106 protein-coding genes (1 of these 106 running past the window's edge) are annotated in these 112,148 nt (G+C 70.5%); 31 read left to right on the top strand and 75 right to left on the bottom strand.

Features of this window, described 5'->3' with window-relative positions; genetic code table 11:
- On the top strand, window positions 1-722 hold the 3' portion of the coding sequence (locus JJ685_RS17160; RefSeq protein WP_201675541.1) for an ATP-grasp domain-containing protein. 139 nt of this gene lie to the left of the window's left edge; 722 of the gene's 861 nt are visible here — the last part of the coding sequence; the start codon falls outside the window, past its left edge; the stop codon is at window positions 720-722.
- Window positions 723-891: 169 nt separating this feature from the next.
- Here JJ685_RS17160 and JJ685_RS17155 read toward each other — a convergent pair whose 3' ends face one another.
- The gene (locus JJ685_RS17155) at window positions 892-1,296 is read right to left on the bottom strand and encodes a hypothetical protein (protein ID WP_330901793.1); all 405 of its coding nucleotides are present in this window, start codon (window positions 1,294-1,296) and stop codon (window positions 892-894) included.
- A gap of 181 nt (window positions 1,297-1,477) precedes the next feature.
- Here JJ685_RS17155 and JJ685_RS17150 point away from each other — a divergent pair, with 181 nt between their 5' ends.
- Window positions 1,478-2,263, top strand: a complete 786-nt coding sequence (locus JJ685_RS17150) for a hypothetical protein (RefSeq protein WP_201675540.1) — start codon at window positions 1,478-1,480, stop codon at window positions 2,261-2,263.
- Between the two features lie 57 nt (window positions 2,264-2,320).
- Here JJ685_RS17150 and JJ685_RS17145 read toward each other — a convergent pair whose 3' ends face one another.
- The 3 genes from JJ685_RS17145 to JJ685_RS17135 form a co-directional block, all read right to left on the bottom strand.
- Entirely contained in the window at window positions 2,321-2,749 is a 429-nt protein-coding gene (locus JJ685_RS17145; RefSeq protein WP_201675539.1) for an Hsp20/alpha crystallin family protein, read from the bottom strand.
- 90 nt (window positions 2,750-2,839) lie between these two features.
- Window positions 2,840-4,495: a response regulator gene (locus JJ685_RS17140; protein ID WP_201675538.1), complete on the bottom strand. Its 1,656-nt coding sequence runs from the start codon at window positions 4,493-4,495 to the stop codon at window positions 2,840-2,842.
- A gap of 34 nt (window positions 4,496-4,529) precedes the next feature.
- Complete coding sequence (locus JJ685_RS17135; protein WP_201675537.1) at window positions 4,530-11,717, bottom strand: HAMP domain-containing protein; 7,188 nt, start codon at window positions 11,715-11,717, stop codon at window positions 4,530-4,532.
- Window positions 11,718-12,092: 375 nt separating this feature from the next.
- On the opposite strand from JJ685_RS17135, the gene JJ685_RS30435 reads away from it, so the two are divergent.
- Window positions 12,093-12,887: a hypothetical protein gene (locus tag JJ685_RS30435; RefSeq protein ID WP_201675536.1), complete on the top strand. Its 795-nt coding sequence runs from the start codon at window positions 12,093-12,095 to the stop codon at window positions 12,885-12,887.
- Between the two features lie 428 nt (window positions 12,888-13,315).
- Entirely contained in the window at window positions 13,316-13,636 is a 321-nt protein-coding gene (locus JJ685_RS17125) for an EthD family reductase (RefSeq protein ID WP_201675535.1), read from the top strand.
- Window positions 13,637-13,640: 4 nt separating this feature from the next.
- On the opposite strand, the gene JJ685_RS17120 is transcribed toward JJ685_RS17125, so the two are convergent.
- The 11 genes from JJ685_RS17120 to JJ685_RS17070 all read right to left on the bottom strand — a co-directional run bounded on the left by JJ685_RS17120 (window position 13,641) and on the right by JJ685_RS17070 (window position 25,768).
- Window positions 13,641-15,098: an RNB domain-containing ribonuclease gene (locus JJ685_RS17120; RefSeq protein ID WP_236599088.1), complete on the bottom strand. Its 1,458-nt coding sequence runs from the start codon at window positions 15,096-15,098 to the stop codon at window positions 13,641-13,643.
- A gap of 675 nt (window positions 15,099-15,773) precedes the next feature.
- Window positions 15,774-17,654 (bottom strand): PAS domain-containing hybrid sensor histidine kinase/response regulator, encoded by a 1,881-nt coding sequence (locus JJ685_RS17115; RefSeq protein ID WP_201675534.1) that lies wholly within the window; start codon window positions 17,652-17,654, stop codon window positions 15,774-15,776.
- Window positions 17,655-17,841: 187 nt separating this feature from the next.
- Window positions 17,842-18,162, bottom strand: a complete 321-nt coding sequence (locus JJ685_RS17110) for a hypothetical protein (protein ID WP_201675533.1) — start codon at window positions 18,160-18,162, stop codon at window positions 17,842-17,844.
- A 526-nt stretch (window positions 18,163-18,688) separates the two neighbouring features.
- Window positions 18,689-19,204, bottom strand: a complete 516-nt coding sequence (locus JJ685_RS17105; RefSeq protein ID WP_201675822.1) for a nucleoside 2-deoxyribosyltransferase — start codon at window positions 19,202-19,204, stop codon at window positions 18,689-18,691.
- A 36-nt stretch (window positions 19,205-19,240) separates the two neighbouring features.
- Window positions 19,241-19,729, bottom strand: a complete 489-nt coding sequence (locus JJ685_RS17100) for a tetratricopeptide repeat protein (protein WP_201675532.1) — start codon at window positions 19,727-19,729, stop codon at window positions 19,241-19,243.
- An 89-nt stretch (window positions 19,730-19,818) separates the two neighbouring features.
- Window positions 19,819-20,826, bottom strand: a complete 1,008-nt coding sequence (locus tag JJ685_RS17095) for an MBL fold metallo-hydrolase (RefSeq protein ID WP_201675531.1) — start codon at window positions 20,824-20,826, stop codon at window positions 19,819-19,821.
- A 76-nt stretch (window positions 20,827-20,902) separates the two neighbouring features.
- On the bottom strand, window positions 20,903-21,487 hold the full coding sequence (locus JJ685_RS17090) for an SCO family protein (RefSeq protein ID WP_201675530.1): 585 nt from the start codon (window positions 21,485-21,487) through the stop codon (window positions 20,903-20,905).
- Window positions 21,484-22,266 (bottom strand): formylglycine-generating enzyme family protein, encoded by a 783-nt coding sequence (locus JJ685_RS17085; RefSeq protein ID WP_330901801.1) that lies wholly within the window; start codon window positions 22,264-22,266, stop codon window positions 21,484-21,486. Before JJ685_RS17085 ends, JJ685_RS17090 begins: the two co-directional genes overlap by 4 nt.
- A 20-nt stretch (window positions 22,267-22,286) precedes the next feature.
- Entirely contained in the window at window positions 22,287-23,792 is a 1,506-nt protein-coding gene (nirK, locus tag JJ685_RS17080) for a copper-containing nitrite reductase (RefSeq protein WP_201675529.1), read from the bottom strand.
- A 163-nt stretch (window positions 23,793-23,955) separates the two neighbouring features.
- Window positions 23,956-24,495, bottom strand: a complete 540-nt coding sequence (locus tag JJ685_RS17075; protein WP_201675528.1) for a c-type cytochrome — start codon at window positions 24,493-24,495, stop codon at window positions 23,956-23,958.
- 31 nt (window positions 24,496-24,526) lie between these two features.
- Window positions 24,527-25,768 carry a PQQ-dependent sugar dehydrogenase gene (locus tag JJ685_RS17070; RefSeq protein WP_201675527.1) on the bottom strand — a complete coding sequence of 414 codons (1,242 nt, stop codon included), beginning with the start codon at window positions 25,766-25,768 and terminating at the stop codon, window positions 24,527-24,529.
- A gap of 128 nt (window positions 25,769-25,896) precedes the next feature.
- Here JJ685_RS17070 and JJ685_RS17065 point away from each other — a divergent pair, with 128 nt between their 5' ends.
- Together JJ685_RS17065 and JJ685_RS17060 are read left to right on the top strand one after the other, a co-directional pair.
- Entirely contained in the window at window positions 25,897-26,637 is a 741-nt protein-coding gene (locus tag JJ685_RS17065) for a glutathione S-transferase (protein ID WP_201675526.1), read from the top strand.
- Window positions 26,634-27,467: an aldo/keto reductase gene (locus JJ685_RS17060; RefSeq protein ID WP_201675525.1), complete on the top strand. Its 834-nt coding sequence runs from the start codon at window positions 26,634-26,636 to the stop codon at window positions 27,465-27,467. Before JJ685_RS17065 ends, JJ685_RS17060 begins: the two co-directional genes overlap by 4 nt.
- Here JJ685_RS17060 and JJ685_RS17055 read toward each other — a convergent pair whose 3' ends face one another.
- A complete protein-coding gene (locus JJ685_RS17055) occupies window positions 27,468-27,929 on the bottom strand; it encodes a DUF2721 domain-containing protein (RefSeq protein WP_201675524.1) in 462 nt (153 codons plus the stop codon).
- Between the two features lie 168 nt (window positions 27,930-28,097).
- Between JJ685_RS17055 and JJ685_RS17050 the strand changes: the two genes are divergently transcribed.
- The gene (locus JJ685_RS17050; RefSeq protein ID WP_201675523.1) at window positions 28,098-29,021 is read left to right on the top strand and encodes an MBL fold metallo-hydrolase; all 924 of its coding nucleotides are present in this window, start codon (window positions 28,098-28,100) and stop codon (window positions 29,019-29,021) included.
- Window positions 29,022-29,047: 26 nt separating this feature from the next.
- Here the strand turns inward: JJ685_RS17050 and JJ685_RS17045 are convergent, their stop codons facing one another.
- From JJ685_RS17045 to JJ685_RS17035, 3 genes are all read right to left on the bottom strand, one after another.
- A complete protein-coding gene (locus tag JJ685_RS17045) occupies window positions 29,048-29,272 on the bottom strand; it encodes a hypothetical protein (RefSeq protein ID WP_201675522.1) in 225 nt (74 codons plus the stop codon).
- A gap of 2 nt (window positions 29,273-29,274) precedes the next feature.
- The gene (locus tag JJ685_RS17040; protein WP_201675521.1) at window positions 29,275-29,619 is read right to left on the bottom strand and encodes a hypothetical protein; all 345 of its coding nucleotides are present in this window, start codon (window positions 29,617-29,619) and stop codon (window positions 29,275-29,277) included.
- Window positions 29,620-29,724: 105 nt separating this feature from the next.
- Window positions 29,725-31,005, bottom strand: a complete 1,281-nt coding sequence (locus JJ685_RS17035; protein WP_201675520.1) for a lytic murein transglycosylase — start codon at window positions 31,003-31,005, stop codon at window positions 29,725-29,727.
- Between the two features lie 173 nt (window positions 31,006-31,178).
- Here JJ685_RS17035 and tssJ point away from each other — a divergent pair, with 173 nt between their 5' ends.
- The 5 genes from tssJ (at window position 31,179) to tagF (ending at window position 38,680) form a co-directional block, all read left to right on the top strand.
- Entirely contained in the window at window positions 31,179-31,652 is a 474-nt protein-coding gene (tssJ, locus tag JJ685_RS17030; RefSeq protein ID WP_330901791.1) for a type VI secretion system lipoprotein TssJ, read from the top strand.
- Window positions 31,653-31,734: 82 nt separating this feature from the next.
- On the top strand, window positions 31,735-33,069 hold the full coding sequence (tssK, locus tag JJ685_RS17025) for a type VI secretion system baseplate subunit TssK (protein WP_201675519.1): 1,335 nt from the start codon (window positions 31,735-31,737) through the stop codon (window positions 33,067-33,069).
- Between the two features lie 13 nt (window positions 33,070-33,082).
- Entirely contained in the window at window positions 33,083-34,408 is a 1,326-nt protein-coding gene (locus tag JJ685_RS17020) for a DotU family type VI secretion system protein (RefSeq protein WP_201675518.1), read from the top strand.
- The gene (gene tssM, locus JJ685_RS17015; protein ID WP_201675517.1) at window positions 34,405-37,971 is read left to right on the top strand and encodes a type VI secretion system membrane subunit TssM; all 3,567 of its coding nucleotides are present in this window, start codon (window positions 34,405-34,407) and stop codon (window positions 37,969-37,971) included. The genes JJ685_RS17020 and tssM overlap by 4 nt, the downstream gene beginning before the upstream one ends.
- 7 nt (window positions 37,972-37,978) lie before the next feature.
- Entirely contained in the window at window positions 37,979-38,680 is a 702-nt protein-coding gene (tagF, locus tag JJ685_RS17010; protein WP_201675516.1) for a type VI secretion system-associated protein TagF, read from the top strand.
- Window positions 38,681-38,695: 15 nt separating this feature from the next.
- Here tagF and JJ685_RS17005 read toward each other — a convergent pair whose 3' ends face one another.
- From JJ685_RS17005 to JJ685_RS16985, 5 genes are all read right to left on the bottom strand, one after another.
- Window positions 38,696-39,370, bottom strand: coding sequence for a c-type cytochrome (locus JJ685_RS17005; protein ID WP_201675515.1), 675 nt, complete (start codon window positions 39,368-39,370; stop codon window positions 38,696-38,698).
- Between the two features lie 26 nt (window positions 39,371-39,396).
- Window positions 39,397-40,581 carry a PQQ-dependent sugar dehydrogenase gene (locus JJ685_RS17000; RefSeq protein WP_201675514.1) on the bottom strand — a complete coding sequence of 395 codons (1,185 nt, stop codon included), beginning with the start codon at window positions 40,579-40,581 and terminating at the stop codon, window positions 39,397-39,399.
- A 109-nt stretch (window positions 40,582-40,690) separates the two neighbouring features.
- On the bottom strand, window positions 40,691-41,440 hold the full coding sequence (locus tag JJ685_RS16995) for a PP2C family protein-serine/threonine phosphatase (RefSeq protein ID WP_201675513.1): 750 nt from the start codon (window positions 41,438-41,440) through the stop codon (window positions 40,691-40,693).
- A gap of 8 nt (window positions 41,441-41,448) precedes the next feature.
- Window positions 41,449-42,993 carry a type VI secretion system-associated FHA domain protein TagH gene (gene tagH, locus JJ685_RS16990; RefSeq protein WP_201675512.1) on the bottom strand — a complete coding sequence of 515 codons (1,545 nt, stop codon included), beginning with the start codon at window positions 42,991-42,993 and terminating at the stop codon, window positions 41,449-41,451.
- Between the two features lie 64 nt (window positions 42,994-43,057).
- Window positions 43,058-44,332 carry a TIGR02270 family protein gene (locus JJ685_RS16985; protein WP_201675511.1) on the bottom strand — a complete coding sequence of 425 codons (1,275 nt, stop codon included), beginning with the start codon at window positions 44,330-44,332 and terminating at the stop codon, window positions 43,058-43,060.
- A 152-nt stretch (window positions 44,333-44,484) separates the two neighbouring features.
- Between JJ685_RS16985 and JJ685_RS16980 the strand changes: the two genes are divergently transcribed.
- Window positions 44,485-45,429, top strand: a complete 945-nt coding sequence (locus JJ685_RS16980) for a LysM peptidoglycan-binding domain-containing protein (protein ID WP_201675510.1) — start codon at window positions 44,485-44,487, stop codon at window positions 45,427-45,429.
- Here the strand turns inward: JJ685_RS16980 and JJ685_RS16975 are convergent.
- The 22 genes from JJ685_RS16975 to JJ685_RS16870 all read right to left on the bottom strand — a co-directional run bounded on the left by JJ685_RS16975 (window position 45,395) and on the right by JJ685_RS16870 (window position 70,762).
- A complete protein-coding gene (locus tag JJ685_RS16975) occupies window positions 45,395-46,951 on the bottom strand; it encodes a polysaccharide deacetylase family protein (protein WP_201675509.1) in 1,557 nt (518 codons plus the stop codon). The genes JJ685_RS16980 and JJ685_RS16975 overlap by 35 nt on opposite strands.
- A complete protein-coding gene (locus tag JJ685_RS16970) occupies window positions 46,948-48,852 on the bottom strand; it encodes a protein kinase domain-containing protein (protein ID WP_201675508.1) in 1,905 nt (634 codons plus the stop codon). Before JJ685_RS16970 ends, JJ685_RS16975 begins: the two co-directional genes overlap by 4 nt.
- Window positions 48,853-48,934: 82 nt before the next feature.
- Window positions 48,935-49,390: a GNAT family N-acetyltransferase gene (locus tag JJ685_RS16965; protein ID WP_201675507.1), complete on the bottom strand. Its 456-nt coding sequence runs from the start codon at window positions 49,388-49,390 to the stop codon at window positions 48,935-48,937.
- A 13-nt stretch (window positions 49,391-49,403) separates the two neighbouring features.
- Window positions 49,404-50,042 carry a hypothetical protein gene (locus JJ685_RS16960; RefSeq protein WP_201675506.1) on the bottom strand — a complete coding sequence of 213 codons (639 nt, stop codon included), beginning with the start codon at window positions 50,040-50,042 and terminating at the stop codon, window positions 49,404-49,406.
- Window positions 50,043-50,052: 10 nt separating this feature from the next.
- Window positions 50,053-50,955 (bottom strand): DUF4150 domain-containing protein, encoded by a 903-nt coding sequence (locus JJ685_RS30295; protein ID WP_201675505.1) that lies wholly within the window; start codon window positions 50,953-50,955, stop codon window positions 50,053-50,055.
- Entirely contained in the window at window positions 50,952-51,980 is a 1,029-nt protein-coding gene (locus JJ685_RS16950; RefSeq protein WP_201675504.1) for a hypothetical protein, read from the bottom strand. The genes JJ685_RS30295 and JJ685_RS16950 overlap by 4 nt, the downstream gene beginning before the upstream one ends.
- Window positions 51,977-53,080, bottom strand: a complete 1,104-nt coding sequence (locus JJ685_RS16945; RefSeq protein ID WP_201675503.1) for a DUF2169 family type VI secretion system accessory protein — start codon at window positions 53,078-53,080, stop codon at window positions 51,977-51,979. The genes JJ685_RS16950 and JJ685_RS16945 overlap by 4 nt, the downstream gene beginning before the upstream one ends.
- Window positions 53,081-53,085: 5 nt before the next feature.
- Complete coding sequence (locus JJ685_RS16940; protein ID WP_201675502.1) at window positions 53,086-53,529, bottom strand: DUF6484 domain-containing protein; 444 nt, start codon at window positions 53,527-53,529, stop codon at window positions 53,086-53,088.
- A gap of 10 nt (window positions 53,530-53,539) precedes the next feature.
- A complete protein-coding gene (locus JJ685_RS16935; RefSeq protein WP_201675501.1) occupies window positions 53,540-55,843 on the bottom strand; it encodes a type VI secretion system Vgr family protein in 2,304 nt (767 codons plus the stop codon).
- Between the two features lie 90 nt (window positions 55,844-55,933).
- Window positions 55,934-58,579 carry a type VI secretion system ATPase TssH gene (gene tssH, locus JJ685_RS16930; RefSeq protein WP_201675500.1) on the bottom strand — a complete coding sequence of 882 codons (2,646 nt, stop codon included), beginning with the start codon at window positions 58,577-58,579 and terminating at the stop codon, window positions 55,934-55,936.
- Complete coding sequence (tssG, locus tag JJ685_RS16925; RefSeq protein ID WP_201675499.1) at window positions 58,572-59,615, bottom strand: type VI secretion system baseplate subunit TssG; 1,044 nt, start codon at window positions 59,613-59,615, stop codon at window positions 58,572-58,574. The genes tssH and tssG overlap by 8 nt, the downstream gene beginning before the upstream one ends.
- Window positions 59,612-61,513, bottom strand: coding sequence for a type VI secretion system baseplate subunit TssF (gene tssF, locus JJ685_RS16920; protein WP_201675498.1), 1,902 nt, complete (start codon window positions 61,511-61,513; stop codon window positions 59,612-59,614). The genes tssG and tssF overlap by 4 nt, the downstream gene beginning before the upstream one ends.
- A 9-nt stretch (window positions 61,514-61,522) precedes the next feature.
- Entirely contained in the window at window positions 61,523-62,047 is a 525-nt protein-coding gene (gene tssE / locus JJ685_RS16915; RefSeq protein ID WP_201675497.1) for a type VI secretion system baseplate subunit TssE, read from the bottom strand.
- A 7-nt stretch (window positions 62,048-62,054) separates the two neighbouring features.
- Window positions 62,055-62,570: an Hcp family type VI secretion system effector gene (locus JJ685_RS16910; protein ID WP_201675496.1), complete on the bottom strand. Its 516-nt coding sequence runs from the start codon at window positions 62,568-62,570 to the stop codon at window positions 62,055-62,057.
- 20 nt (window positions 62,571-62,590) lie between these two features.
- Window positions 62,591-63,064 carry an Hcp family type VI secretion system effector gene (locus JJ685_RS16905; RefSeq protein WP_201675495.1) on the bottom strand — a complete coding sequence of 158 codons (474 nt, stop codon included), beginning with the start codon at window positions 63,062-63,064 and terminating at the stop codon, window positions 62,591-62,593.
- 31 nt (window positions 63,065-63,095) lie between these two features.
- Window positions 63,096-64,598 carry a type VI secretion system contractile sheath large subunit gene (gene tssC, locus JJ685_RS16900; protein ID WP_201675494.1) on the bottom strand — a complete coding sequence of 501 codons (1,503 nt, stop codon included), beginning with the start codon at window positions 64,596-64,598 and terminating at the stop codon, window positions 63,096-63,098.
- A gap of 15 nt (window positions 64,599-64,613) precedes the next feature.
- A complete protein-coding gene (gene tssB / locus JJ685_RS16895; protein ID WP_201675493.1) occupies window positions 64,614-65,135 on the bottom strand; it encodes a type VI secretion system contractile sheath small subunit in 522 nt (173 codons plus the stop codon).
- A gap of 24 nt (window positions 65,136-65,159) precedes the next feature.
- Window positions 65,160-66,167, bottom strand: a complete 1,008-nt coding sequence (tssA, locus tag JJ685_RS16890; protein ID WP_201675492.1) for a type VI secretion system protein TssA — start codon at window positions 66,165-66,167, stop codon at window positions 65,160-65,162.
- 46 nt (window positions 66,168-66,213) lie between these two features.
- Entirely contained in the window at window positions 66,214-68,070 is a 1,857-nt protein-coding gene (locus JJ685_RS29865) for an ATP-binding protein (RefSeq protein WP_201675491.1), read from the bottom strand.
- A gap of 24 nt (window positions 68,071-68,094) precedes the next feature.
- Window positions 68,095-68,796, bottom strand: coding sequence for a response regulator transcription factor (locus JJ685_RS16880; RefSeq protein ID WP_201675490.1), 702 nt, complete (start codon window positions 68,794-68,796; stop codon window positions 68,095-68,097).
- A 282-nt stretch (window positions 68,797-69,078) separates the two neighbouring features.
- Window positions 69,079-69,297 carry a hypothetical protein gene (locus tag JJ685_RS16875; RefSeq protein WP_201675489.1) on the bottom strand — a complete coding sequence of 73 codons (219 nt, stop codon included), beginning with the start codon at window positions 69,295-69,297 and terminating at the stop codon, window positions 69,079-69,081.
- 64 nt (window positions 69,298-69,361) lie between these two features.
- Window positions 69,362-70,762, bottom strand: coding sequence for a sensor histidine kinase (locus JJ685_RS16870; protein ID WP_201675488.1), 1,401 nt, complete (start codon window positions 70,760-70,762; stop codon window positions 69,362-69,364).
- A gap of 51 nt (window positions 70,763-70,813) precedes the next feature.
- Between JJ685_RS16870 and JJ685_RS16865 the strand changes: the two genes are divergently transcribed.
- Complete coding sequence (locus JJ685_RS16865) at window positions 70,814-71,767, top strand: alpha/beta fold hydrolase (RefSeq protein ID WP_330901790.1); 954 nt, start codon at window positions 70,814-70,816, stop codon at window positions 71,765-71,767.
- Here JJ685_RS16865 and JJ685_RS16860 read toward each other — a convergent pair.
- Entirely contained in the window at window positions 71,724-73,415 is a 1,692-nt protein-coding gene (locus tag JJ685_RS16860; protein ID WP_201675487.1) for a mechanosensitive ion channel family protein, read from the bottom strand. The two genes, JJ685_RS16865 and JJ685_RS16860, sit on opposite strands and share 44 nt — an antisense overlap.
- A 151-nt stretch (window positions 73,416-73,566) precedes the next feature.
- Here JJ685_RS16860 and JJ685_RS30535 point away from each other — a divergent pair, with 151 nt between their 5' ends.
- Window positions 73,567-76,944: a DUF748 domain-containing protein gene (locus JJ685_RS30535; RefSeq protein WP_201675486.1), complete on the top strand. Its 3,378-nt coding sequence runs from the start codon at window positions 73,567-73,569 to the stop codon at window positions 76,942-76,944.
- Window positions 76,945-76,979: 35 nt separating this feature from the next.
- A complete protein-coding gene (locus tag JJ685_RS16850) occupies window positions 76,980-78,989 on the top strand; it encodes a M1 family metallopeptidase (protein ID WP_201675485.1) in 2,010 nt (669 codons plus the stop codon).
- Window positions 78,990-78,996: 7 nt separating this feature from the next.
- On the opposite strand, the gene JJ685_RS16845 is transcribed toward JJ685_RS16850, so the two are convergent.
- Window positions 78,997-79,203, bottom strand: coding sequence for a hypothetical protein (locus JJ685_RS16845; protein WP_201675484.1), 207 nt, complete (start codon window positions 79,201-79,203; stop codon window positions 78,997-78,999).
- Window positions 79,204-79,363: 160 nt separating this feature from the next.
- Between JJ685_RS16845 and JJ685_RS16840 the strand changes: the two genes are divergently transcribed.
- Together JJ685_RS16840 and JJ685_RS16835 are read left to right on the top strand one after the other, a co-directional pair.
- Window positions 79,364-79,963, top strand: a complete 600-nt coding sequence (locus tag JJ685_RS16840; RefSeq protein ID WP_201675483.1) for a M15 family metallopeptidase — start codon at window positions 79,364-79,366, stop codon at window positions 79,961-79,963.
- A gap of 130 nt (window positions 79,964-80,093) precedes the next feature.
- The gene (locus tag JJ685_RS16835; protein ID WP_201675482.1) at window positions 80,094-81,173 is read left to right on the top strand and encodes an SMP-30/gluconolactonase/LRE family protein; all 1,080 of its coding nucleotides are present in this window, start codon (window positions 80,094-80,096) and stop codon (window positions 81,171-81,173) included.
- 115 nt (window positions 81,174-81,288) lie between these two features.
- Here JJ685_RS16835 and JJ685_RS16830 read toward each other — a convergent pair whose 3' ends face one another.
- From JJ685_RS16830 to JJ685_RS16820, 3 genes are all read right to left on the bottom strand, one after another.
- Window positions 81,289-81,681, bottom strand: a complete 393-nt coding sequence (locus JJ685_RS16830; RefSeq protein WP_201675481.1) for an HU family DNA-binding protein — start codon at window positions 81,679-81,681, stop codon at window positions 81,289-81,291.
- Between the two features lie 161 nt (window positions 81,682-81,842).
- Window positions 81,843-82,106: a GIY-YIG nuclease family protein gene (locus JJ685_RS16825; RefSeq protein ID WP_201675480.1), complete on the bottom strand. Its 264-nt coding sequence runs from the start codon at window positions 82,104-82,106 to the stop codon at window positions 81,843-81,845.
- Complete coding sequence (locus JJ685_RS16820) at window positions 82,103-83,389, bottom strand: BaiN/RdsA family NAD(P)/FAD-dependent oxidoreductase (protein WP_330901789.1); 1,287 nt, start codon at window positions 83,387-83,389, stop codon at window positions 82,103-82,105. The genes JJ685_RS16825 and JJ685_RS16820 overlap by 4 nt, the downstream gene beginning before the upstream one ends.
- A gap of 32 nt (window positions 83,390-83,421) precedes the next feature.
- On the opposite strand from JJ685_RS16820, the gene JJ685_RS16815 reads away from it, so the two are divergent.
- On the top strand, window positions 83,422-83,973 hold the full coding sequence (locus JJ685_RS16815; RefSeq protein WP_201675479.1) for a hypothetical protein: 552 nt from the start codon (window positions 83,422-83,424) through the stop codon (window positions 83,971-83,973).
- Window positions 83,974-84,010: 37 nt separating this feature from the next.
- Here JJ685_RS16815 and JJ685_RS16810 read toward each other — a convergent pair whose 3' ends face one another.
- Together JJ685_RS16810 and JJ685_RS16805 are read right to left on the bottom strand one after the other, a co-directional pair.
- Window positions 84,011-84,307, bottom strand: coding sequence for a hypothetical protein (locus tag JJ685_RS16810; RefSeq protein WP_201675478.1), 297 nt, complete (start codon window positions 84,305-84,307; stop codon window positions 84,011-84,013).
- 260 nt (window positions 84,308-84,567) lie between these two features.
- Window positions 84,568-84,957, bottom strand: coding sequence for a hypothetical protein (locus JJ685_RS16805; RefSeq protein ID WP_201675477.1), 390 nt, complete (start codon window positions 84,955-84,957; stop codon window positions 84,568-84,570).
- A 213-nt stretch (window positions 84,958-85,170) separates the two neighbouring features.
- Here JJ685_RS16805 and JJ685_RS16800 point away from each other — a divergent pair, with 213 nt between their 5' ends.
- A complete protein-coding gene (locus JJ685_RS16800) occupies window positions 85,171-85,803 on the top strand; it encodes a hypothetical protein (protein ID WP_201675476.1) in 633 nt (210 codons plus the stop codon).
- Window positions 85,804-85,829: 26 nt separating this feature from the next.
- Here JJ685_RS16800 and JJ685_RS16795 read toward each other — a convergent pair whose 3' ends face one another.
- From JJ685_RS16795 to JJ685_RS16785, 3 genes are all read right to left on the bottom strand, one after another.
- Window positions 85,830-86,645, bottom strand: a complete 816-nt coding sequence (locus JJ685_RS16795) for a YhjD/YihY/BrkB family envelope integrity protein (protein WP_201675475.1) — start codon at window positions 86,643-86,645, stop codon at window positions 85,830-85,832.
- A 44-nt stretch (window positions 86,646-86,689) separates the two neighbouring features.
- Entirely contained in the window at window positions 86,690-86,974 is a 285-nt protein-coding gene (locus JJ685_RS16790) for an HU family DNA-binding protein (protein ID WP_201675474.1), read from the bottom strand.
- An 86-nt stretch (window positions 86,975-87,060) separates the two neighbouring features.
- The gene (locus JJ685_RS16785; RefSeq protein WP_201675472.1) at window positions 87,061-87,486 is read right to left on the bottom strand and encodes a response regulator; all 426 of its coding nucleotides are present in this window, start codon (window positions 87,484-87,486) and stop codon (window positions 87,061-87,063) included.
- A gap of 207 nt (window positions 87,487-87,693) precedes the next feature.
- Between JJ685_RS16785 and JJ685_RS16780 the strand changes: the two genes are divergently transcribed.
- Complete coding sequence (locus JJ685_RS16780; RefSeq protein ID WP_201675471.1) at window positions 87,694-88,860, top strand: radical SAM/SPASM domain-containing protein; 1,167 nt, start codon at window positions 87,694-87,696, stop codon at window positions 88,858-88,860.
- 63 nt (window positions 88,861-88,923) lie between these two features.
- On the top strand, window positions 88,924-89,370 hold the full coding sequence (locus tag JJ685_RS16775) for a hypothetical protein (protein ID WP_201675467.1): 447 nt from the start codon (window positions 88,924-88,926) through the stop codon (window positions 89,368-89,370).
- On the opposite strand, the gene JJ685_RS16770 is transcribed toward JJ685_RS16775, so the two are convergent.
- Entirely contained in the window at window positions 89,371-90,678 is a 1,308-nt protein-coding gene (locus tag JJ685_RS16770) for a M16 family metallopeptidase (RefSeq protein ID WP_201675466.1), read from the bottom strand.
- Window positions 90,665-91,354: a hypothetical protein gene (locus tag JJ685_RS16765; RefSeq protein ID WP_201675464.1), complete on the bottom strand. Its 690-nt coding sequence runs from the start codon at window positions 91,352-91,354 to the stop codon at window positions 90,665-90,667. The genes JJ685_RS16770 and JJ685_RS16765 overlap by 14 nt, the downstream gene beginning before the upstream one ends.
- 91 nt (window positions 91,355-91,445) lie before the next feature.
- Between JJ685_RS16765 and JJ685_RS16760 the strand changes: the two genes are divergently transcribed.
- Entirely contained in the window at window positions 91,446-92,147 is a 702-nt protein-coding gene (locus JJ685_RS16760; protein ID WP_201675462.1) for an SDR family oxidoreductase, read from the top strand.
- A 7-nt stretch (window positions 92,148-92,154) separates the two neighbouring features.
- On the opposite strand, the gene JJ685_RS16755 is transcribed toward JJ685_RS16760, so the two are convergent.
- From JJ685_RS16755 to JJ685_RS16745, 3 genes are all read right to left on the bottom strand, one after another.
- Entirely contained in the window at window positions 92,155-92,361 is a 207-nt protein-coding gene (locus JJ685_RS16755) for a hypothetical protein (RefSeq protein WP_201675460.1), read from the bottom strand.
- Between the two features lie 45 nt (window positions 92,362-92,406).
- Window positions 92,407-93,237 (bottom strand): hypothetical protein, encoded by an 831-nt coding sequence (locus tag JJ685_RS16750; RefSeq protein ID WP_236599086.1) that lies wholly within the window; start codon window positions 93,235-93,237, stop codon window positions 92,407-92,409.
- A gap of 117 nt (window positions 93,238-93,354) precedes the next feature.
- On the bottom strand, window positions 93,355-94,497 hold the full coding sequence (locus JJ685_RS16745; RefSeq protein ID WP_201675459.1) for a patatin-like phospholipase family protein: 1,143 nt from the start codon (window positions 94,495-94,497) through the stop codon (window positions 93,355-93,357).
- Between the two features lie 54 nt (window positions 94,498-94,551).
- On the opposite strand from JJ685_RS16745, the gene JJ685_RS16740 reads away from it, so the two are divergent.
- Window positions 94,552-95,013, top strand: a complete 462-nt coding sequence (locus JJ685_RS16740; protein WP_201675457.1) for a hypothetical protein — start codon at window positions 94,552-94,554, stop codon at window positions 95,011-95,013.
- Here JJ685_RS16740 and JJ685_RS16735 read toward each other — a convergent pair.
- Together JJ685_RS16735 and JJ685_RS16730 are read right to left on the bottom strand one after the other, a co-directional pair.
- Window positions 94,970-98,263 (bottom strand): ATP-binding protein, encoded by a 3,294-nt coding sequence (locus JJ685_RS16735; protein ID WP_201675456.1) that lies wholly within the window; start codon window positions 98,261-98,263, stop codon window positions 94,970-94,972. The genes JJ685_RS16740 and JJ685_RS16735 overlap by 44 nt on opposite strands.
- Before the next feature lie 165 nt (window positions 98,264-98,428).
- Window positions 98,429-98,605: a hypothetical protein gene (locus JJ685_RS16730; RefSeq protein WP_201675454.1), complete on the bottom strand. Its 177-nt coding sequence runs from the start codon at window positions 98,603-98,605 to the stop codon at window positions 98,429-98,431.
- A gap of 210 nt (window positions 98,606-98,815) precedes the next feature.
- Here JJ685_RS16730 and JJ685_RS16725 point away from each other — a divergent pair, with 210 nt between their 5' ends.
- From JJ685_RS16725 to JJ685_RS16715, 3 genes are read left to right on the top strand one after another with little or no spacing between them, the layout of a single operon-like run.
- Entirely contained in the window at window positions 98,816-99,397 is a 582-nt protein-coding gene (locus tag JJ685_RS16725; protein ID WP_201675453.1) for a hypothetical protein, read from the top strand.
- 52 nt (window positions 99,398-99,449) lie between these two features.
- Window positions 99,450-99,623 (top strand): hypothetical protein, encoded by a 174-nt coding sequence (locus tag JJ685_RS16720; RefSeq protein ID WP_201675451.1) that lies wholly within the window; start codon window positions 99,450-99,452, stop codon window positions 99,621-99,623.
- Window positions 99,599-99,817 (top strand): hypothetical protein, encoded by a 219-nt coding sequence (locus JJ685_RS16715; protein WP_201675449.1) that lies wholly within the window; start codon window positions 99,599-99,601, stop codon window positions 99,815-99,817. The genes JJ685_RS16720 and JJ685_RS16715 overlap by 25 nt, the downstream gene beginning before the upstream one ends.
- Here the strand turns inward: JJ685_RS16715 and JJ685_RS16710 are convergent.
- From JJ685_RS16710 to JJ685_RS16700, 3 genes are all read right to left on the bottom strand, one after another.
- On the bottom strand, window positions 99,810-100,505 hold the full coding sequence (locus tag JJ685_RS16710) for a glutathione S-transferase family protein (protein ID WP_201675447.1): 696 nt from the start codon (window positions 100,503-100,505) through the stop codon (window positions 99,810-99,812). The two genes, JJ685_RS16715 and JJ685_RS16710, sit on opposite strands and share 8 nt — an antisense overlap.
- A gap of 37 nt (window positions 100,506-100,542) precedes the next feature.
- Entirely contained in the window at window positions 100,543-101,667 is a 1,125-nt protein-coding gene (locus JJ685_RS16705) for an alkene reductase (RefSeq protein ID WP_201675445.1), read from the bottom strand.
- Window positions 101,668-101,787: 120 nt separating this feature from the next.
- Complete coding sequence (locus JJ685_RS16700) at window positions 101,788-104,022, bottom strand: NADP-dependent isocitrate dehydrogenase (RefSeq protein ID WP_201675443.1); 2,235 nt, start codon at window positions 104,020-104,022, stop codon at window positions 101,788-101,790.
- A gap of 146 nt (window positions 104,023-104,168) precedes the next feature.
- Here JJ685_RS16700 and JJ685_RS16695 point away from each other — a divergent pair, with 146 nt between their 5' ends.
- Window positions 104,169-104,732: a hypothetical protein gene (locus JJ685_RS16695; protein ID WP_201675441.1), complete on the top strand. Its 564-nt coding sequence runs from the start codon at window positions 104,169-104,171 to the stop codon at window positions 104,730-104,732.
- A gap of 87 nt (window positions 104,733-104,819) precedes the next feature.
- Here the strand turns inward: JJ685_RS16695 and JJ685_RS16690 are convergent, their stop codons facing one another.
- The 4 genes from JJ685_RS16690 to JJ685_RS16675 form a co-directional block, all read right to left on the bottom strand.
- Window positions 104,820-105,281, bottom strand: a complete 462-nt coding sequence (locus tag JJ685_RS16690; RefSeq protein WP_201675439.1) for a DUF3617 domain-containing protein — start codon at window positions 105,279-105,281, stop codon at window positions 104,820-104,822.
- A 7-nt stretch (window positions 105,282-105,288) separates the two neighbouring features.
- Window positions 105,289-105,732 (bottom strand): DMP19 family protein, encoded by a 444-nt coding sequence (locus JJ685_RS16685; protein ID WP_201675437.1) that lies wholly within the window; start codon window positions 105,730-105,732, stop codon window positions 105,289-105,291.
- Between the two features lie 8 nt (window positions 105,733-105,740).
- Window positions 105,741-106,169 (bottom strand): hypothetical protein, encoded by a 429-nt coding sequence (locus tag JJ685_RS16680; RefSeq protein ID WP_201675436.1) that lies wholly within the window; start codon window positions 106,167-106,169, stop codon window positions 105,741-105,743.
- Between the two features lie 86 nt (window positions 106,170-106,255).
- Window positions 106,256-106,567: a potassium channel family protein gene (locus tag JJ685_RS16675; RefSeq protein WP_201675434.1), complete on the bottom strand. Its 312-nt coding sequence runs from the start codon at window positions 106,565-106,567 to the stop codon at window positions 106,256-106,258.
- Window positions 106,568-106,811: 244 nt separating this feature from the next.
- Between JJ685_RS16675 and JJ685_RS16670 the strand changes: the two genes are divergently transcribed.
- On the top strand, window positions 106,812-108,467 hold the full coding sequence (locus JJ685_RS16670) for an alpha-amylase family protein (protein ID WP_201675432.1): 1,656 nt from the start codon (window positions 106,812-106,814) through the stop codon (window positions 108,465-108,467).
- Window positions 108,468-108,714: 247 nt separating this feature from the next.
- Here JJ685_RS16670 and JJ685_RS16665 read toward each other — a convergent pair whose 3' ends face one another.
- Complete coding sequence (locus JJ685_RS16665; RefSeq protein WP_201675430.1) at window positions 108,715-109,056, bottom strand: YciI family protein; 342 nt, start codon at window positions 109,054-109,056, stop codon at window positions 108,715-108,717.
- 214 nt (window positions 109,057-109,270) lie between these two features.
- Between JJ685_RS16665 and JJ685_RS30420 the strand changes: the two genes are divergently transcribed.
- The gene (locus JJ685_RS30420) at window positions 109,271-109,495 is read left to right on the top strand and encodes an addiction module protein (RefSeq protein ID WP_201675429.1); all 225 of its coding nucleotides are present in this window, start codon (window positions 109,271-109,273) and stop codon (window positions 109,493-109,495) included.
- The gene (locus tag JJ685_RS16655; protein WP_201675428.1) at window positions 109,495-109,788 is read left to right on the top strand and encodes a type II toxin-antitoxin system RelE/ParE family toxin; all 294 of its coding nucleotides are present in this window, start codon (window positions 109,495-109,497) and stop codon (window positions 109,786-109,788) included. The genes JJ685_RS30420 and JJ685_RS16655 overlap by 1 nt, the downstream gene beginning before the upstream one ends.
- Window positions 109,789-109,952: 164 nt before the next feature.
- On the opposite strand, the gene JJ685_RS16650 is transcribed toward JJ685_RS16655, so the two are convergent.
- The 4 genes from JJ685_RS16650 to JJ685_RS16635 form a co-directional block, all read right to left on the bottom strand.
- Complete coding sequence (locus JJ685_RS16650; protein WP_201675427.1) at window positions 109,953-110,468, bottom strand: hypothetical protein; 516 nt, start codon at window positions 110,466-110,468, stop codon at window positions 109,953-109,955.
- Window positions 110,469-110,589: 121 nt separating this feature from the next.
- The gene (locus JJ685_RS16645; protein ID WP_201675426.1) at window positions 110,590-110,892 is read right to left on the bottom strand and encodes a type II toxin-antitoxin system RelE/ParE family toxin; all 303 of its coding nucleotides are present in this window, start codon (window positions 110,890-110,892) and stop codon (window positions 110,590-110,592) included.
- Window positions 110,889-111,122 carry an addiction module protein gene (locus tag JJ685_RS16640; RefSeq protein WP_201675425.1) on the bottom strand — a complete coding sequence of 78 codons (234 nt, stop codon included), beginning with the start codon at window positions 111,120-111,122 and terminating at the stop codon, window positions 110,889-110,891. The genes JJ685_RS16645 and JJ685_RS16640 overlap by 4 nt, the downstream gene beginning before the upstream one ends.
- A gap of 169 nt (window positions 111,123-111,291) precedes the next feature.
- On the bottom strand, window positions 111,292-111,876 hold the full coding sequence (locus JJ685_RS16635) for a hypothetical protein (protein WP_201675424.1): 585 nt from the start codon (window positions 111,874-111,876) through the stop codon (window positions 111,292-111,294).
- Window positions 111,877-112,148 lie beyond the last annotated feature (272 nt).

Here is a 112,148-nt window from a genome sequence, read left to right as displayed (position 1 = left end):
GCCTCTGCGCGCGGCACGACATGTACGTGCTGAAGTCCTGCAGCGAGCTGGCCCTCAGCGTGGCCGCCGTGCTGCACGACCGGGGCGGGCAGTTCCTCAATCCCTACCCGGCCTGCGCACTGGCGCAGAACCGGATCACCGCGGTCAGCCGGCTGGCGGCCGCGGGCGTGCCCGTTCCGCGCTCGTGGGTGAGCGCGGATTTCGCGATGCTGTGCGAGCTGGCGCTGGAGCAGCCGGTGGTCGTCAAGCCCTACCGGGGCGCCTGCGGCGCCGTGCAGATCGTGGCGCACAGCCCCGACGACCTCGCGGCCATCCCCTTGCGCGACCAGCCGGTGCTGGTGCAGGAATACATCGACTCGCGCGGGCCGGACCTGCGCATCCAGGTGATCGGCGAGGAAGTGTTCGCGGTGCCCGTGCCGGTGGCCGGCGCGGCGCCGCTGCCGCTGCTCTCGGTGGACGACCCGCTGCGCGAGATCGCCTTGCGTTGCGGGCGCGTGTTCGGCCTGAGCGTGTACGGCCTCGACGTGATCGAAGGCCCGGGCGGCCCCGTGATCGTGGACGTGGACCACGCGCCGGGCTTCGCGGGGATTGCCGCCGCGCCGGCAGCGCTGGCGCGCCACATCGCCGACGTGCTGGAAGGCCGCAAGCCGGTGGTGCGGCATCCGCCGACCCTGCACATGGCGCCGGGCCGCACCAGCTTCCTGCAGGCGGCCGCCGCCTGATGGGCCGCGCTCCATCGTGTTCATCGCGCCCACTTCCCGACGCATCCCGGTCTGCTGGCGCAGGCTGGCGGCAGGCGTGACTTCGACGCGGCGCCGGTGACCGCTTCGTCGAGCCGCCTGCCGCCACCTGCAGCAGCGGACGGACCCGATCGCCCCAGCCCGAAAACCATCACTCCAGGGCGAAGGTTTCCCGCAAGGCATCGCAGAACGCGGGCGTCCCCGTGAGCGTCAGGCTGAGCGTCACGCGCGGTTCGCCGGTGGGCCCGGGCCGCAGGTCCAGGCCCGCGCCCGGACGGAAGCGCACCTGCAGCGTCGTCGCGAGTTCGCGCACGCCCTGCAGTTCGTAGTCCCATTCCGCGCCGTCGTCCAGTGCGCCGGGCGCGCCGAACTGCGCCTGCGACCATTCGAGCAGGCGCGCCACTTCGGCCTGCAGGGCCTCCAGCTGCGCCGGGGCCGCGGCGGCCATCGCGTCAAAGCTGCCGCGGCCCTGGTCGTCCTCGCTGAAGTCGAACTCGAGATAGTGGAGCGTGCCTGCCATGTCGGCGCGATCATAGGCCGCGGCGCAGAGCTTCACGGCACCGGCTTCTTCCAGGCGCCCGGGGACGCGCACCTGCTGAGGCGCACGCCCATGTAGGCGAGCATCCCTGCGGATGACTTCCTTCCGACTACGCGCAAACCGCGTCCGGTTCAGCGTACGTTCATCCGGGCCGCCTTAATCTCGTTCCCATGGAATCCAAATACTGAAAGGAGCTTCCATGAACCCGAACTTTCGCAAACATGTTGCCACCGCCGCGATGCTGCTGGCGCCCCTGGGCGCGGCGCTCGTCGCCCTTCCCGCGGCTGCGCAGTACCAGCCGCAATACCGCGTCGCTCAGGACCAGCCACAATACCGCGTGGCCCAGGACCAGCCGCAATACCGCGCTGCGCAGGCACCCTATGGCGCACCGGCGATCGACTCCTTCGTCGCGGAACTGGGTGGCCGGCTGGAGCCGGGGCGCGTGCTGCAATTCCGCCTGATCGGCACGCCGCGCTCGGACGTGACCGTGAACATCGTCAATACGGTGCGTGACCTGCCGCTGCACGAGACCCAGCCCGGGGTGTACGTGGGCAGCTACACGATCCGGCGTTCGGACGACGTTTCGCTGCTCAATCGCGCGGTGGCCAATCTGCGCACCGGCGGCCAGCACACGGCCGCCCGCGTGAACATGGCGGACCGCGAGCAACGCTTCGCAGGACGTTCCGGGCGTGACGACATGCCGCCGCGGATCATGGACATCACGCCCGCCAACGGCGAACGCCTGGTCGAGAACGGCCACAGCACCCGCCTGTCCGCCCGCCTGAGCGACAACCGCAGCGGCGTGGATCCGGCCTCCGTGCGCCTGCGCATCGACGGCCGTGACGTGACCGCCGCCGCGCGCATCAGCACCGAAGAGATCCGCTTCCGCGAAGACCTGCCGCGCGGCCGCCACGTGGCCGAACTCTCGGTCCGTGACCGCGCCGGCAACGAATCGCGCGCGGTGTGGAGCTTCGACGTGGTCTGAGTCCGCTCCTGAAGCGAAGAAAGGGCCTTCCCTCCGGAAGGCCCTTTTCTTCACCCGTCATTCGATCGCCACGCGGCGCTGCGCCTTTGTCTGCACCTTCTTCGGCAGCGTCAGCCGCAGCACGCCGTTCTCGTAATGCGCCTTGCACTGGCTCTCGTCGACTTCCGCCGGCAGCTGCAGGGTGCGCGCCACCGAGCCGTAGTAGCGCTCGCGGCGCAGGGGCCGGCCCTCGCCGCCTTCGGTGGCGTCCTCCTGCCGTACTTCGGCCCGCAGGCTCAGCACGTTGCCGTCCACCTCGACCTGGATGTCTTCCTTCTTCACGCCGGGGACCTCGGCCTGCACCTCGAAGGCGCCTTCGCTCTCCCGCACGTCGAGCTTCACCTGCCCAGGCAAGGGATCGCCGTGCAGGGGCTGGACGAAGTAGCCGGGGGAGAAGTCGCGGAAGAACTCGTCGAACAGTCCGCCGCGTCGGGTCAATGCGTTCATGGGACCTCCTTCGCTGCGTCGGCGGCGCCGTCGCCGCCTTCACGTTCACTATGGAGGCTGCCCCGCGCCCGAACTTGTCGGGCGTCAAGTTCAGGCGCGACCGGAGGCCGCCACGCAGGCCTCGACGACGTGCATCAGCGCGTCCATGTCCACCGGCTTGACCAGGTGGTGGTCGAAGCCGGCGTCGCGCGCGCTCTGCACGTCGTGCGGCTGGCCCCAGCCGGTCACGGCGACCAGCTTCGGCGCGGCGGCGCCGGCCTGGGCGCGGATGCGCCGGCAGGCCTCGTAGCCGTTCACCCCGGGCATGCCTATGTCCAGCAGCACCAGCTCCGGCCGGAAGCTGCCCGCGGCCTGCACCGCCGCCTCGCCGTCGTGCACGCGCTGCACCTGGTGGCCCATCATCTCCAGCAGGATGCCCATGGTCTCGGCGGCGTCGCGGTTGTCGTCCGCCACCAGGATGCGCAGCGCGCCCTCGGCGCAGGCCGGAGCCGGCGCCTCGGCGGTCGGCGCATCGGCCGCGCGGGTCGCCGCCACCGGCAGCCAGACGCGGAACACGCTGCCCTTGCCGCCGCCTTCGCTGCTGGCGCCGATGCTGCCGCCATGCAGGTGCACCAGCCGGCGCGTGAGGGCCAGCCCGATGCCCAGGCCGCCGCGCGCCCGGGCCAGCGCCGGCACGTCCTGCGAGAACATCTCGAACACGCTCTCCAGCCGCTCGGGCGCGATGCCGATGCCGCTGTCGCGGACCGCCACGACGGCCATGCCGCCGTCGGCCACCACGCCCAGCTCGATCTGCCCGCCGGGATCCGTGTACTTGGCCGCGTTGCTCAGGAGATTGGCGAACGCCTGCGCCAGCCGCGCGCGGTCGGCGTCGACCAGCAGCTTCATGGGCGGCTGCAGCACGGTGAGCTTGTGGCCGGCGCCGTCGATCTGCGGCTGGACCGTCTCCACCGCGTCGGCCAGCACCGCGTCGAGCGCGACCTGCTCGCGCCGCAGTTCGATCCGGCCCTGGTTGATGCGGCTGATGTCCATCAGGTCCTCGATGAGGCGCCCCATGGCGCCGACCTGCCGGTCGATCACGTCGCTGGCCCAGTGCACGTCGGGCGTGTCCGGTCCGCGCAGCTTCAAGTAGTGGATGGCGTTGCGGACCGGCGCCAGCGGGTTGCGCAGTTCGTGCGCCAGCGTGGCCAGGAATTCGTCCTTGCGCCGGTGGGCCTCCAGCAGGCGCGCCTCGCTTTCCTGCAGTTCCAGCGTGCGCTCGGTGACGCGCTGGTCCAGCGAGGCGTTGAGCTCGCTCAGGCGCGCGTTCGCCTGCTCCAGCTCGCGCCCCTTGCGGTGCAGCTCGGCGAACACGGCCACCTTGGACCGCAGCACCGCCGGATTCACCGGCTTGTGCAGGTAGTCCACCGCGCCGGTGCCGTAGCCCTCCAGGACGTGCTGGTCCTCGTTGTAGTAGGCGGTGAGGAAGATGATCGGGATCCGCGCGGTCTTCTTGCGCTCCTTGATCATCTGCGCCAGCTCGAAGCCGGTCATGCCCGGCATGCGCACGTCCAGCACCAGCAGCGCGAACTCGTCGGCCATCAGCGCGAGCAGCGCCTCCTCCCCCGTGCCCGCGCGCACCAGCCGGTAGCTGGGGTCGTCCAGGATCGACTCCAGCACCGCCAGGTTGCGCGGCTCGTCGTCGACGATCAGGATGTTGACCGTCCCAGCGGCGGCCGCGGCAGGCTCGGTGATCGCGGTCGTAGTCATTTCACTTCTCCGTCACGTTCCGCACGTCATTTCCTCAACGGAACAGCCACACCCGCATCAGCGACAGCAGCTGGTCGGTGTTGACGGGCTTGGCGATGTAGTCGCTGGCGCCGGCCTCCAGGCATTTTTCGCGGTCGCCCTTCATGGCCTTGGCCGTGAGGGCCACGATGGGCAGCATGCGGAAGGCGGGGTCCTTGCGGATCTCGCGCATGGTCTCGTAGCCGTCCATCTCCGGCATCATGATGTCCATCAGCACCATCTCCAGTTCCGGCGTGTCCTGGATGATGTCGATGGCCTGGCGGCCGTTGGTGGCGCTGATCACGTCCACGTCGTGGTTCTCGAGCACCGAGGTCAGCGCGAAGATGTTGCGCGCGTCGTCGTCCACGATCAGCACCTTGCGCCCGCGCAGCACCTCCGCGGAATTGTGCAGGCGATCCAGCATGGCCTGCTTGTCCGGCGGCAGTTCCGCGATCACGCGGTGCAGGAACAGCGCCGTCTCGTCCAGCAGGCGTTCGGGCGACTGCACGTCCTTCAGCACGATGCTCTTGGCCAGGGAGTGGAGGCGCAGGTGCTCCTCCTCGCTGAGCTCCTTGCCGGTGAAGACCACCACCGGCACCGCCGACAGCGCCTGGTCGCCCTTCATCTGCTCCAGCAGGTCGAAGCCGCTCATGTCCGGCAGGCGCAGGTCCAGCACCACGCAGTCGAAGGGCTGGCGCTTCATCGCCGTGAGCGCCGCTTCGCCGCTGCCGGCCGTGGCGATGTCGATGTCGTCGTAGCCGAGCAGTTCGACCACGGCCTCGCGCTCCACCTCGTTGTCCTCCACCACCAGCAGGCGCTTGGTGCGCGGCTGCACGAATTCCTTCAGCCGCTCGAAGGCCGCCTCCAGGCCGTCGGTCGTGGGCTCCTTCAGCAGGTAGTTGAAGGCGCCGTGCGACAGGCCGTGCTGGCGCTCTTCCTCCAGGGTCACGATCTGCACCGGGATGTGGCGCAGGGTCGGTTCCAGCTTGAGCTGGTTCAGCACCGTCCACCCCAGCATGTCGGGCAGGAAGATGTCCAGCGAGACCGCGGTCGGCAGGTACTGGCGCGCCAGCGAAAGGCCGATCGCCCCCTTGGTGGCGACCAGGCCCTTGAAGCCGTTGTCGCGCGCCAGCCCCAGCAGGATGCGGGCGTAGTGCGGATCGTCCTCGATCACCAGCAGCACCGGGTCGCCGGGCTGGATGGTCTCGCGGTCGTCGGCGATGTGCTCCTCGCGCGCGACCGGCAGCGTGATCACCGTGGTCTCGGGCGCCTTGGACCGGCGTGCGTTGACCGTCGCCGGGTCGGGGCCCGCATAGTGCAGCGGGAGGTACAGGGTGAAGGTGCTGCCCTGGCCCGGCACCGACTGCAGCCGGATCTCGCCGCCCAGCAGCACCGCCAGCTCGCGCGAGATGGCCAGGCCCAGGCCGGTGCCGCCGTACTTGCGCGAGGTGCCGGCGTCGGCCTGCTGGAAGGCCTCGAAGATCAGGCGCTGCTTCTCCGGCGGCACGCCGATGCCGGTGTCCTCCACCGCGAACGCGACGACGTGCTGCGCCTGCGACAGCACCGGGTGGTCGGCGCTCCAGCCGGCCTCGGCCAGCCCGACGCGCACTTCCACGTGCCCGTGGGCCGTGAACTTCACGGCGTTGGACAGCAGGTTCTTCAGGATCTGCTGCAGGCGCTTGGGATCGCTGTCCATGGTGCGGGGCAGGTCGTCCGCGAAGCGGATGTGCAGCGGCAGATTCTTCTGCTCCGCCACGTGGCGGAAGTTGCGGTCGAGGCTTTCGCGCAGGCCCCAGAACGGGATCTCCTCGATGTCCACCGTCACCGTGCCGGACTCGATCTTGGACAGGTCCAGGATGTCGTTGATCAGGTTCAGCAGGTCGGAGCCCGAGGAGTTGATGTTGCGCGAGAACTCCACCTGCTTGGGCGTGAGGTTGCCCGCGGTGTTCTCGGCCAGCTGCTGCGACAGGATCAGGATCGAGTTCAGCGGCGTGCGCAGCTCGTGCGACATGTTGGCCAGGAATTCGGACTTGTACTTGGAGGTGAGCGCCAGCTCGGACGCCTTCTCCTCCAGCGCGCGGCGGGCCTGCTCCACTTCCGAGTTCTTGCGCTCCACCTCGGCGTTCTGCTCCGCCAGCAGGCGGGCCTTGGTGCCCAGTTCCTCGTTGGTCTGCTGCAGTTCGATCTGGCGCGCCTGCAGTTCGGCGGTGAGGTTCTGGGACTGCTTCAGCAGGCCCTCGGTGCGCATCGTCGCCTCGATGGTGTTGAACACGGCGCCGATGCCGAGCGCGAGCTGGTCGAGGAAGTTCAGGTTCACCGCGGTGAAGGGCTGCAGCGAGGCCAGTTCGATCACCGCCTTCGTCTGGTTCTCGTACAGCACCGGCAGCACGACCACGCTCAGCGTGTCGGAGCGGCCCAGGCTCGATTCGATGCGCACGTACTGCGGAGGCACGTCGCTCAGCAGGATGCGGCGGTTCTGCAGCGCGCACTCGCCGACCAGGCCTTCGCCGAGGCGGATGGTGTCCGACAGCTCCACGCTGCCGGATTGCGCATAGGTCGCCAGCACCACCAGTTCGCCGGCGTTCTCGGCCGGGTTGTTGTGGTAGATGCTGCCCTGGTGCGCGTTGACCAGCGGCGCCAGCTCGGACAGCAGCATCTTGCCCACCGCGCTGAGGTCGCGCTCGCCCTGCAGCATGCCGGTGAAGCGCGCCAGGTTGGTCTTCAGCCAGTCCTGCTCGCGGTTGCGTTCCGTGGTCTCCCGCAGGTTGGAGATCATGGTGTTGATGTTGTCCTTCAGGTCGGACACCTCGCCCTTGGCGTCCACCTGGATCGAGCGCGTCAGGTCGCCCTTGGTCACGGCGGTGGCCACTTCGGCGATCGCGCGCACCTGGGTCGTGAGGTTGGCCGCCAGCAGGTTCACGTTGCCCGTGAGGTCCTTCCAGGTGCCCGCCGCGCCCGGCACGTTGGCCTGGCCGCCCAGCCGCCCTTCCACGCCCACCTCGCGCGCCACGTTGGTCACCTGGTCGGCGAAGGTGGCCAGCGTGTCGGTCATGTTGTTGATGGTGTCGGCCAGCGCCGCCACCTCGCCCTTGGCCTGCACCGTGAGGCGCTGGCTCAGGTTGCCGTTGGCCACGGCGGTCACCACCTTCACGATGCCGCGCACCTGTTCGGTGAGGTTGGAAGCCATGAAGTTCACGTTGTCGGTGAGGTCCTTCCAGGTGCCGCCGACGCCGCCCACCTGGGCCTGGCCGCCCAGCTTGCCCTCGGTGCCCACCTCGCGCGCCACGCGGGTCACTTCGTTGGCGAAGGAGTTGAGCTGGTCGACCATCGTGTTGATGGTGTTCTTCAGCTCCAGGATCTCGCCCTTCACGTCCACCGTGATCTTGCGGTTCAGGTCGCCGCGCGCCACGGCCGTGGTCACCTCGGCGATGTTGCGCACCTGCGAGGTGAGGTTGGCGCCCATGGTGTTGACGGAGTCGGTCAGGTCCTTCCAGGTGCCGGCCACGCCCGGCACCACCGCCTGCACGCCCAGGCGCCCTTCGGTGCCCACTTCGCGGGCCACCCGCGTCACCTCGGAGGCGAAGGAGCGCAGCTGCTCCACCATCGTGTTGATGGTTTCCTTCAGCTGCAGGATCTCGCCGCGCACGTCCACCGTGATCTTCTTGGACAGGTCGCCGTTGGCCACCGCGATGGTCACCTCCGCGATGTTGCGCACCTGGTTCGTGAGGTTGGACGCCATCGAGTTGACGTTGTCCGTCAGGTCCTTCCAGGTGCCCGCCACGCCGGGCACCGTGGCCTGGCCGCCCAGCTTGCCCTCGGAGCCCACCTCGCGCGCCACCCGCGTCACCTCGGAGGCGAAGGCGGAGAGCTGGTCGACCATCGTGTTGATGGTTTCCTTCAGCTGCAGGATCTCGCCCTTCACGTCCACCGTGATCTTGCGGCCCAGGTCGCCGCGCGCGATGGCGGTGGCCACGTCGGCGATGTTGCGGACCTGGCCGGTGAGGTTGTTGGCCATGGAGTTGACGTTGTCCGTCAGGTCCTTCCAGGTGCCCGCCACGCCTGGCACCTGCGCCTGGCCGCCGAGCTTGCCCTCGGTGCCCACCTCGCGCGCCACCCGCGACACTTCGGCGGCGAAGGCGTTGAGCTGGTCCACCATGGTGTTGATGGTTTCCTTCAGCTCCAGGATCTCGCCGCGCACGTCGACGGTGATCTTCTTGGACAGGTCCCCGTTGGCCACCGCGATGGTCACTTCCGCGATGTTGCGCACCTGGTTGGTCAGGTTGGACGCCATCGAGTTGACGTTGTCCGTCAGGTCCTTCCAGGTCCCGGCCACGCCTTCCACCGCGGCCTGGCCACCCAGCTTGCCTTCGGTGCCCACCTCGCGCGCCACCCGCGAGACCTCGCCGGCGAACGCATTGAGCTGGTCCACCATGGTGTTGATGGTCTGCTTCAACTGCAGGATCTCGCCGCGCACGTCCACCGTGATCTTCTTCGACAGGTCGCCGCGCGCGATGGCGGTGGCGACGTCGGCGATGTTGCGCACCTGGTCGGTCAGGTTGCTCGCCATGAAGTTCACGTTGTCGGTCAGGTCCTTCCAGGTGCCCGCCACGCCCGGCACCTGGGCCTGGCCCCCGAGCTTGCCTTCGGTGCCCACTTCGCGCGCGACGCGAGTCACTTCGGAAGCGAAGCCATTGAGCTGGTCCACCATGGTGTTGATGGTGTTCTTCAGCTCCAGGATCTCGCCCTTCACCTCCACGGTGATCTTGCGCGAGAGATCGCCGCGGGCCACGGCGGTCGTCACTTCCGCGATGTTGCGGACCTGGCCGGTCAGGTTGTTCGCCATCGAGTTGACGTTGTCCGTCAGGTCCTTCCAGGTGCCGGCCACGCCGCGCACGATGGCCTGGCCGCCCAGCTTGCCTTCGGTGCCCACTTCGCGCGCGACGCGCGTCACCTCGGAGGCAAAGCCGTTGAGCTGGTCCACCATGGTGTTGAGGGTGTTCTTCAGCTCCAGGATCTCGCCCTTCACGTCCACCGTGATCTTCTTGGACAGGTCGCCGTTGGCCACGGCGGTCGCCACGTCCGCGATGTTGCGAACCTGCGCCGTCAGGTTGTTGGCCATCGAGTTGACGTTGTCCGTCAGGTCCTTCCAGGTGCCCGCCACGCCCGGCACCTGCGCCTGGCCCCCGAGCTTGCCCTCGGTGCCCACCTCGCGCGCCACCCGCGACACCTCGCCGGCGAAGCCGTTGAGCTGGTCGACCATCGTGTTGATGGTGTTCTTCAGCTCCAGGATCTCGCCGCGCACGTCCACCGTGATCTTCTTGGACAGGTCGCCTCGGGCCACGGCCGTCGTCACCTCGGCGATGTTGCGCACCTGGTTGGTCAGGTTGGACGCCATCGAGTTGACGTTGTCGGTCAGGTCCTTCCAGGTGCCCGCCACGCCCGGCACCTGCGCCTGGCCGCCCAGCTTGCCGTCGGTGCCCACCTCGCGCGCCACCCGGGAGACCTCGGAGGCGAAGGCGTTGAGCTGGTCCACCATGGTGTTGATGGTGTTCTTCAGCTCCAGCACCTCGCCGCGCACGTCCACCGTGATCTTCTTGGACAGGTCGCCGTTGGCCACCGCGGTGGTCACCTCCGCGATGTTGCGCACCTGGCCCGTGAGGTTGGAGGCCATGAAGTTCACGTTGTCGGTAAGGTCCTTCCACGTGCCCGCCACACCAGGCACCTGGGCCTGGCCGCCGAGCTTGCCTTCCGTGCCCACCTCGCGCGCCACCCGTGTCACCTCGGAGGCGAAGCCATTGAGCTGGTCCACCATCGTGTTGATGGTTTCCTTCAGTTCCAGGATCTCGCCCTTCACCTCCACGGTGATCTTGCGCGAGAGGTCGCCGCGGGCGATGGCGGTGGCCACGCCGGCGATGTTGCGCACCTGGCCCGTGAGGTTGGAGGCCATGGAGTTCACCGAGTCGGTGAGGTCCTTCCAGGTGCCGGCGATGCCGGGCACCTGCGCCTGCCCGCCCAGCTTGCCTTCGGTGCCGACCTCGCGCGCCACCCGCGTCACTTCGGAGGCGAAGCCATTGAGCTGGTCCACCATCGTGTTGATGGTTTCCTTCAGCTCCAGGATCTCGCCTTTCACGTCCACGGTGATCTTGCGCGACAGGTCGCCGCGCGCCACGGCCGTCGTCACGGTGGCGATGTTGCGCACCTGGGAGGTCAGGTTGTTGGCCATGGAGTTGACCGAGTCGGTCAGGTCCTTCCAGGTGCCGGCCACGCCCGGCACCACGGCCTGGCCGCCGAGGCGGCCGTCGGTGCCCACTTCGCGCGCCACCCGCGTCACTTCCGAGGCGAAGGAGCGCAGCTGGTCCACCATGGTGTTGGTGGCTTCCTTCAGCTGCAGGATCTCGCCGCGCACGTCCACGGTGATCTTCTTGGACAGGTCGCCGTTGGCCACCGCGATCGTCACGTCGGCGATGTTGCGCACCTGCGCCGTGAGGTTGCCGGCCATCTGGTTGACGGAGTCGGTCAGGTCCTTCCACACGCCGGACACGCCCTTCACCTTGGCCTGCCCGCCCAGCTTGCCTTCGGTGCCGACCTCGCGCGCCACCCGCGTCACTTCGGAGGTGAAGACCGAGAGCTGCTCGATCATGGTGTTCACCAGCTTGGCCGAACGCAGGAACTCGCCCTTCAGGGGTCGGCCGTCGACCTGCAGGTCCATCGGCTGGCCGAGGTCTCCCTTGGCGACGGCGCCGATGGTGCGGGCGATGTCGTTCGTGGGCCGCACGAGGTCGTCGATGAGGGTGTTGAACGAGTCCACCTGCTCCGCCCAGCTGCCGACCGCGCCCGGGGCGGAGATGCGCTGCGTGAGCCGGCCTTCCTTGCCGACGGTGTTGGACACCCGCGCCGCTTCATGCGTGATGCGGTCGGCGTTGGAGATGCTCTGGTTGAAGGCCTCGGCGATGCGCGCGTCCACGCCGGACCAGTCGGAGGGCAGCCGCACGCGGAAGTCGCCGCCGGCAAAGGCCATGAGCGCGGCGAGCAGCTGGCGGGAGCGGGCCTCCGCCACCTCGTACGGATGCGTCTGGATCGGCGGCGTCTTCCCCGCCGGCCTGGCCGCGGCGGTGCGCGCGACGGCGGCGGGTTTGCCGGCCTGTCCCCGCGCGACGGGCTTGCTGTTCTTCTTCTTCGGCGAGGGAGTGACTGCCTGGTCCATGGTGTCTCCGCGTGACTGCTGCACGCGCACGCAGGCGCACCGGCACGGGCACGGACGCACTGCGACGCGAGGTCGATGCCGCGGCCCGCGTTGTTGGACTGTTGTGATGCACTGCGGACGGCGGCGCTGAGGTGATCGGGACGGAAAAGCCTCAGCCTGAACTTCGAAGTTCGCGGCGAAGCGCGCGCCAGTGTCGAGGAGTTCTTCCCGTCATCGCGTAGGACGGAACCGACAGACGGCAACGGCGGCGCAGCCACTGCCGCACAGCGTGAAGAATTGCGCCCGGACGCAGCCAGGCGGGCGTCCGGGCATCGGGTCCGCGGCGCGCAGCGGCGCCGCCGGAGGTGTCAGCGGCTGCTGCTGCGGCTGGAAGCGGTGCGCGAGGCGCTGCCGCGGCTGGAGTTGGTGCGACGCGCACTGCTGGCGCTCGGGCGGCTGGAGGTGCGGCCGGAGCTGCTGCGGGTCTTCGTTCCGCTGCTGGCGCTGGGACGGCTGGAGCTTGCACGGCTCTTCGTGCCGCTGCTCGCGCTGCTGCGACTCTTCGTGCCGCTGCTCGCGCTGCTGCGACTCTTCGTGCCGGTGCTCGCGCTGGGGCGGCTGGAGCTGCTGCGGCTCTTCTTTGCGCTGCTCGCGCTGCTGCGGCTCTTCGTTCCGCTGCTGGCGCTCGGGCGGCTGGAACTGCTGCGGGTGGAGCTGCTGCGGCTCTTAGTGCCAGTGCTCGCGCTTGGGCGGCTGGAGCTGCTGCGGCTCTTCTTTGCGCTGCTCGCGCTCGGACGGCTCGAGCTGCTGCGAGTCTTCGTTCCGCTGCTGGCGCTCGCGCGGCCCGAACTGCTGCGGCTCTTCGACGCCGTACCGGAACTGCGGCTCTTCGCCGCCGTGCCGGAACTGCTGCGGGTGCTGGAACCGCTGCTCGCGCTCGGGCGACTGGAGGTGCTGCGGCTCTTGGTGCCGGTGGTGCTGCGGCTCGTGCTGCTGCGGCTCGCGCTCGCGCGGCCCGAGCTGCTGCGCGAGGAAGTCCCCGCGGCCTTCTTGCGCGACGCAGTCCCCGAGGAACTCTTGCGCGACGAAGTGCCCCGCGAGCTCTTGGCCTCGCCGGCTTCCGCCCGTTCCTTGTTCACCGTGCGCGCGGCGATCTCCTCGGCGCGGCCCTTCTGGCCGCGTGCCTCGTAGCTCTCCTTGATGTGCTCGTACTGGCGTTCGCGTTTGTTGCTCGATCCACGTGGCATCGTTGTCTCCTGGCTGAACGGGTGAGGGCCAATCTCAGGCTGGCAGCCTACTCCTCCTGTAGGCCAAGCGCTGCAATTCGTGGCGGACCGCGTCGACAGTTCGCGTTCCCGCAACCGCGCTTACGCCTCGTTGCGCGGTTTCGTTCAGGCTTCATTCATGGTCCGGAGCCCACACTTCCCTCCATGACCACGAGAGCCCATCTCGCCACGGTGAAGCTGCTCGCGCAACTCGTGGGCGCAGTGCTGCTGGCGTGCGTCGTTCTCCTAGCTCTGGTCGTGGCCGCGTGTACCGCTTGAGGGTGGCGCGCGCCGCCCGCCCCCGCTACAGTCGCGGCTAGCCTGCATCCCCCACAACGAGCCAGGAGACACACCATGGTGAAGGTCAGCGTCCTCTATCCGCAGCGCGAAGGCGCCCGCTTCGATCACGCCTACTACCGCGACAAGCACATGCCCCTGGTGAAGGAGCGCCTCGGCAGCGCCTGCCTGTACTACACGGTGGACAAGGGCCTGGCCGGCGGCGCGCCCGGCGCGCCCGCGCCCTTCGTCGGCATGTGCCACCTCTACTGCGAGTCGGCCGAGGAGTTCCAGAAGGCCTTCGGCGCCAATGCCGCCGAGATCCTGGGCGATATCCCGAACTACACGGACCTGCAGCCGATCGTGCAGGTGAGCGAGGTGGTGGTCGACCGCCCCTAGGAGCCTAGACCCGCTCGAAGTCGATGAAGCCCTGCCCCGGGTCCACGGCCACCAGCCGCACCCGCAGGGCGTCGCCGACGTCCGCGCCCTCGAAGCCGCGCACCAGCCGCCCCTCCAGCAACGGGCGTGCGATGCGCACGAAGGTGCCCTTGGGCGCGGCGCCGGTCACGATCGCGTCGAAGCGCTCGCCGATGCGGTCGCGCAGCAGCCAGGCCGCCGCCGCCTTGAGCACCTGGCGCTCCACCCGGTTGGCGTTGTCCTCCTGCAGCGTGCAGTGGCGGGCAATCGCCGACAGCGTCTCGAAGGAATAGGGTGGCGCGTCGCCGGCCAGGGCGGCCTTCAGCAGCCGCTGCGTGACGAGGTCCGGATAGCGCCGGTTCGGCGCGGTGGAGTGCGCATAGTCGCTGACAGCCAGGCCGAAGTGCCCCGTACCCGTCGCGCCCGGCGCCGCCGCCGCGTACTCGCCCGGGCCCAGCATCTTCACGATCCGCAGCGACAGGTCGGCGAAGCCCTCCGGGTCGACGCTGCGGCGCTCGCGCAGGAAGCGGTCCAGCGCGAGCGGGTCCGGCGCGTCCGGCAGCGCCACGCCGAAGCCGGCGGCCAGCGCCTCGATGCGGTCCCAGCGCCGCGGCGACTGCAGGAAGCGGCGCAGCGAGGGAAAGCCCTGCTCCACCAGGAAGCGCGCCGTCGCCGCATTGGCCGCGATCATCACGTCGGCGATCAGGTCCTTGGCCCGGTTCTTCTCGTCGGGCCGCAGGTCCACCAGCCGACCGTCCTCGAACACCGGGCGCGCCGACACTGTGTTCACGTTGAGCGCGCCGCGCCGATGGCGCCATTGCCGCAGTCGCGCGGCGAGCAGGTCGTGCAGGCGCAACTGCGCTTCCAGTCCCGCCACCTGCGCGAGCTGCGGCGGCGCCGGCCCCGCGCCATCCAGCCATTGCGAGACGCCGTCGTAGCCCAGCTTCGCCCGATTGAGCACGGCGGCGCGGTAGAGCTCCGCCGCGGTCACGCTCCCGTCCGGTGCCACCTGCATGTCCACCACCAGCGCGAGCCGCTCCTGCCCTTCGTGCAGGGAGGTCAGGTCGGTGGACAGCACCTCGGGCAGCATCGGGAAGGTGCCCGCCGCCGTGTAGACCGAAGTCGTATTGACGCCCGCGTGGCCGTCCACGGCGCCGCCGGGGCGCACCATGGCATCGACGTCCGCCACCGCGACCCGCAGCCGCGCCGTGTCGCCGGGCAGCGGCTCGGCGACACTCAGCTGGTCGAGGTCGCGGGTGTCGTCGTTGTCGATGGAAAACCAGTCCAGCTGGCGCAGGTCGCGGATCGCGCCATTGCGCTCCGGGCCGGCGGCCCGCGCCGCCTCCGCCTCCTGCAGGGCCTGCGGCGCGAAGGCGGGCAGCAGGCCGCGCGCGCGCATCGCGTCGACGGCGATCCGGTGCAGGTCGTGCGCTTGCATCGTCATGGGAGCGGGCACTGTACCCCGACGCCTTTCGTCTGAGGGGAACACGTAAGTAGTTTCATCGAGGCCCGAGGTCAGATTCCGGTCAGCGAGGAGGCCTCAGCATTGGACCCAGTTGATGCTTGCTCGTGACCGCCCGAGGAACCAGCGCACTGCCCGTCCCCACGACGCCAGTCCCGTCCGGCACGAGACAAAAGCCACACAACACAGATCCTGAAGGGGTGATGCAGCGGAAGCTGTATCACCGTAGGCCCGGCAAGCGCCGGGCCATTTTTTTTGCTTCGGTCGGAATTCGCGGGTGCGCGCAGCGGCTTTCTTGCCGGACCAGAACGGGGCTGTCCGTCTCTGCGACTGTCCCCCGGCGCGGATGAGACTCGCGGCCCTGGGTGAGCGCCGCGCCCGCGCCTCCTCCTCTATGTCGCCGAGCCGGACAGCCCCGCTCTGGTCCTGCGCCGCGCCGGGTTCGTGCGCAGCGGCTCCGGTGACGCGTGCCGCAGCCGTCCCCCGCAACAAGCAGGTACGCGAGGGAAGCTGCCTGATCCGCGCGCGGCGCAGGACCAGGACGGGCCCACTGGCAACGAAGCGAGCCAGCACATGACCGAGCCAATTCGAACCCAGTGCGCTCTCCGCCGATAGCACCCCTCTCCCGCAATCGACGAAAAATCTTCCTTGTGCCGCCTACGCGCGCAGCTGCGCCAGCGCCTCCTGCAGCGCCTGCGCGCCCAGCGGCTTGACCAGGTGCAGGTCGAACCCGGCTTCCCGCGTGCGCTCCCGGTCGCTGGTCTGGCCCCAGCCGGTCAGCGCCACCAGCTTGACCGCGCCGCCTTCGGGCAGGGCCCGGATCCGGCGGGCGGCCTCCAGCCCGCCCATCACCGGCATCTCCAGGTCGAGGAAGGCCACCTGCGGCGCGAACTGCCGCACCCGCGCGATCGCCTCCACGCCGTTGCCAGCGGTCATCACTTCGTGCCCGTCCGCTTCCAGCAGCAGGGCGAGCGTCTCGGCGGCGTCCGCATTGTCGTCCGCGACCAGGATGCGGCAGGCGGCGGCCGGCAGCAGCTCCTGCGCGCGCGAGGAGGCGGCGGCGGGCGGGGCCACCCGCGGCAGCCGGACGCAGAAACGGCTGCCCTGGCCCGGCCCGTCGCTCTCCACGTGCACGGTGCCGCCGTGCAGCTCCACCAGGCTGTGCACCAGGGACAGGCCGATGCCCAGCCCGCCTTCCGCGTGCCGCTGGTGGTCGCGAACCTGCGAGAACAGCTCGAACACGTGGTCCTGCTGCTCCTTCGGGATGCCGAAGCCGGTGTCGCTGACGCGGACCAGCGCATGGTCGGGACGGGCCAGCACCTCCAGGCGGATGCGACCGCCCGGCGGCGTGTACTTGGCGGCATTGGACAACAGGTTGGAGAACACCTGCGCGAGCCGGTCCAGGTCGCCCTCCACGTGGCAGTCCTCGTCGCACAGGGAGATGTCCAGGCTGTGCCCCTTGCCGTCGATCGCCGCCTGCGTCGCCTCGACGCTGCGCGCCAGCACCTCGCGCATCGACACCACCTGCCGCTCGATGCGGACCTTGCCGGCGCCGATGCGGGCGATGTCCAGCAGGTCGTCCACCAGCCGCACCAGGTGATCGAGCTGGCGGTCCATCACCGCGAGGGTCCGCAGCGGCATCGGCTCGGGCGGCAGGCTGCGCCGCAGGATGTGCAGCCCGGTGCGGATCGGCGCCAGCGGGTTGCGCAGCTCGTGGGCGAGGGTCGCGAGGAATTCGTCCTTGCGGCGGTCGGCCTCCCTGAGGGCCTCCTCCGCCTGCTTGCGCTCGGTGACATCGAGCACGAACTCGACCACCTCGTCGCCGACGCGGCGCGCCGCGAACAGGCCCCACCAGCGCGTGCCGTCCTTGCGGATGTACTGCTTCTCGTAGGGCGTGGTCTCGCCCGCCGTCATGACCTGCTGCACCGCCCTGCGCGAGATCCGGTGGAATTCCGGCGGGGCCAGCTGCTGCCAGGTGAGGCCGATCGCCTCGTCGCGCGCGTAGCCGGACATCTCGAGGAAGCCGTCGTTGACGTCGACCAGCCTGAAATCCTGGCCCCAGAACAGCACGCCCACCGTCTGGATGCGGCGCACGCTGCCCAGCCTCTCCTCGACCTGGCGACGGTGGGTGATGTCGCTGAAGCGCACCGCGACCAGCGCCTGCGCGGGCTCGCCGATGCGGAAGGCATGCACGTCGAACCAGCGCCCGAGCGGCTCCGAGCGGTCGCTCATGCGGATGGACTGGCCGGTGCGCACCACGCTTCCGAGCACGCGCAGCCAGTGGTCGGCCTCGCGGGCGATCGGCAGCGCCCGCATGTTCCTGCCGATCACGTCCGCCATCCCGCTCTGCCGCTCGAAGCTGGGATTGGCCTTCAGGAACACGCCGTCGACCGGCTCGCCCCCGGGGTCCAGCAGCAGCCGGATGATGCAGAAGCCCTCGTCGGTGGCGTCGAACAGCGCCTGGTACTCGCTGCCGGACACGCTTGACTCGGCGGGCGGCTCCGCCTCGGCGGTCACGGGATACGCGTTCGGCTTCATGCCAGCTACTCGGCAGGGCGGGTACTTCTGCCAGCCACGTTGGCACGAACGGAAGGCCAACCTTGTAGGTGAAAAGTCCTGCCGCGTGTCCCACGGAAGGCGGTCGGCTTCTAGGGAAGATTGCACCGCCGGGCTGGCACCCGGCGTGCCGGCCCGGCGACGACGCGGGGCGGGCCTGGAGGCGAGTTCAGGCGATGGCGCCCGGCGCCGCGTTCTTCGCGCGCTCCTCCATCCGCTGCAGGACCGCGGAACTGGTGCTGGCGAAGCTGTCGAGCCATACGCCCGCCTCGCTGCCGGCTTCCTGGCGCAGGCGCTCGGCCAGCCAGCGAAGGTAGCGCAGCGAGGTCTGGCGGCCCTGCCACCAGGATTCGATGTAGTGGTCGGCGGCCTCGCGCGGCATCACGCGCTGGGCCCATTCCATCTGCGCGCCGTACGTGTGGCCGAACAGGCCCACGAAGACGCGGGATTCGGCGATGAAGTCTGCTTCCAGTTCACGACGGTCTGCCATGATTGCGCGCTCGTTCTTGTGCCGGGGCGAAAAGGGCGCCCCATCGAAAGTGCCATGCCGGTGAAGGCATGCAGGATTGGCACCTCCGATGGGGCATATTCGCTCTCCTGGTTTCCTTGCCTGCTCCACCGCCGGGGGGACCCGGCGCCGGAACGTAAAGATAAATGCAGGATGCGGGCCAGCTTCCGGGGCCATCCCCCCGCCGCCTGGGCGGCCACGGGTTTTCCTTGGGAAATCAAGGAGATGCGCTTGCCGAGGCGGGCCGAGATTGGAATCCTGGCCCTTTCCGGCCACGATTTGGTGGCTGGGCGGACCGCGGTTACTTCCCCAACAGTGGGGCTGCCGGGCCCAGCACCCCCCAGGCCCGGGGTCTTCCCCGGGGCCGGTCGAAAATCCCCCCGCCTGCTTCGTCGTGCAAGTGAAAGGAGAACGCCATGCGTTTCATGATCCTGGTGAAGGCCACGCGCGACAGCGAGGCCGGCGTGATGAGCGCCTGCGCTCGCAGCTCGCCGGCGACGCGGGCGGCTCAGGCGGGCGCTGAGCGCGCCTCGTGCAGGGCGGCCAGCGCGGCGCGCAGGTCGCCCACCACGATCCGGCAGGGCACGCCGAGCATCAGGTTGAGGGGCAGCCCGAACTCCTCCAGCTGCCAGCCGCTGGCGTCCACGTCGCCTTCGCCCGTCGCGTCCGGGTGGCGCTTGCGGATGCGGTGCGCGTAGCTGCCCGCCTCGGGCACGTAGCCGATCACCGGCTTGCCGCGGGCAACCGCGTAGCCGACCTCGAAGCAGGTGCCGCTGTCCGGCTCCGGCCCGCGGAAGAAGTCGAGGTTGGCGAGCACCGCGTCGCAGCGTTCAATGTGGGCGATGTTGGCGCCGTAGATGTGCGCGGCCAGCGCCTGCGGCGAGGGCAGGTCCCGCGGCAGCGATTCGGCCAGCGGGAACACGGCTTCGTAGCCGTGCTCCGCGCAGAGCGCCACGAGCTGGCGGCCATGGTCGGCGGCGTCGGGCCGGAACACGTCGGGCCCGGCGAGGTAGAGGCGGCGGATCGTCACGCGCGGATTGTGCGCCGCCGCCGCGGCGACTCAGGAACCGGTCGCCTGCTTCGTCTTCTTGTAGTCGTTGATCTTGGCCTTGAGGTCCGTGTATTCCTCGCAGGGGAGGAAGCACAGCTTGTCGAGCACCTTCAGCTCCCCCTCGGCCCGCGGCAGGTCGTTCATCTGCAGGTAGGCCTCGCCCAGGTATTCGCGCGCGCCGCGGTGCTTCGGATTGATCTTGAGGGCCTTGTCGTAGGCGTCGAGCGCGGGCTCGATGCTGCCGGTGAGGCGGTGCGCGTGGCCGAGCTGGGTCCACGCGTCGGCATCCTCGGGCTTGCGCTTGATGTAGGCATCCATGCGCACCACCACCTGCTGCCAGTCCTTGCGCTGGACGGCGTCCATGCCCGCCACGTAGTCGGGGTCCGTGTTCTTGACCCGGGGGGGCATCTCGTCGCCACCCCCGCCGCCGGCGCCGAAGGCCGCCAGGGACAGGGCCAGGGCCGCGCTGCCAAGGAGCGCCGTCACCGAATACTTCATGTCAGCACCTCGCGTCGCGGGGGATCCGCGCCGCGCACAGCTTAGTGCGCGCCCGCCGCGGCGGTCGAGACCCTTTTGTGATTGCGGATTCAGCAGCCCGCCGTGCACTTGCCGCCGGCGTCGAACTCCATCGTCCGGCCCGACAGCGGAATGTGCACCGGCACCTTCACCGCCTTGGCGAAGGCCTCGGTCTTGCTGCCCGGGCGCACCTTGCCGCCGACGGTGCCGACTTCGTTGGCATGCGAGGCGATCACGGAGGCGGGCTTGACCAGTTCGTTGATCACATAGGCGGCCTCGACCGGCCCGGTGGTGAAGCCGTCGCCGATGTTCATCACGGCGAGCTTCGCCTGGTAGTGGTTGCGCACCACCAGTTCCTGGTCGGCGGTGATGCCGGTGTCGCCGGACAGGTAGGCGGCGAGGCCGTTGCTGAAGCGCAGCACGTAGCCGGTGGCCAGGCCCACGTCGCCGGCGATGCCGGCCTCCTTCATCGCCTTGCCCAGCTCGCCGCCGATGTAGTCGGGATCGAGTCCGTTGCTGTGCAGCGCCTGCACGGTCGCGATGCGCACGCCGCCGACCGTGACGCTGCCGCCGAAGCGCGCCAGGATCGAGTCGGCCGGATTGCCGCCGTTGGCGCGCAGCTTGGCGGCGAAGAAGGCCGGCATCTCGCTGCCGGTGACGATCTTCGACTTCTTCGCCAGTGCGATGTTGACGGCGCTGGAATTGGGCAGCGCCGACACGGACACGTCCGGCTGCGCGCAGGTGCCCGAGTTCGGCGCCTTGTTGTGCGCGTTGCCCACGTGGTCGCCGTGCATGTGGCTCACGAGGACGATGTCGATCTTGCCCAGGCGGGGATCGGTGGCGCCGGCGACCGTGCGGCCCGGGTCGTAGAGGATGCGCGTGCCGTTCGGGTCCTCGAACACGAGGGCGCGGTCCTGCGGGCAGAACTCGCCGTCGATGCCGCCCAGGGGCGTCACCTTCACGGCCTGGGAGGGCGTTGGCGCCGGGGACGGGGCTTGCGCCTGGGGCTGCGCGAACAGCGGCAAGGCCAGCGCGGTCCCCAGGGCAGCGGCGGCTGCGATCCAGCTCGGACGGGGCATCGCGATCCTCCTTCGGCTTGCGGGAGGCCGGAGCCTAGCCTTGCGCGCCGCCGCGCGCCTCGGGGTTCTTCCTAGGTCAGCCGCGTGGCGGCATCTTGCGCAGTGCGGCGACGACCGCCTTGTCGACCTCGCCCATCTTGCCGGTCTTGGCGACGATGCGGCCCCGCGGGTCGAGCACGGTGATCGTGCTGGAGTGGTTGAACTCGCCGTCGGCGAGGTTGCGGTACTGGATGCCCAGCACCGCCGCGACCTTGCGCGCCGTCGCCTCGCTGCAGCGCGCGAGCGTCCAGCGGCTGTCGCAGTCGTGCTGCTGCGCCGTCTTCTTGAGCACGGCGATGGTGTCGCGCGCGGGGTCGAAGCTGACCATCAGCACCCGCACCGCATCGCGCTCGCGCGCGGGCAGCGCCTGCAGGTTGGCGCGCACGGTCTCGAAGATCATGGGGCAGACCATGCTGCACCCGGTGTAGAACATGCTCGCGAGCACCGGCGCGCCCTGCAGCGAGGCGAGCGTCAGCGCCCGGCCGTCCTGGTCTTCCAGCTTCGCGTCGAGGCGGTAGATCGAGTCGGCAGGGAGTTCGGCAGCCTGCAGGAGGGAGGGAAATGCGGCCAGGGCCGCGAGCGAAAGCAGCGCCTCGCGGCGCCGCGGGAGGGTATTCGTCATGGCGTACTTTCCAGGTCCCGCACGCAGCGGAAGCCGAGAGTGCCGGTCGTGTCGGCGCCGCTGAGCGAGGACAGCAGCGCGATGCGCATCAGCACCGCGTAGCTGTCGCGGTCGATGATGTTGAGGGCACCGGCGCCGCAGAACTTGAGCTTGTCGGGGTCGCCCTGGGTGCGGCTGTCGCCGGCGATGAACAGGGCATTGAAATCGTCGACCCATTCCCACACCGCGCCGTGCAGGTCGCGCACGCCGTAGGCGTTGGGCGCGCCGCCCACGGCGGGCAGGATCGCGGGGGTGGTCTGTTCGTACCAGGAGAGGATCTTGCGCTGCCAGGCCGGGTCGCGGCGCGCATCGGCGCGCGTGGCGTCGGCGGCCGCGGCGTACTCCCATTCCAGCCAGGTCGGCAGCCGGCCGCCTTCCGCTTCGCAGAAGGCGCCGGCGGCGAACCAGCTGACATCGGTCACGGGCGACTGCGCCGGGACCGAAGCCCCCGGTTGCAGCGGCGTCGCCCACTTCGACAGGTAGCGCGCATCGGCCATCACCTTCGCCGCGCGGCCGCGCTGCCACTCGGGATGCGTGGCCACGAAGCGGGCGAACTCGCCGGCGGTGACCGGCGTGGTCCGCATCGCGAAGGGCTTGACGTCCACCGGCGTCGAGGCCGTCGGCGACGATCCCTGCGGCAGCACGCTCTCGAAACGGCCACCCGGCAGCATGACGTACTCCGCCGCCGGGGCCGCCGTGCAGGCGGCGAGGGCGATGACGGCGAGCAGGCGTTTCACGATGCGCTCTCCTGTCTGCTCTCTCAGTGCTCGGCCTGGGCCTTGGCGCCGGGGGTGCGGACCTTCTTCACGTCTTCGGTCGAGACGCTGCCGCCCGGGTTGCCCCAGCTGTTCAGGACGTAGGTCAGGATGTTCGCCACCTCGTCGTCATTGAGCTGGTTCATCGGGGGCATCACCGAGTTGTAGTCCTTGCCGTTCACCGTCACCTTGCCGGAGAGGCCGTTCAGCACCACGTTCACCAGCTTCTTGGCGTCGCCGAGGAAGTCGGACTTGGCCAGGGGCGGGAACACGCCGGGGAGGCCTTCGCCGTTGGCCTGGTGGCACACGGAGCAGGTGCCCGCGAACAGCTGCTGGCCGGCCTTGATCTGGTCCTGCAGCGTCAGCTTGCCGGCGGCGGCGTTCTGCGTGGCGGTCGTCACGGCGGCGAGGTTGGGGTTGGCCCGGTCGCCGAGGTAGACGGAGTCCACTTCCTTGCCGGAGTAGATCGTCTTGTCTTCCTTGCCGTCGATCTTCAGGATGCCCAGCGCGCCCTTGTTGAAGGCCCGGAAGATGGAGTGGTCCACCAGCACGTAGCTGCCGGGCACGGTCGCCTTGAAGGTCGCGACCGCGGAGCCGCCGGCCGGGATCAGCGTGGTCTGCACGTTCTTCTGCACGTTGCTGCCGCCCTCGAAGCGGACCTCGTCGAACACGGCGCCGATCACGTGGAAGCTGGAGACCAGGTTCGGGCCGCCGTTGCCGACGAACAGGCGCACGGTTTCACCGACATTGGCCTTGATCGCCTTGTCGCCGGTCAGCGCACCTTCCGCGCCGTTGAACAGCACGTAGGTGGGCTTCTCGTCGATGGCCTTCTCCATGTCGAAGGGCTGGTGGCCCTTCTCGCGGTACTTGCCGGTCGTGTAGAAGTCGCCCTGCATGATGTAGTACTCGCGGTCGACCTTCGGCAGGCCCTGCGGCGGCTCCACCAGGATCAGGCCGTACATGCCGTTGGCCACGTGCATGCCGACCGGCGCGGTGGCGCAGTGGTAGACGTAGATGCCTTCGTTGAGTGCCTTGAACGTGAACTGCGATTCGTGGCCGGGCGCGGTGAAGCTGGAGGCGGCGCCGCCGCCGGGGCCGGTCACGTTGTGCAGGTCGATGTTGTGGGGCATCTTGCTGCTCGGGTGGTTCTTCAGGTGGAATTCCACCGTATCGCCCTGGCGCACGCGGATGAAGCTGCCGGGCACGGAACCGCCGAAGGTCCAGAACGTGTAGTTCACGCCCTCGGAGATCTGCATCGTCTTCTCGACCACCTCGAGGTCGACGATGACCTTGGCCGGGTACTTGCGGTTGATCGGGGGCGGGACGTGCGGCGGGCTGGTGAGCACGGCCTTGATCGGCGCGCCCTGGGGCGGGCCGAAGTCGCCGGCCACCTTGGCAGCGGCGGGCGCCTTGGGAGCGGCCAGGGACAGGAGGGGCGCGCACAGGGCCGCGGCGATGGCGAGTACCTGCGTGGCGCGGATCAGACCAGCGATCTGGGTTCGGGCGGTCATCTTGGTTCCTTGAATTCGATGCCTAAGGTGCATCTGGGGTACACCTTATCCCTCGGGATTCGGGAAAACCTTGATGGACATCAACTGCCGTGCAGGCTTAGGCGCTCGCGCGACAAGTGCCGTGCAGTCGGCGACAAAGGATTGGGCACCGCCGCAACAGTGACTATTCCAGTCCTGCCAGGTACTCCGCCAGGATGTCGACGTCGCCCGGCTTGAGGCGCTGCGCCGCCGACGTCATGTTGCCGTCCATGTCGAAGCGCGTTCCGGCCAGGAAGCCGCGCAGCTGGACGCGCAGGTACTCCGCCTGCTGCCCGGCGAGCCGCGGGATGTGCTGCTGCCCTTTCAGCGCCGGGCCGTGGCAGACCACGCAGTTGTAGTCCTCGGCCAGCCGGCGGCCGGCGGCGGCGACGTTCTCCGCCGGCTTCGTCGCCGGCGCGGCATGGGCCTGGGCGGCGAAGAACTTGCCCAGGGCGCTGATCTCCGGATTGGTAAGCGGCGCGGCGATGGGCGACATCAGCGGGTCGCCGCGCCGCTTCTCGCGGAACATGATCAGCTGGGTGGCGATGAACTGCGCCGGCTGGCCCGCCAACGAGGGCACCGCGGGATTCACGGAGTTGCCGTTGGGCCCGTGGCAGGCGAAACAGGTCTGGGGATCGACCTCGGCGCGGGCGGCCGCCACCGCCGCCGCGCCGAGTACTGCCACTGCCAGGCAACGCGCCGCGCGGGCGCGCGCCTCACTTCGCATAGCTGATGCGATAGATTACCCCGTTGTAGTCGTCGGAGACCAGCAGCGAGCCGTCGCGCATCTGCAGCACGTCCACCGGGCGGCCCCACATCGGCGGGTCGGCCTTGGCGTCCTGCAGGAAACCCTCGAGGAAGGGCGTCATCTTCACGCCGCCCTTGCCGTCCACCTGCACGCGCATCACGTTGTAGCCCTGCTTCGTGGTGCGGTTCCAGGAGCCGTGCATCGCGATGAAGATGTTGTCGCGGTAGTCGGCCGGGAACATCCCGCCGGTGTAGAAGCGCATCCCGAGCGGCGCGATGTGGCTGCCGAGCTTGGCCGCCGGCTTGTCGAATTCGGCGCAGGAGCGGTTGCCGCCGAACTCCGGATCGGTGAAGTCGCCCTGGTGGCAGAACGGATAGCCGAAGTGCATGCCCTTGCGCGAGACCCGGTGCAGCGTGTCGGCCGGCGTGTCGTCGTCCACCCAGTCGCGGGCGTGGTTGGTGAACCAGAGCTCCTTCGTCTTCGGGTGGAAGTCCATGCCGACGGAGTTGCGCACGCCCGAAGCGACCGTTTCCAGCGTGCCCGTCCTCGGGTCGACCCGCATCACCGTGGCCTGCATGTAGCTGGGCATCACGATGTTGCCCGGCGCGCCGATGTTGAAGTACAGCTTGTTGTCCGGCCCCATCGCCAGGTACTTCCAGAAGTGCCCCGGCTGGTTGGTGGGATCGAGGTTGTCGACGACGACCTTGGCCTCGGGCGGGTTGTCGAGCCGGTCCTCGATGCCGTCGTAGCGGGTGATGCGATGGCGCTCGGCGACATAGAGCGTGCCCTTGCTGAAGACGATGCCGTTGGGCGACTTCAGGCCGCTCAGGACCTTCTTCACCTCGCGCTTGCCGCCGCGGTCGGTGATCGCGTAGACGTCGGTGAGGTTGCGGTTGCTCGCGAAGACCGTGCCCTTGTCGCCCAGCGCGAGCGAACGCGCCTCGGGCACGCCGTCGGCCCAGACGTCGACCTTGAAGCCGGGGGGGACCTTCAGCTTGTCCACCGGAAGCTCGCTCGCGGGCCGGCCGGTAAGGATGGGGGCGAAGGGATGCAGCGGCGACTTCTCCTGCGCGGCCGAGCGGCCCTGCTGCCACGAGGGCGGCGGCTTGCCATCCGATGGCGCCGGCGAAGCGGCTGGCTGGGCTTGCAGGGCGCCCGCGGCCAGAAGGCCGAGCCAGGCGATGGCCACGAGGGGTGCGGAGGAGCGCATGGAGGTCTTTCGTTGATGTGGAGTGGGAAAGACAGACGGCGGTCGAGCCTCGGCGTTGTGCCATCCGCACCAGGAGCCGTCAAGAGAACTCGCCCTGAAGGAACTGCGCGGCCTCCCTATAGTGGCGAATGGCTTATGAACTCCACTATTGGCCCGGCATCCCGGGGCGCGGCGAATTCGTGCGGCTCGCGCTCGAAGCGGCCGCGGCGGACTACGTCGACGTCTGCCGCGGCGATGAGCAGCAGGGGCTCGGCGTGCCCGCCATGCTGCATTGGCTGGAAGACCCGTCGGTGCCGCGCCCGCCCTTCGCCTGCCCCTTCCTCGTCGACGGACGCACCGTGGTGGACCAGACCGCAGCGATCCTGCTCTACCTCGGTCCGCGCCTGGGCCTCGTGCCGCAACGCGAGCAAGACCGGCTCTGGGCCCACCAGATCCAGCTCACCGTCGCCGACCTCGTGCAGGAGGCGCACAACACGCACCACCCGATCGCGGGCGGCCTCTACTACGAGGAGCAGAAGCCCGAGGCGCTGCGCCGCGCCGCGGACTTCCGCCGCGAACGCCTGCCGAAGTTCCTGGGCTGGTTCGAGGCCGTGCTGGCGCGCAACGCCGGCAATGCGCGGCGCGAACTCCCCCGGCTCGTGGGAGGGCGGCTGAGCTACGTCGACCTCTCGCTGTTCCAGCTGGTCGACGGCCTGCTGTATGCCTTTCCGAAGGCGACACGCCGCGCGCTCAAGAAGACGCCGCACGTCGCCGCCGTGCACGCGGGCGTGCCGCGGCTGCGCCGCCTCGCGGCCTACCTCGCGAGCGAGCGCCGGCTGGCCTTCAACGAGCAAGGCATCTTCCGCCACTACCCGGAGCTCGACGCATGAAACGCATCACCCTGCCTTGCGGCGAATCGGTCCCCGCCCTGGGCCAGGGCACCTGGAACCTCGGCGACGCGCCGCGCCTGCGCGCCGGGGAGATCGCTTCGCTGCGCCGCGGCCTCGATCTCGGCCTCACGCTCGTCGACACCGCCGAGATGTACGGCGACGGTCGCTCCGAGGAACTGGTGGGCGAGGCGATCGCGGGGCGGCGCGACGAGGTCTTCCTCGTGAGCAAGGTCTACCCGTACAACGCCTCGCGCCGCGCGATGCGGCGGTCCTGCGAGGCCAGCCTGCGGCGGCTGCGCGTGGACACGATCGACCTCTACCTGCTGCACTGGCCGGGCGAAGTGCCGCTGGCCGAGACGGTGGAAGCCTTCGAGGCGCTGCGCCGCGAGGGCAAGATCCGGCACTGGGGCGTCAGCAACTTCGACCCGGAGGGGATGCGGGAGCTGGAGTCCACGCCCGGCGGCGCCGCGGCGCAGGCCGACCAGGTCCTCTACAACCTCGGCCGGCGCGGCATCGAATGGGACCTGCTGCCCGGGCTGCGCACGCGCGGCGTGCCGGTGATGGCGTACTCGCCGCTGGAGCAGGCGCGGCTGCTGCGCACGCGACCGCTGGCGACGTTCGCGCGCCAGCATGGAATGACGCCGGCGCAGGTCTGCATTGCCTGGCTGCTGGCTCAGGACGGCGTCATCGCGATCCCGAAGACGGGCCAGCGCGAACGGTTGGAGGAGAACGCCGGCGCGCTGGAACGGCCGCTGTCGGCGGCGCAGCTGGAAGAACTCGATCGCCTGCTCCCGCCGCCGGAGGGGCCGACGCCCCTGGCGATGCTGTAGCTAGGAGCCCCCGGGCACCTGCGGCAGGCGGAAGTTGAGCACCTGCGTCGCCAGCAGCGTCTCCGCGAGGAAGCACAGCAGCGCCAGCAGGAAGAATGCGATCCCCAGCAGGAAGCCCGCGACCGCCCACCCGCTCACGCGCAGCGAGGCGGTCTCGCCGAGGAACAGCAGGATGATCGTCACGCCGATCAGGACGGCGCAGGCCGTGAGCAGCGCGATGCATCCGTTGGCCAGGCGCCCGCGCAGGCGCAGCCCGCCCAGTTCGCGTCCCGCCCGGGCCACGAAGTCGGCGTCGCTGGAGGCCAGCGCGCGCTGTTCGAGCTGGCGGCCGTAGTCGATGATGCGCCCCAGCCGGCCCGCGACGGCCCCGATCATTCCGGAAACGGCCGTCAGCAGGAACACCGGTGCGACGGCGAGCTGGATGCCATGCGTGATGCTGGCGCTGTCGAAGGGCGAGGGCATGGCGTGGATTATCGCGGCCGCATCCCGCCCCCTCGAACGCGCGGGGAAGGACGGGGCGGCCTCGGGTCAGGACCCCTTTTCGCCCGCAGGCCTTTCTGCCATGATCCGCGCGCTTTCGGCGCTGCAGCCGAAGGAACTCGGCAATGGCGCCGCACCAGGAGGACCGTCATGCAACGAACGCTAGCCTGCCTTCTCTTCGCACTGCCGCTGCTCGCCGCGGCGCAAGCCCAGGCGCCGCAGCCGCCCGCGGCCCCCGCGGCCCCCCCGGCCGCGCAGCCCGCCCGACCCGCCATCGCCGTCACCAAGGTGGAAGGCACCGAGAACGTCTACATCTTCCGCAACCAGAACCACCAGTCGATCTTCGTCGTCACGCCCGCGGGCGTGATCGCGACCGACCCGGTCGCCTACGGGCGGCCCACCGGCGGCCAGCAGTACGTCGACGCGATCCGCAGCGTGACCAGCCAGCCGATCCGCTACCTCGTCTACAGCCACCACCACTTCGACCACATCGCCGGCGGCAAGGCGTTCAAGGATGCGGGCGCCACCATCGTCGCGCACAAGCGCGTGCGCGAGCGGCTCACGCCGATCAACGACCCGCACACGCCCCTGCCCGACGAGGTCTTCGGCGACGAGGGCCGCACGCTCTCGCTGGGGGGCACCACGCTGGAACTGAAGTACCTCGGCGCCAACCACTCCGATACCAACATCGTGATGCTGCTGCCACGCGAGAAGCTCGCCTTCATCGTCGACACCATCCCGGTGGCGCAGGTGCCCGGCCGCGGCATGATCGACTTCTATCCGGTCGAAGCCGAGGAGTTCATCCGCAAGGCGATGGCGCTGGACTGGGACCGCTTCATTCCCGGCCACCCCGGCCCCGGCGACCGGCTCGGCACCAAGAAGGACGCGGCGGACCAGCTGGAGCTGCTGCAGAAGGCCTCGGCCGAGATCAAGAAGATGGCGCAGGAAGGCAAGTGCTGGGACACGGCCGAGAAGGAATTCAAGCTGCCCGGCTACGAGAACTGGCCGGGGTACGCCAACAACATCCAGTTCATCGCGCGCCGGTACTGCGGCTACTGGGGCCGCGGGACCTGAAGCCGCCGCTCCGCGCCGCGCCGCCCTCAGTGCTCCAGTGCGTGGTGCGCCTCGATGGCCGCCTTCGCCTCCTCGATGGCGGCCAATTGCAGCTTCTTGCTGCCCCACACGGGGCGGCCGACGTAGCTGCTGACCGCCGTCACGCGCTTCACCACGCGGCCCTCGCAGCGGATCGTGTAGCTGCCGTGCCGGTCCGCTTCGATCTCGTAGGCCGGGCCGGTTCCACCCTTGCTGACGTACGTCACCCTCATGCTCACACGGGAGCCACGGTCTCGGCCCCGATCGACCGGAGGCAGCGCCGGTGCAGTCCTTCCACGGCGGCCAGGTGCTCCTGCAGCGCCGCCAGCAGCGTCACGGAGCGGCCGCCCAGCGCCTGCAGCAGTCTGGCACGCGACACCAGCACCTCGACCCAGCCCACCGACAGCTTGGGCAGCGAGGCGCCGAGGATCCGCAGGTCGCCGAATTCCTGCTGCAGGCGGCGGAACAGCTCCGCGTCGAACCAGCTGTCCGCCAGCGTGCGCAGGTCCATCTCGTACTTCTCGAGGGCCGCCGCGAGCTTGAAGGTCACCACGCGGGCGGAGAACTCCTTGATGTGCATAACTCCCAATCCTGATTTGCGGCCCGAATGTAGGCCAACAATCGCGGCCGTTCGCGTCAGAAACGTGCGGTTACCGCACGGGATGTAAGCGAGGCAGGAGAGCGATCAACGTCCCGCCACGGGACACGCCGCGGCTTCGGTGCGCGCCTCGCGCAGGGCGGCGAGCAGCTTGCTGCCCGCGCGGCCGGTGGGCGGCCAGCCGAGCCGCTCCTCCTCGGCCCGGATCGCGGCGCCCGTGCGCGGGCCCTCGGAGCCGTCCACCCGCATCTCGCAGTGGCCGCGATCCAGCAGCAGTTGCTGCAGCTCGCGGAACTGCACCCGCGACAGCCCCGGGTCGTCGGTCGGCCAGGCGGCCTGCGGCGGCGGCAGGCCACGCAGGGCGTCGGACAGGAGGCCGATGGCCAGCGCATAGGTATCGGCGCGGTTGTAGCGCCAGATGGCCTGGTAGTTGGGCGTGACCAGCCAGGCCGGCCCCGGCGCGCCGGCGGGCATCAGCAGGGCCGCCGGGGTGGATCCGTCCACGTGGCCCGCCGCGGGATCCGGCTGCAGCAGCGGCGAGCCGTCGATGCGGGTCACGCCCGCATCGCTCCACGCCTGGGCGCTGCGGCACTTGCCCGACGGGGCGGCGCTCGCCAGGCAGCCGTGTTCGCTCTGCGCCGCGCCGGCCTGCGCGAGGGCCTCGGGCACGCGAACCTCGACGCCCCAGCGCTGCCCGTCGGCCCAGCCCATGCTGCGCAGGTAGCGCGCCGTGGTGGCCAGCGCGTCGGGCACGCTGTGCACGATGTCGGAGCTGCCGGAGCCGTCGCCGTCCGCCATGTGCTGGCGGAAGGTGCCGGGCATGAACTGCGTCATGCCGAAGGCGCCGGCCCAGGAGCCGTTGAAATCCTCCTGCCGCACCACGCCTTCCTGCAGCAGCCACAGGGCGTCGAAGAAATGCTGCTTGCGCTCGCGGCTGCCGAGGTTGAGGCAGGCGCGGCTGAGCGTCGCGTCGACCACCGGGTAGCGGCCGCGGACGTGCCCGTAGTCGGTCTCGATGCCGAAGACCGCCACCGCCACCGCGGGTTCGACCCGGTGGGTGCGGGCGATACCTTCGAGGGCCGCGGCTTCCAGTTGCAGCAGCGCGCGTCCTTCCTCGATGCGCTGGGCGTCCACCCGGCGCGCGAGATAGTCCCAGATGGGGATCTGGAATTCCGGCTGGGCGCGCGTCGCGTTCTCGATCACCGGCCGCAGGTCCTGCGCGTCGCGGGTATAGGTCTCGAAGGTCTGCGCCGACACGTCGCGGTGCGCGGGCAGGTCCTTGCGCAGGGCCGCCACGCAGGCGGACAGCGGTGAGCCCGCTTCCTGCGAAGCCGCGGGCAGCGCGCTGCACGCCAACGCCGCGCACATCCAGCCTACCCACCGTATTGCGCCCATGGCCCAGTGTAGGACCGCCCGCTGCGCACGAGCTTGCGCAGCCCTGCCGCACGCGGGGAGAACCCGGTCGCGCCGATTACCTAAGTCACGAGGCTCGCGCGCGGCCTGTGACTATCCTGACCCCAGCAGACGGGAGGAACGGCACCGTGAGAATCTTCGTCTTCCAGCGCGCCGCGGCGGCGGGCATGGTCCTGGCGCTCGCCGCCTGCGCCAGCGCGCCGCCCAAGCCGGCGCAGGTCGCCGGCACCATCGAGGCTTCGGCGCAGCTCAATCCCAGCAGCAGCCAGCGGCCCTCGCCCCTGCTGCTGCGCGTGTACGAGCTGAAGACGGCCGCGGCCTTCAACAGCGCCGACTTCATGTCGCTCTACCAGCGCGACAAGGCAGAGCTCGGCGCCGACCTGCTGGCGAAGGAAGAGTTCATGCTCGCGCCCGGCGAATCGAAGAAGTTCGCCAAGACGCTGGCGCCCGACACGCGCTTCCTCGGCGTGGTGGCGGCCTTCCGCGACGTCGAGCACGCCCGCTGGCGCAGCATCGTGCCGGTGCAGCCGGGGCAGATGCACAACGTGGTGATCAAGGCCGGCCAGCTCTCGGTGGAGGCGGCGCTCGCCGGCGGCAGATGAGCGCCGCCCGGCCGCCCGAAGGCGCGAACGCCCCCCCGGCGGGCAGCGCAGCCCACGAAGTGACGACCTCGGGGGCACTGCGATGAGCCTGCACAGCCGCGTCCTGTGGTCGCAGGGCATGTTCCTGCTGCCGCACCATTTCCAGCAGGAGGCCCGGCACGTGGAATACGAGGCCGACATGCGCCTGCGCGCCACCGGGCCGCACGCGTGGGGCTTCTTCGAGCTGGCGCTCGACGAAGGCCTGCTCGCCGTGGGCCGCGTGGGCATCAGCCGCGCCGCCGGCCTCCTCCCCGATGGCACGCCTTTCTCGGTGCCGCAGCACGACGCGCCGCCAGTGCCGCTGGAGATCCCCGCCGACATGAAGGGCGAGATGGTGCTGCTGGCCGTGCCGCTGGCGCGCGAGGGCGTCACGCAGGTGCGCTACGACGACGCCGGCGCGCCCGACTTGTGCCGCTGGCGCGCCACCAGCGAGGAACTGCGCGACCACACCAACGCCGCCGACGAGCCCGAGCCGGTGCAGACCGGCGCGCTGGAACTGCGGCTGCTGCGCGCGAAGGAGGCCACCGATGCCCACGCCCTGCTGGGCGTCGCGCGCGTCCTGGAACGCCGCAGCGACGGGCAGGTGGTGGTCGACCGCGGCTACATCGCGCCGCAGACCCGCATCGATGCGAGCCAGCAGCTGTCCGCGCACGCCTCGCTGCTGCACGGCCTGGTCCGCCAGCGGGCGCGCGCACTGGCCGCGCGCATGGGGCAGTCGAGCCACGGCGTGTCGGAGATGGCGGACTTCCTGATGCTGCAGGCGCTCAACCGCGCCGAGCCGGTGTTCCGCCAGCACGCACTGGCGCCGACCACGTCGCCACAGGCGCTGCACCTCGCCTGCCTCGCCCTGGCGGGCGAGCTGTCCACCTTCACGGGCGAGGGACGCTGCCCCGCGGAACATCCGCTGTACCGCCACGACGACCTGCAGGCCACCTTCACGCCGGTGATCGCCGACCTGCGCCGCATGCTGTCGACGGTGCTCGAACGCAACGCCGTGCAGATCGACCTGGCCGAGCGCAACCACGGCGTGCGCATGGCGGTCTTTCCCGACCCGGAGCTCGCGCGCAGCGCCCTGTTCGTGCTCGCCGCCAACGCGCAGATGCCGGCGGAGCAGCTGCGCACGCGCTTCCCGGCGCAGTCCAAGCTCGGGCCGCCGGAACGCCTGCGCGACCTCGTGAACCTGGCCCTCCCCGGCCTCGCGCTGCGCTCCCTGCCGACGGCGCCGCGCCAGCTGCCCTTCCATGCCGGCTTCCACTACTTCGAGATCGACCGCGGCGGCGAGCTGTGGAAGCAGATCGAGCGCGGCGGCAGCCTGGCCATGCACGTGGCGGGCGACTTCCCGGGCCTCGACCTCGAACTGTGGGCGATCCGCCAGTAGGGAGCCGCGCGCCATGGACAGCTTCGCGGTCAGGGACCCCTTCGCCGACTTCGACGACAAGGACCGCACCTTCGTCAAGCCCAACCCGGGAGGACAGGCCGCGGCCCCCGCGCGCCTTCCGGACCCCGCGGCCGGCCCGCTGCCCGAGGAAACGCCCTCGGACCACGGGCTCAACCCCCTGCTGGCGCTCGCCAACCGGCTGCTGCTGGTGGTTCCGCAGCTGCGCGCCACGCGCGCGGTGGACGACGTGGAGGCGCTGCGCAATGCGCTCGCGCAGGGGATCCGCGACTTCGCGGCGCAGGCCGCCGCCCAGGGCATCGCACCGGAGCGCGTGATGGCGGCGCGCTACGTGCTGTGCACCATGATCGACGAGGCCGCGGCCGGCACGCCCTGGGGCGGGCAGGGTGTGTGGGCCCGGCACACCCTGCTCACGATGTTCCACAACGAGACGGAGGGCGGCGAAAAGGTGTTCCAGCTGATGGCGCGGCTGGCCGAGAAGCCCGACGCCCACCGCGACCTGCTGGAACTGATCTACGCCGCGCTCACGCTGGGCTTCGAGGGCCGCTACCGCGTGGTCGACAACGGCCGCGCGCAGCTTGAAGCCGTGCGGGACAGGCTCGCGCAGATCCTGCGGCAGCAGCGCGGCGACTTCCCGCGCGCGCTGGCGCAGCACTGGGCCGGGCAGGCCGTGCGCCGCGGCAAGGCGCTGGACTGGCTCCCGCTCGCGGCCACTGCCGCGGGCTCCCTGCTGCTGCTGGTGGCCTGCTATCTCGCCTTCGCGTTCTCGCTCGGCAACCGGTCCGATCCCGTGTTCGGGCAGATCCAGGGGCTGCGCCTGATGCCGCCGGTGGTGGCCGCGCCGCTGCCCGCGCCCAGGCCGCGGCTCGCGCAGTTCCTGCAGTCGGACATCAAGGCCGGCCTGGTCGCGGTGCGCGACGAGGTGGACCGCAGCGTGGTCACGCTGCGCGGCGACGGCTCCTTCGCTGCCGGCAGCGCCACGCTGCTGTCGGACCGCGAGGCGCTGATGGGCCGCATCGCCGACGCGCTGGCGCAGGTGAGCGGCGCCGTGCTGGTCACCGGCCACACCGACAACCAGCCGATCGCGCGCACGGCCCGCTTCCCCTCCAACTGGCACCTGTCGGAGGAACGCGCCCGCACCGTGCGCGAGCTGCTGGTGGCCCGCAAGGTGGCGCCCGAGCGCATCCGCGCCGAAGGGCGGGCCGACGCGGAACCGCTGGTGGCCAACGACACGCCCGGCAACCGCGCGCTGAACCGCCGGGTCGAGATCACGCTCGTGGTCGGCCGCGACGGCAGCCCGCCCACGGCGCCCGCGAAATGATCAAGAAGCTGCTCGGACTGGTGTTCAACCGCTGGCTGCTGCTGGCCCTGGTGCTGCTCGCCCTGGGGGTGGCGATCTGGATCGTCGGCCCGCTGGTCGCGATCGCCGAGCGGCGCCCGCTGGAGACGGAATCGGCGCGCTGGATCGCCATCGCCTCGCTGGGCGTGCTGGTGGTCGCGCTGGTGGCGTGGAAGCGCTGGCGCGCCGGGCGCGGCAACGCCGCCGTCGTGAACCAGCTGCTGGCGGCCGCGCCGGCCGGCGAGCGCGCGGAAGCCGAGAGCGCGGACCTGAAGGCGGTGCGCCAGCGTTTCGAGCAGGCCATGGGCGCGCTGCAGCGGGCGCGCTTCGGCCGCGGCGGCGTGCTTTCCGGCTGGGCGGCGCGGCTGCGCGGCCGCTATCTCTACGAGCTGCCCTGGTACCTGATCGTCGGTGCGCCGGGCTCGGGCAAGACGACCGCCCTGCACAACTGCGGACTGAACTTCCCGCTGGCCGGCAACGGGGGCGAACAGGCGCTGCGCGGCGTGGGCGGCACGCGCAACTGCGACTGGTGGTTCACCGACCAGGCCGTGCTGATCGACACGGCCGGCCGCTTCGTGACGCAGGACAGCGACCGCGAGAACGACCGCGCCACCTGGGGCGGCTTCCTCGCCCTGCTGCGCCGCGCGCGGCCGCGCCAGCCGCTCAACGGCGTGCTGGTCACGGTGTCGGCCAGCGACCTGCTGGCCCGCGACGCCGGCGCGCGCGCGCACTACGCGGCCACCGTGCGCGAGCGCCTGAACGAACTGCACGAGCACCTCGCGATCCGCTTCCCGGTCTACGTGCTGGTCACCAAGTCGGACCTGCTGGCCGGCTTCGTGGACTACTTCGCGACCATCGACAAGGAACAGCGCGCCACCCCCTGGGGGGCGACCTTCCCGCTGCAGCAGGCCGGCCAGGCGCCGGGGCGCTTCGGCCCCGAGTTCGACGCGCTGCTGCAAAGGCTGTCCGACGGGCTGATCGAGCGGCTGCAGGGCGAGCGCGACCCGCGCGCCCGCGCGCGCATCTACGGCTTCCCCAGCCAGTTCGCCGCCCTGCGCGGCGCCCTGCAGGAGTTCCTGGAGGCGGCGTTCGCCCCTTCCACCTACGAACCCGAGAGCCTGCTGCGCGGCTTCTACTTCATCAGCGGCACGCAGGAAGGCACGCCGATCGACCGCGTGCTGGGCTCCATCGCGCGCAGCTACCGACTCGAACGCGCCGTGCTCGCGCCCAACCGGGCGAGCGGCAAGAGCTATTTCCTGAACCGGCTCATGGGCGAGGTGGTGTTCGCCGAGCAGGGCCTGGCCGGCACCAACCTCAAGTGGGAGCGCCGCCGGCGCTGGCTGGCCGCGGGCGCCTATGCCGCCATCGGCGTCCTCACCGTGGGCACGCTGGGCGCGTGGACCTTCAGCTACGTCAACAACCGGCGCTACGTCGACCTGGTGGCGGGCCGGGCCGAGCGCGTGCGCCAGCTGGTGCAGGAAACGCCCAACCGCGCCACGCCCGACCTGCAGCCGCTGCTGCCGGCGCTCGCGGCGACGCGCAGCCTCGCCGGCGGCCAGGACCACGTGCCCTGGACGCTGGGCAGCGGCCTCTACCAGGGCCGCAAGCTCGAGAGCGCCGCGCACCGCGCCTACGAGCGCATGCTGGTCGACGCCGTGCTGCCCCGCATCGGCCTGCGCATCGAGGAGCAGCTGCGTCTGGCCGGCGCGGCGATGGACAGCCAGTACGAGGCGCTCAAGGCCTACCTGATGCTGCACGACATCCAGCACTTCGACGCCGAGGCGCTGAAGGCCTACGTGGAGGCGGACTGGGACGCGCAGTTCGGCCGCTCGCTGGACCCGCAGCAGCGCGCGGAGCTCACCGCCCACCTCGATGCGCTGCTGGCGCAGGGCCCCGCCGTCTCCTCGCTGCCGGAGGACCGCACGCTGGTGGAGTTCCACCGCGCGCGGCTCGCGAGCGTGCAGCTGCCGCTGCGCATCTACCAGCGCATGCGCCATCGCGGCCTGGGCAGCGAGTTCCCCGAGTTCACCGCGGTGAAGGTGGCGGGCAACAACGCGGCCCTGGTGTTCCAGCGCGCCAGCGGCCTGCCGCTCACCAAGGGCGTTCCGGGCCTCTTCACCTACGACGGCTACCACCGCGGCTTCCAGAAGGAGGTCACCCGCGTCACCCGCCAGCTCGCCGACGAACAGGGCTGGGTGCTCGGGGTGGCGGCGACGCCGCAGGACCCGGCCGCGGCGGTTGTCGCCAGCGACCAGCTGCTCGACGACGTGCGCCGCATCTACCTCAACGAGTACTCCACGGTGTGGCAGGCCTTCGTCGCCGACGTGCGGCTGCAGCCCATGCCGGGCCTGCCGCAGGCCGTCCAGATGGCGCGCCTGCTGTCGGCGCCGGACAGCCCGCTGCCGCCGCTCATGAAGGCCATGTCGCGCGAGACCACCTTGCTGGCGGCCGGCGGCCGCAACGTGATCGAGAAGGGCACCGACACGGCCACCGACGCCCTCAAGAAGGGCCGCAAGGCGCTGTCGGACCTGCTCGCGCAGCGCAAGACCGAAAGCGGCCCGCGCATCGAAGCCATCGTCGACGACCGCTTCGCCGCGCTGCGCCGGTTCGTCACCGCGCCGGAAGGGGGCAAGGCGCCCCTCGACGACACGATCGCGCTGATCGGCGAGGTGCACGTGCTGCTCAACGCGGTGGACAGCGCGGTGAAGGGCGGTGCGGCGCCGCCGCCTTCGCCGCTGCCGAACAGGGTGAAGTCGGAGGCGGCGCGCATGCCCGAGCCGGTGCGCTCCATGCTGGACAACCTGTCGCAGAACAGCGGCCAGGTGGCGCAGCTGCTGGTGCGGCAGAACCTCGGGCAGGAGGTGCGATCGCAGGTGGGCGAGTTCTGCCAGCAGGCGGTGGCGGGGCGCTACCCGCTGGACCGCGCCTCCGGGCGCGACGCCACCCAGGCGGACTTCGCGCTCCTGTTCGGCCCCGGCGGCAAGATCGACCAGCTGTTCCAGCAGAAGCTGGCCGCCTACGTGGACACGAGCGCGCGGCCCTGGAAGTTCCGCACCGTGGAGGGCATCCCGCTCGGCGCCGACAACGGCTCGCTGCCGCAGTTCCAGCGCGCGCAGGCGATCCGCGAGACCTTCTTCCCGGCCGGCAACGCGCCCTCGCTGCGCCTGCAGTTCAAGCCGGTGGAGATGGACGCCAGCCTGCGCCAGTTCATCCTCGACGTCGACGGCCAGGTCGTGCAGTACGACCACGGCCCGCAGATCCCCACCACCGTGCAGTGGCCGGGCCCGCGCGGCAGCATGCAGGTGCGCGTGCAGGTGAACCCGCCCTCCACCGGCAGCACCTTCGGCGCCGTGTTCGAGGGACCCTGGGCGCTGCTGCGCCTGTTCGACCGCGTGAAGATCGAGCCCGGCAGCGTGCCGGAGCGCTTCCGCGCCACCTTCGACGTCGACGGCCGCAAGGCGGTCTTCGAGGTGACCGCCAACAGCGTGCGCAACCCCTTCCGCCTGCGCGAGCTGAGCGACTTCGCCTGTCCCACCGGACTCTGAGACGGCCATGTCGCCCCCGCCCTCCTTCGACGCCGTGCCGGGTTGGTACGGCAAGCTGTCCATGCTCGGCGACTTCGCCCACCGGCGCCTGCCGCCCGAATGGCTGCGCGCCTGCGAGGCCTGGCTGGCGCAGGCGATGCCGGGCGCACGGGCCGCGCTCGGCGACCATTGGCTGGCGGTGTACCTCAACGCGCCGCTGCTGCGCTTCGGCTGGGCCCCGGGGGTGGTCGACCGGCGCTGGTGGTTCGGCCTGCTGATGCCCAGCTGCGACGCCGTGGGCCGCTACTACCCGCTGCTGATCGCGCACCCGCGCGACCAGGCGCCGCGCGATCGCATCGCGCTGGACCACCTGGATCGCTGGTTCGAACACCTCGCCCAGGCGGCCGTGCAGACGCTGGACGACCGCGGCGGCTCGGTCGATGCGCTGGAATCCGCGCTGCAGGCGGCGCCGGCCTGGCCCACGCCGGGGCGCGCGAGCGCGCTCGCGACGGAGGGGCAGGAGCCGACGACACGCTACCGCCTGGGCCGGGCGGCGCCCCTGTCGGACTGGCTGCAGGCGGTCGCGGCGCAGGAATTCGCGGCGCGGCTGGCCGGCTGCACCCTGTGGTGGCGCCTGACGCCGGAGGGCAGCCAGGACGCGCTGGAGATCATGCGCGGGCTGCCGGACGGCCCCGAGTTCGCCCGCCTGCTCACGGGCAGCCCGCGCTGAAGCGCGAGCGCGGCGCTACTTGCCCGCCGCCTTGGGCGCCGCGACGGAAAACCGCGCCGCGTAGTAGGCCAGGGTGTCCAGGTCGGCCACCGGGATCTGGCTCACCGCGGCGGGCATCGCCTGCGTGTACGCCGGACGCGCGCCGGACTGGAAGCCACGCAAGGTCATGCGAAGGTAGTCCTCGTGCTGGCCCGCGATGCGCGGCACCTGCTGGCCACCCTCCAGTTCGGCGCCGTGACAGAACAGGCACTTGTGCTGCTGCGCCAGCGCCCTGCCCTTCTCCATGCGGGCCGCGTCGGGCGGCGCGACGGGCGGCGGGGCAGGCACGGGCGGCAAGGTGCCAATGAAGTCCGAGAAACCGCGCAGGTCGTCGTCGGTCAGCGTCTTCGCGATGACGGCCATGGTGTCGGCGCCACGCCGCCCTTCGCGGAACAGGAACAGTTGCGTGATCGCGTACAGCGAAGGCTGGCCCGCCAGCACCGGGATGAGCGGCGGCTCGTTGCGCCCGTTGGCGCCATGGCAGGCGGCGCACTGCGTCGCGAAGCGTTGCGCGTAGTTGGTGGAAGCGGCCGGGGCCTTGGCGGCGGCCGCTGCCGGCGCGCTCGCCGCCGTGCCCGGCTTCCTCGGGGATTGCTGCCCGCCGGCCGGCGGCGCGCCCAGCGCCGCGGCCAGCAACACCGCGCCGGACATCCAGACTGCAATGCCGGCGTTCGCCACTATTTGCCGTAGCTGATGCGGTAGATGGCGCCGGCGTGGTCGTCGCTCACCAGCAGCGACCCGTCCTTCAGGATCAGGAAGTCCACCGGACGACCCAGGTAGCTGTTGTTCTCGACGAAGCCCGTCATGAACGGCTCGACCCGGACACCGCCCTTGCCGTCCTTGAAGGCGACGGAGACGTCGGCGTACTTCTTGGTGCGGTTCCACGGGCCGTGGCGGGCGATGAACATCGCGCCCTGGTACTTGGCCGGGAACATCTTGCCGGTGTAGAACTTCAGCCCCAGCGAACCCGCGTGCGGCCCGAGCAGCGCGGCGGGCTTGGCGTAGTCGTCGCACGACTTGCCCCAGCCGAATTCGGGATCGGGGATGTTGCCCTGGTGGCAGTACGGGTAGCCGAAGTGCTGCTTGCCGGGCTGCGTGATGTGGTTCAGTTCGTCGTTGGGCAACTCTTCGCTGAACCAGTCGCGGCCGTTGTCGGTGAACCAGATCGTGCCGTCCTTGGGATCGAAGTCGAAGCCCACCGTGTTGCGCACGCCCGAGGCGATGGTCTGCAGGTCGGAGCCGTCGAGCTTGATGCTGTAGAGCTTGGCCCACTCGCCCGGATCGCAGATGTTGCACGGTGCACCGACTTCGTAGTACAGCCTTTCGTCCTTGATGCGCAGGTACTTCCAGCTGTGGTCGCCGCCGCCGGGCAGCTTGTCGTAGATCACCTTCGGTTCGCCGAGATTGTCGAGTTTTCCGTCCACGTTGTCGTAGCGCATGATCTTCGTGTTGGTGGCGACGAAGAGCGAGCCCTTGTAGTACTCGATGCCGGCGGCCATCGGCATCTTGTCGATGATCACCTTGGCCTCGCGCTTGCCGCTTTCGGGGATCGCGTAGACCTTGTTGCCCACGAACAGCGTGCTGACGAAGATGGTGTTGTTCGGTCCCTGGCGCAATCCGCGCGCGTCCAGTACGCCGGAAGCCCAGGTCTCGACCTTGAAGCCGGGCGGCAGCTTGAACTTCGAGGTGGGCAGCTTGTCGGGTGCCGTGGGAATCGGGAACGCCGGCACCGGCGCCATCTTCATCGCCGTCTCCGACTTCGGGCGCCCTTTGGCCCAGCCCGGCTCCTCCGCCGGCGTCTGCTGCGCCAGCACCGGCAACCCCATACAGCAAATCGTCGCAAGCGCGATCACGTGCTTCATGACCTGTCTCCTGATGGTAGGGTTATGGGAATGCGGAGGCATTGAAGCGCAACAGACCGCCCGCGAGACAGGACTGTTTCCACTGGTTTCATCCAGCCGGGCCGTGGTCTCAGGCGAGCTGGCCGACCCAGGCTGCGATCGCGCTGAAGTTGTCCTGCCGCGGCTGCGCCAGCGACTCGATCGCGCCCTGCATCGTCGCCAGCCATTCCTCCGGGTTGTCCGCATCGGCCAGGCTGCCCAGGATGGCGGCCTCGTTCAGCGCGCCCCACCAGCCGTCGCTGCACAGGAGGAAGGCGTCGCCCGGCTCCAGCTGCACCGCGCTGCGCTGCGTGTGCGGCTCGAGTTCGCCGGCGACGCCGAGCGCGGCGACGAGCTGGTTCCTGTACGGGTGCACCAGCGCCTGCTGCGCCGTCAGCAGGCCGGCGTCCACCATGCGCTGCACCACGCTGTCGTCGGAAGTGAGCTGGCGCAGCGCCCCGCGCCGCACGACGTAGAGGCGCGAGTCGCCCACGTGGGTCCACAGGGCGCGGCCGGAGCCGGCGTCGATCCACAGGACCACCAGCGTCGTGTGCATGCCGCGGGGACCGGCGCCCGATTCCTGCGCGTCCAGCACGCAGCGGTGCGTAGCGAGCACCGCCTGCGTCAGCGCCTCGGGATCGAAGGCCCCGTCGCAGGCCCGCAGGGCCTCCTGCAGGTGCTCCACGGCACAGTGCGCCGCCTCGGCGCCGCCGCGGTGACCGCCGGCGCCGTCGGCGAGCACGGCGATCCAGCGCGGGCCCGCGCGGCAGACCGCGACCCGGTCCTCGTTCGTGCTGCGCTGGCCGCGTTCGCTGCGGCTGGCGACGGCGATCTCCACCATCGGCCCTCCTAGCGGCGCGGCCGCTCGCGTTGCAGGCGTTCCAGCTGCTGCTCGTAGGCCTCGACGAAGGCCTTGCCGAACAGGGCGTGGAAGTCCTCCTGCGCCTCCTCGCGGATGCCCTGGTAGTGCTGCAGGTACAGCTCCCACAGCTTCGCCTTGCGCGCCATGGGCAGCACGCTCGCCAGGGTCGACCGGCCCGCCAGCTTGTCCTCCAGCGGGCGCGGCCCGAAGCGGGCCAGCACGCCTTCGAGCGCCGCGCGCGTGCCGGCCATGGTGCCGATCGCGTGGCCGACGAGGTCGTCCATCGCTTCGGTGACGGCGGCCGGACCGGCCAGGAAGCCGCGCACCGGCGGCTGCAGCAACTGCTCCAGCGCGGCCTGCCCGTCGGGCGAGAACTTCAGCGGATTGTTGTTGCGCGCCTGGATCACGGTGACCTGGGCGTGCAGTTCCTGGCGCGTGGCCGCGCGCACCGCGATCAGTTGCAGCGTGCCGTCGATCGCCGCACGCAGCAGCGCGCCCGCTCCGCGCAGCAGCTCGGGCGACACGCCCTGCGCCGGCACGATGCGCACGCCGGCGCCTTCGCAGAACGCCAGCCAGAGGGCGGCCGCTTCCGCGTCCGATGGCGGCGCGGCGGCGGGCAGCTCCGGCGGACCCGGCACCGGCACCGGCACCGGCACCGGCGTCGGCGGGGACGGCGGCTCGGCCGCCCGCGCCACCACGGGGCGCGGCGGCGTGAAGGCCGCGCGCACTTCCGGCGTGCGGTCCGGTGCGACTTCCGGCGGCGGCGCCGCCGGCGCCGGCGCGCCGAAGAGGACCAGCGGATCGGTGGAGGGGCGCGGCGTGTCCTGCGCCGCCGCGGGCTGCACGTCGGCGATGAAAGCCGCCAGCGGATCGCCGCCCGCCCCGCCCTGCAGGCCGAACATCGCGTCGAGGGAAGACGGCGCCGCGGCCGGCACCAGGTCGTCGAACACGCCCTTCGCGGCCGCGGCGGGAGCCGGCGCCGCGGGAACGGCTGCGACCGGTGCAGCGAAGGGATCGAAGTCGTCCGGCAGCCGCGCGGGCCAGGGCGTGGCCGGCGCGCCGGGCGCCGCGGCTGCGCAAGGTGCGACCGGTGTCGCGGGCGCCAGCAGGTCCGCGAAGGGATTGTCGGGGGACAGCGGAGCGGCCGGCGCCTCGCGTCCCCGCGGCAGGCTGTCCTCCCGCGCCGGCTGCAAGGTCGGCTCCGCGCTGGCGCCCTGCTCTTCGCACACCTCCAGCAGGTAGCGCCCGATGCGCACCTGGTCCTGGTGCACCAGCGGCGTCGACTCGCCGCGGGCGAGCGGCTGGTTGCGCACCAGGATCGGGTTGGAGCTGCCGACGTTGCGGATCACGAAGCCGCTGCCGAACGCCACGATCTCCGCCTGCTCGCGCGAGATGTGCCGCTCCGGGTCGGGCAGCGCCAGCGTGTTGTGGTCGGCCCTTCCGATGGTGCCGCCGTGCGCATCGAATTGCGCGGTGATGGGCTGGGTGAGCGGCTGGTCGTTCAGCGACACCGCGCGCAGGGTCAGTGACATCGTGCTTCCCTTTCGCGACCCGGGCATGCTGGCCCGCGGGAGCCCGCGGGGCAATGACCGAAAGTCACGTCGCCAGCAGGCGTTGCTGGCGCCAGGACGGTGCGCCCACGGGAAACAGCAGGTGCCCCGGCGCGCACAGCACCAGCAAGTCGGCTGCGATGAAGCGCTGGCGCTGGAAGCCTTCGCGCAGGACCTCGCCGCAGTGCGCCCGGTCCGGGGGCTTGCCCATGAAGCAGCGCCCCTGCGCCGGCAGTGCGGCCGCGTGCGCCTGCCACCAGCGCAGCACACGTTCCGGATCGGGCCACGGGAGGCTCTCGTCCGGATCGAGGTCGACGTCGTCGTCCTCGGCGTCTTCGGTGGGACCGCCGGGGAGATTCTCCGGCGGCTTGCGTTCGAGGTCGAGCGCGGCGAGGTCGGCGCCGGTGAGGAGGGAGAACGCCTCCCCGGCAAGGCGGGCGAGCCGGAGGTCGCCCATGCATTCGATCAGCCAGGGGACGTAGCCGGTGTCGCCGAGCAGGGCGCAGGCCGCCATCACGCGGCGCCTGTGCTTCGCATCCGGCGCGGCCGACTGCGCGAGTTGCCGCACGAGCTCGCGCGCGCGGCCGAACTCCGTGGCGAGCAGGAGCAATCGCCACGCCTGCTCGCCGTGTTCGCCCGCGCCGCCCGCGATGGCGAGCAGCGCACCCAGCGCCTCGTGGCGGTCCCCGAGCCGGCAGGCGCAGCGAGCGGCCTCGAAGGCCGCGGCCCGGTCCGGGTCCGCCAGCGCGGCGAGCGCGGGCTCCAGCAGGTCCGTGCGACCCAGTTCGCCGGCCGCGCGCCACGCGGCGGCGCGCAGCGCCGGCGACTCGTCCTGCACCGCGTGTCCCAGCAGGGCACCCGGGTCGACGCGGTGCAGGCGGCAGGCGGCGATGCCGAGCCCGCGCCGCTGCGCATCGTCCGCCGCCAGCAGCGCGCGCACGATGCCTTGCAGTTGCGCCGCCGATACCCAGCCGAAGGCCGACAGCAGGCCGCGCTGCGCCTCGGGGACGGCGGCCGCCAGCGCGACGAGCCGCTGCAGCGCGCGATCGTCGCGCTCGTCGATCACGCGCAGCGCGAGCGCGAACACCACGCCCGCGCCGACGCGCTCCAGCGCCTCCGTGCACAGCCGCGTGCCATAGGCTCCCGCGACGGCCAGCCCGTCCGCGTGCGCCGCGATGCGGTCGTCCAGCCGGCGCAGGTGGCGCAGGCGCACGTGCGGCGCGCGCACGAGCACGGAGCGGATGTGGCGCAGCATCGCGCACTCCTCGGCGTGCTGCTGCACGACCGTGGCGATGGGCGGGCGGACGAGGACTTCGGACATCGGAGGGTGGCACCCATGCTCGCGGCAGGGCCGCCCCCGGCCAATGAACGAAAGTCACGTTGCCCGCGCCGGCATCTGCGCGAAACTGCATCGTCACCGAGCGGAGGACCTGCACGCGCATGGCTGCCTTCGCGCATCGCGGAGCCACTGCCATGAACCCATTGCGCACCATCCTGCTGCTGGCGTCCGCCGCCGGCCTGCAAGCGTGCCAGCAGGCGCCGGTCCAGCCGGCGACGCCGGCCCCTTCCGCGAGCGCCGCGCCAGCCGCGCTCCCGAATCCGCCCGTCGCCGACGCGCCCCCGGCGACACCGCCACCCGCGCCCTCCGGCCCCGTGACGCCCGGCACGCAGCAGCAGGCGCAGAAGACCGCCATGGCGGCGGTCGGCATGCTGGAGGCGGGCCACGAGGACGACGCGCGCGTGGAATTGCAGCGGGCCCTCGCCCTGGACCCGAACAACAAGCTGGCGCTCAACCTGAAGCGGCAGGTCGATGCGGACCCGGTGACGGCGCTGGGACGCGAGTCCTTCAGCTACACGGTGCGCCCGAACGAATCGCTGTCGATGATCGCGGGCCGCTACCTCGGCGACATCTACGCCTTCTACATCCTCGCGCGCTACAACAACATCGCCGTGCCGCGCCAGGTCGCCGGGGGCCAGACGCTGAGGATCCCGGGCAAGGCGCCGCCGCCGACCACGGTGGCGAGGGAGGCGCCGCGGCCGGAGCCGGTGGCGACGCCGCCGACACCGGCGGTCGCCACGCCGGCGCCGCCGGCGGAACCCACCGCCGGCCAGCGTGCCATGCGCGCGGGCGAGGCCGCGGAAAAGCGCGCCCAGCTCGACGAGGCCTACCAGCAGTACGCCAGGGCGGCGAACCTGAACGAGCCCGGTGCCGGCGCCAAGGCGGACCAGCTGCGCAAGCAGCTGGTCCAGCAGCACTCGCGGGCCGCGCGCACGGCGATCGCGAAGCAGGACCTCGACGGCGCGATCCGCTCGTGGGACCGCGTGCTGGTCGTGGACCCCGGCAACGACACGGCGAAACTGGAGCGGCAGAACGCGATGCGGCTCAAGGAGAAGATGGGGACGCTGCAGGCGCAGTAGCCGGAACCGGCGGCGGAGGCGGCCGCCGTTCCAGCGTGAAGCGCGAGAACTTCCCCAGGAATTGCTGGCGGTTGCGCTCGCGCTCCATCGCGCGCAACGCTTCGGCCGCCTGGGCGTGATCGGGCTGCAGCGCGAGCACGGCGAGGAAGTGCGTCGTGGCCGCCTCGCCGTCGCCGCGCCGCTGCGCCGCCTGGGCGAGCCGCAGCCGTTCGGGGACTTCCACCTCGATCTGCCGCCGCGCCTGCTCCAGCCGCTCGCGGTACGGCGACTGCTGCGGCCGCAGGGCCGCCAGGATCTCCCACGAGGCCGCGGCGTCCGCGAGCCGTCCCTGCCGCTGCTGCTGCAGGGCGCGTTCGTGCAGCGCGGTCTCGAAGGCGAGCGCGGGCGGCGCGCCGTCGTCCAGCACCAGCGGGTGCAGGGGCTCGGCGCCGCAAGGGCCGCTCACTTTCGCGCAGGCGAGCGCCCCGGCGGCGGGCACGGGCCGGCTGGTCTGCAGCCGGGCCTGGAAGGCATCGAGGTTGTGGTCGCCGAAGATCATCGTCCGGCGCAGCATCAGGGGCTGCGCGTAGAAGGGATTGCCACCGGGGTGCACCGTGACCGCGAGCTCGTAGCGCTGGCGCGCGAGCAGGTCCAGCACGAGGTCGTTGGCGTCGCCGTAGGGAAAGGCGTAGTGGCGCACCTGCACCGGCAGGCGCCGCTCCAGGATCTCGCGCGGTGCGCGCACTTCCAGCTCCAGGCCTTGCCGGTACTGCTGGTCCGACTCGGCCGCCGTGCGCTCCAGCAGGTTGCGGTGCGACTTCGAATGCGCCTGCACGTCCACCAGCCCGGAGGCCGCCAGATCCTGCAGCTGGGCCCAGCTCAGCGCGTCGCCGCCGCCGCCGACGAAGTCGGTGTAGACGAAGACGGTGGCGGGGAAACCGTGCTTGCGCAGCAGCGGTAGCGCGTGGCGGTGCGCCGATTCGTAGCCGTCGTCGATGGTGATCACCACCGCGCGCTTCGGCAGCGCCTGCCGGCCGGCGAGATAGCCGACCAGGTCGCGCAAGGGGATCACGCGGTAGCCGTTGCGGGCCAGCCAATCGAGCTGGGCCCCGAACTGCGCGGGCGAAACCACCATTCGCCCGCCGCCGGCGCCGAAGCGGTGGTAGGCGAGGATGGGGACGGTCTGGACGGCATCCGCGGAGACGCCGAGGGGATTGGGCGACTTCAGCGGCACGACCAGCGGCCGCGCCGGGTCGGCCTGCTCCACCTCGTTGAAGTCCGCGATCGTCCAGTCGCGGTCGGCGCTGCCGAGGAACCGCAGGGCGATGGACCGCAGGGTGTCGGCCGCGGACGGCCGGTACACGACGAACCAGCTGCCGCGGGCCAGCACCTCGCCGCCGGCAGGCAGCGGCAGGGTGCTGGAAGACGCGGGGCCGGGCGCGCCCTGCGCGGGTAGTTGGAGCAGGGGCGGCGCGCTGCAGCCGGCCACCATGGCGAGCGCCAGCGCGCAGGCGAGCCGCCCAGGACGGGGGCGGCGCCTCATGTCGGCAGCGCGGGCGGAACAGGGTTCTCTTCGGTCGCCGACGGCACCTGGGTCCGCGTCGGTGCAGCCTCCGGTGCGCGGAGGGCCGAGGTCGGCGGGTTGTCAGGCCTTCCCCCTGCGTCCTGCAGCGCCTGCGCCATGCGATCGAAGGCGGCGAACAGGAGGCCGAATTCGTCCCTGCGCGTCTCGCCGATGCGATGCTCGAGGTTGCCGCGGCCGATGTCCTCCATGGCCGCGATCACCAGCTTCACCGGGCGCGCGAACCAGTCGGCGACGAAGTACATCGCGACGGCGACGGCCAGCACCGTGACCAGCACCAGGGCGGCGAGCAGCCCCAGCGAAAGCCGCGCGACGCGCGCCAGCGGCTTTTCCTCCACGCCCAGTGCCACGCGGCCGACGGGCTTGCCCTGGAAGGTGATGGCGGTCTCGAAACCGAGCACCGGCGCGCCCTGCACGAGGTAGCGCGTGACGGACACGCGCGGATCGCGCGAGGGCAGCGCCTCGCCCGCCGGCTTCGCATAGGGCTGCCCGACCCGGGCGGGATCGCCGGCGGCGCGCACCACGTTGTCGCGATCGATCACGGCGATGCTGTGGAAGTCGCCCGTCTTCATGATCTCCTGCACGGCGACGTCGACCACCGGCCAATCCTCGCCCAGGGCCGCGACCGCGTTCTGCGCCGCGATGAAGCGCGCCAGCGAGGCGCCGTAGCCCGAAACCTGGTCCAGCATCGCGCCGTACTGCCGCTGGGTGATGAAGAGTGCGCAGACGCTCATCACCGCCATCACGACCATCGCCATGGTCGCCGCCCACTTCACGCGCAGCGGGATGATGCGCGGCTTGGCGTGTTCGCGCGCCTCCTCGTCCAGCGCCGCCTGCACGCGGCCCAGCGCCTCGGCCAGCTCGCGCCCGGAGCGCCAGCGCCGCTCCGGCGCCTTGGCGAGGCATCGCTCCACGATGCGGCGCAGCGCGGGCGGCACCTCGGGCCGCAGCTTCTCGAGCGGCTGCGGTTCCTCGTTCGCGATCTTCAGCGCCAGCGCCACCAGGCTGTCGCCCTGGAAGGGCCGCTGGCCGGTGAGCATCTGGTACAGCACGATGCCGACGGAGAACAGGTCCGAGCGCCCGTCGAGCTTCTCGCCGCGGGTCTGCTCCGGCGACATGTACTGGGGTGTGCCGAGCACGTCGCCCACGCGGGTGCGTTGCTCGCCGGCGCCGGGGGCGTCCATGTGGGCGATGCCGAAGTCGGTCACCTTGATGGTGTCACCCCCTTGCAGGCGGATGATGTTGCCGGGCTTGATGTCGCGGTGCACGATGCCGTGGGCGTGGGCGTAGCCGAGCGCGTTGGCGAGCTGGATGCCCATGGCGAGGACCTCGCGCACCGGCAGCGGCTGGCCCGGCTTCATGACGTCGGCGAGCACGTCGCCCGGCAGGAATTCCATCGCCATGTAGGGCCGGCCCTCGATCTCGCCGACATCGTGCACGGTGACGATGTTCGGGTGCGAGAGGCCTCCCGCGGCGCGGGCTTCGCGCAGGAAGCGCGCGCGGCACTCCGGTTCCTCGGAGAGGGAGGCGTGCAGGAACTTGAGGGCGACGTCGCGGCCGATGCCGGGGTCGTGGGCCTTGAAGACGGTGGCCATTCCGCCGCGGCCGAGGCGCTCGAGGATGCGGTAGCGGCCGACTTCGCGCACGGTGGGGTCGCCGGCATCGCCGCCGGGGAGGGTCTGGGCGCCGGGGCCGCCGGAGGTCCGCGCCGCGGTCGGCGCTTCGCTGTCCGCCACGACGGTGCGGCTGTTGGCGGCCGTGGAGGAAGGCATCTCGGCCAGCGGCCTGGCGCCGCTCGCAACCTGCGTGGCGTCGGGGTCGTCGGCGGGCGTCGGCGGGCGAAGGGCGTCGGGTCGGGACATCGCAACCTCAGGGCGGCGGTCGGCGCCGCATGACCCATGGTCCGGGCGCCACCCCTTGGCGGCAATGAACGAAAGTCACCCCTCAGCGGAGCATGTGTGCATAAATGCCGGGAGTGGAGTCCGGGATCTCGATCGCTCCCGCGACCTTGCGGAAGAACCCGGGCGCGCCGACGTACCCGGCGATGGCGTAGGCATAGCCCATGGTGCGCATGTCGTGGAGGCAGGCGTGCAGGAGTTCCGCACCCAGCCCCAGTCCCCGCATCGAGGCCACGACCCCGACCGGGCCCACGAAACCGCGGGCGGTGGCGTCATAGCAGCAGAAGCCGAGGATCTCGCTGCCCTGCTGGGCGATGAACAGCGTCACGGGACGGTTCGCGAGCGCGGCGGCGGCTTCGCTGGACCAGCCCGGGCCGAAGTGCTCGCGGACCCAGGCGCTCACCAAGTCGAATTCCGGCCCCAGGGGCTTGCGCACGCCCCGCGTCCCGGCAAGGCGGTCGGCCGTGAAGGCGCCGCCGTACAGCTTGATCAGGAGATCCATGGCCGCAGGCCCCTCACAGGTCCTCGATGCGGCTCGCCATCAAGTCGTCGAGGAAGGCCCAAGGGTCGGCGACCGGCTCCACCTCCTCGTCGTCGGGCCGGATCGCGTAGGCGACGGCCGCAGTTTCGGAGATGTCGAAGCCGAAGGCATCGCCGCCGTCCGTGGCGATCTTCACGAGGCTCACCACGCCGGACGACGGGTCCGCCAGCGAGCGCCACTCGCGCGCGCGCAGGGGGCCGCCGTCGTAGCTCATCATGTGCACCAGGCCATCGTGCAGCCGGTACAGGGGCAGCAGGTCGACCGGGAAGCGGGCCGCCTCGGGCGGCAGGGCCTCGACGGGCGCGAAGCCGCGCCGCGCAGCCAGGTCGCTGCCCACGTCGAACAGGTACACCAGCGAGAAGCCGTGCTCGAGCGTGCGCAGCAGCGCCAGCTCGCTGACCTTGGCCGCGAACACGCTGGAGGTGCGCGGCAGGAGTTCCGCCAGCGGCGACCACAAGGCCGTGACGCGGCGCCGCACGGTGTCGCGCCCCAGCGCCGCGGCCCAGTGCGGCGGCAGTTCCAGCCGCGCCGCCGACGCGGCATCGGCCGGCAGCCACTCGACCTCGCCCTCCCATTCAACGAACCGCGTCAGGTCCCTGAACGTGTCGTCCATGGTCGCCCCTTCATTTCGCGCACGGCATCGAGCGGATCATGCGCTTCTGGTTGACGATGATGTTGCCCGAGATCTTCTGCGCCTTCTGGCGCAGCGGGTCGCCCCATGTCATGTCCTTCTTCTTGTGGCCGGTCCACTTCCACCACATGGTGTCGCTCTTGGAGGAGTTGCACGAGGGGCACAACCCGACGAAGTTGCTCGGGTGGTTCACCACCTTGCTCTGGTCTTCCTTGGACAGGCAGGCGAAGCCCGGCATGCCCGCCACCACCTCCACCGGCACGATGTGGTCCGGCGAGACGTAGTTCACCTTGCCGCCGCAGGTGGGGCAGGTGATGGGCTTGGGCTTGTCGTTGACGCGCGCCTTCGCCGCGTCGTATTCCTTGGTCTTGCGCAGCTTGCCCTTCTGGTCCTTGCTGAGCTTCTTGTCCTTGCATTTCGGCTCGCAGGGTTTCTTCTTCTCGTCGGCGCCGGGCGACATGCGCTCCACCTGCGGCCAGGGGCAGCTTTCGTTGCCGATGTCCGAGGCGTGGTTGTGCGTCGTGAGATCGAGGTGCCGCACCACGTTCTCGCCCTCGATCTTCACGTCCATGGACCAGGCCTTGAAATAGACCTTGCCCGAGATCTTGCTGTTGATGAGGCCCTTCTTCGGCGCGCAGCCGGCCTCGTCGCCCATGCTCTTCTTGAAGTAGCTCTTGTTCTTGAGCATCACCTCCTCGCCGGAGACCTTCACGCTGCTCGAGCCGTCCGTGCAGTCCGAGGACATGCCGGTGTTCGGATACGGGATCGGCACGCCCGGCGGCGTGGCCGGCGTCTGCGGCGGCGTGAAGCACACGTCCGGGAAGGCGGCCGCCGACTTGCCGGACGCCGCCTTGCAGGACAGCTCCATGGTGTTGGCGTAGACCTGGTTGCTCATCGCGCCGCCCCGCCCACCAGCGTGAACGCGGCCCGCGCGCCGTCGTCGTTGGACAGGTGCACCAGCACCGCCGGCCCCTTCGCGTAGGCCTTGGCGTCGGCGGCGCAGGCGACGCCCACGGCCGCGGCGCCCACGACCGCGCCGGCCTCGCCGATGCACTCGGCCGGATGCCACAGGTCGAACTCCGGCTTCACGCGGCGCAGCAGCCGCGCGAGGGCCAGCGTCGCCTCCTTGAAGTAGTACTGCTCGCCCGAGAGGTCGGCGATGCGGTAGTCGATGTCGTGCATGGCGCAGCCCGCCTCGGCGAGCGCCGCCCGGATCGCCTGCGACAGTCCCTCGGCCCGCAGCGGCTGGTCGCTGTCCACGCGCGCATCCTCGAGCGAGAAACCGATGCCGGTGCAATGCATGGCGGCGCCCTCGGCGGAGGCCGCGACCAGCAGCGCGCCCGCGCCTTCGCCGGGCAGGAAGCCATCCGAGTTGCGCGGCGTCAGCAGCCTGCGGTTCGCCTCGTAGTGGCCCAGGGTCCGCCAGCCCAGGAGGCTGTCCACGGCAAGAATCAGGACCTTCGCGCAGCCCCGTTCGTGGATCAGGCTGCGCGCATGGGCGAGCGCCACCGCCACTCCGACGCGCCCGCGCGCGACGACGCCCGAACCGCGCGCGGGCTGCGTGCCGAGCATCTCCGCCAGGGTGGCCAGCAGGCTCTCGTCCAGGCCCTCCAGCCGGCCGGGCCGATCGGGCTCGGCGACGCACAGCAGGATCGGCGTGCGGGCCCACTCCTCCCGCGGCACACCGGCAAGCGCCTCCACGGCGGCCATCGCGCCCATGCGGGCCAGGCGCATCCGTCCCTGCCAGCGCTTTCCCACCGCGACCTGCTGCGCCATGATCCATTCGCCGTCCGAGTCGGTGAAGCGGGTCTCGCTCGGGTTGGCGATGCCTGCGCGGATGGCCGCGCAGGAGGCCGGCGCGCTCAGGCCGACTGCCGTCACCAGCCCGGTGGACACGATGGCCAGCGGGGCGCCGCTCACGGAACGACCTCCTCCGGCGGCAGCGGCGCCGGTTGCAGCGCCCGGTCCGGCACCTCGATCTCCTCGCGGTCCTGCCACCACTCGCGGCCTTTGCGGCCCACCAGCACCTGCGCGATCTCCAGCATGTTGCGCCGCAGGGGCCGCGTCACTCGCCAGGTCAGGGTGAAGCGCTCCTCGTCGGGCTCGAGGACGATGGTGTCCAGCACGGCGGCGAAGTCCTCGCGTCCGCCCCCGCGCGGGAACACGTGGACCGGCGCATGGAAGTGCGGCAGCACGAAGCGGCGCGGACCGTCGGGAGTGAAGCCGGTGAGTTCGACTTCCAGCGGCCCGGCCGGATGCGGCACCTGCTGGTCCTCGGGCGCGGCCTGGTGGTAGCGGCCGTCGAAGTCCTCGGGCAGGAAAGGGAAGCGCTCGTCCAGCCAGCGCTGGTCGTAGGTGCCGGCCCAGCGGGCCCGCGTGGACCAGCCCCGTCCCAGCGGGCCGAAGGCCATCGGCGCGTACACGTCCGCCGGCCAGCTCACCGGCCGGCCGACCTCCTCCGTGTTCGGCAGCGGCCGGCCGTCGACCCAGGCGTTCTTCAGGTGCTTGCGCCAGCCGCGGCCCACGGGATTGGGCAGGAAGGCGTCGTGCTCCGAAGCGTAGTCCGATTCATGGTCGACCCCGCCGAAGGCAAGGTCGTAGGAAAGGGGCAGCCGCAGGAAGGGCCGCGGCGCCGAGGCGCGGATGCCGGTCAGGCCCGCTTCCCAGGCGCGGTCACCCACCACCTCGCAGGCCTTGTGCAGCGCGCCGACGCGCAGGGACACGCGCCTGTGCGTCGTGGGCCGGCCGCCCTCCGCGTGCGCGCTGCCCACCAGCAGCACGTCGCAGGCCGGCTTGCGGGGAGCGAAGTCCATCTCGTGCAGCGGCGCACTGAAGCCGGGCTCCCCGGTGAAGGTGTCCGCCACCAGCAGCGGCACCTGCGCGTCGTGCAGGCGCACGCCCTCGCCCGGCCGCGGCAGCACGAAGCTGCCCTTGATCGCCACCACCAGGAGCTCGCGGCCGTCGCGCTCCATGCCCATGGTGCAGGCCGCGTCCATGCGGGTGGCGTTCAGGAACTCCATGGCGTTCAGTTCAGCTGCACCGAACCGCCTTTGATCCGGTTCACGCCGCTGGAGCGGCTGCTGACGTAGGAGCCTTCGATCAGCACCTTGCCGGCGCGCGTGAGCGTGATGCGGGCGCGGCCGCAGCGCAGCACCAGTTGCTCGCTGGCGCTGACCACCATGCGCTGGCCGTCGGCTTCCACGGGCAGCGCCTCCGGTCGCTGCATCCCGCCCTGGAGGACTCCGAGCACGATGGGCCGGCCGGGATCGCCGCCTTCGAACACCAGCACCACCTCGCCGCCGACATGGCCCGCGTGCAGGTCCACCGCGACGCGTGCCGGCCGCGCCGGCGCCTCCGGCCGGGCCGGGTCCAGCACGAGGGCCGTGCCGTCCTCCGCCAGCGCAAGCAAGGTGCCGACCTGCACCGGCGCGAGCGCCGCCCAGGTCTCGAACCGGTCTCTTCCGCTCATGGGGCGCTCCTCAGTTCTGCAGGATCTTCGAGCCCTTCATCACGATGTTGCTGCTGGCCTTCACGTTGATCTTGCCGGAGCCATCCGCGGTGATGTCCTTCCCGTTGATCACGATCGTGCCGTCCTTCTTCATCGTGATGCTGGCGCTGCCGGTCTTCAGCGTGATCGAGTCGGCGGCGGTGATCATCAAGGTCTTGCCCACGGAGAGCGCGTCGTCCTTGCTCACGTTCACCTGGCGCGCGCCGCTGACGGTCAGGCCGTCGTCCTTGGTGATGGACACCGTGCGCCCGCCGCTGACCGTGACGCTTTCGTTCTTGGCGACGGTTTCGGTGCGGCCGCCGCTGATCGTGATGCTCTCGTCCTTCGCCACCGTCTCGGTGCGGCCGCCGTTGATGGTGATGCTCTCGTTCTTCGCCACCGTCTCCGTGCGGCCGCCGTTGATGGTGATGTTCTCGTCCTTCGCCACGGTTTCCGTGCGACCGCCGTCGATCGTGATGGATTCGTCCTTGTCCACCTTCTCGGTGCGGCCGCCGTGGATCGTGATGCTCTCCTCCTTGTCCACGACCTCGGTGCGGCCGCCGTGGATGGTGATCTTCTCCTCCTGGTCCACCGTCTCCGTGCGGTTCTGGTGGATGGTGATGGTCTCGTCCTTGTCCACCGTCTCGGTGCGCTGGCCGTGGATGGTGATCGTCTCGTTGTTGTCGACGGTCTCGGTCCGGTCGTGCTTCACCTGGGTGGTCTCGTCGCGGTCGATGGTCTTCTTGCGGTCCTGCCCCACCCAGTGGGTCTCGTCCTTCTCCACCTCGATGTCCTGGTTCCTCTCGGCGTGGATCCAGAGCTGCTCGCTGCCGCCCTTGTCCTCGAAGCGGATGGCGTTGGCGTTGCCGTAGCCGCCGCCCTTCGAGGAGCGGGTGAGGATGCCCGACTGCGTCGCGTTCGCCGGCAGGTCCCAGGGCGGCATCTGCTCCGCGTTGTAGACCCGGCCGGTGATCAGCGGCTGGTCCGGGTCGCCTTCCAGGAAGTCGACCACCACCTCCTGCCCGATGCGCGGGATGTCCACGATGCCGAAGTTCTTGCCCGCCCAGGGGTGCGCCACGCGCACCCAGCACGAGCTCTTCTCGTCCTTCTTCCCGTAGCGGTCCCAGTGGAACTGGATCTTCACGCGCCCGTACTTGTCGGTGAAGATCTCCTCGCCGCCGGGTCCCACCACCATGGCGGTCTGCGGGCCCTGCACGCAGGGCTTGCGGGTGCGCCTGCGGGGCCGGAACTGCTGGGTGGCGGGGATGGCGCCGAACTCGCAGCGGTAGTCGCCCGCCGGCGTGCCGGATTCGTAGCCCTGCACCTGCGCTCGCACCGTCATGGACGTGAGCAGGTACTGGTCGTTCTGGTCCTTGCGCGGATGGTTGCCCAGCTTCAGCAGGTGGCCCACCGCGATGCCCTGCGCATTGGAGGACCCGCGCAGCACGTGGAAGGGCGTCTGCAGTTCGTCCATCCGGTCCTCGACCCACTGCGTGCCGTCGCCCGACTGCACGTAGTCGCCCTGGAAGTCGAACACCTCGTAGTCCGACAGCGCGTAGCTGCGCGACTTCTCCGCCTTCACCTTCAGCCCGGTCGAGGGCCGCTCGAAGTCGTAGCTGGTGAGCGCCGCCTTGCCGCTGCGCACCTCGCGCGCGCAGCTCCAGTCGGACACGCAGTCGGTATCCGGCGAGGTGGCAGCGCCTTCCTCGATGTAAGGCAGCGTCTCGCAGCCGGGCGCCGCGTCGTGCGCGCTCTGCGAATCCACCAGCACCAGCTTGTGCCGGCCCTCGGCGTGCTCGAAGTACCAGTAGATCCCCTCGTGCTCCAGCAGCCGCGCGACGAAGTTGAAGTCGCTCTCCCGGTACTGCACGCAGTAGACCCACTTGCGGTAGCCGCGGAACAGCTTGAACTCGAAGTTGGCGACGCCGTGGTCCTCGAACACCTGCTTGACGATCTCCGGCACGCTCAGTTCCTGGAAGATGCGGCAGTCCGCGGTGCGCGTGAGGAACCACAGCCAGCTGTGCACGGTGGCCTGGTAGCCGAAGTACTTGCCCCGGTGGGCGCCGACGGCGAAACGGGTGACGTAGCCGTGGAAGTGGCGCTTCTGGTCTTCGCGCAGGTGCACGCTCACGGTGACCGGCTTGCCCAGCAGGTCCTCGGGCCTGAGGTCCGGCTTTTCGCTCAGGAGCGTGAGCTGCATCTCGCCCAGCTCGCTCAGGCCGGCGGACGCCGTCATCGCCTCGAACAGGAGGCTGCCGGCGGGAAGGGGCGAGCTCAGTGTGATGGGTGAGGGCATGCGGGGGGCCGCTGCGGCGGCTTGCGTTGTCCGGTGGACCTTACGGCCGCGGCCTCGGGCCGCACAGGGCCGAAAGTCATCCTGGCCGCCTCAGTCGAAGGCATAGCGGAAATCGTCATCGGCCACGCCGAGGCGCACGCCCTTCAGCGCTTCCCCGCCGCTCAGGCGCTCCAGGTACTCGCGCGAGATCCGCGGCAGCACGGTGTTGGTGAGGATCGCATCGACCACGCGCCCGCCCGACTCCGCCTCGGTGCAGCGCGACACCACCAGCTGCACCACGTCCTCGCCGTACTTCAGCGGGATGCCGTGGTTGGCCGAGACCCGCCGCACGATGCGATCGAGTTGCAGCCGCACGATGCGCCCCATCATCTCGTCCGACAGCGGGTAGTACGGCACCACCACCAGCCGTCCGAGCAGGGCGGCCGGGAACACCGACAGCAGCGGCTCGCGCAGCGCACTGGCGATTCTCTCCGGCTCCGGCACCCGGCCCGGATCGCGGCACAGGCGCGTGATCGTCTCCGTGCCCACGTTGCTGGTGAGCAGGATGATGGTGTTCTTGAAGTCGATGCCGCGGCCTTCGCCGTCCTCCATCCAGCCCTTGTCGAAGACCTGGAAGAACAGCTCGTGGACGTCGGGGTGGGCCTTCTCCACCTCGTCGAGCAGCACCACGCTGTAGGGCCGGCGCCGCACCGCCTCGGTCAGCACCCCGCCCTCGCCGTAGCCGACGTAGCCGGGCGGCGCGCCCTTGAGCGTGGAGACGGTGTGCGCCTCCTGAAACTCGCTCATGTTGATCGTGATGAGGTTCTGCTCGCCGCCGTACAGCGACTCCGCCAGGGCCAGCGCGGTTTCCGTCTTGCCGACCCCGGAGGTGCCGCACAGCAGGAACACGCCGATCGGCTTGTTCGGGTTGTCCAGCCGCGCGCGCGAAGTCTGGATGCGCCGCGCGATCATCTCCAGCGCGTGCTTCTGCCCGATCACGCGCTCGTTGAGCGTGTCGGCCAGCCGCAGAACGGACTCGATCTCGTTCTTCACCATGCGGCCCACCGGGACGCCGGTCCAGTCCTGCACCACGCTGGCCACGGCCTGTTCGTCCACGGTGGGCAGGATCAGCGGCGCGTCGCCCTGCAGCGCATGCAGCTTCTCCTGCAGGCCGGCGAGTTCGGGCAGGAGGGCGTCGCGGTCGGGCGGCGTCTCGGGCTGGTCCTGGCGCAGCTGTGCGCGGATCGCCAGGATGCGGTCGACCACGGCTTTCTCTTCCTCGTGGCGCTGCTTCAGGACCGCGAGCCGGGTCTCCTCTTCGTCCATCCCGCGCGCCACCCGCTTGCGGCGCTCGCCAGCCTCGATGCCGATCGCTTCCTCTCGCGCGATGATGTCGCGCTCCACCTTCAGCGCCTCCAGCCGCCGCAGGCAGTCCTCCAGTTCGGGCGGCGTCGCGTGCTGGCTCACGGCCACGCGCGCGCAGGCTGTGTCCAGCAGGCTCACGGCCTTGTCCGGCAACTGGCGCGCCGGGATGTAGCGGTGCGACAGCCGCACTGCCGCCGTGATCGCCTCGTCCAGCAGGGCGACGCGGTGGTGCTGCTCCAGCACGGAGGCGACGCCGCGCAGCATCCCGACCGCCTTGTCCTCGCCCGGCTCGCCGACCTGCACCACCTGGAAGCGGCGGGTCAGCGCCGGGTCCTTCTCGATGTGCTTCTTGTACTCGGCCCAGGTGGTGGCGGCGATGGTGCGCAGCTTGCCGCGCGCCAGCGCCGGCTTCAGCAGGTTGGCCGCATCGCCGGTGCCGGCGGCGCCGCCCGCGCCCATCAGCGTGTGGGCCTCGTCGATGAACAGGATGATGGGCCTGGCGGAGGCCTGCACCTCGTCGATCACGGAGCGCAGGCGGTTCTCGAATTCGCCCTTCATGCTGGCGCCGGCCTGCAGCAGGCCGAGGTCCAGCACGTGCAGCGCAACGTCCTTCAGCTGCGGCGGCACGTCGCCCCGGGCGAGCCGCAGCGCGAAGCCTTCCACCACCGCCGTCTTCCCGACGCCCGCCTCGCCGGTGAGGATGGGATTGTTCTGGCGCCGCCGCATGAGGATGTCGACGATCTGGCGGATCTCCTCGTCGCGACCCGTCACCGGGTCGAGCTCGCCCTTGCGCGCGCGCTCGGTGAGGTCCACCGCATAGCGCTTGAGCGCCTCCTGCTTTCCCAGGGCGGCGGGGGCGATCGCCCCGCTCGCCTCGCCGGGCTCGCCGGCCGCCTCGCTGGCGCGCAGCCCCTGCTCGGGCGAGCCGGCCAGCACCTTGCCGAAGTTGTCGCTCAGGTCTTCCAGCTTGATGCGCTCGAACTGCCTGGAGATCGCCAGCAGCGCGGTGCGCAGCGAGGGCGTCTTCAGCAGCCCGATCACGAGATGGCCGGTGCGCACCTGCGTCTCGCCGTACAGCAGCGAAGCGTAGACCCAGGCGCGCTCGGTGGCGGTCTCCACCCAGGTGGAAAGGTCCGTGATCGAACTCGCGCCGCGCGGCAGCCGGTCCAGCGAGGCCATGAGATCGCTGGCCAGCACCGAGGCGTCCAGCCCGTACTGTCGCACGATGCGGTGCAGGTCCGAGTCCGGCGCGTTGAGGATCTGGTGCAGCCAGTGCTGCAGTTCCACGAAGGGATTGCCGCGCAGCTTGCAGAAGACCGTGGCGCCTTCGATGGCCTTGTAGGCGACGGGATCGAGCTTGCCGAACAGAGCGGTGCGCGGGATTTCAAGCATGGCGGCCTCCGGGGCGCAACAGGGACGAAGTGACGGGGCGCAGGCGCAGGTCGCCGCGGTCGCGGGCGCAGGGGCGGCGGCCGATCCAGGTCGTGACGCCGAGGCGCACGCCGCCGGCGAGCCGCGGCTCGGGGATCTGCGCGCCGGCCAGCGTGAGCTGCACGTCCCAGCGCAGGTCCAGCCCGGCGTAGTGCCGCACCCATTCGCAGAGCGCGGGCCAGGCCGTGCCGCCGGGCAGGAAGGCGTGGTACTGGGCCAGCGTGAGCGGGCCGAGCGCGACGCGGAACTTGTATTGCCGGTCGCGCAGCTTGCTGCCGCAACCCGCCGTCGCACCGAGCTGCGCGCTGCACGTTCCCAGCCGGGTGCGGTCGTCCTGCGCCATCGCGAGCCAGTGCGGCACGTGCGACTCGATCGCCACCGGCACGCCGAAGTGGCTGGCCAGCAGCCTGGTGAGCCCCTCGGCGTGGCGGCTGCGCGCGCCCAGCAGGCCGGCCTGGAACAGGCGCGCGCTGGCGGGCAGTGTGCGGACGGACTGCGCTTCCGCGGCCTCGCCGCAGCTGGCGCCCAGCCAGGCCGCGAAGCGATCGTCCTCGGGCCGGTCGTGCTGCGCCGTGGGCTGGGCCTGGGCCCAGGCGCGGTAGAACAGCAGCAGCAGGCGGTGGTGGAACAGGTCGAGGAAGCGCGCCGGCGTGGCGTCGCCCCGATAGCGCAGGCGTTCGCGCACGGACTCGGTGAAGTGCAGCGGCATGGGCCCCTGGGGGCCGAGCAGTCCGAAGAAGCGCACGCCCAGCCGGGGCGTGGCTCCGGGCGTGAAGGTGGCGAGGCCGGCCGGCGCGAAATCGAGCTCCGGTTCCTGCCCCAGCCGCAGCGCCTCCTGCGATGGCCGCAGCGCGCGCCCGAGCCGCGGCCAGTCCGGCCGCAGCGCCTCCACCTGGCGCAGCACCGCGAAGAAGTCGTGCTCGCGCGGCTTCTCCGCCAGCGCGGCGAAGAGCGCCGCCAGCGCCTGCTCGCGCCCTGCCGGCAGGTCCCGCTTCACAGCGCCTCCCGCAGGCCGCTGCGCGGCGGCCAGCGCATCACCTCGCCGCGCTGCGGCGTGCGCAGCGTAAGCTGGGTGAAGCTGTTGATCGCCGCGTGGCGGGCGAAGAAGCGCTCCAGCACGCTGGCCAGCAGGAAGGCACTGCTGCCCTGGAAGGCGAGCTCGTCGAGTTCCAGCGCGATCTCCACGCCGGAGCCGAAGCTCAGGGGCCCGCTCACCGGCAGGCGCCGCACCGCCGGCCGCGCCTGCAGTCCCTGCACGCCCTGCACCTGCCGCGACCAGGCGGTGTCCTCGGGCGGCGCGTAGAGCCCCAGCATCGTGCGCAGCGCCGCGGCGGCCTGCTGCGGTGTCTCGCCGACCAGGGAAAGGTGGTTCAAGGTGAGGTGGCTCACCAGCCGCCATCCGAGATCGCCGACCGGCCGCCGCGTGACGGGCCGGGTGGGACCGCGCAGCACGTCGACCCGCGCGACCGGACCGGGCGACTCCAGCCGCCACAGCGGCTGTGCGGGCGGCACTGCGCCGGCGCGCGGCAGCAGCGTCGGCAGGTCCCGGTTGGTCACCCAGGCCGAGACCGAGAGCTGCCGCACGTCCTGGCGGTAGGGTGCATGGGCCGGATCGACCAGCGCGAGCCAGACCTCCTCGCCGACATAGGCCGAACGCGGCCCCTGCTGCTTCTGCTTCGAGGACAGCAGGCGCGGCTCGCGCCGCACCGTGTAGTAGCCGCGCGTGCCACCCTCGCGCGTGGGCAGCGCATCGTGGTAGGTCGCATAGAGCGGCAGGAAGTCCTGCTGCGCCACCGCGCCGGTGCCGAAGCCGGTCACCGAGGCGATGCTGTGCACCTCGTAGTCCATGGGCCGTGTGCGGTCCGGCACCACGTGGTAATCCCAGGAGCCGGTGCCGAGCTGGATGCGGTCCAGGCGCTTGGGGAACAGGTTGATCGCCGGCGTGCAGAACAGGGCCAGGCTGCCGGCGTCGACCAGCGCCTCCAGCGCCGCCTCGCCGCGTTGCAGGAACAGCACCAGTTCGACCTCGCTGCCGGCCACCTTCGCCAGCCGCGGCGCGAGCTCGGCCAGCTCGAAGAACAGCAGGCGCTGCGGCAGCGCCGCGGCCTCCTGCAGCAGGCGGTAGCCGGAGAAGGCCCGCAGCGAGTCGGGCAGCAGCGCCTCGTCGGCGCCGAAGCCCAGGCTGCGCACGCTGGCCGCGCCGCGCCATTGCCCCGCGAGGTCCTCGCCCGGCGCGCCGGTGTGCACCAGCGTGCCGGCGGCCGCCCCCAGCACCAGCTCGTGCAGGCGGAAGGCGACGTCGTCCGGCGCGGCGATGTAGAAGGCCAGGCGATCGAGTCCCAGGTCGCGGAAGGCGAGCCCGCCGCCGCAGCGCAGGCGGATGCGCAGCCCGCCGCGCGTGCCCTGCGCCTGCGGCACGCGGGTCGGGGGCAGGTCCGTCGCGTGGCTGAAGTACTGGACACCGGCCAGCTCGATGGGCCACAGCGTCACGTCGTGCGCGCTGCGGAACTCGCAGTGCGTGTCCTGCCCGCGCGCGAGCTCCGACAGGATCGCGCTGCCGCGCGGCACGGCGTAGCCCTTCACCAGGTTCGGGTCCGCGGGATCGACGGCGAAGCGCGCCACCATCGTGGAGGGCACCGGCGCCAGGAAATTGGGATAGATCGCCTCCAGCAGGTGCGCGATCAGCCGCGGCTGCTCCGCTTCCAGCTTCAGCTGCACGCGCGCCGCGAGGAAAGCGAAGCCCTCCAGCAGGCGTTCCACGTACGGGTCGGCGACCTCCATGCCCTCCATGCCGAGGCGCGAGGCGATCTTGGGGAATTCCGCCGCGAACTCCGCGCCCTGCTCCCGCAGGTGCGCCAGTTCATCGCTGTAGAGGCGCAGCAGGCGCGGATCCATGGCCCTGCCTCAGCGCGCCCGCGAGGGCGCCACCCCGGCCGCGTCGCGCACCTCCACCTGCCCCGCCTCCAGGTCCAGTTGCGTGCGCAGCAGCACCTCCAGCGGCACCGGGTGCGACCACAGCTCGCCACGGATCTCGAACTCGATCACGTTGTGCGTGTCCAGCACGCTGCCGGCCTCCAGCGCCCGCACCTGCAGGGTGTCCGGCAGGATGCGCGGCTCGAAGCGCACGATGGCCTGCCGGATCAGCCCCTCCAGCACCGTCACGTCCAGCGAGGACGCCAGCCGCCCCGACAGCGGCGGCAGGCCGAACTGCAGCACGCTCTCGCCCACCAGCGGCCAGGCGTCGGCCTGCGCCCCCAGCGGCTGGACCGCGTTGAACAGCGCGGACAGGTCGCGCAGCACGGCCCCGCGCAGCTGCGCCTTGGACATCACGCGCCGGTCCTCGGCCTCCGCCCGCTCGCCCGGCTGGTCGTCGCACAGGCGATCGAGCAGGGAGGGTTGCAGGCGGTTGCGCGGGTCGACGGCAGTCATGGCGCGTTCACCTGGGCAGCACTTCGTCCGAGAACAGGCTGCTGGCACCCGCCTGGCCGGAGCCCTCCTGCCGGCGGTATTCGACGTCGACCCTGGTGAACGAGAACTGCACGCGCTCGACCGGCGTGCCCTCGTCGTCCACCTCCAGGTCGATCGCCGCCACCCGCGCGCCGCCCAGCACGATGGCGAAGTAGTCGACCTGGCCGTCGCCCGCCCTGCGCATCGCCAGCCGTGCCTCCTTCACCTCGTCGTTGGTGGCGAGCGCGCTCATGAGACTGGTGCTGGCGCTGTCGATGCGCTTGACGATGGCGAGGTGCTTGTAGGAGCGGCGGGCGGTCGCCTGGCCGGAGCCGATCGCGGAGCCCGCGGCAAGGCCCCAGTTCCAGGCGCTGACCACGATGTCGTCCACGTGCTCCGGGGAGGAGGCCTCGCCCTTGATCTTGCCGGCACGCTTGGTCTTCACGTGCAGGAAGATGTCGGCGGCGGGCGCCGCCGCGGACCCGGTGGGAAGACTCTCCTGCATGGCCGCCCTCCGCTCGCCGCTCAGCGCGTCTCGGTGGTGGCCACGTTCCAGCCGAACTTCACCTCGCCGCCCAGGGCGCCCTTGTCGTCCTGCGGCTTGTAGGCGAACTCCACGTCCTTGTAGCTGCAGCTCACGTCCTCCACCACCTCGCCGTCGGTGGCGCTGCCCGGGGCGATGCTGGTGATGAAGACTTCCTTCATGGCGACGGTCAGGTAGTCCTGCTGGCCCTCGCCGGCCTTGCGCACCGTCAGCTTCACGGTCGGGAAGTGCTTGCCCGCGACGCAGTGCTTGGCCAGCACGGGCGAGGCCTTGTCGTAGCGGTGCTTGAAGTGGAAGTCGCCCGGGATGGCCTTGCCCTTGCCCGAGCCGCCGCCGCTGCTGGCGCCGGTAGTCTGGCTGACGCCCCAGTTCCACGAGATCACCTCGATCTCCCCCTTGGGCTTGGACGACTCGCCGTCGATGCCGTCGAACTTGATGCTCACGTCGCTGCTCATGAAAACACTCCTGGTGGGTGGGGGAAAGCCTTCAGGCCGCCTTGGCCGACGGCAGCTTGGAAACGAGCCGCAGCGAGACGGTCAGCCCTTCGAGCTGGTAGTGCGGCCGCAGGTAGAACTTGGACGTGTAGTAGCCGGGATTGCCGGGCACCTCCTCCACCACCACTTCGGCGGCCGCGAGCGGCTTCTGCGCCTTGACGGTCTGCGAGGAGTTGGCCGGGTCGCCGTCGACGTAGTTCATGATCCACTTGTTGAGGAAGTTGGCCATGTCCTCGCGCTCGCGGAAGGAGCCGATCTTGTCGCGCACCATGCACTTCAGGTAGTGCGCGAAGCGGCAGCAGGCGAACAGGTAGGGCAGGCGCGCCGCCAGGTTGGCGTTGGCGGTGGCGTCGGGGTCGTCGTATTCCGTCGGCTTCTGCAGCGACTGCGCGCCGATGAAGGCGGCGAAGTCCGAGTTCTTGCGGTGCACCAGCGGCATGAAGCCGTTCTTGGCCAGTTCGGCCTCGCGCCGGTCGCTGATCGCGATCTCGGTCGGGCACTTCATCGCCACGCCGCCCTCGTCGGTGGGGAAGGTGTGGGTGGGCAGGCCCTCGACGGCCCCGCCCGACTCCACGCCCCGGATGCAGGAGCACCAGCCGTACATCTTGAAGGAGCGGTTGATGTTGACCGCCATGGCGTAGGCGGAGTTGGCCCACGCATAGGAGCCGTGCTCGCCGCCGGAAGTCTCCTCCTCGAAGTCGAATTCCTCCACCGGGTTGGTCTTGGCGCCGTAGGGCAGGCGCGCCAGGAAGCGCGGCATCGCGAGGCCGACGTAGCGCGCATCCTCCGACGCGCGCAGCGAGCGCCAGGCCGCGTATTCCGGCGTGGTGAAGATCTTGGTGAGGTCGCGCGGATTCGCCAGTTCCTGCCAGGACCCCATCTGCATCAGCGCGGGGCTGGCCGCGGCGACGAAGGGCGTGTGGGCCGAGGCCGCCACCTTGCTCATCTCGCCCAGCATCTCGACGTCGGGCGGGCTGTGGTCGAAGTAGTAGTCGCCCACCAGGCAGCCGAAGGGCTCGCCGCCGAACTGGCCGTATTCCTCCTCGTACACCTTCTTGAACAGCGGGCTCTGGTCCCAGGCCGTGCCCTTGTAGCGCTTCAGCGTCTTGCCCAGCTCCTGCTTGGTGATGTTCATGACGCGGATCTTCAGCATCTCGTCGGTCTCGGTGTTGTTCACGAGATAGTGCAGGCCGCGCCACGCGCTCTCCATCTGCTGGAAGTCGGCGTGGTGCAGGATCGCGTTGACCTGCTTCGAGATGCGCGTGTCGAGCTCGCCGATCATCGACTCGATCGACACCATCACGTCGCTGCTGATCAGGGTGGTGTTCACCAGCGCCTGCTGCGCCAGCGTGAGCACCGCCTGTTCGACGGCGCTCTTGGCGTCGTCGGACTTGGGCTTGAACTCGCGGTTCAGGAGCGCCGCGAACTCGCCGCCCTGGAACTCGATGCCCTGCAGGGCGGAGGCCTGCGCTTGCGATTCGGTGATTTCAGCCATGGTGCGTTCCTCCCGTCAGGCGTTGGGCGACTGGCCTGCGTCGGCGGCCGGCTTGCGCGCATCGGCCAGCGCCTTCAGCAGCGCCGGGTCGGCGATCACCCGGGAGATCAGGTCCTCGGCCCCGGTCTTGCCGTCCATGTAGGTGAGCAGGTTGGCCAGTTGCTGGCGCGCCTCCAGCAGTTGCCGCAGGCCCTCGACCTTGCTCGCCACCGCGGCCGGCGAGAAGTCGTCCATGCTCTCGAAGGTGACGTCGACCGCCAGGTTGCCTTCGCCCGTGAGCGTGTTCGGGATCGGGAAGGCCACGCGCGGCTTCATGGACTTCATGCGGGCGTCGAAGTTGTCGACGTCGATGTCGAGGAACTTGCGCTCGCCCACCGGCGGCAAGGGTTCGCTGGGCTTGCCCGAAAGGTCGGCCAGCACGCCCATCACGAAGGGCAGCTGCACCTTCTTCTCCGCCCCGTACGTCTCCACGTCGTACTCGATCTGCACGCGCGGTGCGCGGTTGCGGGCGATGAACTTCTGACTGCTGGTTGCCATGGGAGCTCCTTGCGGCGTTGCGTGTCAGGGACGCGGCGTGCCCGCGAGCTTCTCGATCTGGTCGAGGCCCTCGGGCAGCAGCTCGCGCACGATGTCGATGAAGTTGCGGTTCATGAGGCGCTGCGAGCGCCGGATCAGCAGCGGCGCCGGGTTGCTCGGCTCGTTGCGTTCGATCCATTCGCAGGCGCGCTCGAGCGCGCGGATCGCGTCCTCGCGCGAGGCGATCGCACCGATGCCGGCCTGCACCACGATCGTCGTCGGCGTGGCCACCACGGCCGGGACTTGCGCGCCCGCGGGAGCGTCCCCGGCCGCGCGCCGGCCGGCTTCGGCTGCGCACTGCAGCAGCCTCTTCAGCGGCGCGAAGTCGGGGGCCTGCGTGGACGCGAGGCGGCGGTCCAGGTTTTCGGACAACGCCTGGACCGCCGCGAGGCCCTCCGCCAGGATCTGCGCGAGCGCCGGTGTTTCGGCGATCGCCGCGGTGACGCCCTGCACCACCCCCTCCTCCGTGGGGACCGGTTCACCGGGATGCGGCTCCACGTGGGCCAGCGCCAGCTCGAGGTCGCGCACGGTGAGCGCGCCGCGCCGGCCCGTGAGGCTGGCCGAGCGCAGGTCGGCCAGACCGGCGGCCGGGTGCAGCAACGGCAGCAGCGCGTTGACGCGCGCCGTCGGGTCGTCGTTGTCGAGCGCGTCGAGCTGCGGGTGCAGCCCTTCCCAATGGCGCTCCAGCAGCCGCTGCGCCAGCTGCAGGCCGCGCACCGCGCCGGCCAGGCCGCTCAAATGCGCGCCGCTGCGCGCGAGCCAGACCGCCACCCGCAGGTCGCGCGTGCGCGCCGCGAGCTGCAGGGCCTGCTCGTGCACCACGGGCCAGTCGGGCTCCTGCGCGGGGATGACGGTGTCGCCGTACTGCTGCTCCGGCTTGCCGGCGCCGGCTTCCTGCATCGCCAGGAAGGCCGGGTCGTACTCGAGGTCCGGCCCGCAGGGCGCGTCGGGGCCCAGCGGTGACAGCAGCGACTCGAGTTCGGCATCGGACATGCGAACGACTCTAGGAGCGTCGCGCGCGCCGCACAGTGGCCGAAAGTCACTTCGTCATGGGAATATGCCCGCGCAGCGCGTTGAGCAGCTTGCGCGCCTGCACCGGCTTGAACAGCACGGGGTAGCCGCTGGCATTCGCGCGCCGCATTTCCTCGGGGGAGGTGTCGCCCGTGATCAGGATCGCCGGCACCGCGCTGGCGCAGGCGCGGCGCACGGCGGCGATCGCCTCGATGCCGTCCGGGCCCTGGCCCAGGTGCAGGTCCGACAGGATCAGGTCGGGCGGGTTCTCGATCCCGCGCACCAGCAGCGTGGCCTCGGCCGCCGTGGCGGCGGCCACCGCCTGGTAGCCCCATTCCTCCAGCAGCAGGCCCAGGCCTTCGCGGATCGGCGCCTCGTCCTCGACGATCAGCACCGTGCGCGGCTGCGAGGCGGGCTGCGGCATCGGCAGCGTATCGGCCGCGGGCGCGAGCCCCTGCAGTTCCGGCAGCGCGCCGAGGGGGATGCCGACGCGGAACATCGTCCCGCGCCCCGGCCGCGATGCGACGAAGAGGCGCAGACCGAGCAGGCGCGCCAGCCGCTTGACGATGGCCAGGCCCATGCCGAAGCCGCGTTCGCGCGCGCGGGCCCCGCGGCCCACCTGGTAGAACTCGTCGAAGATCCGCGGCAGTTCCGCCGGCGGGATGCCGACGCCGGTGTCCCACACCTCCACGTTCACGTAGGCGCGCGTGGTGCGCGCGACGACCACCACGCCGCCGTGCTCCGTGTACTTGACCGCGTTCTGGATCAGGTTGCCCAGCAGGCGCTCCAGCAACTGCGGGTCGCTGGTGACCGACTTGCCGCCCGGCGAGAAGCGCAGGCCGAGGCCGCGCTGTTCCGCCTGCCCCGCGAAGTGCATGTGCAGGCGCCGGAACAGGTCGCGCAGGGGGAACTGCTGCAGGTTGGGCTCGATGGTGCCGGCGTCCAGCCGCGAGATGTCCAGCATCACGTTGAAGGAGCGGTCCAGCCCGTCGATGGCGCGCACGAGGTTGTGCACCAGCGGTTCGTCCGCGCTGCCTTGCAGGCGCCGTTCCAGCGTGCCGGCGAACAAACCCAGCGCGTGCATCGGCTGCCGCAGGTCGTGGCTGGCGATCGCGAGGAAGCGGCTCTTCTCCTCGTCGGCGCGCACCGCGGCGTCGCGCTGCGCCTCCAGTTCCCGCGCGCGGTCCTCGCGCTCCAGCGTCCCGCGCGCGGCGCGCAGCCACTGCTGCCGGCGCATCCAGCCGAGGATGGCCACGCCGAGCGCGAGCAGCCCCGCGATGAGCGCGAGCCCCTGGGAGCCGCCCGGACGCAGCGCTTCCGCGCCGGCGGCCGACAGCGGCAGGGCCGCGGCGACGGCGAGCGGAATGCGCAGCGACGCCAGCGCGCTCACGCCCGTGAGGGCGACCGTGAGCAGGCCTGCCACCAGCAGCACGCGCTCCGGCGGCGGCGCCAGCGGCCCCGGCAGCCACGGTGCGAGGGCCGGCACCAGCAGCGAGACCACGGCCAGGCCCTGCAGCACGGCCGGCGAACGCCACGCGCCGCCCGGTCCCAGCCAGCGCGCCGGCGGCGCCAGCGCCGCGGCCCAGGCGAACCAGCAGGCCAGCGCCAGGGCGAACCAGGCGCCGCGCCAGCGGGACGCGTCCAGCACCAGCAGCAAGATCACCAGCGCGATCGCGAGGCCGACGAAGAGGAAGGGCGCCGCCGAGCGCGCCGCGCGCAGCGCCTCCTCGCGCAGGCGCGCGTCCACGCAGCGCCCGCCGGCGCGCGCCGGTGGCGGCACCTGGCTGCCCGGCCCGGAGACCACGACGTAGCCGGTCCGCCCCGCGGGCCGCAGGGCAACGGGGGGACGCACCGTCCCCGGGGCCGCTTCGAGGGCGAGGGCCACGGCCAGTCCCGCGGATCCCGGCTCTCAGCGGAACAGGCTCACGAGGTGCGAGCGCGACTTGACGTCCAGCGCCAGCAGCAGCGAGGACACGTAGTTCTTCACCGTGCCGAGCGCCAGCCGCATCTCGTCGCTGATCTCCTGGTTGGTGCAGCCGGAGAGGACCATCTCCATGATCTCGAGGTGCCGCGGCCCGAGTTCGGCCACCCGGTCGTACAGCGCGGAGGAAGGAAAGCGCGGGAACAGCGCGTGGCTCGAAGCCATCGTGCGGGTCTGCGGCGCGCCCTGCGGCCACAGCAGCGCCGACAGCATGTCGCGCAGCTCCGAGGCCACCGCGCCCTTGGGCACGTAGCCGACGGCGCCGAGCGCCCGCGCCTGCCGCACCACGAATTCGTCCTGCGTGGCGCTGAAGATCGCGACGCGCGCGGCCGGATGCGCGTGCACGAACTGGCGCAGGCCCTGGAGCCCGCGGCAGTCTGCCAGGTTCAGGTCCAGCAGCACGGCGTCGATCGGCTCCTCGCGGGGATAGATCTCCAGCGCGTCCTGCAGCGAGCTCGCCTCGATCCATTGCAGGGGCACGCCCTGCAGTTCGGTGTAGCAGGCCTTGACGCCGTAGCGCACCAGTTCGTGGTCGTCGACCAGCAGCAGCTTGCGCGGCTGCAGCGACGGGGCGCCCGTCGTGAAGTGGATGGCCCTGCGGTCCGTGATCGGGGTGAAGGCTGCAGTCATCGGCTTTCTCCTGAGGCGCGGCCCGTCGGGATCGCACCCGTCCTGCCGCACGCCGCATTTATAGAAGCGGACCCTCCCGACTTCCCACGCCTTAATGGGTGAGGCCTGTGCACTAACGCACGCGGCCGGCGGCCCTCCGACGGGAGAAGGTCAAAAAAAGGGCCGCAGCCGCAGCAAGGCATGTGCAACCGCTGTGAATGGGCGCGCCGCAGCGGCGTGCTGCATGACGCGCGCAGGGACGCGAGCCATCGCAGGACGCGCGATGGCTCGCGTCCCTGCGTTTCAGCGCATGGAGGTCGTTACGCCCGGAATGTTTCGGTCACACGTGTAAGGAGCGCCTGCGGCGAGCTGCAGATGCTCGTCGAGCAGGCGCTGGTACGCGCAGCGGCATTCGGGTTCGTAGGGAAGCCTGGAAGCGAGTTCCAGCAGCTCGTTCTCGAGGGCGTGCCGGTGATACCGGTCGCGGATCGCCTCGATCCAGTGCGTGCGAGAGAACAGCATGCCGCACTCTAGCCGGTGCGGGCGGGCGCTGCATGCTCAGCAATGAGTCGTTACGCGGTCGAGGCTAGGCGTAACCCTCGACCGTCATGGGCAGGCAGGCCCGGACCAGGGTGCCATGCCCGGGCGCGCTGCTCACGCTCACCGACCCGCGCAGCAGTTCGACCCGCTCGCGCATCCCCGCAAGGCCGAGGTGCTGCGTCGCGTCGACCCCGGCCGGATCGAAGCCGCAGCCGTTGTCGCGCACGTCGAGCCGGATCGATTCGGCGTCGCAGGCGATCGCGACCTGCAGGCACGACGCCGCGCCGTGGCGCAGCCCGTTGCCCAGCGCCTCCTGGATCAGGCGGTACATGGTGATCTTCACCGGCCAGCACGGCTGCGCCGCCTCGCCCTCGTGCGAGAGCGCGATGCGGGAGCCCGTCTTGCGCTGGAAGTCCTGCACCGCGCGCGCCGCGATCTCGACCGCATCGAGCCGGTCGATCTCCGGCACCTGCAATCCCGTGGAGGTGGCCCGCAGCTCGCGCAGCGCCGACTGCAGCGAACTGCGGATCATCGGGATCTCCTCGGCGATGCGCGCGCCCGCCTCCGCCGGCGCGGACCCGCCCCAGCGCTCCGCCACGGACTCGAAGCGCATCAGGCCGAGCGCCAGGTCCTGCGCGGCGCCATCGTGCAGGTCCGCGCCGATGCGGCGCAGGAACTTCTCGTTGAGCGTGGTGGTGCGCACCGCGGCCAGCCGGATGCTCTCGCTCAGCGCCTGGTTCTGTTCGACCACGGCGGACAGCTCGCGGATCTTGGCATTCAGCTGGTCGCGCTGCGAGGCGATGGTCTCGCTCCCGCGATGCACGACGCCGAACAGCAGCAGGTACATCGCGAGCATGCTGCCGCCCACCACGAGCCAGCTGGCCGCCTGCGCCAGTAGGATCTCCTGCGCGAGCTCCGCCGTGGTCTGGTAGAACTCGGCGGCCGCCAGCACGGTGCCGAGCCCCTCCGCGTGGACCGGGCTGTAGGTTTCGATGAGTCGACTCCAGTGCGGGCGCTCCAGCTCGTTCTCGCTTTCGTCGAGATCGCTGATGCTGGTGTGGACGCGACCCTCGAGCGCCTCGCGCAGCCCGTCGTCGACCGGGAACTCGCGCCCGATGAGCGTCGGATTGGTGCTGTAGAGGATGCGGCCGCCGCGGCTCCAGATCTTGAAGGCCACGATCTTGCGGCCGAGGGGCGTGTCGGTGAGCAGCCGGTCCAGGGCCGCGCGCCGGTCCGGCGGCAGTTCGCTGCCGGTGGCCAGCGTCTGGAGATGCGGCGCGATGAAGCTGTCGACGTAGAGGCTGGTGACCGCCGCGAGCCGGTGGGTGACGGCGCGCTCGATGGCCTGGCCGACGTACCATCCGATGACCAGCATGCCGGCCAGGACGATCGGCAGGCTGGCAACCAGGAATTGCCGGGACAGGTTGAACGGGCGGCGGGCGCGCATGGTGGTTCCTGCGACGGTAGCGCTGCAGCGGCCCCTTGAGGAGGCACCAAAGTGCCAACATCGAACGAAAGCGTAGCTCGTCCGGCCCCCCGCGAAGGTGCCGCGGCCGCCGCCGGCATCGTGCACCGGCTCCCGGTGGGCGGCGGGCATGTCCTGCACGTGGAAGAGCACGGCAACCCTGCCGGGCTGCCCGCCCTGGTGCTGCACGGCGGCCCGGGCTCGGGCAGCTCGCCGCTGCAACGGTCCTTCTTCGACCCGGCCCGCTACTGCATCCTCTGCCCCGACCAGCGCGGCGCCGGCCAGAGCACGCCCCGCGGCCGCATCGAGGACAACACGCTGGCCCACCTGCTGGCGGACCTGCGCCTGCTGCGCCAGCACCTGCGCATCGGGCGCTGGCTCGTCGTCGGCGGCTCCTGGGGCGCGACGCTCGCGGTGCTCCACGCCGCCGACCAACCCGAAGCCGTGTCGGGACTGCTGCTGCGCAATCCCTTCCTGGCACGGGCCGCGGACATCGGGGCGTTCTTCGCGGCTGCCGGCCTGCCCGAGTCGATCGTCCACGTGTTCGCCACCGGCCCGGTGGCCGCGCAACGCGCCGCCGCCGCCCGCTGGTGGGACGCGGAGCAGCGCCTGGAGGGGCGCGATCCGGTGCCGCCGGCGGACGCGGCGAGCCTGGCCCGGCTGGTGGATCGCTATCGCGTCCAGAGCCACTACCTGCGGCATGGCTGCTGGTTGCCTTCCGAAGGCCTTCCCGCCTGCTGCGAGCAGGTGCCGGCGATCCCCGTCGTGATCCTGCAGGGGGAAGACGACGCGATCTGTCCGCCGGAGGGCGCGCAGGTGCTGCAGCGGGCCTTGGGCGCGCGGGCCACCCTGCGCCTGGTGCCCGGCGCGGGCCACGATCCGTCGCATCCCGCGATGGCCGCGGCCATGCGCGAGGCGCTGCGGACCTTCCCGTCCGGGCCGCTCACCGCCGGGCTTGCGGAGCCTCCGCCAGCCGCACTTCCTTGAGCGCGGCCGCCTCGCGCGGCGGCACCGGACGCGCGTGCGCTTCGTCGCGGGGGGCGCCGTCGATGGCAACCCACTGGGCCGGCTGCGCGAAGCCGCTGCCCACCGACTCGATGAGCGCGGCGATCTTCAGCAGCAGTTCCTCGCGCACCGTCTGGAACTCCGCGTCGTCGGCGCTCTGCACGTAGGCGAAGAGCTCCAGTTCGATCGCCTGCGCGCCGAAATCGACCAGCCGGATGCGTCCCCCCGGCTCGAGCCGCGCCTCCTCCTGCAGCAGCGCGCGGGTGCCCTCGAGGATGCGCTGCAACTGCCCCACCCCGGTGCCGTGCCGCAGCCGCAGGATCCTCTGCAGCAGGATCTTCTCGCGGGTGGCGAAGTTCTCGATCCCGGCCTGCGCCAGCACTCCGGCCGGAATCGAAAGCAGCGACTGGTCGGCCGTGCGCAGGCGGATGGAGCGCAAGGTGATGTCCTCGACCCGGCCCACGCGATTGGAGATGCTGCACAGGTCCCCGACGGCCAGCGCCTTGTCGCTCAGCAGGAAGACCCCGCCCAGGAAGTTCTCCACCGTCTTCTGCGCGCCGAGCGCCAGAGCCACCCCGCCGATGCCCACCCCCGCGAGCGCGGTCTTCATGTCGAGGCCCGCGATGGCGAGCACGGCGAACACCGCCACCAGGGCGACGGTGACCTTGAGCACCCGTTCGCCCAGCAGCATCAGCGACTGCGTGCTCGCGCGGTTCTTGCCCCACGCGATGGTGCGCGCCCGCGCGAACGCGAGAGCCATGACCCTTCGCGCCAACCAGGCCACCGCGATGACCAGGAGCGCCATGTTCACGCGCCCATGGGCGTAGCGGAAGGTCACGGGAAGCCCGAGGGTCGCCGTCGCGCCCAGGTGGATGGCGAGCGCGATCGCCGAGATGGCCGGCCAGCGGACGGCGCGTTCCCACGCCTCCAGCGCGAGCCGGTGCGACGGATGGCGCAGCAGCGCCGCGGCGAGGCGCGCGCCCACGCGGGAGAGCAGGGCCAGCAGCAGGACGGGCAGTACCAGCGAGGCCACCAGGGCGATCCACTGCCCCCACGAGATGCCGAAGGCCTCATTGTCCGACAGGGCATCCGGCATCACGCCCTCGACCCACGTCGGCGCGGCCAGGCGGCGCAGCTCGGGCACGCGGGCCAGCGTCTCGGAGGAGATCAGCCAGATGCGGCCGGCCTGCGGGTCTTTCACCCGCACCAGCACGATCTCGGCCTTCGTGTTCGCGATGGCCAGCGGGCCGACGGCCTCGCGGTCCACGGGGAGCCCGTCGGTGAGGTTGCCGTCCGGCGCATCGCTGATGCTGTTGATGGCCTGGCTGAAACTGCGCTCCACCAGTTCCTTGAGGTCGTTCACCAGGGCCTCGGCATTCCGCCGCTGCCCGGACGTGGTCTGGAAGTAGCGCAGTGCGGCGGTGGTGTCGTCGCGCTCCGCCGCGCGCATGAACTGGACGATGGTGCCGCGCGGCGTATTGCGGCCGAGCGGATCGGGCGGCTGTTCCTGGGCGGGCGGCGCCGCCGGCGGGGCCTTGCCGCGGACCTGGGCCTCGGCGGCGAAGGACAGGACGAGCGCCAGCAGCACCGCCGCGGGTGCCCACCCTGGACCTCGCGCAAACGGTTTCATGGAGGGGAAGCGCCACGCCCCCTCTGGCGGGGGGTGGAACGCCGCATGCTGCGTCGCGGCAGGAGGGCAGGACATTGGACCAAGGTCCCATGCAAAGGGCTTCGCGGCCCCCCCGGTGCGGGACTATCCTGAACCGGTGAAGCCGAGATGGATGTACTGGGCTGCGGGTGGGGCCGGAGCCGTCGCCTTCTACGCGGCCCTGGGTTTCTGGGCCGTGCCCGCGCTTGTTCCGGCTCTCGCGGCGCGCCACGCGCAGCAGGAACTCGGGCGCGAACTCTCCTTCGGGGACCTGCGCTTCAACCCCTTCACGCTGCGCCTGGAAGCTTCCGACGTGCGGCTGCGCGACCGCGACGGCAGCGACCTGCTCGCGGTCGGCCAGCTGGTGGCCGAGGCGCAATGGCGTTCGGTGACGCGCGGCGCCTGGTCCTTCGCCGAGCTGAGCCTGGCGCGCCCCGCGCTGTGGCCGCGCATCGCGCCGGACGGCGACTTCAACTTCGTGCGCCTCGCGGCCGACCTGCGCGGCAACAGCCCGCCCAAGCCGGACGGCCCGCCGCCGCGCCTGATCGTCGAGAAGATCGCCGTCGAAGACGGGCGCGTGGACTTCGACGACCGGCGGGCCGGCTTCCACAACGTGATCGCGCCGATCGCGTTCCGACTCGACCGCTTCAGCACGCTGCCGGAGCAGAGCCACGACGAGGTCCTGAGCGCGCGCATGGGCGAGGGCACCGTGCTGCGCTGGAAGAGCCAGTCGAGCCTGCAGCCGCTCCGCGCCGGCGGCGAACTGATCCTGGAGAACGCGCCGCTGCCCGAGTTCTCGGTCTACCTGAAGCCGTTCGCGCGCGCCGCGCTGGCCGCCGGCCGGCTCGATGCGGTCGTGCCCTACACCTTCTCCTATGCGCAGGGCCGGACGGAGGCGCGCATCGCGGGCGCGCGGGTAGCCCTGCGCGAAGTGGGCATCGCGCACGAAGGCGCCCGCGACAGTTTCGCCGCACTGGGCAAGCTGGAACTCTCCGGCATCGAGGCCGACCTCGCACAGCGGCAGGCCTCGGTGGCGCAGGTGAAGGCCTCGGACGGGCGGCTCGTGCTGCGGCGCGACGAGCACGGCGCGCTCGACCTCCAGTCGCTGATGGTGCAGGCGGCCGGGCCCGCGGCCAGCGTGCCCGTCGCCACGACGACGCTGCCGGCGGACTGGCGCGTGAACCTGCCCGAGATCCTGCTGGAGCGCATCGCGCTGCAGGTGACCGACGAATCGATGACGCCGCCGCTGGTGCTGGACGCGGGCGAGGTGGGGTTGCGGCTGGCCGTGGCCGCGAACCAGGTGAACGGCAAGACGCAGGTGCAGGTCTCGGGCGCCAGCCTGGACGCCGCGCGCCTCGCACTCGCGAGCGGCACGCACGCCTTGCAGATGCGCCGCCTCGCCGTGTCCGGCGGCAGCGTCGACCTGCAGTCGCGCAAGGTCGGCATCGAGAAGGTGCTGCTCGATGGCGTGCAGGCGGAGTTGCGGCGCCGCGCCGACGGCACGCTGGACCTGTTCTCGACGAAACCCCGCACCGCCGCGGCCGTGCGCACCGAGATCGCGGAGCAGTGGAACGTGCGCACCGGCGAAGTCGCGCTGCAGGATTCCACGCTGCACGTGGCCGACGAGGCCACCGGCCTCGACCTCCAGGTGCAGGACATCGCCTTGGCAGTGGAAGGCGCCGGCACCGACCTGGCCCAGCCCCTGCCCTTCCGCGCCGGGCTCGCGCTGTCCACCGGCGGGCGGGCGGCCACCAAGGGCCGGATGGTGCCCGCCACCGGCGCGCTCGAGGCCGACGTGCAGGTCCAGGACATCGCGCTGGCTGCGCTGCAGCCGCTGCTCGCGCAGCACGTGCGCTTGAAGCTGACGAAGGGCACCGCGTCGGCGCGCGGGAAGGTGCTGGTGGGCGCCGCGGGCGCGCCGGGCCGCGCGAAGGCGCCCCAGTTCCAGTACGAGGGCACGGCCCACGTCAGCGGCCTCGCGCTGCACGAGGAAGACGGGGATCTGTTCGCGTCCTGGAAGGACGTGGGCACCGAGCGCCTGCGCGCGAGCGTCTCGCCGAACCGGCTGGAGATCCCCGAGCTGCGCGTCACCGGCGCCTACGCCAAGCTGCTCATCGACGAGGATCGCAGCATCAACGCCGCGCGCCTGCTCACGAGGGAGCCGGCGCAGCAACCCGCGCCCAAGCCCGCGCCGGTGGCGGCGAAGGCGGCCGCGGCCGAGGCGTTCCCCGTGCGCATCCACCGCGTGCGGCTCGAGGACGCCAAGGTGGACTTCACGGACCTCAGCCTGCGGCCGCAGTTCGCGGCCAACATCTACGAGCTGCAGGGCGCGATCAACGGCCTGTCGACGCAGCGCGATGCACGCACGCAGGTGGAGCTCGATGGCCGCGTCGACGAGTTCGGGCTGGCGCGCGTCCGCGGCGAGTTCAGCGCCTTCGCGCCGAAGGAGGACACCGACCTGCAGGTCGTGTTCCGCAACGTCAACATGGTGCCGGCCAGTCCCTATTCGATGAAGTTCGCCGGCTACCGGATCGCCGAGGGCCGGATCTCGCTGGACCTGGGCTACAAGGTGAAGAGCGGCCGGCTCGAAGGCAAGAACCAGGTCGTGATCGACCGCCTCACGCTGGGCGAGCAGGTCGAGAGCCCGGACGCGCTGAAGATCCCGCTGCAGCTCGCCCTCGCGATCCTCACCGACAGCAACGGCCGCATCGACCTCGGGCTGCCGGTGTCCGGCAGCCTCGACGACCCGGAGTTCAGCTACGCCGCGGTGGTCTGGAAGGCGCTCGGCAACGTCCTGACCAAGATCGTCACGGCGCCTTTCCGCGCGCTGGGCGCCGCCCTCGGCATCCAGTCCGAAAACCTCGACGCGATCGAGTTCGACCCCGGCAGCGCGAAGCTGCTGCCCCCCGAACGCGAGAAGCTGCTGCAGGTGGCGCACATCCTGGAGAAGCGCACGCAGCTGAAGCTCGCGGTGCCGGCCCCCTTCAGTGAAGCGGCCGATGGCGCCGCGCTGCGCCGCAGCGCGCTGCGCGCCGACGTGACGCGCCTCGCCGGCATCCAGGTGCCTCCGGGGCAGGAGCCGGGGCCCATCGACGTCGAGGACCAGGCCGTGCGCGTGGCCCTGCGCGACCTGTACGCGCAGCGCTTCGGCAAGGAGGAACTGGCGAAGGCGCTGGCCCCGCCGGGTCAGACGGCCCCCGCGGCGGCGCCGCTCCTGGCGGGCGCGACCCGGCCGGCCACGCCCGCGCAGGGCCTCGCCATGGGCGCGCCGGGCGAGCCGCAGGAGGCCGAGGCGGCGCGGCAATACGCAGCGCTCCAGCGCCGGTTGGAGGAAACGCAGCCCCTGCCCCCGGAGGCGCTGCAGCGCCTGGGCGAGCAGCGCGCCATGACCATCGTCGAAACGCTGCTGGCGAGCGGCGTGGCGACGGAACGGGCGAGCTCCACGCCCGCCAAGGCGATCGAAGGCAGCGCCCGATCGGTGCCCGTCTCGCTGGAGTTGTCGAGCCGCTGACGCGGGGCGCGGGGCCGCCGCGACAATAGCGGACCATGCTGCGCCCTTCCTTCTCCTTCCTGCGCGCGGGCTGCAAGCTCGTCGCGCTGTGGATGCTGGCCACCCTGCACGCGGCGCTCGCCGCCGTGCCCCACCTGGAGCTGGAGGTGACGCTCGATCCCGCGAGCCGCCGCCTCCAGGCCACGGCGCGCCTGAGCAGCGATCGGCTTCCCGACTTCACGCTGCACCCGCGGCTGGCCATCGCGCGCGCCACCGTGGACGGCAACGCGGTCGCGCCCGCGGCCCTGCGCCGCCTGACGCTCGCGCCGGGCGAGCATCGCTACGTGCTGGAGTACACGGGCACGCTGCCGGCCCTGCCCGCCGGCTCGCAGCAGTCGGCCAATCCCGCCTCCTTCTATGCGGCGCCGGAAGGGAGCTACCTCGCCCCGGAGGCACGCTGGTATCCGGATCCCGGCGTGGCCTTCACCTCCACGCTGAAGCTGGACCTGCCGGCCGGCCAGAAAGGCCTCGCCCCGGGCCGGCAGGTGCGCGCCTCCACCGAAGGCGGGCGCTGGACCGCGGAGTACGCCTTCACGCAACCAACCGAGGGCGTCTGGCTCATGGCCGGTCCCTACGAGGTGGCGCAGCAGGCCGCGACGCTGGCCGACGGCTCGGTGGTCACCGTGCGCACCTGGTTCCCGCCGGAGATCGCCGAACTCGCGCCCGGCTACCTGCAGGACAGCGTGCGCTACCTGCAGCGCTACAGCCGCGCGATCGGCCCCTACCCCTACGGCGACTTCAGCATCGTCTCCAGCCCCCTGCCGCACGGGCTCGGCATCCCGAGCCTCACCTACCTCGGGCGCGACGTGCTGCGCCTGCCCTTCATCCGCGCGACCTCGCTGGGCCACGAGGTGCTGCACAACTGGTGGGGCAACGGCGTGGTGCCGGACTGGCGCAACGGGAACTGGTCGGAGGGCCTCACCACCTTCCAGGCCGACTACGCCTATCGCGAAGACCAGGGCCCGGAGGCCGCGCGCGCGATGCGGCTGGAGTGGCTGCGCGACCTGGTGGCGATCGCGCCGGCCGACGAGACCGCGGTCGCGGCCTTCACCTCGCGGCACCACGGCATCTCCTCCGTGATGGGCTATTCCAAGCCCGCGATGATGTTCGTGATGCTGCGCGACGAGATCGGGCCGGCGGCGTTCGAACAGGGGCTGCGGGCGTTCTGGCAGGCGCATCGCTTCCGCGCGGCCGGCTGGAAGGAACTGGAGCAGGCCTTCGCGCAGGCCGGCGGCCGCGACCTGTCCACCTTCTTCGCGCAATGGACGAAGCGCGCCGCATCGCCCAGCCTGGCGCTCGCCGCGGCCGGACCCAACCGCGTCCGCGTGACCCAGCAGGGCGAACCCTTCGACCTGCTGGTGCCGCTGCGCGTGCAGCAGGCCTCGGGCGCCACGCGCGACCTGGCGGTGCGGGTGCGCGAGCGCGAGACCGTGGTCGACCTGGCGGCCCACGGCGTCTCCGACGCGGCTGCAGTAACGCTGGATCCCGAACTGCGGCTGTGGCGCCGCCTGGCTCCCGCTTCGGTGCCGCCGATCCTGCGCGAGGCCTTCATCGCGCCCCGGGTGCAGATGCACGTGACCAACGGCGACGCGGAGTGGATGGTCGCGGCGACGGCGCTGGCCGAGCGCGCGCTGGATGCGAAACCGACCGTGGTGGCGGCCGAGGCCCTGCTCGCCACGCCGCAACAGCCGGCGTTCGTGGCGGGGGACCGGGCGGGCCTGGTGAAGGTGCTGGCACAGCTAGGCCTGGGCTCGCTGCCGCAGGTGCTGGTGCAGGAAGGCGCGGGGGCCGATGGGGCCCTGAAGGGCACGGCACGCGCCTGGGCGGCGCGCACGGAGAACGGCAAGTCTTTCGTGTTCGTGCTCGCCGACACGCCCGCTGCGCTGGCGGCCCTGCAGCGCGGCCTGCCGCACTATGGGCGGCAGAGCTGGCTGGTGTTCCAGGACGCGCGGATGGTCGCGCAAGGCGCCTGGCCGGCCGTCATCGCGCCCGTGCCGCTGCGCTGAGCGCGGCTCATTCTTCGCACGGCTGCGCCATGGCTTCCGGGCTGTTCTGCCCGGCCCAGCCAGGCGCCGGGCGCCATTCGCCCGGCGCCTGGACCGGCTGGATGCAGGGGCCCGCGGCGCCGACCTGCTGACGCTGCAGCGACTGCGAGGACACGCGCAACAGCCACTCCCGTCGCTCCCGCCTCGCCTCGACTGCTGCCGTGCCCATCTCCATCCTCCATCCGTCCTGCTCGATGTGAACATTGCCACCGCGCCCGCGGCTGCGGCGGCGGAGGAGGCCCCCATCTGCCGTAGGCGCGCAACAGGGCCGGTGACAGCAAATGCCGGCGGCCATGCGTCGCGCCCGGACATTCGCCCGACGGTATCCTCGCCGGATGCGTTGCGAAGACATTGCCTCGAATCCCGATTTCCGGCACCTCTCCAGCATCGAGGGCATCGCGGTCGACCTGCGCTATGCCGGCGTGAACAACTTCGTCGGCCGCAACCTGTACGGTTCGCTCGACTGCGCCTGGGCGCATCGCCTGGCCGCGGAAGGCCTGGAGCGCGCGGTGGCGCTGCTGGCCGCCGAAGCGCCCGGCCACCGCCTGCTGGTGCTGGACGCCGTGCGGCCCCACCGGGTCCAGATCCAGCTCTGGGACCACCTCGAAGGAACGGACCTGCGCCAGTACGTGGCCGACCCGGCCCGCGGTTCGATCCACTCCTTCGGCATGGCGGTGGACATCACCCTGCAGGACCCGCAGGGCCGCGAGCTCGACATGGGCACGGGCTACGACGAGATGCGCGAGCTGTCGCACCCCAAGCTCGAAGTGAAGCACCTCGCCACCGGCGAGCTGTCGCCGGCCCAGCACCGCAACCGGCAGTTGCTGCGCGGCGTCCTCGGCCGTGCCGGCTTCAACGGCATCGACAACGAGTGGTGGCACTTCGAGATGCTCGATCGCCAGCACGTGCGGCAGCACTTCACGCGCGTCGACTGACACCTCCTCCGGCCTTAGTCATCCCGCTGGTTGACGCCCCGCGGGGGCAGGACTAGTCTCGCGCGCGCCGGGCAATCACCCCCTTGCCGTCCTTGACGCCGTTGGGCCACCAGGGAAAGGAGAGGCACTCATGGAGATGATGGACAGCAGCAAGCGCGGCTTCCTGCGCGCAGCGGCCGCTTCGGTGGCGGCCGCGGGTGGCGCCGCCCTCGCGGCGGGCACCGACAAGTTCGGCCGCGACCGCGACTGGACCGGCAAGGAGACGGTGACGTATCCGGAGCCGGCCTTCGAGGTGCGGGACCGGCGCTTCGGCGGCCGCCAGGGCAATGCCACGCTGCAGCGCATCTGGCACGGCATGGGCCACGACGCCGCGCTGTGGTGCGAAGGCCCGGTGTGGATGGGCGACTGGGGCTGCCTGCTGTGGAGCGACATCCCCAACCACCGCGTGCTGCGCTGGTCGGAGGACGACGGCCACGTCAGCGTGTTCCAGCCGGAGTCGGGCTACTCGAACGGCCATTCGCGGGACCTGCAGGGCCGCCTGATCGCGATGGAGCACGACACCCGCCGCGTGCGCAGGCGCGAGTACGACGGCACGTGGACGGTGCTGTGCGACAGCTTCCAGGGCCGCAAGCTCAACGCGCCGAACGACGCCGCGATCCACCAGGACGGCTCGATCTACTTCACCGATCCCGGCTACGGCATCATGGGCCCCTACGAGGGCCACAAGGCGGAATTCGAGCTGCCCACGCGCGTCTACCGCATCGACCCCGCGGGGCAGGTGAGCATCGCCGCCGAAGGGCCCATGCGCCGTCCCAACGGGCTGTGCTTCTCGCCCGACTTCAAGACGCTGTACGTGGCCGACACCGGCGCCACCGACGGCCCCAACAACCCGGCGAACGTCATCGCCTTCAACGTGAGCGGCACCGCGCTGTCGGGCCCGCGCGTGTTCGCGGACTTCGCGCCGGGCTTCTGCGACGGCATCCGCTGCGACACCGAGGGCAACGTCTGGTGCAGCTGGGGCTGGGGCGGCCCCGACACCAACGGCGTCCGCGTCCACCATCCCAGTGGCGCGCTGCTGGCCTTCCTGCACACGCCGGAAGTCATCTCCAACCTGACCTTCGGCGGCACCAAGCGCAACCGGCTGTTCATGACGGGCAGCACATCGATCTACGCGCTGTACGTGAACGCCGTGGGCGCCGCCCTCGGCTGAACCCCCTCCGTCGCCGTTCCCGCGCAGGCGGGAATCCAGGGCGTCAAAGGAAGAAAGCGGCCCGCGGGCCGCTTTCTCTGCATCCCCGCCTTCACGGGGACGACGGTGCCTGGACTCAGGCGGCCTTGCGCAGGGCCGGCTTGGCAGCCTTCGCGGCCTTCTTGGCCACCGGCTTCTTGGCGACGGCCTTCTTCGGCGCGGCGGCGGCCTTCTCCGCCTTGCGCTTGGCGAACTTGGCGTCGACGGCGGCCTTGAAGGCGGAGCCGGCGGTGAACTTCGGCACCTTGGCGGCGGCGATCTTGATCTTCGTGCCGGCTTGCGGGTTGAAGCCCGTGCGCGCGGCGCGGGCGACCTGCTTGAACGAGCCGAAACCGACCAGCGACACCGCGCCGCCCTTCTTCACGGTGCCGACGATGGCATCCAGGATCGTGTCCAGCACGCGGCCGGCTTCGGCCTTGGACAGGGCGTGCTTTTCAGCGATGGTTTCAACGAGTTCGATACGGTTCATGTCTGACTTCTCCGGAAATGGCACCTGAGTTGCGCAGGTGGCTGTTCGGGTGAACAGCAGGGCGAGTGTACTGACGCAGGCTCGCGCGAAGCCTCTGGTGACGCGCTGTTTCGCCAAGGTGTGTGCCTCGCGCCACAGCCGGAGCGCATTCGCGCGCGATGCTAGTCGTGCGCGAAGAAGGCGGGCTTGTCGCCGCGCGGCAGCGCCTTCAGCCGGAGTTCCGCGCGCAGCGCTTCCGACTTGCTCGGGTACTCGCGCGCGGCCAGCACGCGCAGCGGAGGCCGCGCGCGAGTGAACTTCGCGCCCACCCCGAACAGATGCTGGAAGAAGCGCCGCTCCACGTCCAGCGCGACGCCGGCGTAATACACGCCGCCTTCGCATTCGAGCAGGTAGAGCCAGTACGGAGAGGCTTCGCTGCCGCTCATGGCCCGCGCGCGCCTCCCGCGGCGCCGTGCTGCCGCAGCCAGTGCGCCGCGCCGAACCCCGCGACGCGCCCCGTGGCGAAACTGGCCGTGAGCAGGTAGCCCCCCGTCGGCGCCTCCCAGTCCAGCATCTCGCCGGCGCAGAACACGCCGGGCGCGGCGCGCAGCATGCCGTGCGCGTCGAGGGCTTCGAGCCGCACGCCGCCCGCCGTACTGATCGCCTCCGCGATGGGGCGCGCACGCGAGAGCGTGAGCGGAAGCGCCTTCAGCCCAGTGGCGAGCGCGACGGGGTCGTTCAACTGCGGCGGCGTCAGCAGCTCGTGCAGCAGCGCCATCTTGAGCCCCGCCACGCCGAGCCGGCTCTTGAGGTGCGTGGAGAGGCTGCGATGTCCGCGCGCATGCGTGGTTTCGGCCAGCACCTGCGCCGGGCTGTGCTGCGGCAGCAGGTCGAGGATCCAGGTGGCCTGCCCCCGCGCCGCGATCTCGTCGCGCAGCGGCGCCGAGAACGCGTACACCAGGCTGCCTTCGACGCCGGTGTCGGTCAGCACGAACTCGCCCTGCACGTCCTGCGACGGCGCCTGCGTGGACAGGCGTGCCGCGACGGGCTTGACCGGGTGGCCGGCGTAGCGCTCGCGCAGGAGAGCGGTCCAGCCCGTGCCGCCCGGGCGCGTGGGCGCCACGTCGAAGCCGCAGTTGGCAGGCCGGAGCGGCGCGATGTCGACGCCGCGTTGCGCCAGCAGGGGCGCCCACGCGCCGTCGGAGCCCAGGCGCGGCCAGCTCGCACCGCCCAGGGCCAGCACGGTGGCGTACGCCGCGTGGGTGGTGGGGCCCGCCGGCGATTCGAACACGAGGGCGCCGCTTTCCGGCTCCCACCCGGTCCAGCGGTGGCGTGTGTGCAGGCGCACGCCGGCCGCGCGCAGGCGATGCAGCCACGCGCGCAGCAGCGGCGCGGCCTTCATGTCGGTGGGGAACACGCGCCCCGAGGTGCCCACGAAGGTGGCGATGCCCAGTTCGGCGGCCCAGCGCCGCACCGCGTCGCCATCGAAGGCCGCAAGGGCGGCCCGCAGCGCATCGGCGCGTTCGCCATAGCGGCGCAGGAAAGGCTCGGTCGCTTCGGAGTGCGTGAGGTTGAGGCCTCCGCGCCCGGCGAGCAGGAATTTGCGGCCCACCGAAGGCATCGCGTCGAACAGGTCGACGGCCGCGCCTTCGCGGGCCAGCACTTCGGCCGCCATCAGGCCGGCCGGTCCGCCGCCGACGACGGCGGCGCGCAAGGGAGAGGAAGTCACCCGGCGATTGTGCGGGCATACTGCGTCCCGCCATGCCACGGGTCCGCCTCGCCCTCTTCGCGCTCGCGTGCGCAGCCCTCGCGCCGGCGCGCGCCGACGACTTCGAGGCGTTCAGCACCCGGGGCCTGCCGCGCTCCGCGGGCATCGACGTGCGGGTCAGCCGCCCGGCCCACTGGAAGAAGGTGCCGCTGGAGGACGACATGGCGCTGGCCGAATTCCGCGGCGCCGAGGGCCGGCTCACGGGCATCCTGCAGATCGGCCGCGGCCGCCAGCGGCGGGACATGGAGTCGCTCTGCCGGCCCGAGCGCGCTCGCACGATGCTGCAGAACCTCAGCGCGCAGGTGCGGGACGCACGGGTGGTGGAGGCATTCGCCAGGCCGCGCGAGGGACGGCCGGCCTTCGAGATCAGCTACGAACGCAACGAGCCCCCCGACTTCCTGCGGGTGCGCAGCGTGATCGTGTGCCTGAAGGACAGCCAGCTGCTGGTGAGCTGCGGAGCGTCCGGCGCGGTGAAGTCCGCGCTGGCGGAGATCGAGCCGGTCTGCCGCCGCGTACTGGAGAGCCTGTCGGTCTCGGAGCAGTGATTTGAGCGGTCGCGCGCCCTGCGTGCGGGCGGCGCGATCAGATGAGGCAGGGTCCCGGCGCGCGGGAGGCGCGCGGCATGGCGCGCACGGTGTCCTTCGAGGGCTGGATCAACCCCGCGTCGTGCAGCAACCGGATCGCCTGGTCCAGCTTTTCGTGGGCGGCGTGGCGCAGCCAGGCCGCCTCGCGCATCAGGTCCCGCGAGGGCGGCGCGGCCCCCTCGCAGTCGTGGCGATGCCAGGCCTCGGTCACTTCGCGGTCGAGGGCCCGCGAAACGGCATCCGCTTCCTTCCACGCGTCGTAGGCCTCGTCGATGGGGTCGTTCATTTCTTGCATGGCTGCCTCGCCGCTCCTTGATGGAATCGGGGCCGGATGCCGGTGAGCCATCCGGCCCCTTGCAGGACCCCCAGGACGAGCCTCGAGGCCTTTGCAACGCTTGCCCGGCGCAGTCGCCGGTACCTTGTCTTGCAAAGGGCAATGCAAGGGTCGGGCCTGCACAGGCGCCTCCATTTCAGCCTGTTTGCGCGAAATCCAGGGGCGCAAGGTGGGGAAAGTGGGGACCCCGCTGGGGGAATTCACCCAAGCGTCGGCCGACCTCAGGCGTCCAGCGCGGGGCTGGACAGGCACACGACGTTCCAGCTCGCGAGCAGGGCCTCGGCCACATAGAAGCCCGCCAGCCACACGGAGCCGTCGATGCCCATGCCCGTCGCCACCGCGAACGCGGACAAGAGCACCACGCCGGCGACGTTCAGGACCATCGCGAGGTGCGCCAGCCACGCCGGCGCATCGGCCTCGCTGCCGGCCAGGGCAGTGGCATAGGCCAGCGCGGGAACCCCCACGTGGACGGCCTCGTGCACCGCACCATCCGTCGCCAGCACGAACGCCGCGGCCGCCAGCGACGCGATCAGCGACAGCAGGTTCAGCAGCCTCTGGGCGGGCACCATGGAGCAGGAACCGCCGCGCCTCGACGCCTGCCTGGACCTCATGAAGTTCCTTTCTCCGTCCCGACCCAAGTGGCTGCCGCCGGCCGCAGCACAAGTCCGCCGCGGGCGCAACCGGGCGTCCGAAGCCCCTGACGCGCAGGGCCCACGGGGCGGGGCACCTTTACACGCCCGCTGCGGTCGCTCCCCTTGCGCCACGGCACGGCGAGGCGTATGAACGCCTGTCAAGGCGATGTTGCATGCCTGATGGAGAGTCGCGTGAAGACACTGCTCCTTTCCCTCGCCTGTGGTGCGGCGCTGGCGGGTTGCGCTTATCCCTACCCCTACTACCCCTACTACCCCGGCTACCCCGGCTACCCCGGCTACGGACCGTACGGTTATCCCGCGTACGGCACCTATCCGAGCTATCCCGTGTCGCAGAATCCGCAGGCCACGGCCCCGTCGACCGCGACACCTTCGGCGGCGGGCAATCCGCAGGTGATCCAGCCGGGCGTCCAGCAGGGTGTCCCGTCGACCGTTCCGCCCTCGCCTTACGCGGCGCCGTATCCCTATCCGTACCCCTACGGCTATGCGTACGGCTACCCGTACGGTTACCCGTACTACTACGACCCGTACTACTACAGCCCGTACTGGTACTCGCCCTTCTGGTTCTCGGCCGGCTTCATCTGCTGCTCGGATGGCGGGCACCACCACCACCACGGCCATGGGAACGGGTACGCGCATGGCAATGGCGGCGGGACCTGGTCGGGGGGCGGCGGCGGCCAGTCCGTCCAGTCGATCGGCTGGCGCGGCGGTGGCGGCGGCAGCATGGGCGGCAGCATGGGCGGCGGCTGGCGCGGCGGTGGCGGCGGCATGGGGGGCGGCATGCGAGGTGGCGGCGGCCGGCGCTGAAGCAGGCGCGCCACCGGCGCAAGCGCTCAGGCGCGGCGCCCGCTGGCTCCGCCGGCGCGCGGCAGGTTCGCGCTCACCAGCGCCGCGGCCAGCGTGACGAACCACGAGTAGTACACCCACACCAGGAAGGCGAGCAGCGGCGCGAAGGCGCCGTACACGGTGCGGTAGGTGGGCGCGCTGGCCAGGTACATGGCAAAGCCGCGCTTGCCGAATTCGAAGGCCGCACCGGCGAGCAGCCCGCCCGCGATCGCATCGCGCCGCCGCACGTTCGCATGCGGCACGAAGCGATAGAGGCACGCGAAAGCGGCCGCGCCGAGCACCACCGGCCCCACATTGAGCGCATGGCCGAGCCACGGCGGGCGCGCGCTGATCGCGTCGGTCGAGGCAGCGAGCAGCGACGTCGTCGCCCACAGGCTGGCGCCCACGAGCACCGGCGCCGTGAGCAGCAGCGCGGCATAGAGGCCGAGGCGCCGCAGCAGCGGGCGCGGCTTCCTCACCTTCCAGATCCGGTTGAGCGCGTTCTCCACGCTCAGGAGCAGCCCGAGCGCCGACAGCACGAGGAACAGGGAACCGGCCAGCGTGAGCCCGGCGGCATTGCCGGTGAACTGCGCCAGCTGCTGCAGGACCGCCTTCGTGATCTCCGGCGGCAGCAAGGCGCGCAGCAGGTGGTCGCGCAGGGCCTCGCCGGTGCGCCGCAGCGCGGGGACGCGCGTGAAGAACGCGAAGCCCACCACCAGGACGGGCACCACCGAGAGCACCGTGGTGAAGGTGAGGCCGCCGGCGCCCTGCGCCAGGCGTTCCTCGCGGCCCCGCCGCAAGATCAGGCTGATCAGGTTGGACATACCCTCGCCATGCGGTGCGGGACCGCGCGAGGAAGCTGAGCCGATCAGGCCTTGGAGGTGTTCACCATCGCCTTCAGCGCCGCCGCCGGCGAGAACTTCACGCTCTTGCTGGCCGCGATCGTGATCGCCTCGCCGGTCTGCGGATTGCGCCCGGCGCGCTCGGCGCGCTCGGCCTGCTTGAAGGTGCCAAAGCCCGGGATGGCCACTTCGCCGCCCTTGGACAGCTCTTCGGAGGTGATGCGGACCAGGGCGTCCAGCGCGCGCGACGCGGCGGCCTGGGAAGTTTCGGTGGCGGCAGCGAGTGCCTGCACGAGCTCAGTCTTGTTCATTTCATCGAGGTTGGTGATTCCGGGCGGCGAGAGTGTAGTTCACGCATGCGGTGCCAGAGGGCTCCGTACGTTTGGCAACGGTCCGTCTAGCCCGTCCCGGCGACGAGCGCGCGGATCCAGCGGACGAAAGCTTCCGTCTCGTCCTTGTGGAACATGGCATCGGCGCCGAGGCGGGTGCAGTGCTGGCGCAGCACGGGGGACGCATAGCCGCTGAAGACCACGATTTTCGCCGCCGGATTGAGTTGCTTGCAGTGGGGGATCACGCCCATGCCCGAGCCGGCCTCCAGGATCAGGTCCAGCACGGCGACGTCCCAGGCAAGCGGATGCTCGTCGATCCACAGCTTCGCCTCGCCTTCGCTGCTGGCCGTTCCGACGACTGCCACATGGCCCATCACCGCGAACAGCTCCGCCATGAGATCGCGCGTGCCCAGCAGGTCTTCGACGACGAAGACGCGCACGTCCGCGCCGGGAGGCGACCGCGCGGGGGCATCGGGTACTGCGTTGTCCTGCATGAGGGCTCGCACGGCGCACGGGGCGAGGCTGACACCGTAGCACGACGGTTCGCGCCGAAGTTGCGCGAAACCCTGTAAGCCAATGAAACGCGTGTCGCATCGTTGCGCCCCCTGCCGGCCGCACTCCCCGGCGCACTCGTTGCAGTGGATCAATACCGCGTTCGCGGCCGCGGCCTATAAGCCGGATCCCTGAATTTTTCGTTCGTCATGCAATCTGCCGTCGTCGCCTTTCCGTCCCCCCTGCGCCATGCCGAGCCCGCGATCCTGGGCCATCGGGTGGAACTGCAGCTCCTGACCACCCTCAAGTGCAACCTGAAGTGCACCTACTGCTCGCTCGGCGTCGGCGACGTGCTGGGGTCGCAGACGCAGGTGGCGTACAGCATCGACCAGCTCACCGCCTTCGCCGCCACGCATCTCGCCGACAAGGAGGTCTACGTGACGTTCTACGGCGGCGAACCGACGCTGAACCGGTCGATGATGGCCGAGGTGATGGAACGCTTCCCGCAGTGGCGCTTCCAGCTGCAGACCAACGGCACCCTGATCGACGACGTGCCGGATTGGATGCTGCGGCGGCTGTCGAACGTGCTGGTCTCGATCGACGGCGGCGAAGTCATCACCGACGGCTATCGCGGACGCGGCATCTACCGCCAGGTGCTGAAGAACCTGCGCCAGGTGCACGAGCAGGTGGGCGGCACGCTCACGGCCCGCGTGACCTGGGGCAATGCCGACACCACCTTCGAGGAACTGGACGCCCTGGTCGCCGCGGACTCGCCCTTCGACTACATGTACTGGCAGTTCGTGGCGGACGCCATGTACGGCGACGGCGGCATCGCCAAGCGCAAGGCGGTGCTGCGCCGCCTGGTCGAGCGCTTCTTCGCGGCGACCGACGCGCTCTATCCCGTGATCCCGCTGATGGGCATCGTGCGCAACAAGCTCTTCCCGGGCCGCGCGCAGGAACTCTACGGCGGCCGCACGCAGTGCCGCGTCTCCTCGCACCTGCTGAACGTGATGCCCGACGGCCAGATCTTCCCCTGCCCCGACATGCTGTACGACCCGAAGATGCTGATGGGGAGCATCCAGCGCAACTGGCTCAAGGCGAGCCCGCTGCAGCGCACGCCCGCCATGCCTTGCGGGAGCTGCGAGGCGTTCGACTGGTGCCGCGGCAATTGCATGAAGAACCTGCACCGGGGTTACGTGGAAGACGACGCCGGCTACCGGGCCGGCGTGGTGGACCCGATCTGCGAGCTCGTCCGCTTCCTCGGCGAGGAGATCGACCGCCACGACCCGCAGGCGTGGTTCGCGCGGCTGCCGGTGCCGCTGCGGAGGCGGCTCACGGATTGCGAGGCCTACGAGTACGTCGAAGTGATGCCCTGAAGGCGCCCGCATGCAGCCGATCGCCCCCGGTGCTATTCTGGGGCGACGGCTGGAGGCAGGCGCATGCGCACCATGGATCCCTCCGAAGCAGCTGCAGCAGTCCTGCTGGCTGGCATCGCCGCGGTCCACGCACTGCTCGGCGGCACCGGGCACTGGCCGCAGCGCGCCGCCTTGCAGGCTCCCGTGCCGCAGCCGCTGCCCGCGCCGGGCAGCACCGCGCGCAAGGCTTTCGAGTGGTGCACCGACAACGTCAGCATCATCCACGACGTGTACTGGGCCAGCGCCTGCATGGTGGCCGCCGACGAGCAGCGCCGGCGGCGCGCGGCCTGCCTCGAGGCCCGCGACGCGTCCGGCGCTCGCGCCGGGGATCCGCCCTGCGACGCGCTGCCGCCACCGCCCGACGATTCGACCGATTGCACCCTGCCCGAGCACATGGCCCTGGTCCTGAACAAGGCCCGGGCGAAGGCGGAGCAGCAATGCCTGGAGGAGGCCGGCGCGGGCCCGCGCTGACTAGCGGCTCGCCGAAGCCAGCGTCGCCACCAGGTCCCGGGCCGACTTCGCGCTCGCCCCCTTGCCGGTGATCGCCAGCGCGGCCGGGTTGCGCAGCATGCGCTCGAACACCGTGCGCACTTCGTCGGCAGCGATGGCGTCGATCTGCGCCAGCGTCTCCTCCATCGGGGTCACCGTTCCGCGCACGAAGAGCTCTTCGACCGCACGCTCCATCGCCGCATAGGTTCGCTCGGAAGAGCGCACGCGCGACACCGTCAGCTGGTTCTTCGCGCGCTCGAGGTGGACCGGGTCGATGCCGGCCGCGTGCGCGCGCAGCAGTTCGCCGGTGGCGGTCATCAGCTGCTCCAGCTTGTCCGGCGTCGTGACCGCATGGACGATGAAGTTGTACCAGGTGTCGCCGCCTTCCGCGCTCGATTGCGCCGTGTAGGCGAGGCCCATCCTTTCGCGCACCGTGTCGGTCAGCGGCGCCGACATGCCGCCGCCGAACAGGATCGCCGCCAGCGAGGCCACGAGGCGCCAGCGCTGCTGGGGCAGCGTCTCCGGAGGCACCGGCCCCATGGGATACGCCAGGTTCAGGAAGACCTGCGACACCTGGCTGAACCGCCGCCCCACGGCGCTGCCGACATAGAGCGGCGTCGCGGGCGCGGAAGGGACCGCGTCCGCGGCGCGGGGCATGCCGGCGAACAGCCGCGCCGCGCGGTCCAGGAAGGCCTCGACTTCGAAATTGCCGGCCGCCGCCACCACCGTCTTCTCCGCCACGTAGTGCGACCGCACGTGCGCGACCAGGTCCGCGCGGGCGAAGCGCTCGATGTTCTTCACCGTGCCGATCACGGGCATGCCCATCGCGTGCTCGCCCCAGATCGCGCGATCGAGCAGCTCGCTCGAGCTCTCCTGCGGATCCTCGGCGTACTCGATCGCCTCCTGCCGGATGACGTCCAGCTCGCGCCGCAGTTCGGCCTCGGGGAAGGTGCTGTTCAGGACGATGTCGGCCGTCATCTCGAGGAAGCGGTCCGCGTGCCGGCCCAGCCCCGTCATGAAGTAGCCGGTGGTGTCCTTGCTCGTGAAGGCGTTCACGTCGGCGCCCAGGCGCTCCGCGTCGAGGTTGATGGCCTGCACGCTGCGCGTCGCGGTGCCCTTGAAGGCCATGTGCTCCAGCACGTGGCTGATGCCGTTGCTGGCCGGCGTCTCGTCGCGCGAGCCCACCCGCAGGAACACGCCCACGCTCGCGCTCTGCACGTGCGGCAGCGGGATCGCGAGCAGCCTCACCCCGTTGGGGAGGGTGCGCAGCACCGGCTCAGCGGCGCGCACCGGCAGGGCCTTCGCAGTAGGGCAACAGCGCCTTCGCCGCCTCGATGCGCAGTTGCAGTTCGACGGCGTGGTCGTTCATCACCTCGAGCAGGAAGCGCCGCGGGTCCGGCTGCTGCGCCGCGCGTGCCGCCGGCGCGGGCTCCGCGTCCGCCGGCCCGGCGAGCGCCAGCGACCGCGCGAAGTCGGCGGGCCGCATGCACTGCAGGCGCGACAGCAGGTCGGCCTGCGCCTCCGGGGTCGGTTCGAGGTCCAGCCAGTGCTCCTCCGCGAACAGGGCGGCCAGGTCGTGTGCGACGAAGGCCGACCACCGCCCCGGTGCGACCTGCGCGGGCGGCAGCGCGCCGGCCTGCGGCATCGCCTCCGAGGGCGCCATGGCGACGCGCCCCGGCGGGACCTCGGCGAGGTAGCGCCTTCGCAATGCGTCGAGGAAGGCGCTCGCGCGCGCCGCCGGCACGGGCTCCGCGAGCGAGAACCACAGCTGGTGCGCGTCGGTGCCGGACACCGCGATGCCGGGCGCCGGCAGCTGCAGGTCCGCCTGCACGCCCTGCCACGCCTTCCCGAGGCGATCCCAGCTGTCGGGCCCTGACACGCCCAGGACCATGGCGCGCGCCTGCCCGGGCGGCGCGGGGTCCGGCGAAAGGAAGAGGCGCTGCAGCTCGGCTTGAAGTCTGTCCATCGTCGGGCCCGACTCTACCCTGTCGTCGCCGCCGGTGTTTCGAAGCGGTACGCTTCCACCCTGGACAGCGCAACATTCAAGGAGGAAGCGCATGGGCACGACGAAGGAGACGGTGATGATCACGGGCGCCGCCGGCCACCTGGGCCGCGCGGTCGCGGCCACGTTCCGCGCGCGCGGCGCGCAGCTGGTGCTGGTGGGCCGCGACCGGGCGCAGCTGCAACGCGCCTTCGAGGATTCCGGCGAGGCCCTGCTGGTCGCCGCCGACCTGCTCGATGCCGACCAGGTCGCCCGGGGCACCGCCGAGGCCGTGGCGAAGTTCGGCCGCATCCATGCCCTGTGCCACCTGGCCGGCGGCTTTCGCATGGGGGATGCGGTGCACCGCACCGCCGACGAGGACTGGCGCTTCCTGATGGACGTGAACGCCCGCACGCTGGTGAACGTGGCGCAGGCGGTGGTGCCGCACATGATCGGCCAAGGCAGCGGCAGGATCGTCACGGTCGGCGCGAGCGCCGCGCAGAAGGGAGCGGCCCACATGGGCGCCTACTGCGCCGCCAAGAGTGCCGTGCTGCGCCTGACCGAATCGATGTCGGCCGAACTGAAGCACAAGGGCCTCAACGTCAACTGCGTGCTGCCCACCATCATCGACACGGTGGACAACCGCGCCGCGATGCCCGAGGCCGATCCCGCGCGCTGGGTGGCGCCGGAAGCGCTCGCGGAGGTGATCGCGTTCCTTGCTTCGGACGCCGCGCGGGCGATCCACGGCGCGGCCATCCCGGTGTCGGGGCTCGCCTGAAGGCCGCTCAGATCCGCGGCAGCCTTCTCCGGCAGGACGCGACATAGCGGCAAAGCTGCCCGTACCTGCGCCAGGCGACGTACTGGAATTGCTGCGTCATCAGCCGCCTCAAGTTGGGGTCGGCGCAGGGTCCGCGCGTGGCCGTGTAGGCCTCGAGCGCGGTTTCCGCCGCCTTCCAGGCGGCCATCAGTTCCTCGAACCGTGTGTCCCGCATGAAGGAATGATGCGCGCAGGCCCGCCCGCGCTTCGCTGACCGATGTCAAGCCTTGCTCTGGTTCGACGGTACCGCCAGGGACCCGAACAGCTGCTCCGGCGTGCGCGTCTCCGGCAGCACGTAGACATAGGCGCCGTATTTCCGGACCGACGGCCGCAGCACGCTGTTGTAGAAATCCGGCGGAACGTTCACGCAGCCGTTGGAGATCCGGTTGTCGTCGGACTCCGGCGTGGCCATGCGCTCCGCGCGCCGCTCCTCCGCGGAGACCCTGCGCAGCCGGTGCATGGAGACGGCGGCCTTGTAGTCGATCCAGATGATGTCTTCGCCGTGGTTGTTCTTGCCGGGGGCGGCCAGGAAGCGGCCGGCGGGCGTGGTCTTCTCTTCTTCCTTGATCTGCGACAAGGGCTTGCTGCCGATGCCGGGCGCACTGTCGTCGCCGACCGCCTTTCCCAACAGCACGGGCGTGTGGTCCTTCAGCTTGCCGCGGGGGTCGAAGACATAGAGCCGGGCATTCTTCTTGTCGATCAGGACGAAGGCCCTCTTGCCTTGGTTGCGCGTGGCGGAGACCCAGTTGGCGACCCGCACCACGTCAGCCGGCGCGTCTGCGTCGCCGAAGTCCGCCAGCGGCCCGGGCTTCGCCGGCTCCGGATCCTTCTTCTTCGCCGTCTTCTCCCCCGGCTTCGCGGACGTCGCCTGCGTGGCCTTCTTCGCACCCGCCTGCGCCTTCGTCGTGGAGTCCTTCTTCCCCGCGGCGGTCCGCACGACCGCGGAGGGATCGGCGGCCGCGGCAGCCGGCGGCGCGGCGAACGCCGAAGCGGCCAGCAGGGCGGCGGCGAGCACGAGGCCGCGGCGGAATGGGGCGAACAGGGTCTGCATCGGGGCGTGTGGGCTGGCTGTGACTGTCGTTGCAGCGTAAGCGAGGCCCCCCGGGGCGGCAGGTGCGCGGATGGCGGGGGCGCGTGTAGGAATGGCCCGGCCCGCGCGTGGGCATTCTCAGCGCAGTTCCGGATCGAACGCCAGCAGGCGCTCCACGGCCTCCCTGCCTTCCTCGTACCCGCGCTGCAGGTTGGAGTGCTTCCACTCGAAGTTCACTTTCGTGCGCGGGTGCAGCGGGATCTCCACCACGCGGGGCCGCATCGCCGACTGGTTGATCAGGTGCTGACGGAACAGCTTGATGTCGTCCTCGCCGACTTCGGCGGCGAACTGCATCGGCAGGTTCGCGAGCGCGCCGGAGAGGTCGCGCGCCGGCCGCACCTGGCTGTCGTCGACGATGCGGCTCACCCAGATCTCGTCGAGCCGCGGGTGGTCGCGCACGATGTTCGCGAAGTTGACCGTGTCGACCAGGGCGCCCTCCGTGTATTCGTCCTCGCCGATCTTCACGCTCTGCTCGATGTAGGGCAGAGCCGAGCAGGCGCAGAGGGACTCGTGCGTGATCGGGAAATAGCCGTTGCGGCGCGCGTGGCCGGCCCCGGCGCGGTTGTGGAAGATCTGCATGGCGCCGGGCTTGCGGCCGCGGGGCATGCGCCAGGCGTTGTGGTAGATCTCCGGCATGCCCGGGGCATCGAGCGCGACGTCCCCGAAGGCCGCTTTCAGGGCGGGACTTTCGTCGTAATAGATCCGCGACAGCCCGTTGATCTCGGACTTGTAGACCAGGGCCGTGAGCCAGCGCGTCCAGGGGTGCACGGCCAGCACGTCGTTCAGCATCCAGTAGTTGATCTCGTGCGCCTTCGGCACCTTGGAGACCAGTTCGAGCGTGTGGGCCATGCTCTTCGCCACCTCGGCGGGCTGCGGCATCAGCTTGGTGAGGTCGAGGCCCGGAGCGACCACGAAGCGCGCCCACGCCTGGAACACCGCCAGCAGGTCCGTCGCGAAGCCGCGGTTCATGGGAAACCATTCGTACGAGTGGTCGTCGCGGAAGCAGTGGTCGCGGAAGAACGCCAGCGTCTGGGCGGCGCGGTCCGGCGGCTTGCGGGTGTTGTAGACGATGCCGACCCAGGCCCCCACACAGGAGAGCGAGAAGACATCGAACTCGATGCCCGCTTCCTCCAGCGCCGCGAGGGCGCCGATGTGCAGCCCCGCCGCGGGCCCGCCGCCCGCCAGCGCGATCGCCCTCTTCTTCCGTCCGTCTTCTTTCATCGTTGCCTGCCTCACGTTGTTTGTCATATTCTGTTGCAGACGCGTGGAGTTCGCATGATCCATATAAATGAATGGGACCCGGTCCCGTGGGATACGCCGCGGCCCGCCAAGGGCCTGCCGTCCCGCCCCCCGGCGCGCACGGCGCTGGTGGACCTCATCTCCGGCAAGCTGAAGACCGGGAACGAGCCGCCCATGGCGGTGCACTTCTACCTGGGCGAGGGGCTGAAGTGGATCCGGGTGGGTTTCGATGCGGAAACGTCGCTCGCGCCGCCCTCCGTCGGCACCGTCGGCCGCGCCATCGCGGAATGCGTCGGCGACGCGGGCCCGCTGTACTTCAGCGCCCTGCGCTCGCAGGACATGCTGTTCTTCCTGGAGGGCGGCCGGGAGAAATCCGCGGGCATGGGTCCGCGGGCCTACGGGCGCCCGCTGGAGGAAGTGCTGGAGGCCTGGGGGCTGGCCCCGGCGCCGGCCCTCAAAGCATCGCCGAAGCGCCGTACTCGCAGCGCGACAGGCTGAAGCCGTGCCGGCGCGCCAGGTCCCGGGCCGCGCGCATCGCCTGCAGGGCCCGCTCGCCATGCCCGGCGAGTTGCAGCGCATGGGCCCAGGTCAGGGTGGCGAACGCCTGTTCGGCGCGCGCGCCGCCCTGTTCGTGCAGGCGCACGGCCTGGTCGAACAGCGCCTGCGCGGCCTCCGGGTCGCCGCCGGTGCGCACGCTGCTCACCGCCTTGACGCGCCAGGCCATCGCTTCCGTGAAGTAGCCGCCGACCGCGCGCGCCGTCTCGATCGCCTGGTCCGCGCTCGCCAGCGCGCGCGCATGCTCGCCTCTGAAGCAGGCGAGCTCCGCCTCGATGGCGGGGAGGTAATCGGGCAGCGACCACTGCCCCTGCGCGAAGCGCTCCAGCATCGCGCGCGCCTGCTCCAGCGCCTGCGCCGCCTCGTCGAAGCGGCCCGCGCGGCACAGGCACAGCGAGAGGAACACGAGGCCGTGCCAGCCGAGGTAGGGCACCGAATGGACCTCGCTGAGCTCGACGCAGCGCCGCGCATCCGCCACGGCTTCGTCGAAGCGGCGCAGCGCCATCAGCGCGTGGCTGCGCCAGATGCGCGCCCCGGCCACGTAGATCGGTGACTGCAGCTGCTCCGCCTCCCGCACCGAATCGTCGGCGAAGCGCAGGCCCCCGTCGCCCGGCCCCGTCTCGCACATGGCATAGGCGATCCAGCCGAGCCCCGAGATGTAGTCGATGAAGCTGCCGGCCTCCTTGTAGTGGCCGATGTTGCCCTCGTGGATGAAGTCCAGCGTCTCGTTGAACAGGCCCTGGCAGCAGAGGTTCATGCTGAGGGCGGAGGCCGGCTTCATCTCCAGCAGCATCGATTCCCGCTCGCGCCCGAGCTGGCGGATCTCCGCGAAGATGCGGCGCGCCTGCGTGTAGCGGCCCGTGTACAGGTACGCGCGGCCTTCCTGGAACAGGATCGCGGACATGGTCGCGTCGTCAAGGCTCACGCCGTCCGTGCGCGCCAGGCTGCGCGCCAGGGCGCCCAGTTCCATCAGCCGCCGCGGCAGGATCGCGAAGCGCCCCACTTCCATCAGGCCCAGGATCACGTCGATGTGGCGCCGCACGTTGGCCGGCGTGACTTCGAGCCTGGCCACGAGCTCCTCCGCCCGCGTGAAGTACGACAGCGCTTCGGCGATGGCCACCATGCGGGTCGAGGCGACGCCGGCCGCATGGAGGTAGCCGACCTCCTTCGCGGGCAGGTTGGCCTCGTGGCAGTGGTGCGCCATGAGCCCCGGCTCGTTGAGGGCCATGCCGGGGTGGTGCTTCTCGATCGCGTGCACGATGCGCGCGTGCAGGGCCTGGCGGTCGCCGCGCAGCTGGCCGTCGTAGGCGGCCTGCTGGATCAGGGCGTGCTTGAAGAGGTATTCCGCCTTGGGCGGCTCGCCCCGGCGGAACAGCAACTGCGCCTCCACCAGCCGGTCCAGCGCGGCGGCCAGTGAGCGCGCCGGCTGGCCGGTGACGTCCAGCAGCAACGCGAAGGTGAATTCGCGCCCCAGCGCACTGGCCACGCGCGCGACCTCGCGCGCGCCCTCCAGCCGGTCCAGCCTGGCCAGCAGGCTGTCGCGCAGCGTCCAGGGGATGTCCAGCGCGGGCAGCGGCTCGCCGGCTGCGGGAGCGCTGCCCGCGCCGCGCAGCGCTTCCGATTCGAGCACGGTGGCCGTCAGTTCCTCGATGAACAGCGGCACGCCGTCGGTCTTGGCCAGGATCAGGTCCACCACCGCGGTCGGCAGCGTCTGGCCGTTGCAGGCGTTGCGGATCAACTTCTCCGCGTCGGCCGCGTGCAGCGGCTCCAGGGGGATCTCGCTCGCGCGTCCGACCGCGCTCCAGTCCCGCTGCTCCGGCGGGCGCGTGGTGATCAGCGCCATGAACGGACGCTGCCGCATGCGCGCGAACAGGATCCGCAGGAAGGCCTCGGTGGCGCCGTCCATCCAGTGCGCGTCCTCCAGCATGAACAGCACGGGCGCGGACTCGGAGTGGCGCTCGAAATGCCGCACCAGCACTTCGCGCGTGAGGTTGCGCCGCTGGTCCGCCGGCATCGGCGGCAGCGCTTCCGTCTCGGGCAGCGCCGCACCCAGCAGGTCGGCGACCAGGGCGACCTCCAGGCGCGTCGCCATGCCGCCCAGCCAGCCCGAGAGATGGGCCACGTTGTCGGCCGGGTCGTTGCCGGTGACGCGGGCCTCGCGGCGGATCCACGCGATCAGCGGATGGAGCGGCGTGCGGGCCTGGTTGGGCGAGCACTGCAGCAGGACCACCAGCCCCGCCGAGCGCGCGAACTGCTCCGAGGCCGTGCGCAGGAGGCGCGACTTGCCGATGCCCGCCTCGCCGCGCACGGTGACGATGCTGGCCTGCCCCTGCCGCGCGAGTTGCCAGTGGGCCGACAGCGTGGCCAGTTCGGTGTCGCGGCCGACGCACTCGAAGAGGGTCGTGCGGTAAGCCTCGAAGCGCACGCTGGAAAGCGATTCCCCCATCACGCGCCACACGTGCACCGGCTTCTCGAGCCCGCGGAACTGGTGCCAACCGAGGTCGGCGTAAGTGAAAAGTCCGCCGGCGAGGCGCCGCGTCTCGTCGGACACGAGCACGCTGCCCGCCGGCGCCAGCGACTCGATGCGCGCGGCGAGGTTGGGAGTGAGGCCGGTGGCGGCGTGGCGCTCGGCGAAGCCCGTGCCCACCATGTCGCTGATCACGGCCATGCCGGTGGCCATCCCGATGTGGACGTCGAGCGCGTCGCGGCCCTGCAGCCGCTCGCTCGCGATGCGCTCGAGGATCTGCAGGCTCGCGCGCACCGCGCACTCGGCGGCGTCCTCGCGCGCCTTGGGATAGCCGAAGTAGGCCAGGATGCCGTCGCCCACCAGGCGCGCGGTGAAGCCGCCCGCCGCCTCGATGATGTTGCAGCACGACGAGTAGTAGGCGTGGATGAGGCTGCGCAGGTCGTCGAGGTCCAGCCGCTCGGACAGCGCCGTGGAGCCGACCAGGTCGCAGAACATCACCGTGATCTGCCGGCGCTCGGCCTGCGCGGACTGCGCGGCCTGTTCGGCCACCGCGTCCAGCAGGATGCGGCGATGGCCCAGGGACAGGCCCAGTTCCTTCAGGTCCGAGTCCGACAGGCGCCGCAGGACGTCGAAGCCGACGTCGTTGCGGCGGAAGGTTTCGGCGTGCATCCCCAGGCCGATGGACTGCAGCCAATCGCCGAGATCGTGTTCCCCAGCCGCCCCCATCCGCCCCCTCTCCCCCGCGCCGGATGCCCAACCGGTTGTGCTGACAGTACTTCTTCGAGTTCGGGCCGCGGTGAATTTATCGCATCCGTTACGCGCCGTCGACAAGAAAGCCCGCACGAGGCGGGCTTCAGGTTCACGTCAGCGAGGCTCGCTAGCGGCGCGGATTCAGTCCGACTCCGGCTTGGGCTCCTTCGGATCGGACTCCAGTTCCTTGCGTCCCTCGCGCGCGAGCCGCACGGTTTCGTCCAGCACCTTCTCGTCGGAGGCGGAGGGAATCGGTTCGTCTTCGCGCGGGGTGGCCTCGTCCTGCGCCGCCTGCTCTCGCTGGGTTTCCTTGGGCATGTGGATCTCCTTCGGTGGGGCGCAAATTCTTGAGCCGCCGCCGCCGCTGCCAATGCGGCGCGCGCCGACGCCCGGCGTAGGCGCAGGACTACGCCGCGCAACGCCCGCCCTCCGGGTAGAGACTGTCCCCAGTTCCGGCCGGCCCGCGGTGGCCCTAGAGTGGCCTGCATGCGCGACCGCGGGAGATCGTCCGGCCCGTCGCGGCTTGCAGTGGCCGCCGCGCTCGCCTGCGCGGCCGCAATGGCGCGGCCCGCCAGCCACCTGCTCGAGACCCCATCGCACGCGGTGCGGCTCGAAGTCTCCGAGGAACTGCGGGCCGTCCCCGGCCCCGAGGGGGACATGCTCACCGCCCACCTGGAACTCCCGTCCGGCACGCCGCTGGCTTCGACCGACTGGATCGCGGACGCGTCGCAGGTGCGCGTCGTGATCCGCCCGCTCGCGCCGGGCACGCGCAGCCGCGCCGAAGGACTGCTGGACCGCGCGCTGCCCACGCGCTCGGAGCAGGAGCCCGGCCGCCCCTGGTTCGTGCGGCGCACGCTGGAGGGCATCGGCGTGTACCGGCTTGCGACCCAGGACGCCTGGACGTTCGAGGGCAGCGACGGCGCGGTCGTCGCCGTCCACATGCCCGGCACCCCGATCCATCGCACGCACCTCGCATCGCGCCGCTACGGCGAGCACCTCGAAGTGGTCTACCACTACGGCCGCGAGCACACCGACATCCGCGCGATGGACGCGTTCGTGCTCACGCACCTGCGGGCGCACGTGCTGAGTGTCGCCCGCACGCGTCGGTGACTGTCGCTTGCACGCCAATCGCGTCATCCAAATTCATTCATCAGACGCGAAGGTGACAGGGAGGGGTGTCCGCGCGTACGGGCTGCGCATCCCGCCGGAATTCACCTCCTACATCCAGCCCTTCGTGAAGCACGCGATGGCGAAGTACGGCAAGAACCTGGCGATCGCCGCGGCCGACCACGACTACGCCACTACACCACGGTGCACGCCACCGCGCTGGCCATGAAGCTGGCCGGCACGGTGACCGACGCCGCGGCGATCCGCGCCAACCTGGACAAGGCGATGAAGCAGCTGCCCGCGGCCGCCAACCCGAACAGCCTGGACGGCGTGGACGAGCGCGGCGGCTCGCTGGCCGACACCCGCGTCGCCGTGATCGAAGGCGGCAAGGTGAAGGAGCGGGCGCTGCGGGAGTTCAAGTAGGCACGCCCATCACCACCGGCCCGCCCTTGGCGATCGCGCGCTGGTACGCCGGCCGCGCCTGCATGCGCTCGAGGTAGGCGCGCAGGCAGGGCAGGTCGGCGGCGCCGGCTGCGCGCGCGAACGCGGCCTCCACCGGAAAACTCATCTGGAAATCGGCGACGGTGAGCTGCTCGCCCGCGAACCACTTGTGGTGCGTGAGGTGGCTTTCCATCAGCTGCACGGCGGTGGCGATGTTGGGGTCGATCAGCTTGCGCTGCACCTGCTCGCAAAGCTTGCGCGCGATCGGCCGCGCGAAGAAGGGCATGGGCTGCGAGGGAATGCTCAGGAACACCAGCTTCATCACGAGCCAGTTCATGATCGAGCCCTCGGCGAAGTGCATCCAGTAGCGCACGGGCAGCCACTCGGGCGTGCCCGGCGCGGGCTGCAGGTGGGCGAGCTCGCCCTGCGCGCGGCCGCCATAGGTGGTGGCCAGGTATTCGAGGATCGCGCCGGATTCCGCCACGGAGGTCTCGCCGTCGGTGAGGACCGGCGACTTGCCCATCGGGTGGATGCGGCGCAGCTCCGGCGGCGCCAGCCGCGTCTTGCCGTCCCGCTTGTAGCCGACGATCTGGTACGGCAGGCCCAGCTCTTCCAGCAGCCACAGCACGCGCTGCGAACGGGATGTCTCGAGGTGGTGGACGGTGATCATGCGCCCTCGCGGTGGGGCGCAAGTGTAGCGCCCCCCGTCAGAGTGACGGGTAGTCGATATACCCCACCGGACCCGCCGTATAGAAGGTTCTCGGGTTCGGGGCATTGAGCGCCGCGTCCGCTTTCAGACGCGGCACCAGGTCGGGATTGGCGATGAACGCGCGGCCGAAGGCCACCGCGTCGGCGCGGCCCGTTTCCACCGCGTCGATCGCCATCGCACGGTCGTAGCCGTTGTTGGCGATGTAGGTGCCCCGGAACGCGCGGCGCGCCCAGGCGAAGTCGAAGCCGGGGAGGTCGCGCGGGCCGCCGGTCGCGCCTTCGACGAAGTGGATGAAGGCGATGCCCCGCTGGTCCAGCTCCTCCACGAGCCGTCCGAAGACGGCCTGCGGATGGCTGTCGCCCAGGTCGTTGGCCGGCGTGACCGGCGAGAGGCGGATGCCGACGCGGGAGGCGCCGACTTCGGCCACCACCGCATCCACGACTTTCAGCGCGAAGCGCACGCGGTTCTCGACCGGGCCGCCGTAGGCGTCGGTGCGCTGGTTGGCGCCGTCGCGCAGGAACTGGTCGATGAGGTAGCCGTTGGCGCCGTGGATCTCGACCCCGTCGAAACCGGCGCGCATGGCGTTGGCGGCGCCGCGGCGGTACTCCTCCACCACGGCCTGGATCTCGGCCACCGAGAGCGCGCGCGGCACCGGCACTTCGACCTTGCCCTTGCGCGTGTACGCCGGCACGCGCGGCGCGATGGGCGAAGGCGCCACCGGCTGCACCCCGCCGGTCAGGTCCGGGTGCGAGACGCGGCCCACGTGCCAGATCTGGGCCACGATCTTCGAGCCGGCTTCGTGCACGGCCCGGGTGATGCGCTGCCAGCCCTCGACCTGCGCGTCGGAATAGATGCCCGGCGTGGCCATGTAGCCCTTGCCCGCCGGCGAGACCTGCGTGCCCTCGCTGATGATCAGGCCCGCGTTGCTGCGTTGCAGGTAGTACTCGACGTTCATCTCGCTGCCCGGGACGTCGCCGGCCGATTCGTCGGCGCGGCTGCGCGTCAGCGGCGCCATGACGACGCGATTGGCCACGGCGATGTCGCCGATGCGGGCGGGCTGGAAGAGCTTGAGGCCTTGGGCGTGGGCTGCTGCGGCGGCCGCCGGAGGGAGGGGTGCGTTCATCCAGCTCATCTATGGGCGTCTCGCCCGGCCGCAAGAGTGCGCGACCGAGAGAACACCCGGGGAACGCGACGCGTCATTCCCGCGCGGGCGGGAATGACGGTCTTCAGGCGATGACGGAACTCAGGCGACGGTCGCGAGCGCGGCGTTGAAGGTCGCGCTCGGACGCATGATCGCGCTCACCTTCTTGCGGTCCGGGAAGTAGTAGCCGCCGATGTCGGCCGGCTTGCCCTGCACCGCATTGAGCTCGTCGACGATCTTCTTCTCGTTTTCCGCCAGGGTCTTGGCCAGGGGCGCGAAGCGCTTGGCCAGTTCGGCGTCTTCCGTCTGCGCGGCCAGGGTCTGCGCCCAGTACAGCGTCAGGTAGAACTGGCTGCCGCGGTTGTCCAGCTGGCCGGTCTTCGGCGAGGGGCTCTTGTTGTTCTGGAGCAGCTTGCCGGTGGCGGCGTCCAGCGCCGTGGCGAGGATCTTGGCCTTCTTGTTGCCGGTCTTGTCGCCCTCGTCCTCCAGGCTCACCGCCAGCGCGAGGAACTCGCCCAGCGAATCCCAGCGCAGGTGGTTCTCCTCCACCAGCTGCTGCACGTGCTTCGGGGCCGAGCCGCCCGCGCCCGTCTCGTACATGCCGCCGCCGGCCATCAGCGGCACGATGGACAGCATCTTGGCGCTGGTGCCCAGCTCCATGATCGGGAACAGGTCGGTCAGGTAGTCGCGCAGGATGTTGCCGGTGGCGCTGATCGTGTCCATGCCGCGGACGACGCGCTCCAGCGTGTAGCGCATGGCGCGCACCTGGCTCATGATCTGGATGTCCAGGCCCTTGGTGTCGTGGTCCTTCAGGTAGGTGTTGACCTTCTTGATCACCTCGTTCTCGTGCGGACGGTACGGGTCGAGCCAGAACACCACCGGCATGCCGGAGTTGCGCGAGCGCGTGACCGCGAGCTTGACCCAGTCGCGGATCGCGGCGTCCTTCACCTGGCACATGCGCCAGATGTCGCCCTGCTCCACGTCCTGCGACAGCAGCACCTCGCCCGTCGTGAGGTCGGTGATGTTGGCGACGCCGTCCTCCTGGATCTCGAAGGTCTTGTCATGCGAGCCGTATTCCTCGGCCTGCTGCGCCATGAGGCCGACGTTGGGCACGGTGCCCATGGTCTTCGGGTCGAAGGCGCCGTGCCACTTGCAGAAGTTGATGATCTCCTGGTAGATGCGGGCGAAGGTCGACTCCGGCATCACGGCCTTGACTTCCTTCAGGCGGCCGTCGGCGCCGTACATCTTGCCGCCCTGGCGGATCATCGCGGGCATGGAGGCGTCGACGATGATGTCGTTGGGCGAGTGGAAGTTGGTGATGCCCTTGGCCGAATCGACCATGGCCAGCTCGGCGCGGGTCTCCTGGCAGGCGTGCATGTCGCGCTTGATCTCGTCCTGCTTGGACTCGGGCAGCGACTTGATCTTGTCGTACAGGTTCGCCAGGCCGTTGTTCACGTTCACGCCCAGCTCGTCGAACAGCTTGCCGTGCTTCTCGAAGGCTTCCTTGTAGAAGATCTTGACGCAGTGGCCGAACACGATGGGGTGCGAGACCTTCATCATGGTGGCCTTCACGTGCAGCGAGAACATGATGCCGGTGTTCTTCGCGTCCTCGATCTGCTGCTCGTAGAAGGCCACCAGGGCCTTCTTGCTCATGAACATCGAGTCGATGATCTCGCCGGCCAGCAGGGAGGTCTTCGGCTTCAGCACGATGGTCTTGCCCGACTTCGTGATCAGCTCCATCTTGACGTCGCGCGCCTTGTCGAGCGTCAGCGACTTCTCGCCGTGGTAGAAGTCCCCGGTCGTCATGTGCGACACGTGCGTGCGCGAAGCGGGGCTCCACTCGGCCATGCTGTGCGGGTTCCTGCGGGCGTATTCCTTCACCGCGTTCGGGGCGCGGCGGTCGGAATTGCCTTCGCGCAGCACCGGGTTCACGGCGGATCCCAGCACCTTGCCGTAGCGCTTGCGGAGTTCCTTTTCCTGCTCGGTCTGCGGGTTTTCCGGGAACTCGGGGACCATGTAGCCCTTGGCGCGCAGTTCGCGGATGGCGGCCACCAGCTGGTTCTGCGAGGCGCTGATGTTGGGCAGCTTGATGATGTTGGCGTCCGGCTGCAGCGTCTTCTTGCCCAGTTCGGCCAGCGTGTTGGGCGCCTTCTGCGCGTCGGTCAGGAATTCCGGGAATTCGCCCAGGATCCGGTTGGCCACCGAGATGTCGCACTCGACCACGTCGATGCCGGCCGCGCCCGCGAACGCGCGCACGATGGGGAGGAACGAGTGCGTCGCCAGGTACGGCGCTTCATCGGTGAGGGTGTAGATGATCTTGGAAGTATCGGCAGCCACGGCGTCGTCTCGTCTCGCTAGGAAAAAGGGGTGAATTCGGCGCAACCGGGAAGAAGCGCCAGCCGGATTCTAAGTTCCGCGGCTTTCCCGGCCTTGACGGGGGGAAGTCCGCCCGGGAGTATCCTTCCGCGATGCCGCGACTGGCCTTGACCAACCGCAAGTGGACGCGCCCCGGCGGGCGCGTCGGGGTCGCGATTTCCGCGCTCCTTGCCTGGAGCTTACTGGCGGGGGCCGCCGGAGCCGCCGAGCGGCTGCCGCTGCTGCGTTATTCCGTGCCGGTGCCGGCCCAGTGGCAGGCGCAGCAGCCGGCGAGTACTTTCCGCCTCGCCCAGTTCCGCGTGCCGGCGGCGCCGGGCGCCTCCGATGGCGAGGTCGTGGTATTCCATTTCGGTTCGGGGCAAGGCGGCAGCGCCGACGCCAACATCGCGCGCTGGTCCTCCCAGTTCAAGGGAACGGACGGCGCACCGGTGAGCCCGAAGCGTGAAACATTCACGGTCGGCGGGCTGCCCGCCACGCTCGTGGAACTGACCGGTACCTATACGCGCACGCTCGGCGCCGCGGCCGGAGCGCCCAAGCCGGGCCAGACGCTGCTGGCCACGGTAGTCGAGGCTCCGGAAGGCAACGTGATCTTCCAACTGCACGGGGATCGTGCGACGGTGCAGGCGAATCGCCGCGACTTCCTGGAGATGGTCAAGGGCTGGCGGCCGTAGCCGAACGCAGGCGCTCCTGCATGTCGCGGTAGGCGGACGCGATCAGCCGCAGCGGGAGCCGGAAGAGCCGGTCCATGGATGCGCGGGCTACCTGGGACACGGACCGAGGCGAGGCCCGTGGAGCCTTTGCGACAGGGTCATGTTCTTGCCGCCCATCTTGAGTTCGAGCACGGCCGAGAGACGGCTGCCATCGAGCTCGAAGACCGCCGACCCGGTGGCCGCCTCGGGGTTCCTGCACTGCAGGGCGTAATGCAGGCCATCGCTCGCCTTCGCATCGGACACCAGGGCGCAGCCGGCGAAGGCCTGGTGCCGGAGCAGCGGGAACAGCTCGGTGGCGTCGGGCGCCTGCAGGCACTGGCGCGTCCGGGTCGTCGCGTAGCGAAGCGCCTCCTCCAGGTGCGGCAGCACGGTCTCCGTCGTCAGCTCGTATTCGCCAGGCGCCAGCGCGACGGGCGTGGCGGCGTGGGCGGGGAGGATCGCGGTGGCGAGCAGGCCCGCCAGCACCAGCAGGGGCGCGCCGGTGATCTTCGGCAGCCGGGCGGCTTGCACCGGGGTCTCATGCGGCGGCAAATGCATCGCGGTTCCTCTCCACGTACGCGGCCAGCCTGCTCCAGACGGACTCGTCGCCGCAAATGCGCTTGCTCAGGCGATGGAATTCGCTGTCGGGTTCTGCGCCCAGCTTCGCCAGCCAGAGCTGCCGCAGAGGTTCGAACAGCTGCGGCTCCGCGAACGGGAACATCCTCGCCGTGCTGGCGATGCAGTCCGCCGCCGAGTCCGCTCCGATGCGCCGGTAGGCTTCGACGAAAACGGAATACGGCGGGCTGTTCGGGAAGTCGGCCTCGTAGAAGTATTCGAGGCCTCCGTTGTCGATGATGCCCTGGGCGGATTCGACGAGCAGCAATGTCTGCAATTCGAGGGGAAGCGCCTCCATGTCGCCCGCCGCCTGGTGCAGGCACGACACGGCGTAGTCGTAGGGTCGTCCGAGCGGCGAGGTGCTCATCGCGCGATTCAGACGGCCTTCGAGAGCTGGAGCGTGCCCCAGACCAGCACGACCAGTTGGGCCACGTTGACCAGCAGTGCCGCACCATGGACACGGCGGAAGCGCTGGATGGCTTCGCCCTCGTTCGCTTCGATGCGGGCCCCCAGCTGCTGCATGGCGGGCAGGAGGTACCGTCGGAGCAGCGTCGCGCACCAGGCGAAGGCGGCCGCTCCCGCGGCGAATGCAGGCCGGCCCCAAAGCGCAAAGCTGGCACACGCGCCGACCGCGGCCCAGAAGGCCGCCTTGTAGTAGACAGTGAAGAAGCCACGAATGAAGCTCGCATCGAGCGGCACGTCGTGCTTGAGAACGAGCAGCGGAAGCCCGCCCAGCAGGAAGTAGGTGGTGGTGATGAGCAGCACCACCGTGAAGAGGAACGCCGGGTAGATGGCGAAAGACATGGCACAGGGTCCTGTAGGAGGGCTCGAAGCTGCGGCCTCCAGGGAGAGGCCCGGTTCGCGGCGACCGCCATCTTAGAGCGCACTCCTCAAGGCTGGTCTTCCTTGGTCATGTCCGTCAATGCCTTGACGGCGATACCGGCGATCAGCGCCGTGAACAGCACACCGCAGAAGCCAATGAAGATTGCCAGCGTACGGGTGAGCAGCGTCTTGGGCGCGAGGTCGCCATAACCGATGGTGAGCCCGGAGACGAACGCGAAATACAGCGAATCCGTCCACGGCCAACCCTCCCGGATCCCGACGATCAGGCCGAGGCCGGCGATCAGGACGAGCAGGCCCGAGAGAACCGGCCAGACCACTCGCAAGCCGGTCAGCAGGCCAGCAAGGAACTTGCGTCGCATGGTGCGTGAGTCCACAGCGCCCTTCCTCGGTTCAGGCTGCACGAGCTTGCGATTGTCCCGCGAGAGATAGCCGGGGTCATCCGCCACCCTGCGAACGCCGGTTCAATCTGCCGGACGAATCCCCACGCCCTCGCGCTGCTCTGCCATTGCATCAGTACGTTACATCGGCGGGTCCAGGCCACCCGAGCCCACCCACCCGTCGCATACTCCGCGCCCATCCCTGACAGCAGTCGCGGAGCCCTCGATGATCAAGGACCTCTGGTACAAGAACGCCGTCATCTACAGCGTGCACGTCGGCACCTACATGGACTCGAACGCCGACGGCATCGGCGATTTCGAAGGCCTGGCGCGCCGGCTCGACTACCTGCACGGCCTGGGCGTCACCTGCATCTGGCTGGGGCCCTTCCAGAAGTCTCCGCGGCGCGACGACGGCTACGACATCAGCGACTTCTACCAGGTCGATCCCTGCTTCGGCACGCTGGGCGACTTCGTGGAGTTCACCAACCAGGCGGAGCAGCGCGGCATCCGCGTGATGATCGACCTCGTCGTCAACCACACGAGCGACCAGCATCCCTGGTTCCAGGAGGCGCGCCGCGATCCCGCGTCGAAGTTCCGGGACTTCTACGTGTGGTCCGACAAGAAGCCGGAGAACGCCGACGAGGGCATGGTGTTCCCCGGCGTGCAGAAGACCACCTGGACGCGGGACCCCGTGGCGGGGAAGTACTACTTCCACCGCTTCTACGATTTCCAGCCGGACCTCAATACCGAGAACCCGCTGGTGCTGGCGGAGATCCGCAAGATCATGGGCTTCTGGCTGGAGCTGGGCGTGTGCGGCTTCCGCATGGACGCGATGCCCTTCGTGATCTCCACCAAGGGGCCGCAGCCGCGGCACCGGCTGCGCTACGACATGCTGCGCAGCTTCCGCGAGTTCCTGCAGTGGCGGCGCGGCGATGCGATCATCCTCGCCGAGGCGAACGTGGAGCCGAAGAACAACCTGCATTACTTCGGCGAAGACGGAGACCGGCTGCAGATGATGTTCAACTTCTGGGTGAACCAGCGCGTGTTCTACGCGCTGGCCACCGCCGACATCAAGCCGCTGGTGAAGGCGCTGGAGCAGACGCGCGACCGGCCCGACAACGCGCAGTGGGCCCACTTCCTGCGCAACCACGACGAGCTCGATCTCGGGCGCCTCACCGAGGAGCAGCGCCAGGCCGTGTTCGACGACATGGGGCCCGACAAGGACATGCAGCTCTATAACCGGGGCATCCGCCGGCGGCTCGGGCCCATGCTGCGCGGGGACTGGCGCCGGCTCGAGATGGCCTACAGCCTGCTGTTCACCTTGCCCGGCTCGCCGGTGATCCGCTACGGCGACGAACTCGGCATGGGCGACGACCTCACGCTGCCGGAGCGCAACTGCGCGCGCACGCCGATGCAATGGTCCACCGAGCCGCTGGCGGGTTTCACGCGTTCCAGCAAGCCCGTGCTGCCCGTCATCGAGCAGGGGCCCTACGGCTTCCACAAGATCAACGCCGCCGACCAGCGCCGCGACGCCAGCTCGCTGCTGAACTGGACGGAGCGCATCATCCGCATGCGCAAGGAAGTGCCCGAGATCGGCTGGGGCGACTTCAAGGTGCTGGACACCGGCAACGACGGCGTGCTGGCGCTGCGCTACGACTGGCGCAACAACGCCGTGGTCACCATCCACAACCTGCGCAACGAGTCCACCGAGATCCAGATCCGCCTCGCCGACGAGAAGGGGCGGCAGCTCGTCAACCTGCTCACGCAGGACCACAGCCAGGCCCATGGGCGCGGCGTGCACACGATCGTGATGGAGCCCTACGGCTACCACTGGTACCGCGTCGGCGGGCTGGGTTATCTGCTGGAGCGGAGCAATGAATAGGGGGTCTCGACTGTCCTGTGTCTACTCAGAAGCCCGGGTCTTTTCCGCGATCCGGGGATCGGGTGTCTGCCCATGAAGCGGTCCGCAAGAGAGGAGAAAGGCCAGTGCGACAGCGGCCAAAAAGGAATGCGTGCGAAGTGGCGGTCGCACGAGAGACGTCATGGCAGACTGAAGTAAGGTGCGCCGAGAGCGGCGTCAGCTTGAATGAATTGTCAGGCTGCACTTCTGCACCATTCCAGTACCTCCCTCAGGCCCGCGGGTCGAACCCGAAGGCGCGTAGTTCCTGCATGCACCGGCAGGCCTTCGCAATGCGCGCGGCCCACGCGACGGCCTCCTCGCGCGAGGGCAGTTCGAGCACGGTGAAGCCGCCGTCCAGCGGGGGCGCCCAGGAGTAGCCGCCCTCGGCGACCGACCCGTCGGCCGAGACGAGGCCGGGCGGCACGGCTCCGTCGATGCCGCCGGCGAAGACGTAAACGCCAGCGGCCTTTGCCTCATCGATCACGGCGCTCGCGTCGCGGCCCACCGCCTCCAACTCGCCCTCGGGCACGACCATCGCCGCACTGGGAAAGGAGATCAGGTACTTGGCCATGGTGCGCTTTCCTTGGAGATGGATGGCGGTGGTGACGTGTGTGTGTGCGGGCTGATGACGGAGCTAACCGGCACGCAGCGGCATTGCACCGCGAGACGAATGCTCCCGCGCACGGCTCGCGGCGCAATGGCGCTGCGTTTTCGTGTCGAACCACCTGTGAGATGGCGGATGGCCCAGGTACACGACTCGTGGGGCGGGTGCTAGACTTTCCTGCATGAATGCTCGCGTAGATCACCTTCTGCACGAAGCTTTGGCACTTCCGGACGAAGAGCGCTCTGCTCTCGTCGTGGCGTTGCTCGACAGTCTGGAGGGTAGCGCAGATCCCTCGATTTCGGAAGCTTGGCGGGAAGAAGTGCGAAAGCGCCGCGCAGCCCTCCGCGACGGCTCCGTGCAGCCCGTCGCTTGGGCCGATGCGAAGGCGCGCTTGAGCGCTCTGTAGTGCGCTTCCGAGTTTCGCTTCTGCCGTTAGCAGAAGAGGAGATCGAGGAAGCCTTTCACTGGTACTTCGAACGCAGCCCCTTCGCGGCGGATGCATTCCGTTCCGAATTGATCGCGGCAATCGATAGCCTCTCCGAGGATCCGCTGATGTGGCCCGCAGATTCGGACGCTATCCGCTACTACATCCTCCGGCGCTTTCCCTACACGATCCACTTTGAGGTGGCAGGCACCGAGGTCATCGTGTTGGCGGTTGCCCATCAACGTCGCCGGCCTGGCTACTGGCAGGACCGTTGATCAAGCACGGGGTTTCTCCGCCGTCTAACGTAGAAACGACCCGCGGACAGTAGGCGGGCGAGAGCGCGCCGATAGAACGTCCGCGTCGACTGCCATGTAAGACGGCATTGCCCGCGGAAGCCAGAAGCCGGCTGAAGCGGCCCGACTGATGCACGGGTTAGGCATCACTTGCTGCCTTCGCGAATGCGAGCGCCCGTGAATGTTGTTCTCCACTTGTCCTCGTCCTCGCCGACCGCCATGTCTCGGCTGAAGTGGGCGTCGACGCAGTGAGTTCCACCCGCAGAAGACAAGAGGTGAGCATGCAGTTCCTTCTTGCCCCGCTGTTCAAGAATGTAAAGGACCAGGAAGGTAGATGCATCAAAGGGCGCGCGATAGATGCTGTCTCGGTCTGGCATGTTTGGGCGTTTGACGAGATCCCGAAGGAACATACCAGCGCACGTTCTCGTACTACCGGCCTGAGGCGAAGGCGCCGCGGTCACTTCCGCCGCAAAGATCTCATTCCGGCCCAGAGCATGAACGGAAAGTGCATTCGAGCGATTGGGGATGTTGGTGACCCTGAAGTCCGGGATCTGCGGTACGGACACTACAAATGGTGGCGGCTCGAACGCCTGCTCGAAGGCCCATGACGATGAAGCCTCGGCCACGAGGAAGAGCGAAGCGATGCATGCAAAGGAGCGCATGGTGCTGGGTAGCGTCTAACGTGAAGATGACCGGCACGTTGCGGCAAGGGGTGGAACGGTGCACGATTTCCAACGGCGCCGTGCGGCCCCTTGCCGCAACGTGTCAGCGTCGACCGACCTGTTATACGTCACGGACCCGCCTCTTCCAGTAGCCTGGCCGCCTCTTCATGGGCGCGATGGCGACGACATAGACCTCATGCTCGCTATGCAAATACACCAGCGAGAATTTGAACCTGCGATCAATGACGCGGCGCGTCTTGTTTCGGTATTCTGGCCAAGCCTCAGGAGTAGCAGCCGCCTGCATTTCCGCGGCGTGAACCGCCTTGTCGTAGATTTCCGCAAGCCGAGTGCTGATGGCCGCGTAGTACTCGACATCGTGCAGAAACTCCGCACGGGCTTCCGGGTGGTAGCGGACCGCTCTCACCGCCGAATCAAACGGCGGGCTTCGGCGTGGACTTCCTCGGCGGGGATGAGACGGACGGCGCCCGACTCGATTTCGGCAACCCGGCGCTCGATTTCCCGATCCCAGGCAGCCTCGGCGTCGGCGTCAGCCTCCCCCTGCAAGGACTCCAGGAGTTCTTCTGCGAGGCGAGCGCGATCCTCGGCTGACAAAGCTTTGGCTCGAGCTGAAAGTTCGTCGACTAGGGTGGACATTGCGACCTCCACATGCTTCGACACAGTTTACTCGGTACCGCCCAGCAGCGCCTGTGAGGACGTATAACGTCGGAGTTGACCGGCACGCAGCGGCGAGGCGCCGCAAGACGTATGCTCCCGCGCACGGCTTGCGGCGCCTTGCCGGTGCGTGTCCGCGTCGAACGACATGTTAGACCGGGCGGGCGCCATCTGCTGCCTTTGACTTTGGAAAGATCGTATGACTGTAGCGGCCAACCGGGTCGTACAGGTAGATCTCACGGAATTGGGAGGGCGGTAGCCGCTCCCTAATACGAACCACCAAATCGGCCCATTCGTCCGGCATGTAAGGGAGGTTCAACGTGCACTGGACAATCAACGTGGTGTCCTGCGGGTATCGCTTTGCTTCCTTCTTCGCCACTTGGTCCAGCACGAGATCAGCAAACTTGGCAACGAAATCTCCGTTGGTATGGCTGACCGGCACCGACTCGATGGAACCGTCCTTCAGTCGACGCAAGCCGTCAAGTCCAAAGGCAAAACCTGCCGTGTCCAACAACTCGCGACTGAGATATTCGTTGGGATGGACCGCGGAGGTCACTTCGGCGTACGCCTTCGCCGGGTAGTTGTTCTCTGAAACGTGGCCGCCACGCTGCTCAATTTCTGCGTCGTAGGTTTGCGGCCCGTCAATCCAGCGAACCGACATGTAAAGGCCGGGTCGGTAGTTCGCCTGGACATACATGCAAATCGGAAGGAGTTCCTCCAGCAGTCGCTTCTCCACTTGGGTCGGTCGCATTCGCAGCCGGGAACCACCGTCAGGGGAACTCCAGATGGACTCGAACAGGGCGTAGACCCGAGCGCAGAACTCAAGCCCGTCCAAGAGTTGGCCGTCGAACTGTGTCAGCGCGTCTGATTGCACGGTCTAACGAAAACGAATAGCGTTTATCTGCCGCCGCGCAGCATCGACAACCACGGACCCTCCCTGCGGCAGATAAACCTTGTTGGACTAAACCGCCGAGGCACGGCGGCGCTATTGGGCAGTGTAAGGTTTGG

It is taken from the genome of Ramlibacter monticola, from assembly GCF_016722785.1.
GTDB lineage: Bacteria > Pseudomonadota > Gammaproteobacteria > Burkholderiales > Burkholderiaceae_C > Ramlibacter > Ramlibacter monticola.
The sequence above is the reverse complement of the archived record's forward strand: the minus strand, read 5'-3'. Positions and strand labels throughout refer to the sequence as shown.

Coding starts and splice junctions, on each gene's coding strand:
- nirK (WP_201675529.1), bottom strand. CDS start 23,792: ATGACCGCCCGAACCCAGATCGCTGGTCTGATCCGCGCCACGCAGGTA.
- JJ685_RS16860 (WP_201675487.1), bottom strand. CDS start 73,415: ATGAAACCGTTTGCGCGAGGTCCAGGGTGGGCACCCGCGGCGGTGCTG.
- JJ685_RS16970 (WP_201675508.1), bottom strand. CDS start 48,852: ATGTCCCGACCCGACGCCCTTCGCCCGCCGACGCCCGCCGACGACCCC.
- JJ685_RS16870 (WP_201675488.1), bottom strand. CDS start 70,762: ATGCGCGCCCGCCGCCCGTTCAACCTGTCCCGGCAATTCCTGGTTGCC.
- JJ685_RS16975 (WP_201675509.1), bottom strand. CDS start 46,951: ATGAGGCGCCGCCCCCGTCCTGGGCGGCTCGCCTGCGCGCTGGCGCTC.
- JJ685_RS16710 (WP_201675447.1), bottom strand. CDS start 100,505: ATGATCACCGTCCACCACCTCGAGACATCCCGTTCGCAGCGCGTGCTG.
- JJ685_RS17110 (WP_201675533.1), bottom strand. CDS start 18,162: ATGGCAGACCGTCGTGAACTGGAAGCAGACTTCATCGCCGAATCCCGC.
- JJ685_RS16985 (WP_201675511.1), bottom strand. CDS start 44,332: ATGTCCGAAGTCCTCGTCCGCCCGCCCATCGCCACGGTCGTGCAGCAG.
- JJ685_RS16810 (WP_201675478.1), bottom strand. CDS start 84,307: ATGCAAGAAATGAACGACCCCATCGACGAGGCCTACGACGCGTGGAAG.
- JJ685_RS17000 (WP_201675514.1), bottom strand. CDS start 40,581: ATGAAGCACGTGATCGCGCTTGCGACGATTTGCTGTATGGGGTTGCCG.
- JJ685_RS17150 (WP_201675540.1), top strand. CDS start 1,478: ATGAACCCGAACTTTCGCAAACATGTTGCCACCGCCGCGATGCTGCTG.
- JJ685_RS16730 (WP_201675454.1), bottom strand. CDS start 98,605: ATGCCCAAGGAAACCCAGCGAGAGCAGGCGGCGCAGGACGAGGCCACC.
- tssK (WP_201675519.1), top strand. CDS start 31,735: ATGAGCCTGCACAGCCGCGTCCTGTGGTCGCAGGGCATGTTCCTGCTG.
- JJ685_RS16775 (WP_201675467.1), top strand. CDS start 88,924: ATGCGCACCATGGATCCCTCCGAAGCAGCTGCAGCAGTCCTGCTGGCT.
- JJ685_RS16750 (WP_236599086.1), bottom strand. CDS start 93,237: ATGCAGACCCTGTTCGCCCCATTCCGCCGCGGCCTCGTGCTCGCCGCC.
- JJ685_RS17115 (WP_201675534.1), bottom strand. CDS start 17,654: ATGAAGCCGAACGCGTATCCCGTGACCGCCGAGGCGGAGCCGCCCGCC.
- JJ685_RS17005 (WP_201675515.1), bottom strand. CDS start 39,370: ATGTCCGGCGCGGTGTTGCTGGCCGCGGCGCTGGGCGCGCCGCCGGCC.
- JJ685_RS17035 (WP_201675520.1), bottom strand. CDS start 31,005: ATGTGCGCGGCGTTGGCGTGCAGCGCGCTGCCCGCGGCTTCGCAGGAA.
- JJ685_RS16940 (WP_201675502.1), bottom strand. CDS start 53,529: ATGAGCGGAAGAGACCGGTTCGAGACCTGGGCGGCGCTCGCGCCGGTG.
- JJ685_RS17020 (WP_201675518.1), top strand. CDS start 33,083: ATGGACAGCTTCGCGGTCAGGGACCCCTTCGCCGACTTCGACGACAAG.
- JJ685_RS17125 (WP_201675535.1), top strand. CDS start 13,316: ATGGTGAAGGTCAGCGTCCTCTATCCGCAGCGCGAAGGCGCCCGCTTC.
- JJ685_RS17140 (WP_201675538.1), bottom strand. CDS start 4,495: ATGACTACGACCGCGATCACCGAGCCTGCCGCGGCCGCCGCTGGGACG.
- tagF (WP_201675516.1), top strand. CDS start 37,979: ATGTCGCCCCCGCCCTCCTTCGACGCCGTGCCGGGTTGGTACGGCAAG.
- tssF (WP_201675498.1), bottom strand. CDS start 61,513: ATGGATCCGCGCCTGCTGCGCCTCTACAGCGATGAACTGGCGCACCTG.
- tssM (WP_201675517.1), top strand. CDS start 34,405: ATGATCAAGAAGCTGCTCGGACTGGTGTTCAACCGCTGGCTGCTGCTG.
- tagH (WP_201675512.1), bottom strand. CDS start 42,993: ATGTCACTGACCCTGCGCGCGGTGTCGCTGAACGACCAGCCGCTCACC.
- JJ685_RS16795 (WP_201675475.1), bottom strand. CDS start 86,645: ATGTCCAACCTGATCAGCCTGATCTTGCGGCGGGGCCGCGAGGAACGC.
- JJ685_RS17045 (WP_201675522.1), bottom strand. CDS start 29,272: ATGAGGGTGACGTACGTCAGCAAGGGTGGAACCGGCCCGGCCTACGAG.
- JJ685_RS16875 (WP_201675489.1), bottom strand. CDS start 69,297: ATGCTGTTCTCTCGCACGCACTGGATCGAGGCGATCCGCGACCGGTAT.
- JJ685_RS16790 (WP_201675474.1), bottom strand. CDS start 86,974: ATGAACAAGACTGAGCTCGTGCAGGCACTCGCTGCCGCCACCGAAACT.
- JJ685_RS16850 (WP_201675485.1), top strand. CDS start 76,980: ATGCTGCGCCCTTCCTTCTCCTTCCTGCGCGCGGGCTGCAAGCTCGTC.
- JJ685_RS16845 (WP_201675484.1), bottom strand. CDS start 79,203: ATGGAGATGGGCACGGCAGCAGTCGAGGCGAGGCGGGAGCGACGGGAG.
- JJ685_RS17135 (WP_201675537.1), bottom strand. CDS start 11,717: ATGGACCAGGCAGTCACTCCCTCGCCGAAGAAGAAGAACAGCAAGCCC.
- JJ685_RS16980 (WP_201675510.1), top strand. CDS start 44,485: ATGAACCCATTGCGCACCATCCTGCTGCTGGCGTCCGCCGCCGGCCTG.
- JJ685_RS16825 (WP_201675480.1), bottom strand. CDS start 82,106: ATGAGCGGCAGCGAAGCCTCTCCGTACTGGCTCTACCTGCTCGAATGC.
- JJ685_RS30420 (WP_201675429.1), top strand. CDS start 109,271: ATGAATGCTCGCGTAGATCACCTTCTGCACGAAGCTTTGGCACTTCCG.
- JJ685_RS16880 (WP_201675490.1), bottom strand. CDS start 68,796: ATGACTGCAGCCTTCACCCCGATCACGGACCGCAGGGCCATCCACTTC.
- JJ685_RS16735 (WP_201675456.1), bottom strand. CDS start 98,263: ATGGGGGCGGCTGGGGAACACGATCTCGGCGATTGGCTGCAGTCCATC.
- JJ685_RS16670 (WP_201675432.1), top strand. CDS start 106,812: ATGATCAAGGACCTCTGGTACAAGAACGCCGTCATCTACAGCGTGCAC.
- JJ685_RS17070 (WP_201675527.1), bottom strand. CDS start 25,768: ATGCGCTCCTCCGCACCCCTCGTGGCCATCGCCTGGCTCGGCCTTCTG.
- JJ685_RS16965 (WP_201675507.1), bottom strand. CDS start 49,390: ATGGATCTCCTGATCAAGCTGTACGGCGGCGCCTTCACGGCCGACCGC.
- JJ685_RS16685 (WP_201675437.1), bottom strand. CDS start 105,732: ATGAGCACCTCGCCGCTCGGACGACCCTACGACTACGCCGTGTCGTGC.
- JJ685_RS17055 (WP_201675524.1), bottom strand. CDS start 27,929: ATGCCCTCGCCCTTCGACAGCGCCAGCATCACGCATGGCATCCAGCTC.
- JJ685_RS16840 (WP_201675483.1), top strand. CDS start 79,364: ATGCGTTGCGAAGACATTGCCTCGAATCCCGATTTCCGGCACCTCTCC.
- JJ685_RS16935 (WP_201675501.1), bottom strand. CDS start 55,843: ATGCCCTCACCCATCACACTGAGCTCGCCCCTTCCCGCCGGCAGCCTC.
- JJ685_RS17100 (WP_201675532.1), bottom strand. CDS start 19,729: ATGAAGTATTCGGTGACGGCGCTCCTTGGCAGCGCGGCCCTGGCCCTG.
- JJ685_RS16805 (WP_201675477.1), bottom strand. CDS start 84,957: ATGAGGTCCAGGCAGGCGTCGAGGCGCGGCGGTTCCTGCTCCATGGTG.
- JJ685_RS16665 (WP_201675430.1), bottom strand. CDS start 109,056: ATGGCCAAGTACCTGATCTCCTTTCCCAGTGCGGCGATGGTCGTGCCC.
- JJ685_RS16830 (WP_201675481.1), bottom strand. CDS start 81,681: ATGAACCGTATCGAACTCGTTGAAACCATCGCTGAAAAGCACGCCCTG.
- JJ685_RS16785 (WP_201675472.1), bottom strand. CDS start 87,486: ATGCAGGACAACGCAGTACCCGATGCCCCCGCGCGGTCGCCTCCCGGC.
- JJ685_RS16650 (WP_201675427.1), bottom strand. CDS start 110,468: ATGCGCTCCTTTGCATGCATCGCTTCGCTCTTCCTCGTGGCCGAGGCT.
- JJ685_RS16910 (WP_201675496.1), bottom strand. CDS start 62,570: ATGCAGGAGAGTCTTCCCACCGGGTCCGCGGCGGCGCCCGCCGCCGAC.
- JJ685_RS17040 (WP_201675521.1), bottom strand. CDS start 29,619: ATGCACATCAAGGAGTTCTCCGCCCGCGTGGTGACCTTCAAGCTCGCG.
- JJ685_RS16780 (WP_201675471.1), top strand. CDS start 87,694: ATGCAATCTGCCGTCGTCGCCTTTCCGTCCCCCCTGCGCCATGCCGAG.
- JJ685_RS30295 (WP_201675505.1), bottom strand. CDS start 50,955: ATGAGCAACCAGGTCTACGCCAACACCATGGAGCTGTCCTGCAAGGCG.
- JJ685_RS17065 (WP_201675526.1), top strand. CDS start 25,897: ATGGCTTATGAACTCCACTATTGGCCCGGCATCCCGGGGCGCGGCGAA.
- JJ685_RS16755 (WP_201675460.1), bottom strand. CDS start 92,361: ATGCGGGACACACGGTTCGAGGAACTGATGGCCGCCTGGAAGGCGGCG.
- JJ685_RS17120 (WP_236599088.1), bottom strand. CDS start 15,098: ATGACGATGCAAGCGCACGACCTGCACCGGATCGCCGTCGACGCGATG.
- JJ685_RS16765 (WP_201675464.1), bottom strand. CDS start 91,354: ATGGACAGACTTCAAGCCGAGCTGCAGCGCCTCTTCCTTTCGCCGGAC.
- tssB (WP_201675493.1), bottom strand. CDS start 65,135: ATGGCAACCAGCAGTCAGAAGTTCATCGCCCGCAACCGCGCACCGCGC.
- tssE (WP_201675497.1), bottom strand. CDS start 62,047: ATGACTGCCGTCGACCCGCGCAACCGCCTGCAACCCTCCCTGCTCGAT.
- JJ685_RS17095 (WP_201675531.1), bottom strand. CDS start 20,826: ATGCCCCGTCCGAGCTGGATCGCAGCCGCCGCTGCCCTGGGGACCGCG.
- JJ685_RS16740 (WP_201675457.1), top strand. CDS start 94,552: ATGATCCATATAAATGAATGGGACCCGGTCCCGTGGGATACGCCGCGG.
- tssC (WP_201675494.1), bottom strand. CDS start 64,598: ATGGCTGAAATCACCGAATCGCAAGCGCAGGCCTCCGCCCTGCAGGGC.
- JJ685_RS16705 (WP_201675445.1), bottom strand. CDS start 101,667: ATGAACGCACCCCTCCCTCCGGCGGCCGCCGCAGCAGCCCACGCCCAA.
- JJ685_RS17050 (WP_201675523.1), top strand. CDS start 28,098: ATGCAACGAACGCTAGCCTGCCTTCTCTTCGCACTGCCGCTGCTCGCC.
- JJ685_RS16760 (WP_201675462.1), top strand. CDS start 91,446: ATGGGCACGACGAAGGAGACGGTGATGATCACGGGCGCCGCCGGCCAC.
- JJ685_RS16640 (WP_201675425.1), bottom strand. CDS start 111,122: ATGTCCACCCTAGTCGACGAACTTTCAGCTCGAGCCAAAGCTTTGTCA.
- JJ685_RS16675 (WP_201675434.1), bottom strand. CDS start 106,567: ATGCGACGCAAGTTCCTTGCTGGCCTGCTGACCGGCTTGCGAGTGGTC.
- JJ685_RS30535 (WP_201675486.1), top strand. CDS start 73,567: ATGTACTGGGCTGCGGGTGGGGCCGGAGCCGTCGCCTTCTACGCGGCC.
- JJ685_RS16905 (WP_201675495.1), bottom strand. CDS start 63,064: ATGAGCAGCGACGTGAGCATCAAGTTCGACGGCATCGACGGCGAGTCG.
- JJ685_RS16995 (WP_201675513.1), bottom strand. CDS start 41,440: ATGGTGGAGATCGCCGTCGCCAGCCGCAGCGAACGCGGCCAGCGCAGC.
- JJ685_RS16945 (WP_201675503.1), bottom strand. CDS start 53,080: ATGGAGTTCCTGAACGCCACCCGCATGGACGCGGCCTGCACCATGGGC.
- tssA (WP_201675492.1), bottom strand. CDS start 66,167: ATGTCCGATGCCGAACTCGAGTCGCTGCTGTCACCGCTGGGCCCCGAC.
- JJ685_RS17090 (WP_201675530.1), bottom strand. CDS start 21,487: ATGACGAATACCCTCCCGCGGCGCCGCGAGGCGCTGCTTTCGCTCGCG.
- JJ685_RS16745 (WP_201675459.1), bottom strand. CDS start 94,497: ATGAAAGAAGACGGACGGAAGAAGAGGGCGATCGCGCTGGCGGGCGGC.
- JJ685_RS17145 (WP_201675539.1), bottom strand. CDS start 2,749: ATGAACGCATTGACCCGACGCGGCGGACTGTTCGACGAGTTCTTCCGC.
- tssH (WP_201675500.1), bottom strand. CDS start 58,579: ATGCTTGAAATCCCGCGCACCGCTCTGTTCGGCAAGCTCGATCCCGTC.
- JJ685_RS16835 (WP_201675482.1), top strand. CDS start 80,094: ATGGAGATGATGGACAGCAGCAAGCGCGGCTTCCTGCGCGCAGCGGCC.
- JJ685_RS17060 (WP_201675525.1), top strand. CDS start 26,634: ATGAAACGCATCACCCTGCCTTGCGGCGAATCGGTCCCCGCCCTGGGC.
- JJ685_RS16960 (WP_201675506.1), bottom strand. CDS start 50,042: ATGGACGACACGTTCAGGGACCTGACGCGGTTCGTTGAATGGGAGGGC.
- JJ685_RS16680 (WP_201675436.1), bottom strand. CDS start 106,169: ATGTCTTTCGCCATCTACCCGGCGTTCCTCTTCACGGTGGTGCTGCTC.
- JJ685_RS16815 (WP_201675479.1), top strand. CDS start 83,422: ATGCCACGGGTCCGCCTCGCCCTCTTCGCGCTCGCGTGCGCAGCCCTC.